At 59.6% G+C, this 113,862-nt stretch carries 108 protein-coding genes (2 of these 108 running past the window's edge); 67 read left to right on the top strand and 41 right to left on the bottom strand.

Annotated elements, in window-relative coordinates:
• Nucleotides 1–2,498, top strand: the 3' portion of a protein-coding gene (locus tag CCGE525_RS28420) for a nitrate reductase (RefSeq protein ID WP_120707585.1). It extends 160 nt beyond the left edge of the window; the window shows 2,498 of its 2,658 coding nt (coding positions 161–2,658); the start codon falls outside the window, past its left edge; its stop codon occupies nt 2,496–2,498.
• Between the two features lie 79 nt (nt 2,499–2,577).
• On the opposite strand, the gene CCGE525_RS28415 is transcribed toward CCGE525_RS28420, so the two are convergent.
• Entirely contained in the window at nt 2,578–3,342 is a 765-nt protein-coding gene (locus tag CCGE525_RS28415) for a hypothetical protein (protein ID WP_245472331.1), read from the bottom strand.
• A gap of 424 nt (nt 3,343–3,766) precedes the next feature.
• Between CCGE525_RS28415 and ku (CCGE525_RS28410) the strand changes: the two genes are divergently transcribed.
• Nucleotides 3,767–4,570, top strand: a complete 804-nt coding sequence (gene ku / locus CCGE525_RS28410) for a non-homologous end joining protein Ku (protein WP_120707584.1) — start codon at nt 3,767–3,769, stop codon at nt 4,568–4,570.
• A 27-nt stretch (nt 4,571–4,597) separates the two neighbouring features.
• On the opposite strand, the gene CCGE525_RS28405 is transcribed toward ku (CCGE525_RS28410), so the two are convergent.
• From CCGE525_RS28405 to CCGE525_RS28395, 3 genes are read right to left on the bottom strand one after another with little or no spacing between them, the layout of a single operon-like run.
• Complete coding sequence (locus CCGE525_RS28405; protein ID WP_162950334.1) at nt 4,598–5,152, bottom strand: TlpA family protein disulfide reductase; 555 nt, start codon at nt 5,150–5,152, stop codon at nt 4,598–4,600.
• A 46-nt stretch (nt 5,153–5,198) separates the two neighbouring features.
• On the bottom strand, nt 5,199–5,696 hold the full coding sequence (locus CCGE525_RS28400; RefSeq protein WP_245472197.1) for a DsrE family protein: 498 nt from the start codon (nt 5,694–5,696) through the stop codon (nt 5,199–5,201).
• Nucleotides 5,697–5,716: 20 nt separating this feature from the next.
• Complete coding sequence (locus tag CCGE525_RS28395; protein ID WP_120707582.1) at nt 5,717–6,100, bottom strand: DoxX family protein; 384 nt, start codon at nt 6,098–6,100, stop codon at nt 5,717–5,719.
• A 79-nt stretch (nt 6,101–6,179) separates the two neighbouring features.
• Here CCGE525_RS28395 and CCGE525_RS28390 point away from each other — a divergent pair, with 79 nt between their 5' ends.
• Entirely contained in the window at nt 6,180–7,088 is a 909-nt protein-coding gene (locus CCGE525_RS28390; RefSeq protein ID WP_120708669.1) for a LysR family transcriptional regulator, read from the top strand.
• Here CCGE525_RS28390 and ligD read toward each other — a convergent pair.
• The gene (gene ligD / locus CCGE525_RS28385) at nt 7,085–9,604 is read right to left on the bottom strand and encodes a DNA ligase D (RefSeq protein WP_120707581.1); all 2,520 of its coding nucleotides are present in this window, start codon (nt 9,602–9,604) and stop codon (nt 7,085–7,087) included. The two genes, CCGE525_RS28390 and ligD, sit on opposite strands and share 4 nt — an antisense overlap.
• A 3-nt stretch (nt 9,605–9,607) precedes the next feature.
• The gene (gene ku / locus CCGE525_RS28380; RefSeq protein ID WP_205587486.1) at nt 9,608–10,453 is read right to left on the bottom strand and encodes a non-homologous end joining protein Ku; all 846 of its coding nucleotides are present in this window, start codon (nt 10,451–10,453) and stop codon (nt 9,608–9,610) included.
• A gap of 216 nt (nt 10,454–10,669) precedes the next feature.
• Between ku (CCGE525_RS28380) and CCGE525_RS28375 the strand changes: the two genes are divergently transcribed.
• Both CCGE525_RS28375 and CCGE525_RS28370 read left to right on the top strand, forming a co-directional pair.
• Complete coding sequence (locus CCGE525_RS28375; protein ID WP_120707579.1) at nt 10,670–11,620, top strand: cation diffusion facilitator family transporter; 951 nt, start codon at nt 10,670–10,672, stop codon at nt 11,618–11,620.
• Nucleotides 11,621–11,694: 74 nt separating this feature from the next.
• On the top strand, nt 11,695–12,396 hold the full coding sequence (locus tag CCGE525_RS28370; protein WP_120707578.1) for an SDR family NAD(P)-dependent oxidoreductase: 702 nt from the start codon (nt 11,695–11,697) through the stop codon (nt 12,394–12,396).
• 24 nt (nt 12,397–12,420) lie between these two features.
• On the opposite strand, the gene CCGE525_RS28365 is transcribed toward CCGE525_RS28370, so the two are convergent.
• Complete coding sequence (locus CCGE525_RS28365) at nt 12,421–13,164, bottom strand: ROK family protein (protein ID WP_120707577.1); 744 nt, start codon at nt 13,162–13,164, stop codon at nt 12,421–12,423.
• A gap of 159 nt (nt 13,165–13,323) precedes the next feature.
• Between CCGE525_RS28365 and CCGE525_RS28360 the strand changes: the two genes are divergently transcribed.
• From CCGE525_RS28360 to CCGE525_RS28350, 3 genes are all read left to right on the top strand, one after another.
• Nucleotides 13,324–15,732: a glucan 1,4-alpha-glucosidase gene (locus CCGE525_RS28360; protein ID WP_120707576.1), complete on the top strand. Its 2,409-nt coding sequence runs from the start codon at nt 13,324–13,326 to the stop codon at nt 15,730–15,732.
• Nucleotides 15,733–15,834: 102 nt separating this feature from the next.
• Nucleotides 15,835–16,029 carry a hypothetical protein gene (locus CCGE525_RS28355; protein ID WP_120707575.1) on the top strand — a complete coding sequence of 65 codons (195 nt, stop codon included), beginning with the start codon at nt 15,835–15,837 and terminating at the stop codon, nt 16,027–16,029.
• Between the two features lie 173 nt (nt 16,030–16,202).
• On the top strand, nt 16,203–16,496 hold the full coding sequence (locus CCGE525_RS28350) for an Sf3a2-prov protein (RefSeq protein ID WP_120707574.1): 294 nt from the start codon (nt 16,203–16,205) through the stop codon (nt 16,494–16,496).
• Between the two features lie 206 nt (nt 16,497–16,702).
• Here CCGE525_RS28350 and CCGE525_RS28345 read toward each other — a convergent pair whose 3' ends face one another.
• Nucleotides 16,703–17,689, bottom strand: coding sequence for an alpha/beta hydrolase (locus tag CCGE525_RS28345; RefSeq protein ID WP_245472330.1), 987 nt, complete (start codon nt 17,687–17,689; stop codon nt 16,703–16,705).
• Between CCGE525_RS28345 and CCGE525_RS39195 the strand changes: the two genes are divergently transcribed.
• On the top strand, nt 17,586–17,807 hold the full coding sequence (locus CCGE525_RS39195; protein ID WP_245472376.1) for a hypothetical protein: 222 nt from the start codon (nt 17,586–17,588) through the stop codon (nt 17,805–17,807). The genes CCGE525_RS28345 and CCGE525_RS39195 overlap by 104 nt on opposite strands.
• A 95-nt stretch (nt 17,808–17,902) precedes the next feature.
• Here the strand turns inward: CCGE525_RS39195 and CCGE525_RS28340 are convergent, their stop codons facing one another.
• Nucleotides 17,903–18,226 carry a hypothetical protein gene (locus CCGE525_RS28340; protein ID WP_245472196.1) on the bottom strand — a complete coding sequence of 108 codons (324 nt, stop codon included), beginning with the start codon at nt 18,224–18,226 and terminating at the stop codon, nt 17,903–17,905.
• Nucleotides 18,227–18,962: 736 nt separating this feature from the next.
• Here CCGE525_RS28340 and CCGE525_RS28335 point away from each other — a divergent pair.
• Nucleotides 18,963–20,243 (top strand): EAL domain-containing protein, encoded by a 1,281-nt coding sequence (locus tag CCGE525_RS28335; protein ID WP_120707573.1) that lies wholly within the window; start codon nt 18,963–18,965, stop codon nt 20,241–20,243.
• Between the two features lie 549 nt (nt 20,244–20,792).
• Complete coding sequence (locus tag CCGE525_RS28330; protein WP_120707572.1) at nt 20,793–21,050, top strand: hypothetical protein; 258 nt, start codon at nt 20,793–20,795, stop codon at nt 21,048–21,050.
• Between the two features lie 39 nt (nt 21,051–21,089).
• Here CCGE525_RS28330 and CCGE525_RS28325 read toward each other — a convergent pair whose 3' ends face one another.
• Nucleotides 21,090–21,377 carry a hypothetical protein gene (locus tag CCGE525_RS28325; protein ID WP_120707571.1) on the bottom strand — a complete coding sequence of 96 codons (288 nt, stop codon included), beginning with the start codon at nt 21,375–21,377 and terminating at the stop codon, nt 21,090–21,092.
• Nucleotides 21,378–21,659: 282 nt separating this feature from the next.
• On the opposite strand from CCGE525_RS28325, the gene CCGE525_RS28320 reads away from it, so the two are divergent.
• Nucleotides 21,660–22,640, top strand: a complete 981-nt coding sequence (locus tag CCGE525_RS28320) for an MYG1 family protein (protein WP_120708666.1) — start codon at nt 21,660–21,662, stop codon at nt 22,638–22,640.
• Nucleotides 22,641–22,659: 19 nt separating this feature from the next.
• Here the strand turns inward: CCGE525_RS28320 and CCGE525_RS28315 are convergent, their stop codons facing one another.
• Together CCGE525_RS28315 and CCGE525_RS28310 are read right to left on the bottom strand one after the other, a co-directional pair.
• On the bottom strand, nt 22,660–22,899 hold the full coding sequence (locus CCGE525_RS28315; protein WP_162950258.1) for a hypothetical protein: 240 nt from the start codon (nt 22,897–22,899) through the stop codon (nt 22,660–22,662).
• A 54-nt stretch (nt 22,900–22,953) separates the two neighbouring features.
• On the bottom strand, nt 22,954–23,643 hold the full coding sequence (locus CCGE525_RS28310; protein WP_120707569.1) for a DJ-1/PfpI family protein: 690 nt from the start codon (nt 23,641–23,643) through the stop codon (nt 22,954–22,956).
• Between the two features lie 85 nt (nt 23,644–23,728).
• Between CCGE525_RS28310 and CCGE525_RS28305 the strand changes: the two genes are divergently transcribed.
• Together CCGE525_RS28305 and CCGE525_RS28300 are read left to right on the top strand one after the other, a co-directional pair.
• A complete protein-coding gene (locus CCGE525_RS28305; RefSeq protein WP_120708665.1) occupies nt 23,729–24,679 on the top strand; it encodes a GlxA family transcriptional regulator in 951 nt (316 codons plus the stop codon).
• 159 nt (nt 24,680–24,838) lie between these two features.
• The gene (locus CCGE525_RS28300; protein ID WP_120707568.1) at nt 24,839–25,276 is read left to right on the top strand and encodes a hypothetical protein; all 438 of its coding nucleotides are present in this window, start codon (nt 24,839–24,841) and stop codon (nt 25,274–25,276) included.
• A 204-nt stretch (nt 25,277–25,480) separates the two neighbouring features.
• Here the strand turns inward: CCGE525_RS28300 and CCGE525_RS28295 are convergent, their stop codons facing one another.
• Nucleotides 25,481–26,395: a DMT family transporter gene (locus tag CCGE525_RS28295; RefSeq protein WP_281024659.1), complete on the bottom strand. Its 915-nt coding sequence runs from the start codon at nt 26,393–26,395 to the stop codon at nt 25,481–25,483.
• Nucleotides 26,396–26,718: 323 nt separating this feature from the next.
• Between CCGE525_RS28295 and CCGE525_RS28290 the strand changes: the two genes are divergently transcribed.
• The 13 genes from CCGE525_RS28290 (at nt 26,719) to CCGE525_RS28230 (ending at nt 39,262) form a co-directional block, all read left to right on the top strand.
• On the top strand, nt 26,719–27,648 hold the full coding sequence (locus tag CCGE525_RS28290; RefSeq protein WP_162950396.1) for a substrate-binding domain-containing protein: 930 nt from the start codon (nt 26,719–26,721) through the stop codon (nt 27,646–27,648).
• 73 nt (nt 27,649–27,721) lie between these two features.
• Nucleotides 27,722–28,708, top strand: a complete 987-nt coding sequence (locus CCGE525_RS28285; protein WP_120707565.1) for an ABC transporter permease — start codon at nt 27,722–27,724, stop codon at nt 28,706–28,708.
• A 3-nt stretch (nt 28,709–28,711) separates the two neighbouring features.
• Nucleotides 28,712–29,479: an ATP-binding cassette domain-containing protein gene (locus CCGE525_RS28280; protein ID WP_120707564.1), complete on the top strand. Its 768-nt coding sequence runs from the start codon at nt 28,712–28,714 to the stop codon at nt 29,477–29,479.
• 195 nt (nt 29,480–29,674) lie between these two features.
• On the top strand, nt 29,675–30,700 hold the full coding sequence (locus CCGE525_RS28275) for an ABC transporter substrate-binding protein (RefSeq protein ID WP_120707563.1): 1,026 nt from the start codon (nt 29,675–29,677) through the stop codon (nt 30,698–30,700).
• A 52-nt stretch (nt 30,701–30,752) separates the two neighbouring features.
• Nucleotides 30,753–31,520: an ABC transporter ATP-binding protein gene (locus tag CCGE525_RS28270; protein ID WP_120707562.1), complete on the top strand. Its 768-nt coding sequence runs from the start codon at nt 30,753–30,755 to the stop codon at nt 31,518–31,520.
• 61 nt (nt 31,521–31,581) lie between these two features.
• Complete coding sequence (locus CCGE525_RS28265) at nt 31,582–32,370, top strand: ABC transporter permease (protein ID WP_425375921.1); 789 nt, start codon at nt 31,582–31,584, stop codon at nt 32,368–32,370.
• A gap of 375 nt (nt 32,371–32,745) precedes the next feature.
• Entirely contained in the window at nt 32,746–34,008 is a 1,263-nt protein-coding gene (locus CCGE525_RS28260; protein WP_120707560.1) for an ABC transporter substrate-binding protein, read from the top strand.
• Between the two features lie 114 nt (nt 34,009–34,122).
• Nucleotides 34,123–35,046, top strand: coding sequence for a carbohydrate ABC transporter permease (locus CCGE525_RS28255; protein ID WP_120707559.1), 924 nt, complete (start codon nt 34,123–34,125; stop codon nt 35,044–35,046).
• Nucleotides 35,047–35,059: 13 nt separating this feature from the next.
• On the top strand, nt 35,060–35,917 hold the full coding sequence (locus CCGE525_RS28250; protein ID WP_120707558.1) for a carbohydrate ABC transporter permease: 858 nt from the start codon (nt 35,060–35,062) through the stop codon (nt 35,915–35,917).
• A gap of 5 nt (nt 35,918–35,922) precedes the next feature.
• The gene (locus CCGE525_RS28245; protein ID WP_120707557.1) at nt 35,923–36,984 is read left to right on the top strand and encodes an ABC transporter ATP-binding protein; all 1,062 of its coding nucleotides are present in this window, start codon (nt 35,923–35,925) and stop codon (nt 36,982–36,984) included.
• Nucleotides 36,953–37,741 carry a formylglycine-generating enzyme family protein gene (locus CCGE525_RS28240; RefSeq protein ID WP_120707556.1) on the top strand — a complete coding sequence of 263 codons (789 nt, stop codon included), beginning with the start codon at nt 36,953–36,955 and terminating at the stop codon, nt 37,739–37,741. Before CCGE525_RS28245 ends, CCGE525_RS28240 begins: the two co-directional genes overlap by 32 nt.
• The gene (locus CCGE525_RS28235; protein ID WP_120707555.1) at nt 37,720–38,727 is read left to right on the top strand and encodes a ScyD/ScyE family protein; all 1,008 of its coding nucleotides are present in this window, start codon (nt 37,720–37,722) and stop codon (nt 38,725–38,727) included. The genes CCGE525_RS28240 and CCGE525_RS28235 overlap by 22 nt, the downstream gene beginning before the upstream one ends.
• A 229-nt stretch (nt 38,728–38,956) precedes the next feature.
• Entirely contained in the window at nt 38,957–39,262 is a 306-nt protein-coding gene (locus tag CCGE525_RS28230; protein WP_162950333.1) for a hypothetical protein, read from the top strand.
• Nucleotides 39,263–39,493: 231 nt separating this feature from the next.
• Here the strand turns inward: CCGE525_RS28230 and CCGE525_RS28225 are convergent, their stop codons facing one another.
• Nucleotides 39,494–40,582: a porin gene (locus tag CCGE525_RS28225; protein ID WP_120707553.1), complete on the bottom strand. Its 1,089-nt coding sequence runs from the start codon at nt 40,580–40,582 to the stop codon at nt 39,494–39,496.
• Nucleotides 40,583–41,349: 767 nt separating this feature from the next.
• On the bottom strand, nt 41,350–41,850 hold the full coding sequence (locus tag CCGE525_RS28220) for a YqhA family protein (RefSeq protein WP_120707552.1): 501 nt from the start codon (nt 41,848–41,850) through the stop codon (nt 41,350–41,352).
• Nucleotides 41,851–42,315: 465 nt separating this feature from the next.
• Between CCGE525_RS28220 and CCGE525_RS28215 the strand changes: the two genes are divergently transcribed.
• From CCGE525_RS28215 to CCGE525_RS28200, 4 genes are read left to right on the top strand one after another with little or no spacing between them, the layout of a single operon-like run.
• The gene (locus CCGE525_RS28215; protein WP_120707551.1) at nt 42,316–43,488 is read left to right on the top strand and encodes an efflux RND transporter periplasmic adaptor subunit; all 1,173 of its coding nucleotides are present in this window, start codon (nt 42,316–42,318) and stop codon (nt 43,486–43,488) included.
• Nucleotides 43,485–46,640, top strand: a complete 3,156-nt coding sequence (locus CCGE525_RS28210; RefSeq protein ID WP_120707550.1) for an efflux RND transporter permease subunit — start codon at nt 43,485–43,487, stop codon at nt 46,638–46,640. Before CCGE525_RS28215 ends, CCGE525_RS28210 begins: the two co-directional genes overlap by 4 nt.
• Nucleotides 46,641–46,667: 27 nt before the next feature.
• Complete coding sequence (locus CCGE525_RS28205; protein ID WP_120707549.1) at nt 46,668–48,410, top strand: alpha/beta hydrolase; 1,743 nt, start codon at nt 46,668–46,670, stop codon at nt 48,408–48,410.
• A gap of 12 nt (nt 48,411–48,422) precedes the next feature.
• Complete coding sequence (locus CCGE525_RS28200) at nt 48,423–49,127, top strand: alpha/beta hydrolase (protein WP_120707548.1); 705 nt, start codon at nt 48,423–48,425, stop codon at nt 49,125–49,127.
• Nucleotides 49,128–49,219: 92 nt separating this feature from the next.
• Here the strand turns inward: CCGE525_RS28200 and CCGE525_RS28195 are convergent, their stop codons facing one another.
• The gene (locus tag CCGE525_RS28195; protein ID WP_120707547.1) at nt 49,220–50,548 is read right to left on the bottom strand and encodes an aminotransferase-like domain-containing protein; all 1,329 of its coding nucleotides are present in this window, start codon (nt 50,546–50,548) and stop codon (nt 49,220–49,222) included.
• Nucleotides 50,549–50,647: 99 nt separating this feature from the next.
• On the opposite strand from CCGE525_RS28195, the gene CCGE525_RS28190 reads away from it, so the two are divergent.
• Genes CCGE525_RS28190 through CCGE525_RS28170 form a run of 5 tightly spaced genes read left to right on the top strand, consistent with a single transcriptional unit; the run spans nt 50,648 to nt 55,529 of the window.
• Nucleotides 50,648–51,625: a substrate-binding domain-containing protein gene (locus CCGE525_RS28190; protein ID WP_120707546.1), complete on the top strand. Its 978-nt coding sequence runs from the start codon at nt 50,648–50,650 to the stop codon at nt 51,623–51,625.
• A 45-nt stretch (nt 51,626–51,670) separates the two neighbouring features.
• Nucleotides 51,671–52,561, top strand: coding sequence for an ABC transporter substrate-binding protein (locus CCGE525_RS28185; protein ID WP_120707545.1), 891 nt, complete (start codon nt 51,671–51,673; stop codon nt 52,559–52,561).
• On the top strand, nt 52,558–53,502 hold the full coding sequence (locus tag CCGE525_RS28180; RefSeq protein WP_120707544.1) for an amino acid ABC transporter permease: 945 nt from the start codon (nt 52,558–52,560) through the stop codon (nt 53,500–53,502). Before CCGE525_RS28185 ends, CCGE525_RS28180 begins: the two co-directional genes overlap by 4 nt.
• Before the next feature lie 8 nt (nt 53,503–53,510).
• Nucleotides 53,511–54,290 carry an amino acid ABC transporter ATP-binding protein gene (locus CCGE525_RS28175; protein ID WP_120707543.1) on the top strand — a complete coding sequence of 260 codons (780 nt, stop codon included), beginning with the start codon at nt 53,511–53,513 and terminating at the stop codon, nt 54,288–54,290.
• A gap of 54 nt (nt 54,291–54,344) precedes the next feature.
• A complete protein-coding gene (locus CCGE525_RS28170) occupies nt 54,345–55,529 on the top strand; it encodes a M20 aminoacylase family protein (RefSeq protein WP_120707542.1) in 1,185 nt (394 codons plus the stop codon).
• Between the two features lie 105 nt (nt 55,530–55,634).
• On the opposite strand, the gene CCGE525_RS28165 is transcribed toward CCGE525_RS28170, so the two are convergent.
• From CCGE525_RS28165 to CCGE525_RS28150, 4 genes are read right to left on the bottom strand one after another with little or no spacing between them, the layout of a single operon-like run.
• Nucleotides 55,635–56,405, bottom strand: a complete 771-nt coding sequence (locus CCGE525_RS28165) for an SDR family oxidoreductase (protein ID WP_120707541.1) — start codon at nt 56,403–56,405, stop codon at nt 55,635–55,637.
• A 23-nt stretch (nt 56,406–56,428) separates the two neighbouring features.
• The gene (locus tag CCGE525_RS28160) at nt 56,429–57,268 is read right to left on the bottom strand and encodes an alpha/beta fold hydrolase (protein ID WP_120707540.1); all 840 of its coding nucleotides are present in this window, start codon (nt 57,266–57,268) and stop codon (nt 56,429–56,431) included.
• Between the two features lie 13 nt (nt 57,269–57,281).
• Nucleotides 57,282–57,917, bottom strand: coding sequence for a TMEM175 family protein (locus CCGE525_RS28155; RefSeq protein WP_120707539.1), 636 nt, complete (start codon nt 57,915–57,917; stop codon nt 57,282–57,284).
• Between the two features lie 34 nt (nt 57,918–57,951).
• Nucleotides 57,952–58,662 (bottom strand): alpha/beta fold hydrolase, encoded by a 711-nt coding sequence (locus tag CCGE525_RS28150; protein WP_120707538.1) that lies wholly within the window; start codon nt 58,660–58,662, stop codon nt 57,952–57,954.
• A gap of 160 nt (nt 58,663–58,822) precedes the next feature.
• On the opposite strand from CCGE525_RS28150, the gene CCGE525_RS28145 reads away from it, so the two are divergent.
• Nucleotides 58,823–59,443: a CGNR zinc finger domain-containing protein gene (locus tag CCGE525_RS28145; RefSeq protein WP_120708664.1), complete on the top strand. Its 621-nt coding sequence runs from the start codon at nt 58,823–58,825 to the stop codon at nt 59,441–59,443.
• A gap of 103 nt (nt 59,444–59,546) precedes the next feature.
• Here the strand turns inward: CCGE525_RS28145 and CCGE525_RS28140 are convergent, their stop codons facing one another.
• Nucleotides 59,547–60,446, bottom strand: a complete 900-nt coding sequence (locus CCGE525_RS28140; protein WP_120707537.1) for a GNAT family N-acetyltransferase — start codon at nt 60,444–60,446, stop codon at nt 59,547–59,549.
• 239 nt (nt 60,447–60,685) lie between these two features.
• Between CCGE525_RS28140 and argE the strand changes: the two genes are divergently transcribed.
• On the top strand, nt 60,686–61,681 hold the full coding sequence (argE, locus tag CCGE525_RS28135) for an acetylornithine deacetylase (protein ID WP_120707536.1): 996 nt from the start codon (nt 60,686–60,688) through the stop codon (nt 61,679–61,681).
• A 310-nt stretch (nt 61,682–61,991) separates the two neighbouring features.
• Here the strand turns inward: argE and CCGE525_RS28125 are convergent, their stop codons facing one another.
• Together CCGE525_RS28125 and CCGE525_RS28120 are read right to left on the bottom strand one after the other, a co-directional pair.
• Nucleotides 61,992–63,185 (bottom strand): IS91 family transposase, encoded by a 1,194-nt coding sequence (locus CCGE525_RS28125; RefSeq protein ID WP_120703951.1) that lies wholly within the window; start codon nt 63,183–63,185, stop codon nt 61,992–61,994.
• A 10-nt stretch (nt 63,186–63,195) separates the two neighbouring features.
• Complete coding sequence (locus CCGE525_RS28120) at nt 63,196–64,083, bottom strand: tyrosine-type recombinase/integrase (RefSeq protein WP_120703950.1); 888 nt, start codon at nt 64,081–64,083, stop codon at nt 63,196–63,198.
• On the opposite strand from CCGE525_RS28120, the gene CCGE525_RS39615 reads away from it, so the two are divergent.
• The 6 genes from CCGE525_RS39615 to CCGE525_RS28090 all read left to right on the top strand — a co-directional run bounded on the left by CCGE525_RS39615 (nt 64,028) and on the right by CCGE525_RS28090 (nt 69,845).
• Entirely contained in the window at nt 64,028–64,378 is a 351-nt protein-coding gene (locus CCGE525_RS39615; RefSeq protein ID WP_342637458.1) for a M20/M25/M40 family metallo-hydrolase, read from the top strand. The two genes, CCGE525_RS28120 and CCGE525_RS39615, sit on opposite strands and share 56 nt — an antisense overlap.
• Before the next feature lie 28 nt (nt 64,379–64,406).
• On the top strand, nt 64,407–65,330 hold the full coding sequence (locus CCGE525_RS28110; protein ID WP_120707535.1) for a 2-hydroxyacid dehydrogenase: 924 nt from the start codon (nt 64,407–64,409) through the stop codon (nt 65,328–65,330).
• A gap of 22 nt (nt 65,331–65,352) precedes the next feature.
• A complete protein-coding gene (locus CCGE525_RS28105) occupies nt 65,353–65,709 on the top strand; it encodes a cupin domain-containing protein (RefSeq protein ID WP_120707534.1) in 357 nt (118 codons plus the stop codon).
• A gap of 141 nt (nt 65,710–65,850) precedes the next feature.
• On the top strand, nt 65,851–67,314 hold the full coding sequence (locus CCGE525_RS28100) for an aldehyde dehydrogenase family protein (RefSeq protein WP_120707533.1): 1,464 nt from the start codon (nt 65,851–65,853) through the stop codon (nt 67,312–67,314).
• Nucleotides 67,315–67,325: 11 nt separating this feature from the next.
• Nucleotides 67,326–68,366: a tartrate dehydrogenase gene (locus CCGE525_RS28095; RefSeq protein WP_120708663.1), complete on the top strand. Its 1,041-nt coding sequence runs from the start codon at nt 67,326–67,328 to the stop codon at nt 68,364–68,366.
• A gap of 21 nt (nt 68,367–68,387) precedes the next feature.
• Nucleotides 68,388–69,845, top strand: a complete 1,458-nt coding sequence (locus tag CCGE525_RS28090; RefSeq protein ID WP_120707532.1) for an NAD-dependent succinate-semialdehyde dehydrogenase — start codon at nt 68,388–68,390, stop codon at nt 69,843–69,845.
• Between the two features lie 92 nt (nt 69,846–69,937).
• Here CCGE525_RS28090 and CCGE525_RS28085 read toward each other — a convergent pair whose 3' ends face one another.
• Both CCGE525_RS28085 and CCGE525_RS28080 read right to left on the bottom strand, forming a co-directional pair.
• Nucleotides 69,938–71,212, bottom strand: coding sequence for an NAD(P)/FAD-dependent oxidoreductase (locus CCGE525_RS28085; RefSeq protein ID WP_120707531.1), 1,275 nt, complete (start codon nt 71,210–71,212; stop codon nt 69,938–69,940).
• A 14-nt stretch (nt 71,213–71,226) separates the two neighbouring features.
• Nucleotides 71,227–71,895 carry a haloacid dehalogenase type II gene (locus CCGE525_RS28080; protein WP_120707530.1) on the bottom strand — a complete coding sequence of 223 codons (669 nt, stop codon included), beginning with the start codon at nt 71,893–71,895 and terminating at the stop codon, nt 71,227–71,229.
• A gap of 321 nt (nt 71,896–72,216) precedes the next feature.
• Here CCGE525_RS28080 and CCGE525_RS28075 point away from each other — a divergent pair, with 321 nt between their 5' ends.
• The 7 genes from CCGE525_RS28075 (at nt 72,217) to CCGE525_RS28045 (ending at nt 80,630) form a co-directional block, all read left to right on the top strand.
• Nucleotides 72,217–73,056, top strand: coding sequence for a GNAT family N-acetyltransferase (locus tag CCGE525_RS28075; RefSeq protein WP_120707529.1), 840 nt, complete (start codon nt 72,217–72,219; stop codon nt 73,054–73,056).
• Between the two features lie 13 nt (nt 73,057–73,069).
• The gene (locus CCGE525_RS28070; protein WP_120707528.1) at nt 73,070–74,443 is read left to right on the top strand and encodes an aspartate aminotransferase family protein; all 1,374 of its coding nucleotides are present in this window, start codon (nt 73,070–73,072) and stop codon (nt 74,441–74,443) included.
• Nucleotides 74,444–74,679: 236 nt separating this feature from the next.
• The gene (locus CCGE525_RS28065; RefSeq protein WP_120708662.1) at nt 74,680–75,402 is read left to right on the top strand and encodes an HAD-IA family hydrolase; all 723 of its coding nucleotides are present in this window, start codon (nt 74,680–74,682) and stop codon (nt 75,400–75,402) included.
• A gap of 66 nt (nt 75,403–75,468) precedes the next feature.
• Nucleotides 75,469–77,079 carry an ABC transporter substrate-binding protein gene (locus CCGE525_RS28060; RefSeq protein WP_120707527.1) on the top strand — a complete coding sequence of 537 codons (1,611 nt, stop codon included), beginning with the start codon at nt 75,469–75,471 and terminating at the stop codon, nt 77,077–77,079.
• A gap of 94 nt (nt 77,080–77,173) precedes the next feature.
• Nucleotides 77,174–78,124, top strand: a complete 951-nt coding sequence (locus CCGE525_RS28055; RefSeq protein ID WP_120707526.1) for an ABC transporter permease — start codon at nt 77,174–77,176, stop codon at nt 78,122–78,124.
• A complete protein-coding gene (locus CCGE525_RS28050; RefSeq protein WP_120707525.1) occupies nt 78,121–78,972 on the top strand; it encodes an ABC transporter permease in 852 nt (283 codons plus the stop codon). Before CCGE525_RS28055 ends, CCGE525_RS28050 begins: the two co-directional genes overlap by 4 nt.
• A gap of 2 nt (nt 78,973–78,974) precedes the next feature.
• Nucleotides 78,975–80,630: an ABC transporter ATP-binding protein gene (locus tag CCGE525_RS28045; protein ID WP_120707524.1), complete on the top strand. Its 1,656-nt coding sequence runs from the start codon at nt 78,975–78,977 to the stop codon at nt 80,628–80,630.
• A 24-nt stretch (nt 80,631–80,654) separates the two neighbouring features.
• On the opposite strand, the gene CCGE525_RS28040 is transcribed toward CCGE525_RS28045, so the two are convergent.
• Complete coding sequence (locus CCGE525_RS28040; RefSeq protein ID WP_120707523.1) at nt 80,655–81,131, bottom strand: Lrp/AsnC family transcriptional regulator; 477 nt, start codon at nt 81,129–81,131, stop codon at nt 80,655–80,657.
• Between the two features lie 232 nt (nt 81,132–81,363).
• Between CCGE525_RS28040 and CCGE525_RS28035 the strand changes: the two genes are divergently transcribed.
• Together CCGE525_RS28035 and CCGE525_RS28030 are read left to right on the top strand one after the other, a co-directional pair.
• On the top strand, nt 81,364–82,689 hold the full coding sequence (locus tag CCGE525_RS28035) for an NAD(P)/FAD-dependent oxidoreductase (RefSeq protein WP_120707522.1): 1,326 nt from the start codon (nt 81,364–81,366) through the stop codon (nt 82,687–82,689).
• A 48-nt stretch (nt 82,690–82,737) separates the two neighbouring features.
• A complete protein-coding gene (locus CCGE525_RS28030; protein ID WP_120707521.1) occupies nt 82,738–83,646 on the top strand; it encodes a LysR family transcriptional regulator in 909 nt (302 codons plus the stop codon).
• A 38-nt stretch (nt 83,647–83,684) separates the two neighbouring features.
• On the opposite strand, the gene CCGE525_RS28025 is transcribed toward CCGE525_RS28030, so the two are convergent.
• From CCGE525_RS28025 to CCGE525_RS28010, 4 genes are read right to left on the bottom strand one after another with little or no spacing between them, the layout of a single operon-like run.
• Nucleotides 83,685–85,052: an FAD/NAD(P)-dependent oxidoreductase gene (locus CCGE525_RS28025; protein WP_120707520.1), complete on the bottom strand. Its 1,368-nt coding sequence runs from the start codon at nt 85,050–85,052 to the stop codon at nt 83,685–83,687.
• The gene (locus CCGE525_RS28020; protein ID WP_120707519.1) at nt 85,049–85,375 is read right to left on the bottom strand and encodes a (2Fe-2S)-binding protein; all 327 of its coding nucleotides are present in this window, start codon (nt 85,373–85,375) and stop codon (nt 85,049–85,051) included. The genes CCGE525_RS28025 and CCGE525_RS28020 overlap by 4 nt, the downstream gene beginning before the upstream one ends.
• The gene (locus tag CCGE525_RS28015) at nt 85,372–87,360 is read right to left on the bottom strand and encodes a hydantoinase B/oxoprolinase family protein (RefSeq protein ID WP_120707518.1); all 1,989 of its coding nucleotides are present in this window, start codon (nt 87,358–87,360) and stop codon (nt 85,372–85,374) included. The genes CCGE525_RS28020 and CCGE525_RS28015 overlap by 4 nt, the downstream gene beginning before the upstream one ends.
• A gap of 6 nt (nt 87,361–87,366) precedes the next feature.
• On the bottom strand, nt 87,367–89,451 hold the full coding sequence (locus CCGE525_RS28010; protein ID WP_425375919.1) for a hydantoinase/oxoprolinase family protein: 2,085 nt from the start codon (nt 89,449–89,451) through the stop codon (nt 87,367–87,369).
• Between the two features lie 213 nt (nt 89,452–89,664).
• Between CCGE525_RS28010 and CCGE525_RS28005 the strand changes: the two genes are divergently transcribed.
• Nucleotides 89,665–90,768, top strand: a complete 1,104-nt coding sequence (locus tag CCGE525_RS28005; protein WP_120707517.1) for an NAD(P)/FAD-dependent oxidoreductase — start codon at nt 89,665–89,667, stop codon at nt 90,766–90,768.
• A gap of 274 nt (nt 90,769–91,042) precedes the next feature.
• On the opposite strand, the gene CCGE525_RS28000 is transcribed toward CCGE525_RS28005, so the two are convergent.
• From CCGE525_RS28000 to CCGE525_RS27950, 11 genes are all read right to left on the bottom strand, one after another.
• On the bottom strand, nt 91,043–91,483 hold the full coding sequence (locus CCGE525_RS28000; protein ID WP_120707516.1) for a PIN domain-containing protein: 441 nt from the start codon (nt 91,481–91,483) through the stop codon (nt 91,043–91,045).
• Nucleotides 91,484–91,485: 2 nt separating this feature from the next.
• A complete protein-coding gene (locus CCGE525_RS27995) occupies nt 91,486–91,737 on the bottom strand; it encodes a type II toxin-antitoxin system Phd/YefM family antitoxin (RefSeq protein WP_120707515.1) in 252 nt (83 codons plus the stop codon).
• 159 nt (nt 91,738–91,896) lie between these two features.
• Nucleotides 91,897–93,138 (bottom strand): Zn-dependent hydrolase, encoded by a 1,242-nt coding sequence (locus CCGE525_RS27990; protein WP_120707514.1) that lies wholly within the window; start codon nt 93,136–93,138, stop codon nt 91,897–91,899.
• Nucleotides 93,135–93,977, bottom strand: coding sequence for a BtpA/SgcQ family protein (locus CCGE525_RS27985; protein ID WP_120707513.1), 843 nt, complete (start codon nt 93,975–93,977; stop codon nt 93,135–93,137). The genes CCGE525_RS27990 and CCGE525_RS27985 overlap by 4 nt, the downstream gene beginning before the upstream one ends.
• Nucleotides 93,974–94,879: a ribokinase gene (locus CCGE525_RS27980; RefSeq protein WP_120707512.1), complete on the bottom strand. Its 906-nt coding sequence runs from the start codon at nt 94,877–94,879 to the stop codon at nt 93,974–93,976. The genes CCGE525_RS27985 and CCGE525_RS27980 overlap by 4 nt, the downstream gene beginning before the upstream one ends.
• Nucleotides 94,880–94,882: 3 nt before the next feature.
• Nucleotides 94,883–95,653, bottom strand: coding sequence for a glutamine amidotransferase (locus tag CCGE525_RS27975; protein WP_120707511.1), 771 nt, complete (start codon nt 95,651–95,653; stop codon nt 94,883–94,885).
• Nucleotides 95,654–95,686: 33 nt separating this feature from the next.
• On the bottom strand, nt 95,687–96,772 hold the full coding sequence (locus tag CCGE525_RS27970) for a phosphotriesterase family protein (protein ID WP_120707510.1): 1,086 nt from the start codon (nt 96,770–96,772) through the stop codon (nt 95,687–95,689).
• 3 nt (nt 96,773–96,775) lie between these two features.
• A complete protein-coding gene (locus tag CCGE525_RS27965; RefSeq protein ID WP_120707509.1) occupies nt 96,776–97,801 on the bottom strand; it encodes an ABC transporter permease in 1,026 nt (341 codons plus the stop codon).
• Nucleotides 97,798–98,592: an ATP-binding cassette domain-containing protein gene (locus CCGE525_RS27960; protein WP_120707508.1), complete on the bottom strand. Its 795-nt coding sequence runs from the start codon at nt 98,590–98,592 to the stop codon at nt 97,798–97,800. The genes CCGE525_RS27965 and CCGE525_RS27960 overlap by 4 nt, the downstream gene beginning before the upstream one ends.
• Before the next feature lie 90 nt (nt 98,593–98,682).
• Nucleotides 98,683–99,624: an ABC transporter substrate-binding protein gene (locus CCGE525_RS27955; RefSeq protein ID WP_120707507.1), complete on the bottom strand. Its 942-nt coding sequence runs from the start codon at nt 99,622–99,624 to the stop codon at nt 98,683–98,685.
• A 137-nt stretch (nt 99,625–99,761) separates the two neighbouring features.
• Nucleotides 99,762–100,379 (bottom strand): cupin domain-containing protein, encoded by a 618-nt coding sequence (locus CCGE525_RS27950; RefSeq protein ID WP_120707506.1) that lies wholly within the window; start codon nt 100,377–100,379, stop codon nt 99,762–99,764.
• Between the two features lie 278 nt (nt 100,380–100,657).
• On the opposite strand from CCGE525_RS27950, the gene CCGE525_RS27945 reads away from it, so the two are divergent.
• The 13 genes from CCGE525_RS27945 to CCGE525_RS27885 form a co-directional block, all read left to right on the top strand.
• A complete protein-coding gene (locus CCGE525_RS27945; protein WP_120707505.1) occupies nt 100,658–101,611 on the top strand; it encodes a helix-turn-helix domain-containing protein in 954 nt (317 codons plus the stop codon).
• A gap of 132 nt (nt 101,612–101,743) precedes the next feature.
• Nucleotides 101,744–103,252: an aldehyde dehydrogenase gene (gene adh, locus CCGE525_RS27940; protein ID WP_120707504.1), complete on the top strand. Its 1,509-nt coding sequence runs from the start codon at nt 101,744–101,746 to the stop codon at nt 103,250–103,252.
• An 86-nt stretch (nt 103,253–103,338) separates the two neighbouring features.
• The gene (locus tag CCGE525_RS27935; protein WP_120707503.1) at nt 103,339–103,719 is read left to right on the top strand and encodes a DUF779 domain-containing protein; all 381 of its coding nucleotides are present in this window, start codon (nt 103,339–103,341) and stop codon (nt 103,717–103,719) included.
• A gap of 111 nt (nt 103,720–103,830) precedes the next feature.
• A complete protein-coding gene (locus tag CCGE525_RS27930) occupies nt 103,831–104,889 on the top strand; it encodes an ABC transporter substrate-binding protein (RefSeq protein WP_120707502.1) in 1,059 nt (352 codons plus the stop codon).
• Entirely contained in the window at nt 104,886–105,920 is a 1,035-nt protein-coding gene (locus CCGE525_RS27925; protein ID WP_120707501.1) for a FecCD family ABC transporter permease, read from the top strand. Before CCGE525_RS27930 ends, CCGE525_RS27925 begins: the two co-directional genes overlap by 4 nt.
• Entirely contained in the window at nt 105,910–106,698 is a 789-nt protein-coding gene (locus CCGE525_RS27920) for an ABC transporter ATP-binding protein (protein ID WP_120707500.1), read from the top strand. The genes CCGE525_RS27925 and CCGE525_RS27920 overlap by 11 nt, the downstream gene beginning before the upstream one ends.
• Nucleotides 106,695–107,471, top strand: a complete 777-nt coding sequence (locus CCGE525_RS27915) for a molybdate ABC transporter substrate-binding protein (RefSeq protein ID WP_120707499.1) — start codon at nt 106,695–106,697, stop codon at nt 107,469–107,471. Before CCGE525_RS27920 ends, CCGE525_RS27915 begins: the two co-directional genes overlap by 4 nt.
• A gap of 412 nt (nt 107,472–107,883) precedes the next feature.
• Nucleotides 107,884–108,594 (top strand): GntR family transcriptional regulator, encoded by a 711-nt coding sequence (locus CCGE525_RS27910; protein WP_120707498.1) that lies wholly within the window; start codon nt 107,884–107,886, stop codon nt 108,592–108,594.
• A complete protein-coding gene (locus CCGE525_RS27905) occupies nt 108,591–109,502 on the top strand; it encodes a dihydrodipicolinate synthase family protein (RefSeq protein WP_120707497.1) in 912 nt (303 codons plus the stop codon). The genes CCGE525_RS27910 and CCGE525_RS27905 overlap by 4 nt, the downstream gene beginning before the upstream one ends.
• Nucleotides 109,495–111,012 (top strand): aldehyde dehydrogenase, encoded by a 1,518-nt coding sequence (locus tag CCGE525_RS27900; protein WP_120707496.1) that lies wholly within the window; start codon nt 109,495–109,497, stop codon nt 111,010–111,012. Before CCGE525_RS27905 ends, CCGE525_RS27900 begins: the two co-directional genes overlap by 8 nt.
• Nucleotides 111,009–112,355 carry an NAD(P)/FAD-dependent oxidoreductase gene (locus tag CCGE525_RS27895; RefSeq protein WP_120707495.1) on the top strand — a complete coding sequence of 449 codons (1,347 nt, stop codon included), beginning with the start codon at nt 111,009–111,011 and terminating at the stop codon, nt 112,353–112,355. The genes CCGE525_RS27900 and CCGE525_RS27895 overlap by 4 nt, the downstream gene beginning before the upstream one ends.
• 80 nt (nt 112,356–112,435) lie before the next feature.
• Nucleotides 112,436–113,287, top strand: a complete 852-nt coding sequence (locus tag CCGE525_RS27890; RefSeq protein WP_120707494.1) for a glycine betaine ABC transporter substrate-binding protein — start codon at nt 112,436–112,438, stop codon at nt 113,285–113,287.
• A gap of 93 nt (nt 113,288–113,380) precedes the next feature.
• On the top strand, nt 113,381–113,862 hold the beginning of the coding sequence (locus CCGE525_RS27885; protein ID WP_120707493.1) for a quaternary amine ABC transporter ATP-binding protein. The gene runs 610 nt beyond the window's last position; 482 of the gene's 1,092 nt are visible here — the first part of the coding sequence; the start codon lies at nt 113,381–113,383; the stop codon falls past the right edge of the window.

The raw sequence follows: 113,862 nt of genomic DNA, 5'->3' as shown, positions 1-113,862 counted from the left end.
TCGATCTTGATGGTCGGCTTCTCTATCCGGAAGTCGGTGGTGAACGCGCGAGCTGGGACGACGCCCTCGATCTGGTGGCGAACCGTTTTTCCGAAACCGTGGCTGCGCATGGTCCAGATTCGGTTGCCTTCTATGTCTCCGGCCAGCTTCTGACCGAAGATTATTATCTCGCCAACAAGCTGATGAAGGGCTTTATCGGCTCAGCCAACATCGATACCAATTCGCGCCTCTGCATGTCGTCCTCGGTTGCGGGCCACCGCCGCGCCTTCGGTTCGGACACGGTACCCGGCACCTATGAGGACATCGAGCTGGCCGATCTGGTGATCCTGACCGGCTCCAATCTCGCCTGGTGTCACCCGGTCCTCTACCAGCGCCTCGCGGCCGCCAAGGCCGAGCGCCCTGGAATGAAGGTAGTCGTCATCGATCCGCGCCGGACGATGACCTCCGATATCGCCGACCTGCATCTGGCAATCCGTCCGGATGGCGATGTCGCGCTGTTCACGGGCCTGCTTGCCCGTCTGGCCCAGAGCTCCGCCATCGACCAGAATTTCATCGCGACTCATACCGAGGGCTTCTCGGACGTTTTCGCCGAAGCCTCGGCGCTGAGCTTCAGCGACCTGCTCGACAAGACCGGTCTGCCGGCGATGCAACTGCGCGAATTCTTCCGTCTGTTCGAGACGACGGAAAAGGTCGTGACTTGCTATAGCCAGGGTGTCAACCAATCGTCCTCCGGCACCGACAAGGTCAACGCCATCCTCAACTGCCATCTCGCCACGGGACGCATCGGTCGCCCCGGCATGGGGCCTTTCTCCTTGACCGGTCAACCCAATGCCATGGGCGGACGCGAGGTCGGCGGGCTCGCCAACATGCTTGCCGCCCACATGGCGATTGAAAACGCCGACGATCGGGATCGGGTGCAGCGCTTCTGGAAGTCCCCCGTCATCGCCGCGCGGCCGGGGCTCAAGGCCGTCGACATGTTTCGCGCCGTTGCCGATGGCCGCATCAAAGCCCTGTGGATCATGGCGACCAATCCGGTGGTTTCGATGCCGGATGCCGATGCGGTCGAAGCGGCAATCAAGGCCTGTCCCTTCGTCGTCGTTTCCGATGTCCTGGGACAGACGGATACGACACGACATGCGGATGTGTTGCTGCCCTCCACCGGCTGGGCCGAGAAGGACGGCACCGTCACCAATTCCGAGCGTCGGATTTCCCGGCAGCGCGGGTTTCTCCCCTCTCCCGGCGAGGCGAAACCGGACTGGTGGCAGATGGCCGAAGTGGGTCGTCGGATGGGGTTCACTGAGGCCTTCTCCTTCCACTCGCCGGCCGGCATTTTTGCCGAACATGCCGCCCTTTCCAGCTTTGAAAATAACGGCAGCCGGGATTTCGATATCGGCGCCTGCGCGCAGATTACGGCCGAAGACTATGAAACGCTTTCGCCGTTCCAATGGCCGCAGCCTGCGGGAACGGCGCTACAGACGACACGCTTCTTCGCCGAAGGCGGGTTTTTTCATGCCGACGGCAAGGCCCGTTTCGTGCCCGTGAAGATGCCCGTTTCAGATCGCACGACTGCGGAATTCCCGTTCACGCTCAATACGGGCCGTATCCGCGATCAGTGGCACACGATGACCCGCACCGGCAAAAGCGCCCGGCTGTCGGCACATATTGCCGAGTCCTTCGCCGAAATCCATCCCCGCGATGCGATCGAAATCGGCGTCAGCGACGCCAGCCTGATCGAGATCGAAAGCCCGCAAGGCAAGGTCATCGTTCGGGCCTTGGTGACGGAACGGCAGGCGCGCAGCAGCCTGTTCGTGCCGATGCATTGGAATGACAGCTTCGCCGCAAAGGCGCGCATCGATACCGTCGTCGCGCCCGTGACCGATCCGTTTTCCGGTCAGCCGGCTTCGAAAAATGTCGCCGTCGCAGCACGTCCTTTCAAGGCATCGCATTATGGCTTTGCCGTTTCCGTGGCAAAGCCGCAGCAACTGGAAGCCGCCTATTGGGCTCTCGCCAAGGCCGACGGCGGATGGCGGATGGAACTGGCATTCGACGATGCCGTGGAAGATTGGGCGGAATGGTGTCACGCGACGTTCGACATTCCTCCAGATGTCGAACCGCTCGGCTATGCCGATCAAACCTCCGGGGATCTGCGTCTGGCGTTCTTCGACGGAGACAGGCTGCTCGCGGCGCTGTTTCTGGCCCGCCAGCCGGTGGCCGTCGCCCGCAATTGGGCGATCGCGCAACTCTCCGCATTGCACAGCAATATGCGCAAACGCTTTGCCCTCGTCGCGGGCCGGCCGGGCACCAATACGCCTGATCCCGGTGCAACCGTTTGCTCGTGTTTCGGCGTCGGCGTCAACCAGATCGTCAGTGCGGTTCGCAATGGCTGCCACAGCGTCGAAGCCGTCGGCAAAGCGCTGAACGCTGGGACCAATTGCGGCTCCTGTCGCGCCGAAATCCGTGGGATCATCGATGGATGCCTAGCGACTGCGGCTGAATAAACGGCTTGCTGGGCTAAATTACCATTCCCCTAGAGCATTTTATCCGCTCGCAGGTGATTCCACCTGCAGGCGGAATGCTCTAGAAGTGGATCGTGAGCCCCAGGATTGGCCCCTGCTGGACAACGTTGAAGACGAAACCGTCGTGGCTATAGTCCACCCCCAACGCGCGATAGCCCGCAACCGCCGAAATCGTGTTGTTGAACTTGTATCCAAGGCCAGCGGCGACATCCCAGTCGATATCAGCTCCGCCGCCGCCGACAAGGCCCCAACCTGTCAGATAGATGTGGGGTGTGAAGAAGTAGTCTCCTCTCACCCCGGCAACTGCATCCACCCAGGTGGCGCTGTCGTCGCGGCTGACGCCGCCAAGAAGGCCGCCATTGAAGGCAATGTTTGTGTCGACCGACCACACCTTGGCACCTCCGACGAGGTCGAGATGGCCGGCCGGCCCGTCGATGACCGCATATCCGCCACCCAAAAGGCCCATGAAGGTCTTCGACGTGACTTCGATGTTGTTCGCGAAGATGCCTCTGGGCGTGGTGGCATCCTCGGAGAGTTTCACATAAATGATATCGCCGAAGATGCTATAGCGATCATACCGCGCCTCGCCGGCCGCCATGATCCCGAAATCGAGAACGTTAAAGATATCGCTGAAGTCTGCGTCGACATGCACTTCGGGCAAACCGAATTGCGCAATATCGCCCTTCATTCCAGCTGCCCAGAAATACGGCGTGAACGTGAACGTCCATCCGCTTTGGGTCGCGATGGGTTTGGATTCCGGATTGAGAAGCGGCGTCAGGTCGGCCGCCTGCAGCGGCCCGCCGACCGTCACGGCGCCCAAAAACATCAGCAGAAAGCCGAGGCAGAATTTCATCGTCATGTCCCCTCCAGGATTGATCATGGCTTGGGGCAATTCGCGCAGTGCCCCGAGCCCACATGCACGTATCTGAAGTGGCCATCCCGAGGAGGACTGCTTGCCATCGAAAAAGGCTTCAATCCCGTTGCTGCGTTGCAGCCTCCTGCGTGCATGGCCGAACACCCGGTGACGACTCACAAAGTGTTGTAGCAAAGCATGGGCACAACCGCGGCAAACTGTAAGTACGTTACGGTAACAAACGTCGAAAAATGACCGGAAAGGCTTTGCTCCCGGGACTAAACCTGCGGAAAAATGAGTTTTCGGTCGTTGCTCTGATCACGGCAATAGACGGTCGATCATAAGATGGAACAAAGCGTCAAGCCTGCCGTTCGATGTGAAACTGGGAGGTCGACGCATGGCTCAACGTTCTTTCTGGAAAGGCTATCTCAAGCTTTCGCTCGTGACCTGCCCGGTCGCGATGGCGCCGGCTGTATCGGAAAATGAGAAGATCCGTTTCCACACTCTCAATCGCGAGACCCGGAACCGCGTCGTCAGCCAATATGTCGACTCCGTCACCGGCAAGGTGGTGAAGGAGGACGACGAGGTCAAAGGCTATGAGCGTGGCGAGGGCGACTATGTATTGATCGAAGACGACGAGCTGGAGTCCGTCGCGCTCGAAAGCACCCGCACGATCGATATCGATGTCTTCGCGCCGCGCGATTCCATCGAATGGATCTGGCTCGACCAGCCGCACTATCTGACCCCGGACGATCCGGTCGGCGAAGAGGCTTTCTGCGTCATCCGTGACGCCATGGCAACGACCAGGACGGTCGGCATCTCCCGATTGGTGATGTATCGCCGCGAGCGGGCTGTCATGCTCGAGCCCCGCGACAAAGGAATCGTATTGTGGACATTGCGTTACGGCGACGAGGTTCGCGATAAGGCGGCCTATTTCGAAACGATCAACGCGAACAAGGCCGATCCGTCCTTGATGTCGCTTGTCCTGCAATTGATCGACGAGCAGACAAAACCCTGGACGCCGTCAATGGCGAGCGATCCGGTACAGGACAAACTGCTGGAGCTGATAACCGCAAAAAAGAAGGGCCGGAAACGGGCGGCCAAACCCAAGCCCGAGGCTGAAACGCCACCGAGCAATGTCATCAACATCATGGACGCATTGAAAAAAAGCGTGGCCGCTGCCTCGAAAGCCAAGCGCTAGCGTAATTCCGGGCGCGACAGACTGCGATCAAAGCGAAGCATAGTAATTTATCAGAGCATGACCTTCAGGAGAAAGCCAGTCGGAAGGCCCTTCAATAAAGCCCGCGATCCGACCTTTCGGGGTTATAAGATAGGTGATCGGCATACCGTATAGAGGCAGCAGCGCGTCAGCGGATGATCGCGATTGCGTAAGCGACGCGCTCGGGTCGATCAGGACGCGAAGATGCCTGATCCCCAAGTCTTGAACAAATTCCGTGACCTGGGCACCGTCAGACAGATCGACACAAACGGCAACGACGGTCGCTTGGCCGCCCATTTGCCGCGAAAAATTATCCAGTGCCGACAGGTCGGTGCGGCAGGCGACGCACCAGGTGGCCCAGAGATTGATGAGCGTTACCCGCCCCGGCTCGGGGTGAAAATCGACCTCGTTTCCACGAAGATCCACGAGTTTTGTCGGCTGCAGGATTCTTGCGGGCTCCAGCAGCGTGAATTGATGCCGCACGTTTTCAAAGACAGGAGGGTCATCCGTCGCCTTCGCAAGATCCGACCGCGACAGGAAGGAAAGCGCGGCGCCGCGGGCCATTCCGCGCAGCAATGTTCGCCGGCTGTATGTTGCACGCGACTGATGGCTAGGCATGAATATAGACCCAACCATGTTCCTGAAGATCAATCACCCGCCCGACGCCATAGGGCACGACCGTGACCCCTTCGATTAGCGGCAGCGGGTGGCCTTCTTTCTGCTCGGCAATCGCCTTGGAAGAACCGCACATGCTGAGCGCGATGCCTGGGACCATCGTGCGCAGGGCCGCTATTGCATCCTTCAATGGCGATGTGTCGTCTCGAAACATCTCGATCCCGGTAGCGTTGGCAACGATCTCGATCGAAATGCCTTCGTGCTTGGATTTATAATATTGGGCCGCGTTAATGGACCCGCTGATGGCGTGTTTCATGACCGTAACGTCATTGCTGTCCACCTGAAACACGACCTTATGTTCCAAGGGCTTTGATTGCGTTGCAAAGGCGGGCGCGATCGCCGAGGCCCAGCCCAGCATCGCGATGATTGCCAAAACGAATAGCGCCGGCGCCAGTGTGGACGGCGAGGATTTGATCGGGCTGCGCTTGTTCATGTGTTACTCGAACCCGACCGTCAGCGCGCCTGAAAGAGCTGGCTGCTCTGTACAAAGGCGAGGACGCCTGCGGCAGCGCCCAAAATGATCGTGTGTATGACATCGCCATGCAGCGCCAGGAGTTGGGTGAAGAATGCTCCAACGCAAACGCCCGCGAGCACAATAGCGCCAAAGGCCGACCGGCGTGGCCAGATGGTAAGGCCCGCACCGGTCAGCTCAACGACGGCGGTGAAATAGCGAAACCATTGGCCGAGACCGATTGTGTCGAACTCCTGAACCATTTGCGGCACCCCAGCGATTTTTGCGAGCGCTGCGGCAGCAAAGAGGGCCGCGAGAATGACGCGCAGGCCGATCAGAGCGGCAGTCTTCAACGACGATTTTCTTGGCAAAGCATATTCAGACATCACGAATTCCTTCCGGGGAGATATTGCAAACAGAAAATCATGGTTTACGAATTTGCGTCAGATCCGCATCTCGGAACACATGGTTGCTGATATGGAAACCTTCTCTGGCTCGATCGATGATGTGCGCGCCTTTTGCGCCGTTGTCGACTTTGCAACGCTGTCGGCGGCGGCTCGGCAGCTGAACGAGACGAAAGGCAGCATCAGTCGACGGATTTCGCGGCTTGAAAAGGCTGTTGGCGTGCGGCTGCTTTCACGCTCCCCTCGCTCCGTCTCGTGTACTGCGGAGGGAGTGGAATTCTACGATAAGGCCATGCCTGCTTTGGCACTGCTCGATGACGCCGGAGCGAGTGTACGGAGGTCTCGGTCGATCGCGCGTGGGACCATCCGAATAACCGCACCCATTGATATTGCGATCGAGGTATTGCCGGAGATCATCACGTCGTTTCGGCAAGACTATCCGCAGATCGCCATTGAGGTTATCGCAACGGACGCGACACTGGATCCTGTCGCGCATCGCATTGATCTCGCACTTAGAGTGAGCTTGGCGCAAATGCCCGACATGCAGTTTCAGGCATTTCCAATCGCGGAAATGAGAGTCGGCATGTTCGCGGCACCATCCTATCTACGAGGGAGCGGTCCGATCGAGGTTCCGGCGGATATCGAGCGACACGCACTGGTTCTACCGAGGGAGCGGCCGGGCGTGACGCACCTCGTGCTCTCCAATGGCGCGCGAGAAGAGAAGGTTTCCTTGCGAGCCGATGTACGAGCAAGCGATTTCGCATGCGTGTTGAAACTCGCCGAGGCAGGGGCTGGAATCGCGCCTCTTCCCGAAATTGTCGTTGTCAATTCGCTGTCGGCTGGGAGGCTCGTCCGCGTCATGCCCGATTGGGGTTGGTCTGGCCTTACGCTCCACGCAATCAGCGCGCCCGGACGGCAGATGACCGCGCGCGCAAAGGCGTTTCGAGACTACATCAAAGCTCGGCTCTAGCGCACTCCGCTCTTTTTGGATTTTGCTTTCTCCAAAGGAGCGGCCGCCGCTCGAAAATCCTCCCAGGGGTCTGACCGAAGTGCCGCGAGCCGGGTGGGCGTATTATTGACCGTGAAATAGGCTGGCCCGATCGCCGGACTAAGTTCGTCCCAGGTCAGCGGCATCGAGACCGCAGCCCCCGGACGCGCTCGCGTCGAATAGGGCGCGACAGCCGTTGAGCCGCGCTGATTGCGCAGGTAGTCGATCAGGATTTTGCCTTGCCGCTTCGACTTGGTGATGGTGGAAACATAGCGCTCGGGGCTGTCCGCGGCCATCTGGTCGGCAATGGATTTCGTGAAAGCTTTGACGGCGGGCCATTCGGCTGTTGGCTTCAATGGCGATACGACATGCAGGCCCTTGCCGCCTGATGTCTTGACGAAGGCTTCGAGGCCGGCCGACCTCATGCGATCTCGCGTTTCCTCCGCCGCTTCGATCACTCGCTCCCAAGGTACGTTGGGTCCGGGGTCAAGATCCATGATGATGGTCTCGGGATGCTCCCAATCGGCGACCGTGACGCCCCAGGGGTGAAGCTCCAGCGATCCTGCCTGCACGAGACCGAGCAAGCCATCGAGATCGTCGATGCTGATCAGCGGAGTGTCGTCCTCGTCCTTGGGATCATGGATGAGGACAATGCTCTCGTTCAGGCCTTTCCACGCATGCTTTTGGAAGAAGTGCTGGCCGCTGATGCCATCGGGGCAACGCAGCAGTGCCAATGGCCGCTGGACGACGAAGGGCGCCATATATGTCCAGACATCGGTGTAGTAATCGGCGAGACCTTCCTTGGTAACGCCTTCGTCTGGCCAGTAGATACGGTCAGCATGCGTGAGAATGACGGTCCGCTTTGGCAGTTCGGGTTCCGCACGCGCGTCGATGGAGGTCTCTCGAACAACCTCGTTCGCCGACTTGTCCTCGCGCAGACCGCGAAATGCGGCGTGCCGCAGCAGGTTATCCCCTGTCCATGTGCGGAACTCGATTTCCGCAACCAGTTCCGGACGCACAAAACGGACGCCACGTGCTTCATCCGCGCTGAGACGTTGATCGAGCGGGTTTTTATCGACCCGCATGGCTTCAAGTCGTGAATAAAGATCCTCCGCAACCTTGTTGGTAAATCCCGTGCCGACGCGGCCGACATATTGCAGCCTGCCCTTGTCGAAAATGCCGAGCACGAGAGAACCGATCGCCTTGCGCGCCGTCGACGACGGCACATAACCCGCGATCACGAATTCCTGCCGGAAGGAACCCTTCGATTTCAGCCAGCCTCTGCCGCGGCCGGAGCGATAAGGCTCATCGGCTTGCTTCGAAACGATGCCTTCCAGACCCAGACGGCGGGCATGCTCCAGCAGCAGATCGCCATCGACATCGAAATCAATGCTGAAGCGGATCTTGCCGGTCCCCGAAGGTATGATTTTCTCCAGCATCTTTTTTCTCTCGATCAGAGGGGCTGCGCGCAGATCATATCCGTCGAGATAGAGGAGATCGAAGGCGTAGAACACGAAACGATCGCTCCTGCCGTCGCGAAGATCGGCCTGAAGGGCTGCGAAATCCGGCGCGCCGGACGCGGTCTCGACCACCAGTTCGCCATCCACAAGCGCCGTCTTGAGCGGAAGAGCGGCGAATTCAGTAAGAAGTTCTTTCCCGAACTTGTCTGACCAGTCGAGACCGGTGCGTGTCAGCAATCTGACGCGGCCGTCCTCGATGCGGGCCTGCAGGCGATAGCCGTCGAACTTGATTTCATGAAGCCATTGCTTGCCACTCGGCGGCTTGTTCGTCAGCATCGCCAATGTCGGCTCGACGAAATCGGGCAAGGCCGACTTCCTGGCCTTCATCACGGACGAGGGATCGACCACAATTTTCGTTGCGGACCGCTGGGGTTTCTTGATCCTGCCCGTCTTCGAAGACCAACCGGGCTCTTCTCCCTCGAGCTCCTCGATCAGCCGGCCGGTCTTCACCGATTCCGGCCGCTCCTCGAGAATGTCATCCGCACCCTCGGGCCGGGCCGCCTCGTCGTCGACTTTGATGAGCAGCCAATTATCTTTCGTTTCCCGAGCGCGTCTGGCCATGCGAACCAAATGCCAGCGGCCGTGGAGCTTCTCCCCGTGCAGTTCGAGCTCGATGTGGCCCTTTTCTAAGCCTTTGTGCGGATCGCCATCCGGCTCCCAGGTGCCGCGATCCCAGATGATCACCGAGCCGCCGCCATATTCGCCTTTCGGAATAGTGCCTTCGAAATCGCCGTAGGCGAGCGGGTGATCCTCGACCTGGACTGCCAGGCGCTTGTCCCCCGGAACCAGGCTCGGCCCCCTTGCAACCGCCCAGCTCTTCAAGACGCCGTCAAGCTCCAGGCGAAAATCATAGTGCAGACGGCGGGCCGCGTGTTTCTGGATGACGAAACTGTTGTGCGCCGCCGTCTTGCGTTTGCGCCCCCTGGGTTCGGATGTCTTGGAAAAATCCCGCTTTTCGCGATAGGTCTCGAGCACCATGGATCAGCCAGCCTTTCGCGGCCGCGAGGCATTGGACGCCGCGCGTTTCGGTGCCCGCTTCTTTTCTCCAGTGACGCCGGCGCTTTGGCGAAGCGCCTCCATGAGATCGACGACTTTTTCCGGCTTGCGCTCCTTGCGGACGGTAATTTTGCGGCCTTCGATCTTTGCCTTGATCAGTTCGGTGAGTGCGGCCTCATAGCGATCATCAAAGGCCTGCGCGTCGAACGTGCCGCTTTTCGTGGCGATAATATGCTTTGCCAGATCGAGCATTTCACCCTTGATCTTGATGTCGGGCACATCCTCGAAAGCCTTGTCGGCGGAGCGGACCTCATAATCGTAATTCAGCGTCGTCGCGATCAGGCCCTTGTCGTAGGGTCGGATCAACAGGGTGCGCAGGCGCCGGAAAAGGACGGTGCGCGCGATGGCCGCAGCCTTCTTTTTCTGCATGCCGGCCCGGATCAGCACAAACGCCTCTTCGCTGCCCCGATCGCTCGGCGCGAGATAATAGGGCTTGTCGAAGTAAACGTCGTCGATATCAGCGTATGCGACGAATGCCTGGAGATGGAGGGTCTTGTCGCTTCCGGGGACAACGGCGGCGACTTCGTCAGGCTCAAAGATCACATAGTCATCCTTGCCGACTTCATAGCCTTTGACCTGATCCTCGCGCCCTACGGCTTTCCCGGTGCTGCTGTCGATGAATTCACGCCGGACTCGATTGCCCGTCGCGCGGTTGATGGTGTGAAAAGACACACGCTCTGATGTCGACGTGGCGGTATAAAGCGCCACCGGGCACGTCACCAGACCGAATTGCAAATAGCCCTTCCATTGCGCACGCGGGGACATCGACACATCTCCGATGTGAAGCCAACAGAATTGAACGATATTTCCCAAGCTTTGTTCCGGAGTGCCAGCCAGTTTTTCGCGTTATAAAGTAAATGCCACCACAGCTCATGATGCCACGAACAAATGGCCGGCGATCCAGTTACGGTCACTGAAGCGACGATTCTGCTTGCACCTCTAGTGGCTAGAGGGAGTAGTCCTGTTTGGCGATCGAGAGAAACAGCCATGACGCATACCCACGATCATGATCATTCCGCCCATACCGCCGGCCACGGCCACGATCATGGCCAATTTGGGCATGCGCACGTGCCGCAGAACTTCGGCAAGGCCTTCGCGCTCGGCATCGCCCTCAACGCCGCCTTCGTGGTCATCGAGGTCCTCTACGGCGTGCTCGCCCATTCTGTCGCCTTGATTGCCGACGCGGGCCATAATCTGTCGGACGCGCTCGGACTTGCCGTCGCCTGGGCGGCAGTCGTCCTCGCAAGGAGGAAGCCGACGAACCGCTTCACATACGGGCTTGGTGGAACATCGATCCTTGCCGCTCTGTTCAATGCCGTCTTCCTGCTCGTCGTGACAGGTGGTTTGACGTGGGAGGCGATACGGCGCTTCGCGGAACCGCAGCCGGCCGCAGGCGGTACCGTGATGATCGTTGCCGCATGCGGCATCGTACTGAACGGCTTCTGTGCCTGGTTATTCGCTTCCGGACGGAAAGGAGACCTCAACGTTCGCGGAGCCTATCTGCACATGGCAGCCGACGCTCTCGTGTCCCTGGGCGTGGTCGTCGGCGGCCTGATCATCCTGGTAACCGGTTGGATATGGGTCGATCCTCTCATGACTCTGGTCATCAGCGTCGTGATTGTCCACGGCACCTGGAGCCTACTCACGGGAGCGATTACCATGTCATTGGGTGCTGTTCCGGCAAACGTGGACCTCGGCAAGTTGCGCGCTTTCCTGCACGAGCTGCCGGGCGTCGCCGACGTCCACGATCTGCATGTATGGTCTTTGAGCACGACCGAGACTGCCATGACCTGCCATCTCGTACTGCCGGACGGCCATCCCGGCGACGAGTTCATCGATCACGTCGCGGACGAGATAAACGCTCGCTTCGAGATCGGACACGCGACACTGCAGATAGAAAAGGCACCGTCGCCAGAACATATATCCAAGGCGTGTTGAGTGACGTTCGGCTTGTCCGGCCGCGTCGAGTACCGAAACCCGATATTGTTCCCAACTCACCCGGAGGTGAAGCCATGATCGACATCCCTTATCGCAGCGCGCTCATCATTGGTGTCGGGCCAGGTATCAGCGGATCCCTGACACGGCTCCTGCGCGCAGCCGAAATTCCGGTCGTGATCGCTGCCCGGCATGTCGACAAGCTGACACCGCTGGTCGATCAGACGGGTGCCATCGCATTGCCGGTCGACGCCAGCGACGCCGGCCAGATCGAACGGCTCTTTGCCGAGACCGATGCGCGGATCGGCGCGCCGGAGATCGTCCTCTACAATGCCAGCGGTCGCCTTCGCGGCCCCATCGCCGAGCTGGACCCCTCCCAGGTCGAGCAGGCCGTCGCCGTCTCGGCGCTGGGCGCCTTCTATACGGTGCAGCAGGCGGCCAAGCGCATGGTGCCGGCAGGCAAAGGCGCGATCCTCCTGACCGGAGCCACCGCGGGGATCAAGGGTTTTGCCCTCTCCGCGCCCTTCGCCATGGGCAAGTTCGCATTGCGGGGCCTGGCGCAGAGCGCTGCGCGCGAGCTGGCACCGCAGGGCATCCATGTGGCCCATGTCGTGGTCGACGGCGGTGTGCGCGCCGAACATCGCCCTGACCCGCCGGATCGGCCGGACAGCACACTCGACCCCGATGCCATAGCGCAATGCTATATCGACCTGCTGCGGCAGCACCGCAGCGCCTGGTCCTCGGAACTGGAAGTCAGGCCCTGGGTCGAGAAATTTTGACGGACGGCATGCAAGCCACCGCCATTAGATGTGCAGGCGGTCATCCAGCCAGACCCGGAAACCACCACGGAAGGCGTTGTCGTTATTGCCGCGTCGGCACTTTGACGGCAGTTCCTTCAGCCGTTCGACGTTGCCGCCGCCGATGACGATATAGTCCGGCAGCAGGGCCTTGCCCAAGCGCTCGGCAACGTCGAATACCGATTTTCGCCATTTGCCCTTGCCACGACGTTCCAGGCCGCGTTCGCCGACATAATCCTCGAAGGTCGCCTTCCGGTAGGGCATGTGCGCCAATTCCAGGGGCATGCAAACGTTCTCGGCGATCATGGCCGAGCCGAGGCCGGTGCCAAGACCGAGGAAGAGCATGCGGCCCGCGTCGTAGCTGCCGATCGCCTGCATCAACGCGTCGTTGACCATCCGCACGGGCCGGCCGAGGGCCGATTCGAAATCGAAATCCTTCCATCCCGGCCCAAGGTTGAATGGATCGGCAGCGGCGCGATGTGCGACCACAGGTCCAGGGTATCCCATGGCGACAACGTCATAGTGCCAGTCGGCCGTGAGATCGCGCAGTGCCGCCACCATCTTGGCCGCCGTCATCTGGTCCCCTGATGCGACCGCACGCCGCTCCGTGCCGCTGCTGAGTTCCACCTTGACATGTGACCCGCCGATATCCACGGCGAGCACGGTGCGGCTGGCCGGCGCGGCGTGCGTCTTCGGCTTGCCATGGTGGCGTGTTTGCTCCGCTGCCGGTGCTTCAGTTATGTCAGCCATGCTTTACGCTCCTCTCAGGGCCGTGCCCTCAATCGTTCCCACGCTCCATCGGGCGCAACATTAGCATTGGCTGTCAAGTCCAGGCGTATTGCGGATCGCTTAAATTCAATCCAGGATGGCTCACCGAAGAGGAGCGCATACTAAGCGGAGGATCGACACTTGGCCTTTCCGACACTGCCACCCGGTTCCATAGTCCCGCCTGGTGCCCCCGGCATCGAGCCTCGCTGGACTTCAAGTGACAAGAGCGCGGTCGGCACCGCCGTCAGCACGGCAAGCAACGTTTGGTTCACGGCGAGCCATGGCATCCTCAACGAGATCTACGCGCCGCGGCTCGATATGGCCTGCGTTCGCGATTTCGGTTTCATTGTGACGGCTGACGGCTATTTTTCCGAAGAAAAGCGCGACGCCGATCATCGCGTGCAGGCGATCGAAGACGGCGTCCCGGCGTTCCGCCTCGTCAATACCGCCCGCGACGGTCGCTATCGCATCACCAAAACCATCCTTTCGGACCCGGAGCGTGAGGTGGTGCTGCAGGACGTCCGCTTCCAGGCGCTCATCGGTGATCTCTCCGATTACCGGCTGCATACCCTCATGGCGCCGCATCTCGTCAACGGCGGCGCCGATAACACCGGCTGGCACGGCGATTTCAAAGGCAGGCCGATGCTTTTTGCCGAGGGTTCCGGGCGGGCGCTCGCGGTCGCAGCCTCTGTGCCCTGGCTTGCGCGTTCTGTCGGCTATGTCGGCTTCTCCGACGGTTGGCAGACGCTGTCGCGCGGCGAAGGGCTGAAGGAGGAGTACCGCTATGCCGCGTCCGGCAATGTCGCGCTGTCGGGGACGCTCGACATTGAGGCGAACGAAGGGCGCGCGCTGATCGCCATCGGCTTCGGAACCCAGCCCGAGGAGGCTGCCTTCCGTGCCGTCCTCAGCCTGGAACAGGGCCTCAAGCCGGCGCTCAAGCACTATCGTAGCGGCTGGCGGGAGTGGCAGGCCAGCCTGCTTGCCCTGGATGAGCCGCATGACCCCAGCCAGCTCAACCGCTACCGCGTCAGCACCGGCGTGCTCGCCACCCACCGGGATGATGCATCCGGCGCCATCATTGCCAGCCTTTCGATCCCGTGGGGCTTCAACAAGGGCGACGATGATCTCGGCGGCTATCATTTGGTTTGGACGCGTGATCTGGTGGAAACGGCCGGCGCGCTGCTTGCCGCAGGCGCCAAGACTGACGCGCGCTCCGTGCTTGACTATCTCTCGGCTATCCAAGAGGCGGATGGCCATTGGGTACAGAATGCCTGGCTCGACGGCCGACCCTATTGGCACGGCATCCAGATGGACGAGACGGCCTTTCCCATCCTGCTCTATGATATGTTGCTCCGCGCAGGCGCGATCGACGCGTCGGAGAGCGACCGATACCTGCCGATGATGGAGGCCGCCGCGGCCTATATCGTCAGAAACGGTCCCGCCACCCAGCAGGATCGCTGGGAGGAGGATGCCGGCTACTCGCCGTTCACGCTCGCCGTCGAGATCGCCGGCTTGCTCGCGGCGGCCGATGCGGTGGAATCCGCCGGTCGGCTGGCGACGGCGCAATATCTGCGCGAGGTGGCCGACGGCTGGAACGAGCGCATAGAGGAATGGACCTATGCCACCGATACCGAACTGTCGCGCGGTCTCGGCATCGACGGCTATTACGTGCGCATCGCCTCGGCCACGGACAGCAGCTCGTCGCTCGGGCGCGACTTCATCCCAATCCGCAATCGCGACGACGGGAATGAAGTCGTGGAGGCAGACCTGCTTATCAGTCCCGATGCCTTGGCGCTGGTGCGGTTCGGCCTCAGGGCCGCCGACGATCCGCGCATCCTCGGCACCGTCGCGGCGATCGATGCGGAATTGCGGCGCGACCTTCCCGCCGGACCCTATTGGTACCGCTACAATGACGACGGCTACGGCGAGCGCATCGGCGGCGCGCCCTTTGCCGGCAGCGGTGTCGGAAGGCTCTGGCCGCTCTTGACCGGCGAGCGCGCTCACTATGAACTTGCCGCCGGGCGACCGGACGAGGCGCGGCGCCTGTTGGCGGCGCTGGAAGCCTCTGCAAGCGAGGGCGGACTCCTGCCCGAGCAGATATGGGACAGCGACGACGTACCGGAACGCGAGCTTTTTCTCGGCCGCCCCTCCGGCAGCGCCATGCCCTTGGTCTGGGCTCATGCGGAACACATCAAGCTGCTGCGCTCGATCCGCGACGGCGTGATTTTCGATATGCCGCCCCAGACCTTTGCCCGCTACGTGGGCGCAAAGCCGGCACCCGCGCCCTTCGCCTGGCGCCCGACCAACAAGCGCGCCCAAATGCCGGCAGGCCGCGCCCTGCGCATCGAACTGCCCGAGCCTGCCCTGGTGCACTGGTCTACCGACGGATGGGCAAGCTTCACCGACAGCCAGTGCCGTGATACGGACTTCGGCACTCACATCTGTGACCTGCCGACGAAGACGCTCGGCCCGGGCACGATCGTCTTCACGATCTTCTGGACGGATACACAGCGGTGGGAAGACGCGGATTTCAAAATCGAAGTGGTTTGAGACCGATCCCACGTCCCGATCCGCGGCGATAAGGGCATTTTATCGCCGGCTTGACTGTTACCATCCATTATGAGAACATATAGTGAACATATGGAGGTATCCATGACGAAATCGGAACAAGTCATAGAGCGCGCCATGGCCTTTGTAGCGGTCTCGAAGGCGCTTCGGGAACGCGAACAAGAACGGCGCGCTGCCTGGAAGCGTCGCGTCGACATCGGCCGGCCTTTACCCCCGTTACCGCGCGGCTTGCAGCTTTCCCTCAAGTTGGATCGATGGGACGCCACCGATAAGAACTGAAAGCCGCGTCGACGGCGATCGGGGATATCGAAGCCGTTTTCGCGATGCGTTTGCGGATGGCGAGAATTTGCGGTCTAAGCTGCTTTTGAAAAAGCGGTGACATGACGAGGCAAGTTGGGATCGCTCAGGGAACCGCGACCGTGCCATGGCGTTTTCTCTCGGGAGGAAAAACCATGGCAAAATATGATCCGACGTCGCCCCCGGTGCCCGCGCCGGAAGCGGGGCTGCCAAATCCCATTCAGCCGCCCTCGGCGAATCCGCCCGAGCTGGACAGGGAAAATCTAGGGAATGACGCTGACGCAGAAGATGGCGATGAGGCCGCCTATGAGCGTGGAGCGGAAGCTGGAAACAGGGAGGCTGCGGACAATAAAAATCCCTATCCCGAAGGTAGCAGTCGCGCCAAGGCATTCGAGCACGGCTATCTGGATGCGCAAAAGATAAGGCGCGACGACAAACCGCCGCGTTGACGTCATATGCGACAAACGACCTTCATCGACACGGCAGACTTCAAACGGCCTGCCGTGAGCATCCGCAGCGTACCGATAGTGATAGTTGAAGCGTCTTGGCATTGAGGCACCTTGATTGCGTTCTGCCTATGGCGTCACATCTCGACGCGCCGCCGCAGTCTGACGAGCCGCGGGAACGTTTGCCATTAAGCATGGATTTGTGATGTCTATTCCGCGGGCCGGTCCGCAAAGTGGGAAATGGCAAACGCGGCTACTTTTTCGTTCGACTTGCGCGCATCGTCAATCCAGAACGGGAAGATCTGCCACTGATGGATCATGCCCGGCCAAACTTCCGCCTTCACGTGGACTCCTGCCTTGCGCGCCTTGTCTTCGAGCCGGAGAGTATCGTCGAGCAGCGTCTCCCGCGAACCAACCTGCAAGAGTAGCGGTGGAAAGCCGGTCATATCGGCGTAAAGCGGCGATCGCTCGGGATCGTCCGGAGATTTGTCGCCAAGATAGACGTTGCGGATGGCCTCCAGCTCGGCCTTGCCCATAAACGGATCGTTCTCGGCGTTTGTGGTGATGGACGCGCCTGTTGCGGCGAAATCGGTCACCGGGCTCATCGCGACCACGGCCGCCGGCAAAGGTCCGTTGATCCGCAGCTGGTTAAGCGTAACTTCAATTGCCAGGGTTCCGCCTACGGATTCTCCAGCGATCACCACGTTCTCAGGCCTGTATCCTTCAGCCAGAAGCCAACGATATGCCGCCAGAGCGTCATCGATCTGGGCTGGAAACGGATGTTCCGGCAACAGGCGATAATCGACCAGCAGGACATCGGCCGACGCGGCTTTCGCGAGGGAGCCCGCAATATTCCGGTGCGTCCTCAGCGAGCCGCTGTAGTAGCCGCCTCCATGCAGATAGAGGATCGCGCGCCGGCCGATCGGATGGTGCAACCGCGCGGGCCATATCAGGTCAGCCTCGACACCGTTGGCATTGACATGACGGATCTGGACACGCTTCGGATCCGGCGTAGACGCCATAAGCTTTTCGAAGGCGGCGCGCCGCTGGCGAAGGCTCTGGGCGCCGTCATAGTTCTGACGCAGCGTTCCGATGAGTTTTTCGATCTGGCTATTCGGGGCTTTCGCTTGCGAAGCCGCATCAAGTGCAAAAACAGCTGACGCCGGCGAAAAGGCTATGGCAACCGTTGCGATCAAAATCGTCGAAAAAAAGCGCATGAAGCGAAATGACCAAAATTCGTTCATACGATTAGCCTTTCTACCGCAGAAACCAGACGCAACATTGTCTTCCCACGGTCGCAGAAATGATGATTGAGTCAAGCGTGGTCAGCACGATAGGAGACGCCGTCATCGGGCCTCTTGGGCGACGACTGGAGTCTCTCCAGCTGAGACCGAGGCGAACGCCTGGTGTCAGCTATAGTGCACGCCTTCATACAGCACATACCCTACAGGATGGTGTGTGAAGTGAAGGACCGGCAGTACCGGGTTGCTGTTGTCTTCAGTGGGATAGGCTGAAGCGATGGAAATATACTCTCCCTGCAGCTCGATGGGTTCGCCTGCTTTCAGATCGGGGATCTCATGGTCGAGCCCCTCATTGTCGCCAAAACGCACGGCAATGAAGACTGTCTGGCCACTGATATCAGCGTCGCCGCCATCAAACTTCAGGACCGTTTCGATCTTCACCGTGAAATGCTGGTGGTTTGCACCGTGGTGGTTCTCAGGGGCCTCGAACACATGCGCTATCTCTCCTTGCACCCGAGCCAAAGGCGCTCCGAGAGAATGCGAAAACCGATGGTGGGGAAGTATCTTATTTGCCCGATTACTCATCTCAACCTCGATAAATGCATAAGCCAAACCAACTATCGGACTACTTTATTATCTCCAATCGATTGCACTCAGGTGACATGGTCACTTGTTGTACACATCGACAGCCGGCATCGTTCACGGAATCCTGTTGGCACGCGCTATTGAAGCCTATGACTTCATATCGCTTTGAATGGATCTACGGTCACCCGGACGTGGCGGTGCTCCGGCCTATCTGTGCGGCGCGATTTGATCGCCGGCCTCGACGTTGCCCGCCCTCGCCGTTCTTTGTTCTCCATCAGACCAAGGTCCTGCCTGTGACCGGACCTAAGTCCCGAAGGCTAGGCTATTGGTCCCGAGCCCATGGATTTGTCCCAGAAGTTGCAGCAGAGTTGCGCAGCACACGGAACACTGCGAAAGCGCCCGTCGCTTTTCAAGAAGGCATGCGGAGGAAATGAATGAGCTTAGGCAAAGTCCCCAAGAACGGAATCGTCGTTCTGGCGACGGCCCGATCATGGCCAAGTGGTGTCTGCATCACCACCGCGAGAGCTTCATCTAAAAACATCTCGAATAGATCTGCGATACCAACCGACACCGCATCTTCTCGACTCGCTCGTTTTGGACTGGTTGCCGCGGGCGTTGCCAACAGTAATATAAAGGGCATCTAATGATCGTCGGTACCTCTCCCACCGCATGCCAGCGTGCCGCGAATGCCGATTCACCCCTCCTGCTGTGTTTCCAGAACTTTCTCGATATCTCGATTGCCTATGGCGAAGACTTCGCAAACGAGGTCCTCGACCGCCTTTGCGCTCGGGCCGCCGCTCTTCTCAGGAGCCGAGGGGTCTCTGTCCTGGTGCGCGGCAGCGACCGGTTTCTTGTGGCGGATGGGGCTCAACCCGGGATGTCTTCCGGTGGGTACGTTTGGGCCGAAACGCTGCTGTTGATGCTTGGCCGCGAACCTTTGGTCGTGGATGGTGTTGCCGTTCTGGTGGCTTTGTCTGTGGTTGCCGGCGGCGCAAGTGCAGTCAGCGCATTCAAGCCTGCCCCTTATGGCCGAATTGTCGGCGATCGCTACAAAGAACTGATGGCCCAGGCTGTCGACGTTTACGAGGCAATCGCGGTAGGCAGGCTGGTTCTGGCGAGGCAGGCCATTCGCGCCACGGATGACAGCGAGCTGTTCTACGATGAATGTCTGGCGCGAATCGTTGCGCCGACGGGCGGGCAGAAACTAATCGCCCCCGCACGGTTTTTGCCCGCCATCGAACAACTCGGGCTATCCCGCCTGTTCGACCGTGCCGTCGTTCAGGAGACGATTTCGGCCCTGCGTCGGTCACCGTCCGTGCGTCTCGGCTGCAACATCTCGGCGCAGAGCGCGGTTGACGACGAATATTGGACCTCTCTTTTTGGCATCCTAACAGCTGAACCCCAGCTTGCGGCGCGGCTGGTCATCGAAGTGACCGAGACCGCAACTCTGCCTGATGTCGACGCAGCCCGCTTGTTCTTCCTCCGGCTGCAGGCGCTCGGCTGCATGGTGGCGATTGACGATTTCGGAGCAGGATTCACCTCCATCCATCAGGCGAGGACGCTACAGCCGGACATTATCAAGATCGATGGCCGTTTCCTCAAGGAGGCGGTCGGCTGCCCTTTCGGGCGCGAGTTCTTGTCGAGGCTGGTTGCTTTGGCATCGCAGCTTGCCCCGCAGGTGGTAATCGAAGGCGCCGAAGACGAGGAATCCATGCTGGCGGCATATGCGGGCGGCGCCCATTGGGTGCAGGGGTACTGCATCTGTAGGCCGTCCCACCCAAGGCACCTTGTTGCCGTTGACGACAGGATCGCCTCAGTATTGCCCGCCGGTATGCTGCCCACAAAGAGCCCCGGTCCCGTTCAAGGCAGCGTTGGTACATGGATCGTTCAGGGGTCTGAGTTAGCCGTGCGTTGTAGGGAGTGAAATGTCAAAGAATTTCACCGGTTGGGCAGTCGACAGAGCAGAAGCTATTGTGGCCAATCAGGGATTAGATTTGTTGCGTTCGACCGATCCCAACTCTCGTTGGACCACAGATGAGTGCGTCGTTCGACTCACAATTGCTATCTTGGAAGCGCTGATTGATGCCCAGAATTCTGAACGCCGGCTGTTCCCGATCCCACACTGAGCTGATTCTGCTTTGTCCGCGCCTGGCTCTGTAGAGTTCACCGTCCCGGTCGAGGTCGAACACGTAGAGGAAGCCCGTCCAGGTTGAGTGACTTTGACCTCAGCGACGGCATCCCGCGACGTTGCGAGATAGTCGGCCCCTGCGCCCTCAACCTGAAAGCGGGACACTTCAGCGTGTTCGGTAGAGAACTAGTTCTCTGTCAGAGGAGTTGCTTCAGCGACTGGAACCCGGGACTTGAAACCATCGGTTAACCACCCGTCCCTACCCTCGCATCCAGTGAGTCCACTGTGGAACCACGCCTTCGCCTCACGCACGGCGATGGCGCTCAATATGCGAAGGACACTTGGATGGTTGACGATGCGGCGAGGATTTCACGCTCTGCGGAAGAGCAGATGCTGGATGACCATTACTGCGAATATCCCGGATGTGTGAGTTTGGGCAGGCTCCGTTACGACGTCGAACAGGGAACCCAGTGGTTCTGTTTGGAACACAAATGGAACGACTATCGACTCGGTAGAGCCCGACGCTCGTTCTTCGACGATGAGGCTTTAGGAATAGATGCCATCATGATCGAACCACCCGCCGCTGTCCGCGTAGGACGATGAAAGGGAACAGCTCTTGCTGCCCCCTTCGCCGTGGTTCAATTAATGTATCGAAAGGCTCGCCGCCGGATAAGGATGCCGCAGACGGAACTGCGATATCATCGTCATCGCCTGCTGTAGCAGAATATTCGCAGCGTCGAGTTCGTCAGTGGCTAGATCGTCGGCAGAGCCGCTAATAGCCAAAGCGAGATTGCGAGAGTTCTCGGCATAAGTACCCTGCCCTTCCAGGGAAGCTTCCTTGGAAGTTTCTTCCAGCGTATCCACGACCGCCGACAATATTTCCTGCCGCTCTTCGATCGTCATTTCGTTGATAGATTTGAATGCAACCATAATTCATCTCCTCAGAAGGAGAGAAACGCTTGTTTCCCGTTGTCAACTATCTGGCGATGACTGCCTTCGACTACAACGGCCTTCCAATGCAATTAACGCATGGCACCCATCTGCTTTGCTCAATACGAGCGCCGGCAGGCAAAATGAGCAACTGCTCCCCGGCCCATCGGGGCCGACAAACGCACTCAAATGGCCGAATGACGGGTTGAGATAAGATCCAGCAATGGCTATCTGGTGCCAACTCAAGCAAGCCGCTTCGCGAACAACAAGGTACATGCCGGCATGATCCCAGATTTCCTCGTGACCCATTCCGGTGGCTTTCATGCCGACGAGCTGCTGTCCAGCGTCATTCTGACCAGGCTTTTCCCGCAGGCACGTCTCATCCGCAGCAGGGAGACGGAATGGGTCACGCCCGGGATAGACCGCATCATCTATGATGTGGGCGGTGCATATGACGCTGCAACGCGGATTTTCGATCACCATCAGCGCGGCGCGCCGTTGCGCGAGGATGGCCAGCCGTACAGTTCGTTCGGTTTGATCTGGAAGCACTATGGCCGCGATTATCTTGCCGCGTCAGGGCTTCCCGCGGCTCATGTCGAGGCCGTACATGCCTCTTTCGATGCCAGCTTCGTCCTGCCGGTCGATCTCGTGGACAATGGTGTGCTTGATCCCTCTATTGCCGGGTCACTGGCGGGCCTGACGCTACCGGCTCTGCTGGAAACATTGAAACCCGTTTTCGATGAGGCCGATCCTCGGGCAGAAGATCGTGGGTTCCAGAACGCTCTCGCCATCGCGCGTAGTTTCGTCGAGGCGAAGATAGCCCAAAGCGCCGCAAAATTTCGGGCCGAGGCGGTTGTGCGTCAGGCAATCGAGGACGCTGGCCAGCGGCGAATTCTTGAACTCCCAATGGGAATGCCCTTTCGCCCCGCTATCGTTAAGGCTGGCGCTGATCATCTGCTGTTTGTCGTTCACCCGCGCGCAAAGGATTGGTGCGTGACCGGCATTCGCCGCGCCGACGATGGGTTTGAGCTGCGGGCGGACCTGCCTGCACCGTGGGCAGGCCTGACCAATGGTGATTTGGAGGCGGCTTGCGGCATTGATGGAGCAAGCTTCTGCCACAATGGCCGCTTCATCGCCGCCGCCAAGACCCGCGAGGCCGCTCTCGCTATGGCCGAGCTGGCGGTAAGGGAGGCCGTCTCCACAGGGTTGAAATCAGTCGTCGACTCCGGCCTTGCTTCGCCTGCAAATATCGCCGCCGGCTAGTTGGGGATGTGCCGCCGCTCTAAACGCCTGCATCATCGTCGAATATCCAACGATATGCCGTCTCCTTAAGATGCAGATTGGGGATGGCTCCCGCTTTTTGCGCATGTCGATAAGCGTGCTGCGCAACGTCGAACGACGTTACCCACATGATGGAACTCAGCAGCATCGCAATGATGTAAGCTTTAGCAGTCATCGAAGCATCGTCCTTGGCAAAATCCTGCACCCAATATTTAGCAACGCTGACACCTGGCTGAACCAAAGTAAGTGCCGCGGCGGCCTTGGGATCGCTTATAGCAGGTTTTGCGACGTTCGCCTAAACCGGATCACGTGAAGATGCAATCAGGCGGGCGATGATGACCTCGCGCGCCGTCCGTGAACCGGCAAGACGCCGCTTCGTTCTCGCGATGACATCGGCTGTCGCCTCTTCCGGTGTGCCAGAATGGAACGGCGGTGCCGGCGCATATTCCAGCGAAAGCTGAACCGTCTCTGCTTCCTCCTGGCCAAAAAGGGCCGCAACGACGGCGAGCCCGAAATCGATGCCAGCCGTCACACCGCCGGCGGTGATAAGATTGCCGTCCCGAACGATACGGCCTGCGGTCGGAATGGCACCGAAACTTGCGAGGAAATCGTGAGCATTCCAGTGCGTCGTCGCCCTCCTGCCCTTGAGCAGACCGGCAGCGCCCAGGACAAGGGAGCCGGTGCAGACGGAGGTAATGAAACGTGCCTGCGCCGCCATTGAGCGAATGAAGGACAGCACGGCCTCGTCTTCAAGCAGCGCATTGATACCGCCGCCGCCAGGCACACAAATGACATCGAGCTGAGGGCAATCGTCGAATGTTACCGTCGGCTGAAGCACCAGTTTCGTTGCGGAAATGACCGGCCGAGTGTCTTTCCAGATCAGATGAACCTCCGCGCCCTCAGTCGAGGCGAAGATCTCGTAAGGTGCTGTGAGATCGAGTTGCTGAATGCCAGGAAAGACGAGCAGGCCGAAGCGGATGGTCATGCTGCATCTCCAATGGTTGACTTCGGTGAGTTTACGCGATCACTATCTGGCGTATTTGCCAAAGTCCCCTCATTTTGAGCCAACCATGCGCCGCATTGAGATCGTAGCCTTCGAAAACGCCCAACTGCTCGACATAACGGGTCCGCTGCAGGTCTTTACCAGCGCCAACGAGGCGGCGCTCGCCGCCGGTCAGCCTAGGCCCTATGAGGCGATCGCGGTTGCGACGAGCGGGCAAACGGGAACGACATCGGGTCTGACGCTTGCGACGGCGTTGCTGCCCCATGACGATGAGCCGATCGATACTTTGATTGTCGCCGGTGGCATCGGCGTCAATAAAGCGTGTGAAGATGCCGCTCTAGTCGACTGGATCCGCCGGCGTTCAGCCAGGGCGCGGCGAACCGCTTCGGTCTGCAGTGGTGCCTTTCTTCTTGCCCAAGCCGGGCTTTTGGAGGGGCGGCGCGCGGTGACGCATTGGCACCGGTGCAACGAGTTTTCCAAACGCTTCCCAGATGTCCAATTGGAACCCGATCCGATCTTTGTCCAGGACGGCAACATATGGACCTCGGCAGGCGTCACGGCCGGTATCGATCTGGCACTGGCGCTGGTGGAGGCGGATCTCGGCCGAAAATTGGCGCTCACCGTCGCCCGCGAACTCGTCGTCTTCCTGAAGCGACCGGGCGGTCAGGCACAGTTCAGCACAATGCTCGCACTGCAGGAAAGCGGCGATCGTTTCGACGGGCTGCATGGGTGGATCCTCGATAATCTGCGCGGCGATCTGTCGCTGCCGGCGCTTGCCGAGCAGGCCAATATGAGCGCGCGCAGCTTTTCGCGGCACTATCGCCAAGCAACCGGCCGCACGCCTGCCAGGGTTATTGAGGATATCCGCGTGGAGGCGGTGCGGCGCCTCCTGGAGCAGGGCTTTTCCATTCGCCAGGCACGTATCCGCTCCGGCTTCGGTTCGGACGAGACCATGCGACGGAGTTTCCTCAAAACATTCGGAACGACCCCGCAGGCCTTTCGCGATCATTTCGGATAGCAGTCGGCAGGGACGCGAGCACGCTGAGTGCATGATATTTCTCGTTCCGCAAATCGTGACAGCCCAACGTGACTGGACATCTCGTCTCTTTGGGATAATCATCAGTTAGGGCTGAAGTTACATCGAAGGGGACCAACTATCGCCAAATAGGAGGCCGAGATGAAGCAGCATGCACGCGATGACTTGCAGAAAATTGCAAAAGTCGATCAGGATTTCCTTAATCGAGAGATGTCGCGAACCCAACGGCTCGAACGTTGGATAGATCTTCTCGAGCGGAGTCCCCGACAGTTTCTTTCCACTTTGCGCGAAACCGAATTTCAGCCTAGCGAGACCAGGGCTGCAATGCGGACGGATAGTTCCCCCATCTCCGTCGCCTTTGCAGATCCGGTTCTTCGCGCTGCTGGTTTGGAAAACGACAGCTACGGGGAAGCCAAGCGCTTCTTCGAACTCACGGATCATGAACTGCACGGAATTGTCTGCTACTGCCATTTCGGCGAAACGGTCAGTTCTTCCGTGGTCGCACGCTCCATTCGTCCGCTGCTTGCCGGAAGGCCACCGAGCCTGTTTGCCCGGTTGCGCAAGATGCTGACGATATAGTCTACCCTTGGCGTTGCCGGCTTGGGCCGCTGGCCTTGCGGCGACGCCTCCAACTTGGTTGGATCGCATAAGTAGGCTGTCGGCAGCCAAATGTTGGCTTGGCAATCCCTGGGAATGCAGGTTCTCACGGATCGCCTTGTTCGACGCCTAGCCGATGGAACCATGCATAGGGCGGCAGTTGCTGGGGGTGGCATGTCGCAGGGCTCAGTGCCCATCCGGCGGGATGGTCTCCTTGGGAATGTCTCCCGTAAGATTCTTCCGGTGAAAGATGAAGAGCCCCGCGATTACGATGACAGCGGAGCCTATCAGAATCTGGCTGTCCGGAAGATCGCCAAAGAAAAGGAAGCCGAGTGCAATCGCCCAGACAAGCAGACTGTATTGCAGCGGGGCAAGCAGCGAAGCCGGAGCGAGCTTCAGCGACCGGGTAATCATCATATGAGCGCTTCCGGCTACAACCCCAAGCGTCAGCATCGCTGTGAAATCGAGTGCCGACGGGGAACGCCAGTTGCCGATGCTGAGCACCAGACCGGTAATAAGAGCGGCAACTGTTTGCCAGGTGACGAGTGTCACGTCGCTCGTCAGACGCAGGCGTCGGCCGAGCACCAAAGTCAGCGCAAAAGCAAGGCTACCGACAAGAGCAAAGATCGACGGCCAGGACAGCATCGCCGTGGAGGGTCTGAGCGCAATCACGACACCGATGAAGCCGACGACGACCGCGAGCCAACGGCGCCATCCGATCGTCTCGCCGAGGAAGAAATGTGAGAGCGCCGCGACATAGATAGGACCGGCCATATAGAAGGTCATGACATCGGCAAGCGGCAAATAGGCAACGGAGGCATAAAACAGCCCGACGTCGGCGGTCGTCAAAACGACGCGCAGGATCTGCAGCGGGACGCGCTCGATGTGGAAGAGCGTATGGCTCCCCTGCCTTGCGATCAAAGGCACCAGGATGAGAAAGGAGCCGAGCGAGCGCACCACCAGCACTTGCCCAACGGGGAAGCTCGCGACCAGCCATTTGCCCATCGCATCGTTCAGCGAAAAGAGAAAATCGCCGAGCAACATCAAAAGCACGCCAATGACCAAGACATTGCCGGAATTGCCGGCCGTGCGAACACTCAAGGCGCCCCTCCCCAAAACGGATGTATCCGCGGGCTTTAACCGGTTTTGTGTTTTTCCCGCAAGGCCGCCCAGCATGCGCCAATGTCACACCATGTTTCGACTACTTCAAAATGATGGCTTGGTTCATCCGTATTATTCTGCTCCGCCGGCTCAGATTCGAGACCGGAGTCGCTTGACTTCTTCTTCAACCTCCGGCTGGCTTTAGGACGTCAAAATGACGCATGCAAGCAAGTCATTTTGATGTTGACTGGGAGGTCAGCAAATCAAACCGCCCGGCCAAACGACCGGGCCAAGGGAGGAGTTTTCACGTGCTAAAGAAAGCTATTACCTTACTCTCGGCGATCGTCATTGCCGCAGGAGCGGGCTTCGTTTCGGCGGCCTACGCGCAGGGCAAAACCTACTACTGGATCTCGCACGGCTCTCCGGCGGATCCTGTCTGGACTTATTTTCTGGCAGGAGCCAAGCTCTGGGCCGAAGACACCGGCAACAAGGTCAACACATCGTTCCACAACGGTGATGTTCCTGCGCAGCAAGAGGCCGTGAGGGCCGCAATTTCGGCGGGGGCGACCGGGATTGTCACCACCAGCCCCGATCCGGGTAGCCTGGTCCAAGTCGTTAAGGAAGCCAACGCCGCCAATATCCCAATCATCAACTTCAACACGCCCGATCCTCAGGCGAGCTTTAATGCCTATGTCGGCGGTGACAACAAGACCTTCGGCCACAACTGGGCGCAATATCTGGTCGACAAGAAGCTGGTGAAATCCGGCGACTTCGTCTGGATGCCGGTGGAGGTTCCCGGTGCGACTTACGGTGTGCAGGAAGAAGAAGGAATATCCAGCGTCTTCAAGCCGCTGAACATCACCTGGGAAATCACAGACTCCACGTTGGACCAGGCCGAAATCATTACGCGCATGTCGGATTACCTCACCGCCAATCGCTCTAAGGTGAAGGCAATCATCGGGCTCGGCGACCTCGTAACCGGGAGCATCAAGCGGGTATTCGATCAGGTCGGCGTAAAGCCTGGCGAAATTCCCGTCGTCGGCTGGGGCAACTCGCCCGATACGACGCAGGAAGTTCTGACGGGTTACGTGAACGCCGCTCAATGGCAGGACCCGCAGGCAACCAGCTACATGGCCTTGTCGATGGCAGCTATGGCGGCAAACAAGATCCCGCCCGGCTTCAACATCATTACCGGCGCTCTTTATGAAAAGGACAAAGCGGGGATCTACGACAAGATTCTGTCTGGCAAATAACGTGGTCGAAAGGCGTACTGGCTGTGTCACTCGGTTGCAACCCGGGTGGCACACCCCAATCCGGTGAGCATCCATGCAACAGCATTCCCTTCTTCAACGCTTTATCTCGAAGCCCGAATTCGGTCCGCTCGTCCTACTAGTCCTTGAGCTCGTGATCTTCTGGTCATTCAATTCGGACTTCCTCTCGCTTCAAAACATCAGCAACACGCTCTCGTTTACCGTCGAACTCGGGCTTATCGCGTTGGCGATGACCCTGCTGATGACCGCCGGGGAATTCGATTTGTCCGTCGGTTCGGTGTTCGGCTTTTCCGCCGTTCTGATGTGGACGGTGTTCAACGCCAATCTGATGCCGCTCGGTGCCGCCTTCCTCGTCGCCCTCGCTTTCAGTCTCTTCATCGGCTTTGCAAACGGGTGGTTCGTTACCAAGCTGAACATACCGTCCTTTCTGGTCACGCTCGGGATGCTCCTGGTGGTGAGAGGCACTGCCCTTTACATCACCGACGGCTTTCCCCAGCACACCTGGACAGCCGGGGGCAACTGGTTTGCCGCCCTCCTGGCGGGGAGCTTCTTCATCGGCAGCTTTAGAATGTACATGTCGGTGCTGTGGTTCGCACTCGCGGCGTTTGCCGCCCACTTTGTTCTCACTCAGACGAAAATCGGCAATTGGATACAGGCTTCGGGCGGCAATCCCAACGCGGCGCGTGCTCGCGGCGTCAATGTCAACCGGACCAAGGTCTATTTGTTCATGGCGTCCTCGGCCATGTCAGCACTTGCGGGCGTGATCAGCTCGATCCGCACGTCGGCGGCCAACCCAAATAGCGGAACCGGCTACGAGCTTGAGGTGATTGCGATGGTGGTCATCGGCGGAACTGTGCTGACGGGTGGTCGGGGTACCATCGTCGGAACGGTACTCGGCATCTTCATTCTGCGCATCATGCGAAACGGCATTGTCATGGTCGGCGTACCCGGACTTGCCTACAATATTTTCATCGGAGCAATCATCCTCGGCATGATGGCGCTTCATTCATGGCTCGAACGGCGACATAACGCGGGAGTGTAGACCATGGCCGAAGACCTCGTTCGCATGGAGAAAATCAACAAGTTCTACGGCCGTATCCACGCGCTTCGCGACGTCAGCCTTACCGTCAAAACGCGCGAAGTGGTGGGCCTGCTCGGCGACAACGGCGCCGGCAAATCAACGCTGATCAAGGTGTTGTCCGGCGCAGTCCCGCTGACGAGCGGCGAGATCCTAATCAAAGGGAGAAAAGTCGAACTTAAAAACACGGCCGAGGCGATTGCGAATGGAATTGAAACGATCTTTCAAGATTCCTCGCTCGTGCCGCAGCTGTCGATCGCCCGAAATCTCTTCCTGGGCCGGGAACCCATCAAGGGAAGCCGCTTCTTCGGCCGATTGGACCAGGAGACGATGAACGCCTCCGCTCGAGACCTTCTGAAGCGGGTCGGCATAAAGAAGGATATTCCGCCGGAAACCGCCATCACTGCCCTATCCGGGGGCGAACGCCAAGCAGTTGCGATTGCCCGCGCCATGCAGTTCGATAGCGATCTCATCATCCTCGATGAGCCTACCAACAACCTGGGTGTAGCCGAAACGCAAGGGGTTCTCCGTTTCGTTCGCGAAGCGCGCGACACAGGTCATTCCTGCATTTTCATCGCCCACAATATCCACCACGTGTTTCAAGTGGTCGACCGGATTGTCGTCATGCGGGGCGGAAGGGTCGTCGCCGACGACATAGATCCGAAAAAGACGACAATCGCCCAGGTCGAAAGGATCATCACGGGGGAGGAAATGCTCAACGCTATTACGAGGTGAAGCGCCCAAAGCTAGGTCAACAGAGTCTGCACAAATCAAAGGCACGCTTGTAGCTTGGCTGCTTGTTTGAAGAGCAGATATTATGGGCCGTATCCCTCAGATCGACGATCATTTTTCGTTGTCTTCAACGGCATTGAGTGGCAGTGAGAATGCCTGGCGCCCTCAAGCGCGTCGACATTGGAGGATACCCCCAAGATGAATTTCACCCTGAACCGCCGCCAGGCACTCATGGCGATGGGCGCTGCCACCGCCGCAGCCGCATTTGGAATGCCGGCGCGCGCGGCGACGAAGCGCAATCTCGCAGTCCTCAATCTTGCCAGCCATGCACCGAGCTTCATCGCCTATGAACGTGGCTACTTCAAAAGTGCCGGCCTTGACATCGAGCTGAAGTTCTTTGAAGCGGCCCAGCCAATGGCCGTGGCGATCGCCTCCGGCGACGCGGAATTCGGTGTGACGGCAATGAGCGGCGGTCTTATCAGCCTTGCCCAGAAGGGTGCGATCAAGGTCGTCGGCGGCGCGCTGACGGAAGAAAAGGGCATTGTCGGAGCCGTTATCCTGGCATCGAACAAGGCCTATGCCGCCGGCCTGACCGATCCTTCCAAGCTGGCCGGCAAGAGCTTTGGCATCACGACGGCCGGTTCTTCCTTCCATTTCATGGCTCACAAGATCGCTGCGGCAAACAACATCAACCTCGCCGATATCCAGCTTCGCCCGCTGCAGAAGCTTGGCGCCATTGTCGGCGCGCTCTCGACCGGTCAGATCGATGCCTGGGCGATCCAGGCCAATGTGGCAAACAAGATGATCCGCGAAGGCGCGGCCAAGAAGATCGGCCTCGTCTCCGACTATGCGCCGAACTATCAGGTGACGACGGGCTTTACCTCGACGAAGAACGCCACGGACGACCGAGCTCTCACCCAGTCCTTCATAACAGCCTATTCCAAGGCGATTGACGACTACAACGCCGCCTTCGTCGACAAGACCGCGGACGACGCGGAGCGCGATGCGCTGGCGAAGATCTGCTACAAGTATGTCGAAAGCGACAGCCCCTACGATGTCGCCAAGCAGAACCTGATCGAAGGTGCGATGCGCATCAACAAGGGAATGGCAATTTCGCTCGATAGCTGCATCGAGCAGCTCGAATGGTTCAAGTCGGAAGGCATGGTCAAGGACTCCATCACCAACAACCAGCTTTTCGATACGTCCTACGTCAAGACGATCTGATGTGCTTGCACGCCAAACCGGAGGCTCGGGCGGCCTCCGGCGGGGAGACCTCATGGACCTGAAACTCAACAACATCAATCACTACTACGGATCCGTCGAGGTTCTGCGCGACATCTCCCTCGATATTCCCCAAGGGCAGATCGCCTGTTTGATCGGCCCGTCGGGCTGCGGCAAGTCCACGCTGCTGCGCTTCCTTGGCGGACTGGAACGCCCCTCCTCCGGCGAAGTCCTGCAGATCGGCGAGCCTCCAAAGGACTGTCTCAACCCGCTCACCTATGTCTTCCAGCACTTCGCCCTGCTGCCTTGGCGCACGGTCGAGGGCAATATCAAGCTTGTGCTCGAGGACCATGGCCTCAACCGCCGAGAAATGGACGACATCGTCACGAATGTCCTGGAGCGCACGCGACTTTCGGAGTTCCGCAACGCGCTGCCCAAACAGCTTTCGGGCGGAATGCGCCAGCGTGTCGCGATCAGCCGTGCGCTTGCCGTACGCCCCGCCGTGATGCTGATGGATGAGCCACTTTCGGCGCTCGACAGCCAGACGCGCGAACTCTTGATGGACGATCTGATTTCACTCTGGACCCGCCAGCCTTTCACCTCGGTCTACGTCACCCACAATCTTAACGAAGCGGTTCGGCTCGGCCACCGCGTCGTCGTCCTGTCTCGCCGTCCGGGGCGTATCCGTGAAATCGTCGATATCGATATCCCGTTGTCCGAGCGTCGTCTCGGTGACCCGATGCTCGAAGAGAAGCAGAAGCAGCTTTGGGACCTGATGCGGGAAGAAGCGATGGCCGCCGACAAGGAGTTGGTCAATGTCTGATGTCAGCACAGTTCAGGCACGAACCGCTGAGTCCAAGAACGAAGGTGCGGGGCAGAAGGCTATGCCGGTGCAGCCCGTCCCGTTCCGCGGCGGCGGCTTCGCGCCAAGACCGGTTCGCGGTGTGGCACTCGCTGTTTTCGCGGCCCTGCTTGTGCTTGCCGAAATCGGAACCCGCACCGGCTTCATCACCAGCCTGACGCTGCCGCGCCCGACAGCCGTGCTCGAAACGCTCGTGCAGCTCTGGCAGACCGGCGGTCTCTGGAAGCACCTGATCCCCTCGCTACAGCGGCTTTTCATCGGTGCGTCCCTCGGCATTTCGGTCGGCATCTCGCTCGGAGTGGCGATCGGCCTGTTCAGCTATGTCCGCGCCGGCCTCGTTCCTCTGGTCGCCGCGCTCTTTCCCGTTCCGAAGATCGCCCTGCTGCCTCTCTTCATTATCTGGTTCGGTCTCGACGAGATGTCGAAATACGCCCTGATCGCTTTCGGCACGTTCACGCCGACCGTCGTCGCCACCTATGGAGCGGTCGACAACGTCGACCGTTCGCTGATCCGCATGGGTCAGAGTTTTGGGCTGAGCTGGTGGTCGATCGTCCGCAAGATCGTGCTGCCCGGTGCCTTCCCCGCGATCCTTTCCGGCCTACGCGTTTCTATCTCGATTGCGATCATCCTGCTCGTCGCTGCGGAAATGCTGGGCGCGCAATACGGCGTCGGCTCATACATCCTCGAGGCCGGTTCACTCTATGATCTCGAAAAGCTCTTCGCAGGCGTCACCATATTGTCAATCATGGGTCTGATCGTGAATTTCGTCATCGGCCAGGTCGAGCGGCAATTCCTGAGCTGGCGCGAATAGACGTCACCAGACATTTCGGAGGACCAGGATATTGGGCCCGCAAAAGGCCTGACGTGGCGTCGGCGCGGAATTTAGCATGGCCAGGCAGCACCGCCGCCCGCGGGCGGCGAGACGATGGGCAGTCCTTACGACGCAGAAGCTCGGCGCAGACCGTCCAGGGATTATATTAATGTAATTCTAATATACATCTCTGAATTAACCGTCTGATGTGTTAGAATAATTTTCTGGAAGAACGCGATTTCGTGGAGGAGGCGCTCGGCATTTTACTGGTCGGCGCGCGTGGGTATCCCAGTAGCATTTCCGTCGTGCTGGCAACGGTGAGGTGGTCCCTAATAGAGGGGCCCATGGATCGCAGCTTCAAATGGGAGGTACACAATGCTTCGCAAATTGTTTCTCACCTTGGCGATTGCGGCGTCCGCATTTGCAATCAGCGGAACCGCATGGGCCGACATCACAATGCTCGTGCCTTCGGGCAGCGAGGGCGACGGCCTGAGAGCCGCAGCCGCCGACTACGGGAAATTGAAGGGCAAGAAGGTCGAGATCGTCCAGGCCCCTTATGCCAACGTTTTCGAGAAGGCAGCGAATGCCGGCCAGACAAAATCGGGCGCTTTCGATATCGTGCTGATGGACGATCCATGGATCCCATTCTTTGCCGAGAATGGCCATCTCGAGGATCTCAGCAGCTATTTCGCCAAACTTGGGGTTCCAGGCCCCGACAATGATTTCCTGGCTAAGTCGCTGGCAGTTTGCCGTAACCCGTACAATACCGGTCCGTTCGTCTGCATTCCCTATGTCGGCAATGCACAGATGTTCTTTTACGACAGTGCCAAGTTTGCTCAAGCAGGCCTCAAAGGCCAGCCCGCAACCTGGGACGATGTCTACAAGGCAGCGAAGGCGATCACCGATGCCGGCGGAGGACGGTATTACGGCTATGTGTTCCGCGGCGGACAGGGCAATAACGTCGTCGCCGATTTCATGCCGATCCTGTGGTCATATGGCGCCAATCTCTTCAACGCCGACCGGACCAAGGTGACGCTCGACACCAAGGAAGCCAAAGACGCGATGACGATGTTCATGACGCTCAAGGCGATCTCGCCGAAGGGCGTCGAGAGCTTCGCACCCGAAGACGTCGGTCGCGCAATGACGTCGGGTATCGCCGCCTCATCGATCAATTGGCCGAACTGGGTCGCCACCTTCGAGGACCCGAGCCAGAGCCAGGTTGTCGGCAAGATCTCCTATGCGCCGATGCCGGCAGGCACACACGCCGGCTCATCGGAAATCGGACATTGGACAATGGGCATCATGTCGGCATCGAAGAACAAGCAGGAAGCCTTCGACTTCATGATGTGGGCCACCTCGCCCGAGCAGATGAAGATTTCGGCCAAGCGCGGCAATCCGCCGGTTCGCTTCTCGGTGTTTACGGATCCCGAATTGACCTCGCAGCCGCAATTCCGGCACTACCCGATATTGATGCAGGCAATCAACTTCTCGACGCCGCGGCCGCGCCATCCGAAGTGGCCTGAGATCGAGAACGCACTTGGCATTGAGCTCTCCAAAGCGGTTGCCGGCACGATCACTCCGGACCAGGCGCTGAAGAACGCGCAGGAATCGGTCTCGAAGATTACGAACATGTACTAGTGCGGCGTGCGTCCGGTCGCGATCCGGGAATGATGCGAGAGGGCGCGGTGGCGGACCCCGCCCTCTGAAAGGCGACGGCACCTGCGCCGGGAGAGAAGCTCGTGGGAGGGGCTGATGGTGAGGTCCGAAAGCGGCATGATGGCCCTGCAACATCGACCGGGCGGCGGTCTGGAGCAATGGACAGAGCGTCACCTTCGCATCCTCATGCTGGCACCCACGCTTCTGCTCCTCGCCGGGCTGACGCTGTTTCCGACCATCTACATGTTCACCGCGGCGGTACAGAGGATCAGCCCCGATCCGAGCGTCCCTCGCGAATTCATCGGCTTCGGCAACTTCGCGCGGATGCTCACCGATCCGGAACTTCACCTCGCCGTTGCGAATACGCTGGTATTCACCAGCATTGCGGTGACGCTTGAATTTCTCCTCGGCCTCGGCCTTGCGCTGCTCTTCGACAAATACATTCGCCGACTGAATTTCCTTAAGACAATCCTGCTGGTCCCCATGATGATTCCACCGATCGCCGTGGCGCTGACGTGGAAGCTTATCTATCAGCCGCAATTCGGCGTCCTCAATGAGCTGATGTACCGCCTTGGATTACCCGCCCAGGCATGGGCCGGCGATGTCAACCTCGCCATGGCAACGATCATCGCTGCAGACGTCTGGGAGTGGACGCCGTTCATTTTTCTGCTGATGTTGGCCGGGCTTGCAAGCCTGCCGACCGAGCCCTACGAGGCGGCGCAGGTAGACGGCGCCTCCGCCTGGCGCCAGTTCTGGGACTTGACCATACCCTTTCTCAAGCCGGTGATCGCGATCGCCTTACTCCTGCGGATCATGGATGCGCTCAGGCTGTTCGATCTGGTGTTCATTCTCACCGTAGGAGGCCCGGCAGGAGCCACGGAAACGCTCAGCCTCTATATTTTCAAGGTCGCGTTCACATTCGTCGATATTGGCTATGCCGCGGCGGTCTCGCTGGTGGTGCTGTTCGTAACGGTCGGCTTCAGCACCTGGTTCATCAAGCGGTTGCGGCTGGCGGATTGAGAGGAGGCGCCGGATGGCAACTCGCCAATGGCATCGAACTGGTGAAGGGATACTGCGGATACTGGCCTATCTGGGGATGGCATTCGCACTCTTCATCACCATCTTTCCCATCTACTGGCTCGCCCAGAATTCATTCAAGCGCGACATTGACATCTTCGCCGTACCGCCGGTGTGGTTCGATTTCCCGCCGACCCTCATGCACTATGAAGCGGCCTTCATAGGACAGCCGTTCCTGATCTACGCGCTAAACAGTTTCCTCATCGCTGTGGCGACGACAATCGTTTCCCTGATATTCGGGACCATGGCCGGCTACGCCCTTGCCCGCTTCGAATATCCGGGCCGATGGCGCTACCAAATCTCGTTTTGGATTTTGTCGACGCGCATGATGCCGCCGATCGCGACGATCATACCCCTCTTCATTTTCTTCAACTTTTTCAATCTGTTGAACACCAAGCTCGCCGTCGTCGTCGCCTATACCGCTTTCAACTTGCCCTTCGTCACTTGGATGATGAAGAGCTACTTCCAGGATCTCCCACCCGAACTTGAGGAGTCCGCGATGGTCGATGGTGATACGCGCTGGGGAGCCTTTCTGCGGATCGCCCTTCCACTGGCACGGCCCGGAATAGCTGCGACGGCGATCTTCAGCCTGATTCTTTCCTGGAATGAATTCCTGCTCGCGTTGATCCTTACCCAGACGGAGCGCTCGGTGACGCTGCCGGTCGGCATTTCCGGCCGCGTAACCCAGTACACGACGCATTGGGGTGAGATCAGCGCCGCCGGCTTCCTTGCCAGCGTCCCGATCATCGTCTTCGCGCTCATCGTCCAAAAGCACCTCGTCCGCGGGCTATCGCTCGGCGCGGTCAAAGGCTGAAACCTATGGCGTCCGTCACATTCAGCAACGTTTACAAGAAGTTCGGTGAATTCCTCGCCGTGGCCGACTTCAACCTCGAAGTCAAGGACAAGGAGTTTCTCGTTCTGCTCGGCCCCTCCGGCTGCGGTAAGACGACGACCATGCGCATGATCGCGGGCCTCGAGGAGGCCACCTCGGGCGACATCTATATTGACGCGGACCGCATCAACGGTGTTCTGCCGAAATATCGCGACGTCGCAATGGTCTTCCAGTCTTACGCCTTGTACCCGCATCTCACGGTCGAGGAGAACATCGGATATCCGCTGAAGATCCGCAAAGTGCCACCCGCCGAACGCAAGCGACGCGTCATCGAGGTCGCACGGCGCGTGGAACTCGATACGATGCTGTCGCGGCTACCGAAGGAGCTTTCCGGTGGCCAGCGCCAACGCGTGGCGCTCGCCCGGGCGATCGTGCGCACCCCGCGGGTCTTTCTCATGGACGAGCCGCTCTCCAATCTCGACGCCAAGCTCCGCACCCAGATGCGGGCCGAACTGAAGCACCTTCAACACGAACTGCAGGTCACGACCATCTACGTTACCCATGACCAGATAGAAGCGATGACGCTTGCCCACCGTGTGGCCGTGATGAACAAGGGCGTCATCGAGCAGCTTGGAACGCCTCGGGAAATCTACAGTGATCCGCGCACTCTTTTTGTTGCCGGCTTCATCGGCTCGCCGCCGATGAACCTCATTCCGGGAGAAGTGAGGGACGGCATATTCGTCAGCGACGGGCTAAGCATGGGGGGCATCGGTCGGGTGACCTTCCCTCGCGCGGTCCTCGGTGTCCGCCCGGAAGACGTCCACGTGGCCGGAGCCGAAGAACTCGACTTCAACCTGGTTGCGCCGATCTATTCGGTAGAACTTACCGGCGAGAATACGCTTGTCAGCGTCCGGTTGGGAGGGCGGCTGATGACCCTGCGTGCCGACAAGACTTTCGCCGGTCAGATCGATCAGGAAATCGGTATCAAGATTGCCACGGATCGGGTGTTTTTGTTCGATGGAGAGACGCAATTTCGCATTGATTTTTAGCCTGCTTGCGGTGGCGCTGGCAATCACCCTCGCATCGCGCGCGGGAGCCACCGATGCCGGCCCTATCGCCGGAAATCCGTTGATCGAGATTCCTGCCGGCGCATTCGTCTTCGGCCGCGATGACGGCCCTGAAAACGAACGTCCAAGGCGTGTGCTGGAAGGCCAAGCCTTCGCGATCAATCGCACCGAGATCACGAACCAGCAATACCGGAGTTTCGTCAGTGCCACCGGTCATCGGCCGGCCTTCTACGCAGATCACGCGATCCTGGGATTGGACGACCATCCGGCGGTCGGGGTGAGCTGGTCTGACGCCGATGCCTTTTGCCGTTACTATGGCCTGGCCCTTCCTTCCGAGCGACAATACGAGAGAGCGGCACGGGGAACGAAGGGCGGTCGTTATCCGTGGGGCGACGCTCCGCCGGATTATACTCGGGCACTTTCCGGGAGCGACACCTGCTGCTCTGCCGATCCGGGCGATGGCTATCCCCTGACCGCACCGGCTGACTCCTTCGCCAACGGCGCAAGCGTCGAAGGCGTCCTCAATCTTGTCGGCAATGTCTGGGAGTGGACCGCTGACCTCTACGCTCCGTATGAGGGTGGTCCGCCGATCGGAAGCGCCGGGTCTTACCGTGTACTTCGCGGCGGCTCGTGGAACAGCGATCCAAAGCACCTTACGACAACCTATCGCCTCGCCTATGATCCGGATTTTCGCTTCTCAGCCAATGGTGGTTTCCGATGCGTCCGCTCCGCGCCTTGATGATTGCCGCAGGTCTTCTGCTCCTGGCAGCCGGTGCTAGCGCGGAACCGACGGCTGCGCCCGGCTATAAGCTCGAGACCTTCCACATGCCGGGCGCGGCCTTCGCCGGCCTCTCGCGGGACGGCGAAGACTTGCTCCTCAGCGATCTAGCCAGCGGCCGCCTCTACCGGCGCGGCGCCGATGCCAAGCTCGTTCCATTCGGCCCGGTATTTCCGCATGGCCCCGACGTGATGGGCGACCCGACCGGGCCCTATCGAGTCGTGCGGTCCGGCGATGCTTATGTCGTCGCCCAGGGGTGGAGACCGGTCGATGCCGACGACACTAAGTTCGACCACGCCCTCGTTACGGTCGACACCGATGGTCAGGCCCGCATCATCAGCAGCGATTTCTGGAATCCGTTCGATTTGATCGTCTCGGGCGGAACCTACTACGTGATCGACTCCGCGCGAAACAGTGTGGAACGCGTGCGGGCGGACGGCCGGAGAAACACGCTCATGACATTCGGCCGCCTGGCAGCGGCGGCCACGGCGCTACACAGCCTGTCGCCAACCGAGTTCAAGGAAGGCGGCACCTACGACGTCGACGCAGTGCCGACCGGCATCGCCCTTCGCGACGGGCGCCTCTATGTTGCGTTGTTTGGCGGTTTTCCCTTCCTTGCCGGCGGCGGAAAGGTCGTTTCCCTTCCCCAGGCCAGCGATGCGCCAAAGCCGCAGCTTGAGGTCGAAGGACTGAATGCACCCGTCGGTGTCGCCTTCGACACGGATGGCGATATGCTTATCCTCGAACACGGCACATTCGACCAGAAGGAAGGTTTCCAGAAAGGTAGCGGGCGGCTGCTGAAACTGGACAAGGCGACAGGCGACCGGAAGATTATTCTCGCTGGCCTGACCCGGCCAGTGTCCGTCCTCGTCTGGGACGAACGGCGGATCATCGTTTCTGAGCTCGGCGGCAGCCTCCATTTTCTGACCCACGAAACCGGGCGTTGATCTCGGAATGCGCCCACCGGTCGTTGATGTGCCGGCTTCTTTGACCACAGCCATCTTGCCCGCCACTTTCACAAGTTTATAGGTGTGACTTCGGCAGAATACCGCTGGTCGCGGCGCTAAGTTGTGGGCAGAACGGAAGCAAGCGGTGAATTCACAATCAGCAAATAGATTCTGGCTGTGCGCTTAGGCTAATGCGTTGGATTGCAGCCGTCGCTTCCTCGAAGGTTTGGTGCAGAAGGAGATCACCGTGAAAGGACGCATGCTGCTTGCTGCGGGGCTATCAGCACTAATCTCAACTTCGGTTTCAGCTGGCAGACTAACCAGTCAATCGACGCTCGCCGAATGGGAGAATAGCCGAAGGGAAGATCAGGTGGCCCTGGCAAAGTATATGCTTGCCAGAACGGCCGGAAGAGATATCGGCAAAACAGCGGATCTGCTGATCTGTATTGAGAAAGTCGCCCGAGAGCCGGCTTATGCGACCATACCTGTTCATAAAATTGCGTCGCCGTGTCTGGTTTTGATCGGCGCCGAGTGACGGTGATAACCTGTGGACACGATCGCCCACAAGGTTGAGGTTTTCGGGTGGTGGGACTGTCAATGATTGGAATGGCTCGCTCACGCCTTGTGAGGCTGTAAAAGGGCCTGGAAAAGGCGTCATTTACGCTCATGTGTGGACTGCGGAAATGCTTGCGATAGGCACGAAAAAAGGCCCGGAGGGAAACCGGGCCTTTTCCCTTTTCTGATCGGAGGTCGAATTCAGATCAGATTAGAAGCTACGCTCGAAACGGAGGACACCAGCCCACTGATCTTCGCTGATCGAATCCCAGTTGGTGTAGGTAACTTCCGGCTCGATGAGCAGGTTCTTAACCGGCTTCCACTTCAAGTTCGTCGTAGCGGAGAAGATCTTGGAGTCGGTGTAGGCGAGCTGCAGGTTCCACTTCAGCTTGTCGTTGAACGGTACGCCAACGCCGCCCCAAACTGCCCAGTCGCCCCAGCCGATACCAGAAGCGTCGCCGCCACCGTTCGCGCCTGCGTACTTGTTCAGCTTGGAGCCGTCCGTGTTCCAGCCACCCATGATGAAGGCAGAGAGAACGCCGAAGTCAGCGTCGATACGAGCCTTGACAGCGCCTTCTTCGACGATGGAGTCATAACCACCGACGACCTTGAAGGACCATGCACCGGCCTTGTAGCCAGCACCAGCAACGACGTCCGGAGCGTAGTGGTCCGAGCTGTTTTCGCCATTAGGACCTGTAACCGGAACGGTAACGCCGGCACTGTTCTTAGTCAGGCCAGAGTTGGTGTCTTCCAGCGAGATCACAGCCGTGAAGCCATTGCCGGCGTCATAGTTGTAGGTGATCTGGTTGAGTTCGTACGGGCCGTCATAGACCACGTCGTCGTTGATGACGTCGCCGGCATAGCCGGTGAATACGTTGAACTGCGAGTCTTCCTTACCGACGGTGAAGCCGCCGAGGCTGATGCTGCCGTGCAAGAAGTTGGTGCCCGTGGAGCCGCCTTCCTGCCAATCCCAACGCAGTTCCGTGTTGGTCTTCAGCGGACCGTATTCGGTGTCGGTGGCCGTCTGCAGCTGCAGTTCAGCACGGGTGTGCCAGAGCGTGCCACGAACGTCGTTCGGATTGTAGGCGTTGTACCATTCACCTTCCGTACGAACCTTACCGCCGATCTTGAGGCAGGTTTCGGAGCCCGGGATGAAGAAGTAGCCAGCGCCGTATGCGTCGCAGATGCGAACGTATTCGAGCGGCTCCGGTTCAGCAGCAACAACAGCGTCAGCTGCGTGAGCACCGGATACTACTGCAAGAGCAGCAGCGGAGCCGAGAAGAAGGCTCTTGATATTCATTTTTTCTCCAATCTGTGTGCCTGATCGGAACGACCCGGAGATTATCCGTTGCGTTCATTCATCCGGCTGTTTTTTTTGGAAGCCATTGGACCCCCGGGCGCAACATAGCCAGAGAAGTACTGGAGCCAAGACAATATTCAGATTAACCCAGAAATATACGCGACATAAATCTGTCATAGATGCAGAAATACATCACAAAATTAAGCAAAATTGAATATATATACAGCAAAACGCCAATAGAAATATTCCGAAACACATGAAGTACAAACGTAATACTTATCAATAGCATTCATATGATAAGTCACTATTACCATTATTGACGAATTATTGTGGGAATTCGTCTTCTCAGAACGAATCGGAAGCCGCGCACCAGCGACCGTCACGGGTGCGGGACCCCACGTGACGTCGGTGTTTTCGGTGTGAGAAATTGATGATCGAAATGGGCAGAATGACCTGGACAGATCCGGATCCGGAAAACCAAGCCTTGAACTGAGGCTTACAGCTCGTTTGGCCGATTTGGCCGCTACGCAGAAAAACCGGCCCGTGCTTTTGAAAGCGCTACATCTCTGCGGGCCTATTGAAGACCGCACTCGATTATACAATCTGAAGTTCAGAAAACTCTTCCCATTACGGCCGCTAGCCACAGAGGGCCGGAAGTGACGGCATCATTCATCCTTTCCGCCCGCAATGCGGTAAAGAAGATTGCAGAAGCCTTCACCAGTTCTCACAGGCTCACGGATCGCCCCCATGCCGCGTGAACAAGATAGTCATTTTTGTGCAGACGGGGGCTCTTCCGGACCGGCGCGCCGATGCGTGGCAGCGATGAGCTTCATGGCCGCGGCCAGCAGCAGCACCGAAATGGGCAAGACCAGAGCGTTCCATTCCAGCATCTGATCCGTCTCAGCCACCAACGTGGCAAAATGAACCACCAGATAAAGGATGATCATCTGGATAAAAAGATTTTTGAGCTCGGCGACGCTGTCGATTATCATCCACTCTGGCAGCGCCGCGCGCCGCTCCGGCGACAGTTCGACCAGAAAGCCGAGGGTAATGGCGCATGCGAAAATAACAAGGACAATCGCGAATAGGAGCTTATCCGTACCCCGCATGACCGCCGCGATGGTGGCAAGGTCCGGATCTGTTCTCACATAGGCGTAGGCATGCCATAATGTGAGAAGACCTTCCCAGAACATCAAACCGGCAGCGGCGATAACACCTATGGAGGCGAGCGCTATTACAAAGCGTAACTTCAGCAAGATGTTTATCATTGTCTCTCCGATCGAGCTGCAGATTTTCGAAACAGGCGGGAGAAAGATTAAGGGCTGCTTGTCACTTTCCTGATGAGGCGGCGTTCGTAAATTGGAAAGGTACATTGAAACATGGTCACCCGTCGAACCGCGACAAGAACGCATCCATGAAATCTGACTTGAGTGCCTGGGCAGCATAAGATCGCAACCATGGAAATCGAAGCCGTCATCTTCAGGAATGCCCGCAAAGACGACCTGATCGAAAAGCTCGCCTCGAGCCCAGCCCAAGATCAAAAACCGACGATGCTCTCTAACGTGTAGGCTGGTTGCCATTTGGAAAGCAAAGGTAGAATATCTACCACTGGACGAAACCTAGCCTCGTTCTATCTCCGCATTGAGCCACACTTTGCCAATTGCCGCTGATCTGATGACTGATTCCATACGCTTGAGTTGAGTAACTATCTCGCTTCTGTTGGAGACTGTTCGATGAAAGTGCGACGTCGAGTTCCACAGGCTTACTTGGTTGCATTGCTCTTAATTTTGATGTCTGCGCCGGAGGGTGCGGTGGCGCAAGCTGAACCATCCGTCGGTGTCATCAGCGTGCCGATCGAAGACGTCTCGCCGAAACACGAATTCGTCGGACGCGTGGAGGCGGTCAATGCCGTCGATATCCGCTCGCGGATAGAAGGCTTCCTGGACAAACGTCTCTTCGACGAAGGCCAGATCATCAAGAAGGATCAGGATCTCTTTCTTATCGATCGCCGCGCGCTCGAAATATCTCTGGCGAATGCCAAAGCAGCCCTTGCCAGCGCGCAGGCAAGCCTGGCGGATGCGCAGCGCACACTCGCACGCAATCAATCGCTGAGCAGCCAAACTGTCCCGCGCGCAACATTGGAGCAAAGTCAAACTGCTGTCGAAACTGGACAGGCGAACGTGTTGTCTGCGCAAACGCAAGTGAGCCAAGCTGAACTCAACCTCAGCTACACACGCATAACCTCCCCGATCGAGGGGCGCATCGGGGCAGCCGAATTGTCGGATGGAAGCTTCGTCAGCGGCAGTTCGCAGATACTGGCCCGCATCGTCGAATTGGATCCGATCCGTGTTGTATTCTCCCTCAGCGACCGGTCGATCCTCGATCTACGGGCGGCTGCCGGCGATATCAGCAAGGAGGATCTCGCAAAGCGGTATCAGCCCACCCTGCGGCTATCGAACGGTCAGTCCTATGCAGAACCGGGAAAAATCGATTTTTTTGGAAACGAAATCGACCAGGCAACCGGAACGCTCGCAATTCGAACGCTGTTTTCCAATCCGCAATCTTTGCTCATTCCGGGCCAGTTCGTAACGGTCATAGTGTCGGAGGCCGAAAAGAAGCTGCGACCGATCGTGCCACTAGGCGCAGTTCAACAGGATCGCGAAGGCAAGTTCGTGCTGCTGGTCAACGAAAAGAGCCAAGTCGAGCTGCGACGAATAAAGGTTTCCGAGCAAACCGGTGGGAATTGGACGATTGAAGAGGGGCTAAAAGGCGGCGAAAAACTGATCGTCGAGGGCCTGCAGAACGTCTCCGAGGGCTCGGTCGTCCATGCCACGCAGGCATCACCCGCCGATAGCAGCGTGACTTCCCTGGCCCCAGCGGCATCACAACCCGGTTCGGTGCAATGAATATTTCCGCGCTCTTCATTGCAAGACCACGGTTTGCGATGGTCATTGCGATCGTCATGATGATTGCCGGAGGCGTCTCACTCCTTCTGATACCGGTCGCCCAATTTCCGCAAATCACGCCGCCAGAAGTCCAGGTGACGGCGAGCTATCCGGGCGCCAATGCCAGCGTCATGACGGAAAGCGTGGGAGCGCCGATAGAGGATCAGGTGAACGGTGTCGAAGACATGCTCTATATGTCGTCTTCGAGCACCAACAACGGCAGCTACAGCCTGACGGTGACGTTTGCGCCGGGCACGGATCCTGCCATTGCCCAGGTCAACGTACAAAATCGCGTCGCAATGGCGACGCCGCGACTTCCGGCTGCCGTCACCCAAACCGGCGTGTCGGTCCGAACCCGCTCGTCCAGCATGCTGCTCGGTTTTGCGATCTACTCGCCCAAGGGCACGAAGGACGACGTCTTCCTCAGCAACTATGCGATGATCAATATCCGCGATGCGATCGCCCGCGTGCCTGGCGTCGGAGAAGCAAGCGTTTTTGGTCCAGCCTACAGCATTCGTATCTGGATGAACCCGGACCGCATGCAGGCCCTTGGGGTGACGGCCTCCGATCTGACTACGGCCATCCAAGCCCAGAATGCCCAGGCATCCGCCGGCCAGTTGGGCTCCCCTCCATTGACCTCGGGCCAGCAGCTGCAATTGACCGTCCAGGCAAGAGGACGGCTTGCGAGCGCCGCAGAGTTCGGCGACATCATCATTCGCACCAACAGGGATGGAGCGATCGTACGCCTGCGCGATGTTGCCCGGGTGGAACTTGGCGCGCAATCCTACGATACGGCGTCAACTCTGAACGGTCAGCCAAGCGCGACGGTTGTCATCTATCAATCCTCCGACGCCAATGCGCTCGCAGTATCGAACGCTGTCCTTGGTGAACTGAAGACATTGTCGAAACAGTTTCCCGACGATGTCGCATCCACGGTCGTTTTTGACACGACCGCTTTCGTGCGACAGACGATTGAGGAGATTTTCGTTACACTGGCGATCACCTTCGTGCTTGTCGTGGCGGTTGTCTTCATTTTCCTGCAAGACTGGCGAGCGACGGTCATCCCCTCGCTGACGATACCGGTTTCCCTGGTGGGCGGTTTTGCCGTGTTGTACATCATGGGATTTTCAGCCAATACGATCACGCTGTTCGCCATGGTGCTTGCCATCAGTCTGGTCGTGGACGACGCGATCATCGTGGTGGAGAACGTCCAGCGTGTTATGAGCGAGGCTGGCGTGGACGTGCGCGAGGCAACGCTGCGCACGATGAGCCAGGTCACAGGTCCGATCGTCGCCACGACGCTTGTGTTGGCCGCCCTCTTCGTGCCGGTCGCTTTTTTGGCCGGTATCACCGGCACGCTCTATCGCCAGTTTGCGGTTACCATTCTAGTCACGATTACCTTCTCGACGATCAATGCCCTGACGCTCAGTCCGGCGCTTTGTGTTCTGATCCTTCGGCCGGCAAGGGAAACCCGCGCAGGGATTTTCCACCAAGTGAACAAGGGGCTCGACACTTCGAGACGCTTTTACCTGCGCCTGCTAGGTCTATTTGCTCGCCGGATTGTTCTGAGCGCCGTGGTCCTTGTCTTGATTGTTTGCGGCATCTACGGCTTCTATCGCGTGCTCCCGACCGGCTTTGTTCCGTCGGAGGACCAGGGCTATCTGTTCGTCAACGTGCAGTTGCCGGATTCCGCCTCGCTTGAACGGACGCAACAGACAATAGCGACAGTCACCTCCTTGCTTCAACGCACGCCCGGAGTTGCAAATACGATCGGGATCGCCGGAGCGAGCTTGATCGGCGCCGGCGGCTCCAATTCCGGGATGGTCATCTCGGCGCTCAAACCCTGGAACGAGCGCGGATCCGATCAAAGCGTCTTTGCTCTTATGAACCGGCTACGCGCTCAGTTCAGCGCGATTTCGACGGCGACCATCGTGGCGTTCAATCCACCGGCGATTCCAGGTCTCGGCACGACCGGCGGCTTTGATTTTCGTCTTCAAGCCCGCGCCGGGCAAAGCCAGGAAGAACTCGCCGAAGTCATGCGAGGCCTGATTGTCGCGGCAAACCGGACGCGGAGCCTGACAGGTGTTTTCAGCACGTTTTCAGCCAGCGCGCCGCAGATCTATCTCGATATAGACAGAAGGCGCGCCGAACTCTTCGGCATTTCGCCCGCGGCGATTTTCAGCACACTGCAAGCTCATCTCGGATCGTCCTATGTGGACGACTTCAACATTTTTTCGCGCGTTTATCAGGTTCGAATTCAAGATGAACCGAATTTCCGCATGCGTACTGAGGACATCCAGCGGCTAAGAGTGCGAAGTCAGTCGGGGGACCTTGTCCCGTTGCAGGGGTTGCTTTCCATTTCAACTATTTACGGCCCCAATTCCATCAACCGCTACAATCTCTTCCCGTCCGTAGCGATCAATGGGCAGGCCGCCGCAGGCGCAAGCACGGGTGACGCCCTCACCGCGATGGAGACGCTCGCAGCCGAAGAACTCCCGCCGGGCTTCGGATACGAATGGACAGGCCTCGCTCTTCAGGAAAAGCAGGCCGGCGGCCAGACGGTCATCATCCTGATCATGGGGATCGTTTTCACATACCTCTTCCTCGTTGCCCAGTATGAAAGTTGGAGCGTCCCCCTGGCCGTAATGATGTCGGTGACGGTCGCTGTCCTGGGAGCGTTGGGAGCTCTCGTGATAGGTAAAATAGATCTCAACATCTACGCGCAGATCGGTCTGCTGCTCCTGATCGGGCTTGCCGCGAAAAACGCGATCCTCATCGTGGAGTTCGCCAAAGAACGTAGGGAAGAAGGCCACGGCATTATGGAAGCGGCAACCGAAGGAACGTCTCAGCGCTTCAGGCCGGTGCTAATGACCGCGATGGCATCCGTGCTTGGCGTGCTGCCATTGGTGCTCGCCACGGGTGCGGGCGCGGGCAGCCGGCAGGCGATCGGCGTGACCGTTCTCGGGGGGCTGCTGATTGGGACCATCGTCGGCCTCCTTATCATCCCGTTGCTCTATATATTCGTTCAGACGGTCAGAGAGACCGTCAAGCGCCGGTTTTTCGGTGTCGATCCCATCGCCTCAAGCGGCAAATCCACTCAAGCTCCGGATTAGAGGCGGGTTCGGAGATCTGGGGCGGGCATGAGCGGCAACACAGCAGCAACGCGAAAGTCATTTTGGGTCGATATTGTTGCCGCGGGATTCGGCCCGCTATCCTGGCTGGGCTTGCTTTTGGGCGCCATTCTTTTCGCATCGGCGCTGACGCCGACGCTGGTACCGCGCGATTGGCTGCCGCAGGGAGTTCTGGCCGGGCTTTGCTTTTCGGTCGGTTATGCCCTGGGAGTCCTCCTCACCTGGCTTTGGACAGACCTGGAACTGCCGCAACAAAGCAGGGCACGAGCGCTGATACGCTACCCGGCGGCGGCGATCAGTCTCGCTGTTGTCGTCAATTCCCTATGGCGCTCGACCGCCTGGCAGAATTCCGTACGGGCCGCCGTGGGCATGCCGCAAGCCGACAGCATCAATCCCGTCCTGGTATGCGGGGTTGCCGTCCTCGCCTTTGCGATGTTGCTGGCACTCGGGCGTTTGGCAAAAGTGCTGGCCACGATCCTCTACAGACTGATGCGACGATATATACCGCCACGCATCGCAATGATCTTAGCGATCTCAGTGACTGCCTTCCTGTTTTGGTCCATGGCAAACGGTGTCCTGGCTCGAACGGCCTTCGAGGTGCTTGATGCGTCATACCGTCAATTTGATGCCCTGCTTGAACCTGAACGGCCCCAGCCTCTCGAAAACGGTAAGACTGGAACCCTCGGTTCGCTCGTAGCGTGGAATGAGTTGGGCCGGGCCGGAAGAGAATTCGTAGTGTCCGGGCCGCATGCAAGCGACATCAGCGCCATCACCGGAAGACCGGCCCTCGAGCCGATTCGCGTCTATGTGGGCCTGCAATCGGAGAGAACGCCGCAGGACCGCGCGCGGCTGGCTTTGGAGGAGCTGAAGCGTCAGGGAGGCTTTTCTCGTTCGATTTTGGTCGTGGTCACCCCGACCGGCACCGGCTGGATCGACCCGGCGGCCATGGACACCGTGGAATATCTTCATGATGGTGATATCGCGAGCGTGGCCGTCCAATATTCCTATCTCAGCAGTCCGCTTTCCCTGCTCGCCCAGTCGGAATACGGCGCGGAAACGGCAAGAGCTTTGTTCTCGCAGATCTACGGCTACTGGACGACGTTGCCGAAGGACAAGCGGCCAAGATTGTATCTTCACGGGCTGAGCCTCGGTGCAATGAACTCGCAGCAATCGGCCCGGCTTTTCGAAATGATGGACGATCCTATACAGGGCGCACTCTGGAGCGGCCCACCTTTTGTCAGCGCCATCTGGCAGACCGTCACCGAGGAGCGAAACCCGGGATCGTTCGAGCGGCTGCCGCAGTTTCGCGATGGCCGAATGATCCGATTCATGAACCAGAACGGCTTTCCCCAACAGGAGACACCAGGGTCCTGGGGGCCGATCCGGATCGTATATCTTCAATATGCCAGCGATCCGATTGTCTTTTTCAACATCAAGGATTTCTACAAGACGCCCGACTGGATGCGGGAGCCGCTGGGACAGGATGTGTCGCCGCAGCTCAGATGGTATCCGATCGTAACCGGCTTCCAGCTGATACTGGATATGCTGGTCGCCAACAAAACACCGATGGGCTTCGGTCATGTCTATGCCCCGCAGCACTATATCAATGCCTGGGTTGCGGTGACCGATGTGAGAGGATGGTCCCAGGATCAACTGGCCGCCCTCAGGAAGCGTTTCGAAACACCGGAAAATGCCGGCACTACGTCGACTAAGGAAACCCGGGAACCCAGTTACGAAGGACGAGGAGGCTAAGTATTTGTCCGCATGGCGATGACCCTCGAAGGAGACGAAACGGAATGTGTCGTGTTGGTGCACGGGCTCGCTCGCGGTAGCGGATCGTTCTGGCTTATCGAGAAGATGTTGGAGCGGCGGGGATTCTTGATCGTCAACAGGGCATATCCTTCAACGCGCGCGCCGATCGCCGAGCTTGCACGCTACGTCGGAGACTCAGTCGAAGCCTGCGCCGCGCGGCAGGTCAATTTCGTTACCCATTCCATGGGTGGAATTCTGGTTCGCCACTGGCTGGCACAGTCGCGACCTCAGAATTTGGGACGGGTCGTCATGCTCGCCCCACCCAACAACGGTTCCGAGATCGTGGATACTTTCGGCGGGATGCGGCCATTTGCCTGGATCAATGGCCCGGCAGGTCTCGAACTCGGAACCGGCGCGGCAGCCGTGCCGAAGCTTCTGCCGAAACCCGACTACCCCATGGGGATCATCGCAGGCGACATATCCGTCAATCCGGTTTTCAATTCGATTATCGACGGGCCTAACGATGGAAAAGTGTCCGTCGCGTCGACACGGCTGGATGGCGCGACGGACCATTTGGTCGTGCATGCCACCCATACATTTATGATGTTCAATCCGATCGTGGTCGTGGAGACCATCAATTTCCTAGAACAGGGCGCATTTCACCACGACCTGACATTGCAGGAGGCAAGCGCGGCCATCCTTGCAATGCTTCGGTAAAGAAGCGGGATCCCCAAGCCCACGCGTGCCCCCGGGCCGATCGCCGTCTCGCACTTGATGGCACCGCATGGCGCCCCAAGCGACAAGTCTCGTCAGATGTGAACGGAGGCAAGCGCGATCGCATCCGCAACTTCCTCAAGCCGTTCCGAGAGATTCGCGGTCGCAACGCGCAAATGGCTGCTGGGCAGGATCGAGAACTTTGCACCGGGATGCACCGCAATGCCTCGCGCCGCAAGCGTTACCATTGCGAAGGGTTCGGAGGATACGGGTATCCAGGCACACAACCCCTCCCCATGCCGTGCTTCCACGCCACGCTCAGCCAGAGCATCGATCAGGTTAGCCCTTCGTTCTCGATAGGTCTGTCGGGCGTGATCGAGGCACGCCGCCGTTGCCGGATCGCGCAGCAACCACGCCGCCGCCGCCTGCAGAATTCGGCTCGTCCAACCGGCACTGAAGCTGCGATAGGACTGGATCTGCTCGACGATGGCTCGCGAACTCGACAGCACCGCCAGCCGCAGATCCGGCCCATGTGTTTTCGAGTAAGACAGAATGTGGATGACGCGATCGGGATAGAGATGCCCCATCGAATGGCGTGGTGCCGTCGAAATATCGGCAATACCATCGTCCTCCAGGATCAACGTGTCCTTGTCCCGAAGGATCTCGGCGATGCTTTTCATGCGCGCAGCGCTCACGCTCTGACCGGTGACCGAATGGATACGCGGCTGAAAGATGAAAGCGACCGGGCGATATTTCAGCGCCGCTTCGAGTGATGACGGCAACGGCCCCTCCTCGTCGCATTTCACCGGAATGATGCGTGCGCCGCGATCCTCGAGAATATCCAGAAGGCGCATGCCGGTCGGGTCTTCGATCGCCACCGCGGCGCCCGGCATGACCAGGGCATTGATCACGGTGTAGACGGCATTGTAGCCGCCATTGGTCGCCAGGAATGCCTCCGGCTCGTAAGGCCAGGTCTTTCTGACCTGCTCCTCCAGTTCCGGCAGAATCCGGCTACGCTCATAGCTGTTGAGATTCTCCGCTGATGCTCCATAGGCCATCGCCGCTTCCAGCTTCGGGAGCAGTTTCACATCGGGAACGGCCGCTGTCAGGTTCAGGGCGTCATTGCCATAGTCACCGACGCTTGCAAGCCGCGCCGGCTTGGCGACGAAGCGATCGCCGCTGACCCATGTGCCGTTCCGGCCCCGCCCGCTGATGATCTTCTGACGCCTGAGCTCGCTCCATGCTTCGGACAGGGTGGCCGGACTTATGCCGAGGGCGAAGGCGAGGTCGCGGATCGGTGGCAGTTTGGTGCCGACCGGCAGCGCACCGGCGCGGATCAGCGCGCTTGTTTCAAGCGCCAGGCCGCGGATGGTCCGATCGCTCAATTTTTCGGCAAACCATTTCGCGTCGCGATCTTCGCTCATTTTCGCACCATTTTTAATGTTCAATAACGTAATAACATTTGATCAGGATATTTTGAACATTTACTCATTTGAAAACAAGTTTTCCCGCGAGTGAATTTCATGCCCATTACTCTCCGCCTTGCCCTCCGTGACTGGGACTACATGACGCCATTGGTCCTGGGCGACGTCTCTTCCCCGAAACTCGACATCAAGGTGGAGCGGGTCGGTACGCTGATCTCCCACGTCGGCAAGAGCGACGCCTACGATGCGGCGGAAACCTCCTTCAGCCGCTACACACAGATGCGTATCGACGGTGACGACAGCGTGGTCGGCATTCCAAATTTCATCATGCGCGGTTTCCGCCACCGCTGCGTCATCACCACAAAAGACAGCCCCATCACCACCTTTGCTCAACTCGCCGGCAAGCGTATCGGCGTCACCGGTTGGCGTGACTCCGGCAATACCTGGACACGCGCAGCGCTCCGTCGAGAAGGCGTCGGCGTCGAAGATGCCATGTGGTATGCCGGCCGCCTGACCGAAGCCCATCCGATCGTCGATCGGCTCGACGGGTTCGGCCGTCCCGGCCGTATCGAGGCGGCGCCGGGCGAAAGGCCGATGGTGGATCTGCTCAAGGAAGGTCAGCTCGACGCGATCTTCACGCCTTTCATGCCGGACGGCTATTTTGCCGGTAGTTCTGGCTTCCGCCAGCTCCTGTCGGATTTCCGCGCTGCCGAACATCGCTATTTTGCGGATGTGGGTTATGTACCGGGTATGCATCTGATCGGGTTTAAGACGGAATTCGTCGCCGAGCATCCGTGGGTCATCGCAGAACTAAGCGCCTTGATCGATGAATCGCAGCGCGTCTGGCTGAGCAAGCGCCGCAAATATGCCGACACCACGCCTTTTATGCTCGACGAGCTGCTGAAGTCGGCATCCGAGCTGCCCGAAGGTTGGGATGCGAGCGGCTTTGTTGCCAATCGCAAGATGATCGCTGATTTCGCTGGGGAATTGCATGCGCAGGGCATCCTGCCTCGGCTCATGACGCCGGAGGAGCTCTTTCCGTTCGACGTCGACGGTAACCGGACGAGTGCGGCGTAACCATCGATTAAAAATCAGAGTCACAAAGCAAAAAGGGGAATGAACATGTCGCTGAAGAGAATGACCTGCCTTGCTGCGGCGGGCTTGATGATTTCGGGCTCTGCCTTCGCGCAGGACGCCAGCCTGCCGAAACTCTCGGTCAACGCGGATCTGCGGGCCAAACTGCCGGAAGCGATCCGTACCGCCGGCAGGATGATCTCCGTCAACAACGGCTCTTTCCCTCCCTATGAAATCGTCACAGGCACCAAGCTGACCGGCGCGAGCGCCGATCTGACCGACGCGATCGGTCAGGTGCTCGGCGTGAAGATCGAGCATGAGAGCGTCAGCGGCCTGCCCGCCATCCTCGCCGGCATCAATTCCGGCCGCTATCAGTTTGCCTTCGGCCCGATCGGCGATTTCAAGAGCCGCGAGGAAGCCAATGACTTCGTCGACTGGGTGCAGGAATTCGTCGTCTTCGCCGTTCAGAAGGGTAATCCGAAGGGCATCACCTCGCTCGATACCGCCTGCGGCCAGCGCATTGCCGTCATGGCCGGCGGATCGGCCGAAAAAGTCATCCAGGTTCAGGCCGAGAAATGCAAGACCGACGGCAAGGCCGCGGTCGAGGTTCAGTCCTTCACCGACCAGCCAAGCTCGATCCTCGCCGTCCGCTCCAAGCGCTCCGACGCCTTCTTCTCTTCGCAGGCACCCCTGACCTACTTTGTATCGCAGGCGAACGGCCAGCTTGAGCTGACCGGCGTCGGCCAGAAGAACGGCTTCGAAGATCTCTATCAGGGCGCTGTCGTGCCGAAAGGCTCGCCGCTCGGTCCCATTCTGAAGGATGTCGTCAAGGTTCTGATGGACAACGGCACCTATGCCGCCATCATGAAGAAATGGGGCCTTGAGAACAATATGATCAAGGAACCGGGTATCAATCTTGGCGGGACCTTGCCGAAATGAGTAGTAATGCCGGAAACATCGCATCGCCATCCGGCGATGCGTCCGAACGGGATGTGGCAAATGCCCATAGGCCGTTTCCGAAGGGCCGCGTGGCAGCCTGGATCGTAACGCTGTTGATCGCAGCCTATTGCGCCTGGTCGGTCGCCCATAATGAAAACTTCGGCTGGCACGTCGTCGCCCAATATTTCTTCGACCCGGTCGTCATCAGCGGCCTCTATGTCTCGCTTGGCCTGACCGTCGTCGCCATGGCTCTCGGCATCGCCTTTGGCCTGCTTTTGGCGATTGCCCGCATGTCGAAGGATACGCTCGCAAGCTCGCTTGCTTCCCTGTTCATCTGGTTCTTCCGCGGGACGCCGCTGCTCGTGCAGCTGATCTTCTGGTACAATCTCTCGACGCTCTTTCCGACCCTTTCGATCGGCATCCCCTTCGGTCCGACCTTCGTCAGCTGGGACACGAATTCCGTTATCAGCCCGGTGACAGCGGCGATCGCCGGCCTGGCGCTCAACGAAGCCGCCTACATGGCAGAGATCATCCGCGGCGGCCTGCTTTCGGTCGACAGAGGCCAGTTCGAGACGGCAGAAGCCTTTGGCATGACGCGGATCCGTGCCCTGCGCCGCATCATCATTCCGCAGGCCATGCGCTCGATCGTGCCGCCGACGGGCAACCAGCTCATCAGCATGATCAAGGCAACGTCTCTCGTCAGCGTCATCGCCATGGCCGATCTGCTCTACTCCGTGCAATCGATCTACAATCGCACGTTCGAAGTCGTCCCGATGCTGCTCGTTGCCGTCATCTGGTATCTCCTGATCACGTCGGTGCTGAATATCGGCCAGGGTTACATCGAGCGCTACTATAGCCGCGCCGACCGCCGCTCCGGCGCAACGAAGGCCGCAAAGGACAGCATGCCGGCACTCGTGCCGGCGCAGGAGGCGGGACAGTGAACGCGCCAATGAACAGCATCGTCAACATCTCCCCGCTGGTGCAGGCCCGTAACGTCCATAAGTCCTTCGAAAATCTCGAAGTGCTGAAAGGTATCGACCTCGACGTGTCGCCCGGCGAAGTCGTCGTCATCCTCGGGCCATCCGGTTCCGGAAAATCGACCTTCCTGCGCTGCATCAACCATCTGGAATCGATCAATCGTGGTTCGATCGAAGTCGATGGAGAGCAAATTGGCTACCGGCTAAACAAAGGCCGACTTGTAAAACTATCCAATCATGCGATCGCGCTGCAGCGGCGCAAGATCGGCATGGTGTTCCAGCAGTTCAATCTCTACCCGCATATGACGGCGCTGCAGAATGTCATCGAAGCACCGATCGGCATCCATGGTGAAGGCCGGAAGCAGGCGACGGAGAACGCACTGGCGCTGCTCGACCGCGTCGGGCTTTCGGCCAAGGCTCACAACTACCCTCGACAACTTTCCGGCGGTCAGCAGCAGCGTGTGGCGATTGCCCGAGCGCTGGCCATCAAGCCGAAACTGATGCTCTTCGACGAACCAACCTCTGCGCTCGACCCGGAACTCGTCGGCGAGGTGCTTGCCACCATGCGCGACCTCGCCAAGCAGGGCCTGACAATGATCGTCGTGACCCACGAAATCGGCTTTGCCCGCGAAGCGGCCGACCGGGTCGTGTTCATGGACGGCGGCAAGATCGTCGAGCAAGGCAAGCCAGAGGATGTCATCGGCAATCCGCAGCACCCCCGGACCAGAAGCTTCCTGTCGCGCTTCATCTAGCGCGACACCCCATCATCACTGAGTTCTGCAAGCTCTATAGCTATTGGAATAGCCATGACCCTCGACAACGATTTCGCCCGCCTGTCAGACTTCGAACCGATGAAGGCCGAACTGACCGGCATCCGCCAGCATCTGCATGCTAATCCCGAGCTTTCCTTCGAAGAGGCGGAAACCGCACGATTCGTGGCCAAGAAACTGGAAGCCTGGGGCTATGAGGTGACGCGCAATGTCGGCGGCCATGGCGTTGTTGCGCGCATGACGGTTGGCGCCGGCAAAAAGAGCATCGCGATCCGCGCCGATATGGACGCCCTGCCGATCACCGAGCAGACCGGCCGCCCTTACGCCAGCAAGACTCCCGGCAAGATGCATGCCTGTGGTCATGACGGCCACACAACTATGCTGCTTGGAGCTGCGGAATATCTCGCCCGCACGCGCCGCTTCAACGGCACGGTAAACCTGATCTTCCAGCCGGCCGAAGAGGCAGGCGCGGTGAGCGGCGCTCCCGCGATGATCAAGGATGGGCTGTTCGAACGCTTCCCCTTCGACGTCATTTTCGGGCTGCACAATCATCCCGGTGCACCGGAGGGCACTTGGCTATTGCGCTCCGGCCCGCTGATGGCCGCGGCAGATACGGTTGAGATCACCATTACCGGCAAGGGTGGCCATGCATCGCGCCCTCACTTGACCATCGATCCCATCGTTGTCGCCTGCAATCTGGTCGTCATGCTGCAATCCGTCGTCTCGCGCAGCATAGACCCGACGCAAACGGCGGTCGTGACCGTCGGCTCTATTCATTCCGGCGAGGCGGCCAACGTCATTCCCGAAAGCGCGAAGATGCTGCTGAGCGTCCGCTCCTTCGATCCGAAGGTGCGCGAGTTGCTCGAGGCTCGCATCCGCAAGCTGGCCGTCTCCGTGGCCGAAGGCTATGGCGCGAGCATTGAAATCGACTATGTCCATGGCCATCCGGTCGTCGTCAATTCCGAGAAGGAAACGGAATTCGCACGCATGGTTGCCGAAGAGCTCGTCGGCGCCGACAAGGTCACCACCTGCGGCCTGATCCCTGGCAGCGAGGATTTTTCACACTTCCTTGAACACAAGCCAGGCAGCTTCCTGCGCCTCGGCAATGGCGTCAATTCCGCAATCCTGCACAGCGCTAAATACGACTTCGCTGACGAAAGCCTCACTGCTGGCGCCGCCATGTGGGCCCGACTGACCGAGCGCTATCTCGACGCGGATTAGTGGGGCTGGGATTTCGGCCCGCGAACGCATTTAAGGCCGTTGTTGAGGCTCCGGCGGCGTTTTTTTAGCAACACCGCCGGTTTCGGCGTACATGTCCGACCCGTCTCAGAGGGACTTCACTTCGCCACCATCCATGCGTAGCGTCGTGCCCGTCATCCAGCGTGCGCCTGGCGAGACGATAAAAGCCATGAGTTCGGCGATCTCCTCCGGCTTACCATAGCGCGCAATGCCCGCCTCCTTGGGAAACCGTGCCGTCGCCTCTTCCACGCTCATGTCATGCAGCGGCGCCCAATGCTCCAAATAGCTGCGTCGGCGCCCCGTCATAACAGGTCCGGGCAGGACACTATTGACCTGCACACCGTCCTCGATACCACGGTCGGAGAAGGCCTTGGCGAGCGCCGATATCGCTGCATTGATCGTGCCGACCGCAGCATAAGATGCTTTCGGGAAGATGGCGGAGTTGCCGGACATCAGGACAACGGAGCCTTTGGTCTCCTTCAATGCCGGCCAGGCGGCGACTGTCAAGCGGCGCGCGCCATGCAGTTTCAGCGCCAAGCCATCATCCCATTGCCGGTCTGTCATCTCGAACACGTCGATTTGCGGCACGGCGCCAGCAATGTTAAGCAGCGCGTCGATCCGACCGAATGCGGCGAGCGTTTTGTCGACAACGGCCTGCGCAGACGCAGGTTCCGCGAGATCCGCGTCGAGGGCGAGCGCTGCCGCCCCCGTTGCCTCGACTGCTTTTGCCGTCTCCTCCAGATTGGCCTTGTTGCGGGCAACGAGCACAAGTTTCGAAAAATCCCTGGCAAGCCGAATGGCTGTTGCCTGGCCGATGCCCTGGCTGGCACCGGTAACAATAGCGACTGTGTCGGACATGGTTTTTCTCCTCTTTTACGGCTTCAGCCAAGGAAGTCACGGATTGCAGCGGCAATTTCTTCCGCATGGGTTTCGAGCGCAAAGTGACCGGTGTCAAAGAACTTGATCACCGCCTCGGGAATGTCTCTGCGAAAGGCTTCGGCACCCGGCGGAAGAAAGAAGGGGTCGTTCTTGCCCCAGACGGCCAGGAGGCGCGGCTTGTGGTTGCGGAAATAGTCCTGGAACGTTGGATAGAGCGCTACATTGCTCTTGTAATCGCCCATGAGATCGAGCTGCACAGTTTCCGCGCCCGGCCGTGACAGGTAGAAATTGTCAAGCGAATAGCCGTCCGGCGAAATCCTGGCGGGATCCTCAACGCCGTGGGTGTATTGCCAGATCGTCGTTTCCGGTCCCAGGAAGGCCTTCAGTGCGTTACGGTTTTCTTCCGTCGCATTCTGCCAGTAGGCTTGGATTGGGTTCCAGCCTTCGCTGAGGCCCTCCTCATAAGCATTGCCATTCTGCGAGATAATCGCCGTAATCCGTTCCGGATGTTTCACCGCCAGACGGAAGCCTGTTGGCGCGCCATAGTCGAAGACATAGACCGCATAGCGGTCGAAGCCGACGATCTCCGTGAAACGGTCGATCGTGTTTGCAATGCTATCGAAGCTGTTGGCGACAGGATCGTCGGACTGGCCAAAGCCCGGAAGGTCGGGCGCGATGATATGGTACCTGTCGGCCAGCAGCGGAATCAAATCGCGGAACATGTGGCCTGCGGTTGGAAAGCCGTGCAGCAGCAGCAGCTTTGCAGCGCCCTTCGCGCCTGCTTCGCGATAGAAGATCTTGGTGCCGTCAACGGTGACTGTGCGATATGTGATCGTGGTCATGGTTATGTTTCCTTTAGTTGAAGTGGTTCGGGCTGTGGTGGGCGGGTGTCCGCGACTCCCGTTTTGCTATTGGCCGGCTAAAAATCTCGGGTCGCAGGTAGAGCAACAGGGCAGAGCAGATCAGGGCAAAACCGAGAGGCGGCAGAGCTGGCGCCGTCAAGCCGGCGGCGATGAACGTGGCAAGACCGAGAAGGGTCCGTCGGCGGGCAAGCCTCCGGGTCTGTTCAGACACCTCGGCGACCGCGGCATGATAGAGAATTTCTCGCTCGAAAAGCAGGTAGGCTAAATTGACGAGCACGAATACCGCCGCATAGGCGGCGACCGGAACCGGTGCTAGATCCGTGCGTGCCATCCACGCCGTCGTAAAGGGCAGCAGCGACACAAGGAACAAATGCGCAAAGTTGATCCAGATCAGTTGCGGCGAGGCGTAGCGCACCAACCGTAGCAGATGATGGTGATTGACCCAGATGATAGCGATGAACAAGTAGCTCAGTCCATAGCTTAGCAGGGTCTGCCAGAGTGCGAGAATGGCTCTGATGCTGGCGTCCTCGGGCGCCTTCAGTTCCAGCGCCATCAGCGTAATTATCACCGCAATCATGCCATCCGAAAACGCACCAACTCGCTCTGTCGTAACCTTGTGCTCGTGCATTTGCCTGCTCCTTAAAGTCGATTGGCAAGTGGTTTCAGCTCTCGGTAACACTTGCTGCCGCTTCGCGGATGACTTGCAGCACAGCCTCCGGCGCCGTCACCATAGGTGTATGATCGACCGGGAAAGGCCGCTGTACCGCCTGCATGCGGTCCGCCATGAAGTGCTGGTTGGCGGCGGCGATCATTCGGTCATCTTCGGCGATCAGATACCAGGAGGGACGATCCTTCCAGAGAGGCCGCGCGACCGGCGCCGTAATGCAGGCGGGCGATATCGGCCTCTGCACAGCCGAAAGCACCGCCAGTTCCTCATCGGTCGCATTCGGCGCATAGGCTGCAGCGAAGGCTTCATGCGGATAATAGATCAATCCGTTTTCGTCGGGTGCAAGCTGAGGCGCCCGCGGGTCGGGCTCGCCGCGATAGAACACATCGGCGACCGTCTCGCCTTCATCCGGAGCGAGAGCTGCGACATAGACAAGCGCCTTTACGTTTTCGCTCTTCACGCCGGCAATAACTGCTCCGGCATAAGCGTGACCGACGAGAACAACCGGTCCCGCCACACGATGCAAGGCACGCTCAAGCGCTTCGACGTCGTCCGTATAAGATGTCAGAGGTAACGGTGCTGCGGTCACAGCAAAGCCCTCGTCCACGAGTGGCCTGATCACCTTGGCCCAGCCGGAGCCATCTGCCCAGGCTCCATGGACAAGCATGATGTTCATAATCTGCTGATGCGTTGATTGAGCTGACATCCAAGTTCTCCTTCGGTGCTTGTTGGTAACCTGCTTGATTGATACAGAGAGGTTATCATCCAAAACGTAACTTGTCAACAGACATTTTACAGGTTACATATAAGGTACGTTTTCGAGAGGCAGCCATGAATTGCAGTTGGCAGCCTGGATAGGATTTATGATGGATAACCGTTCTCCCGCCCTTTTTCTGGGTGACGCGATGGCGCTTGATTTTCTGAATTCGGTGGCAACGCCGGTCGATGTACCGGTCGATTGGATCGAGGATGGAGAAGGCCTATTGCGCTGGCTTAAGCAGGCGGGCCTCGTCTCGCCGGAAGCACTTGAGGCGATACGCGTCCAGGCGCTGCCGGGCGAGTTGGATAAGGTCGCCGATCAGGCAAGGAACTTGCGCGAGTGGTTTCGGATTTTCGTCCGCGAGCATAAGGGAAGGCCGTTGACGCCTGAAGCGCTCGCCGAGCTGGAACCGTTGAATCACCTGCTGGAGCGCGACGAAGGCTATAGCCGCGTCGTGACGCGACAGACCGAGGACGGCGAACAATTGGAACTCCGGCCTATGCGCAAATGGCGCTCGCCGGAAGCGCTGTTGCTACCGGTCGGCGAGGCCCTCGGCCGCTTCGTCTGTACCGAGGATTTTTCGAATGTTAAGGCGTGCGAAGGCCCGTCCTGCACCCTGCTGTTTGCCGATCACACCCGCGGGCACCGCAGGCGCTGGTGCAGCATGGCGCTTTGCGGCAACCGCGCCAAGCAGGCAGCGCACCGGCATCGACGCAAGCTCGCGTAACTTGCGGCTACGCTCTTGCCCAAATGAAAACGCAGCCAGCAGAGCTGCCTCGGTTCGGTTCTAGAGGCCCGCTGCGATTTGATGAGATGGCAGCACTGCGAAACTATCCGAAGGACTGCGAAGCAAGCGCGAAAACGATCGGAGAACCGGTGCCTGGGCTCCCATAGGCGGCCGCCTCGCAAGAAACCATGGTCGTTACAGTGTCAAAGATGGACATTCCGCTTTGCTGGACAAAATTGGCGAATGGACCTGTGTCAAAATGTGTATCGAGCCGAAGAAAGCTGCCGACATGCGCGGCGACATGCGGTTGAACAACGGCAACTGCGTCTTCTTCACAATAGGCAACGACCGGGCCAACCACGTGACCTCGGCCGAACCGGCGCCGCATAGAATAGGCCATCAGCCTGTTGCCGTCATAGAGGCCGTAGCAGATCGAGCTCTCAAAAAGCCGCAGAAGATGCCGGTAACGCGGCGTACCAAAAGCCGGCTCGTCAAGGGTAACGATTGCTTCTAGATCGCCGCGATCAAGTCGCCTCAGATGAAGCCCTCGCTTGGGACCGCCGACCTGGGGCACGGAGACAATCTCGCCCTGACATTGAAAGACCGTTTGCTGCGCCGTAAATCCAAGTGCTGCGCACATCCGGCGCGCCGCTCGTGTCGCATTCAGCCGGAACCTTTCTTGGCGGCATTCCGCCAGCATCCGTTTGATGAGCCACTTGGCTGTACCGTTCGTTTGCAGCCGCGGCGCTGTGATCAGCATGCCGAATGTGGCGAAACTCTTCTCATGCGGGAACCACATGGTCGAACCGGAGACCCTGCCGATCTCGTCGAGCGCCACAAAACCGCGGCCGACATCGCGCAGATGCCGCCAGTCCTGCGATCGATGCGGCCACCCCACCGACATTGAGAGAGCCTGAAGCTGTGACAGATCGACATCCGCAATGTCGGCAAAACGCATCTCGAATGCATCGACATGCAGTTTCTCGGGTACTTTTGTATCCATTCGTGATCCAGCCGCCCTCTGATATGCCGACCGCATACTCGCGCAGGCCAGCATCATGGTGAGTCGATCTTAGCGGAGACTGCGCGAAACAATTGACTGCGTATGCAGACAGCAGCGCAAGAATTGACCATATGAGCATCGATTTCGGCAGGTATTATCCTGTCGAGCACTTAACCTTCCCACTGATCGCTTCGTCATCAGCAAAGCCGCTGACGGCAACCAGACATGGGAACACCTCAATGCACGCCCCGGACATCCTGGCAAAACTCGTGAGTTTCGAGTCGGTCGTCGGAACAACAAACGCGGATATCATCGAGTGGATCAAGGCCTACCTGAAATCTTTCGGGGCCAAGGTTGATATCATTCCCGGCCCTGAAGGCGACCGGTCGAACCTTCTCGCGACGATCGGCCCCCGCGACAAACCGGGTTATGTCTTCTCCGGTCACACGGACGTCGTGCCGGCCAATGAAAAGGGCTGGACGAGCGATCCCTTCGTGCTGCGGGTAGACGGCGAAAGACTGTATGGTCGCGGGACCAGCGACATGAAGGGGTTTCTGGCGGCATCTTTGGCGGCTGTGCCGATGCTTGTTGCAAGCCCTCTTATGCGGCCGATCCATTTTGCCTTTTCCTATGACGAGGAGGCGGGCTGCCGCGGCGTGCCGCATCTTATTGCGCGTTTGCCGGAGCTTTGCGAAACACCGCTCGGTGTGATCGTCGGAGAGCCGAGCAACATGCGCGCCATCCTGGCGCACAAGGGCAAGGCAGCGGCTCGCGTCACCGTGAAAGGGCGTTCCGGTCATTCGTCGCGGCCTGACTTGGGGCTCAACGCAATCCATGCCGTCGGCGAGGTTCTGCGGTCAGCTGTCTCGACCGCCCAAGCTCTTGCGAAAGGACCGTTCGAAACAGAGTTCGAGCCCCCCTATTCGTCCGTCTCGGTCGGCACCATTCAAGGCGGGCAGGCCGTCAACATCATTCCGGACCTCTGCACTCTGGAGATCGAAGCACGGGCGATTTCCAGCGCGGACCCAGCGGCACTGCTGTCTCCGGTGCGTGATGCCGCTGCAGCGCTTGAGCACCGGGAGTTCCGTGTCGAATGGGAGACGCTGAGCTCCTACCCTGCACTCTCCCTTCCTCGGACCGCTCCCCTCGCCTGTCTGCTAGCGGAACTGACCGGCATCGAGCCACTGCCAGCCGTCAGCTATGGTGAAGGTTTTTCGATGCGGGCCGCGGTGTGACGGTGGCGGCTGGGCGTGTGTCGGCCCGCGTTGAAAAACCTTCCAAGGAGGAGGCCTGCGGGGGCTGGGTGGAGCGCCTATGGGGAAAGCGTGCGGCTGCGGTTTTCTGAGGTGGCTATCGGTGGGAGCGTCGGGTGCAAGCGGGTTGCCCCGAAGGCTTGCAATGACGCGATCGGGGTTGGGGTGCTCCTCTTTCGTAGGCCTCGCATCGGCGGTTTTGCAGTGTGCGGCGTTGCCTGGCGCAAATCGGCGCCACCCCGGAATGCATCGCAGATCCGGGCCGGCCTTGGCTGATGTGACAGGCGTTTCGTCATGCGGCGTCCTTTCGGGGTGGCGCACGGGATTTGGGTCGCTGGCCACGGCGGAATATCTCGACGATGCGCATCGGGCCGCCGCAATCTGGGCATGGCTGCCTCAGGGTGAGCGGGATGCTCTCGGCGCTTGGCGTGTCGTCCTGTGATGGCGCTTCCGTCCCGAGCAGTTTCCTTATCTTTGCGACATTGGCCTTGCGGCCTGCTCCGGCCAGCAGGCCGTAGTGGCGGATGCGGTGGAATCCGTCGGGCAGCACGTGGATTAGGAAGCGGCGGATGAACTCGTCGGTGGCCAGCCGCATGACCTTGTGACGGTCACCGGTCTTGATGCGGTAGTCCTTCCAGCGGAAGGTGACCGCCTCGGCATTCGCGCTGATCAGGCGGCTGTTCGAGATCGCCACGCGGTGCGTGTAGCGGCTGAGATAGGCCAGCACGGCCTCGGGGCCGCCGAATGGGGGCTTGGTGTAGACGACCCAGTCGGATTTGCGGAAGGGGGCAAGCCAGGCAGCGAAGGCATCCGCCTCTGCAAGCCGGGCTAGATCGCCGAAGAAGCAGAGCACCCCGGATTGACTGAGTGCCATCAGTCCTTCGAGAAACAGCCGCCGAAACAGACGAGACAGAACCTTTATGGGCAGAAGGAACCCCGGGCGACAGCCAATCCAGCGCGTGCCATCCGGCGACAGTCCACCGCCGGGCACGACGATGTGCACATGCGGGTGATGGGTCAGCGCCGACCCCCAGGTGTGCAGCACGCTGGTCATGCCGATGTTTGCGCCAAGGTGCCGGGGATCGGCGGCGATGGTGGTCAACGTCTCCGCCGATGCCCGGAATAGAAGATCATAGACCGTCTTCTTATTCCAATAGGCGATCTGCGCGATCTCGGCGGGGATGGTGAAGACAACATGGAAATACTCGACCGGCAGCAGGTCTTCGGCACGGGCGGCCATCCAGTCCCGCGCCGCGGGTCCCTGGCACTTCGGGCAGTGCCGATTCTTGCAGGAATTGTAGGCGATGTGATGGTGGCCGCATTTGGCACAGGCTGCCACATGCCCGCCGAGCGCCTCGGTTCGGCAGGCCTCGATCGCCGCCATGACCTTGAGCTGGGTCAGGCTAACATGCCCGGCATTGGCCCGCCGCCACGCCGGGCCATAGGCACGGAAGATGTCGGCGATCTCCAGTTTTGGCCGGATCACCGGACGGGCGCTACTCCAGTTCGCGTCGGAGCGTTTGGTCCTGCAGCTTCTTCAGGGTCTCGAACGGGCTGATCGTGTCGCGGATCGTCTTCGTGGCGACATGCATATAACGGGCGGTGGTCGTCAGCTTGGCGTGTCCCAGAAGGACCTGGATCACCCGCACATCCGTGTTCGCTTCCAGCAGGTGGGTGGCAAAACTGTGCCGCAGGGTGTGCAGCGTCGCTGGCTTGGCGATCCCGGCCAGTTTTTTGGCGGCGGTGAAGGCGCGGTTGAGCTGCCGCGGCGAGATCGGGTTGATCTTCGGTTTGCCAGGAAAAAGCCAGCCCTGCGGCCGTGACTCGCGCCAATAGTCGCGCAAGAGTTCCAGCAGCAGGGGCGACAGCATCACCTTGCGGTCCTTCTGTCCCTTGCCCTGTTCGACATGGATCAGCATCCGATCGCTGTCGATGTCGCTGATCTTGAGGTTGCAGACTTCGGAGGCCCGCAGTCCGGCGCCATAGGAGATGCTGAGCGCCGCTCGATACTTCAGGCCCGGCCCCTGGGCCGCCACAAGCAGGTCGGAAACCTCCTCAACGCTCAAGACAACGGGCAACTTCTGCGGTTGCCGACGGAACTGCATATGCCGCTTCATCTCTTCGCGGTCGCAGGTGATGCCGAAAAAGAACCTCAGCGCGACGATGCGGGCGTTGAAGGTCGGCGGCGTGACGCCCGCATTGGTCATGTGCAATTGGTAGGCGCGCAGGTCGTCGGGTGTCGCGGTATCCGGAGATCGCTTCAGAAACCCGGCGAAATCCTTGATCGCCCGAATATGGGCTTGCCGGACTTTGTCGCCCATCCCGCGGATGCGCATGTCTTCGATCATCCGTTCGCGCAGCGGGGTCGTCTTCTCCTCCGTCATGGGAACCTCCTGTCTGGTGATTGAGAAGACCCCAATCCTCAGCCAGGACGGCAAACCCACAAAATGCACGGCGTTCAGATCGTTGCTGCACCGTCACCACGGGCGCCAATGCCGCGCGAGCGGCTTCGTCCTTGGCACAGAAGCCGGACTCTACCAGCGTGCCGGCCTGGAAGCGGTCATCTGCGGCCCCGGCGATATCGGACGCGCGCACAAGCCGGACGAATTCATTCTCATGGACGAACTCGCAGCCTGCCAGGCCCTGGTAGAGGCTCTCGGCCGACGTTGCCTGGCGTGATGCCGCAAGACCGAAGGATGCATAGCTGATGACGTTTCTTTTCAACTCAGATCCCCGCCGCGGCCATATCTTTAAGGAAGCCTTCGCACGGGAACTGCCGGACATGCCTTTTTCCATGGATCCGTCATCGGTCGATCCAGAAGCCGTGCGCTATTTGATAACCTGGACGGTTCCGGACGAGCTGCCGCGCTACAGCAATCTCGAAGTGCTGTTTTCCATCGGCGCCGGCATCGATCAGTTCAATACAGCGCATATCCCGGATCACATAAAAATCGTGCGAATGGTCGAAGACGGCATCACCAGCATGATGCAGGAATATGTGACGCTTGGGGTCCTGGCGCTTCACCGCAATCTTCCCGCCTATCTCGGTCAACAGCGCAGCCAGATCTGGAATACCTTGCCGCAGATTCAGGCCGCCGACCGCAGCATCGGCGTACTGGGGCTCGGAAACCTGGGACAAGCCGTGCTCGACAGGCTGAAGCCGTTCGGCTTTTCGCTTTCCGGCTGGAGCCGCAATCAACGCGAACTGGACGGCGTTACCTGTTTTGCCGGCGAAACAGGACTTCAAGCCATGCTTTCCGCCACCGACATCTTGATCTGCCTGCTTCCGCTGACCGACGAGACCCGCGGCTTCCTCAATTCCAATCTCTTTGACAAATTGCCGGAGGGTGCTGGCCTCGTGCATGCCGGCCGCGGACCACAGCTCGTTTCTGAGGACTTGCTGGCCGCACTCGACAGTGGCCGGCTTGCCGGCGCCGTGATCGACGTGACCGATCCCGAACCGCTGACGGCGGGACACCCTTTCTGGAACCACGAGCGCATTTTGCTCACGCCACATGTCGCAAGTGTCACTCAGCCCCATGGCGCCGCACGCGCTGTCATCGACAACATCAAACGAATACGGGCAGGACTGGACCCGCTCGGCCTCGTCGACCGCCGCCGCGGCTACTGATCCTAACTCCGAAAGGAAACCAATGTCCCTCCTTAAGACGATTGACCCGAGTCCTTCCTTCGCACCGCGCGAAAACGTTCCAGCTCCTGAGCGGCTAGTCTCCGGCGATCCGAAGCTCAAGACCTGGGCACAGGACGTTGCCCGCAATGAGACGGTGCATACCGGCGTATGGGAAGCCACGCCCGGTGTCAGCCGTTCGATCAAGGGCAAGACCTTTGAATTCTGTCACATTCTCTCTGGCGTAATCGAAATAACCCCTGACGGCGGCGAACCCGTCGTCTACAAGGCCGGCGACAGCTTCGTCATGAAGCCAGGCTTCGTCGGAACCTGGAAGACGATCGAGACGGTCCGCAAGATCTACGTGACCGTCACGCCTTAAGTTCTGTGGTCCGATTTGACCAAAGAATGCGCTGCCATTTGGCCCCAAAACGGGTTTTTCCGCCGCGCCAGCCGACGCGATCGGATCAAGCTGCTTTGCCGGTCCCGATAGCATCTCCGTAAATTGACCGGAGGCATCATCATGGATCTGAGCTTCGATCCCGACAGTCTTTCTCTTCCTGTCGGGCATTTCATCGGCGATCATTTCGCCGCCGCGGACGGCGTCATTCCGATGCACCGCCCCTCCGATGGAAAGGCTTATGCCGGATGCCCGGTCGCGGATGCCGACCTTGTGGACCAAGCGGTACAGATGGCAAAAACCGCGCTGAAGAACAGCAATTGGGGAGGCGTTCGACCGCGCGAGCGCCTAAATGTGCTTCATCGATGGGCAGACCTTGTCGAGCAGGAAGCCGAAACGCTGGCCAAACTCGAGGCCATCGCCTCGACGCGTCCCGTAGGCCAGCTCGTTGAAGGCGATATCGCGATTTCGGCAGAGCAGATCCGCTTCTTCGCCGAATTTGCCGACAAGGAAGGCAGCGACCTCGTACCGACCGACGACGGCAATCTCGGCATGATCATGACGGAGCCCTATGGGGTTGTCGGAGCCATCACACCCTGGAATTTCCCGATCAATATGGCCGCCTGGAAGCTTGGCCCGGCGCTGGCGGCAGGAAACGCCGTCGTCCTGAAGCCCTCCGAGTTGACGCCGTTCTCGACCATCTACCTGGCCCAGCTCGCGGTGCGTGCCGGTCTTCCGGCCGGATTGATCAACGTGGTTCTCGGCGATGGCGTAACGACCGGCAACGCGATCACCGGCCATCCGGAGATCGCCAAGATAAGCTTCACCGGTTCGACTCGGGCCGGTTCGGCGATCATGGAGAATATCGCCCGCACCGGCATAAAGCCGATGACGCTCGAACTCGGCGGCAAAAGCCCTCAGATCGTCTTCGCCGATGCGGATCTCGACAAGGCGGCGGCTGCGGTCACGGCGAGCATCCTGGGTAATGCGGGCCAGGCCTGCGTGGCTGGGTCACGGCTCATCGTCGAGAGAAAGGTCGCAGCCCAGTTCATCGATGCCATCAAGAGCCGAATGGAAGGAGTCATCCCCCGTCCCACCTGGGATGCGGCGAGCCGATACTCTCCCATCATCTCGGAGAAGCAGAGGCAGCGCATCGACGCAATCGTATCGGCCACCGTCATGGCTGGTGGAAAATGCCTTGCTGGTGGCGCATGCATGGACGCGCCAGGCTATTTCTATGCTCCCACGCTGGTGGCCGGTGTCGATCCGGATTCTCCGGCCATCGTCGAGGAGATCTTCGGCCCGGTGCTGACGGTTCAGACATTCGAGGACGAAGAGGAAGCCCTGCAGCTCGCCGACCATCCGAGCTACGGACTTGCCGCGGGTCTGTTCACTCGCGATCTCTCCCGCGCCATCCGGCTTACCCGCCGCCTGCAGGCCGGCACAGTCTGGGTGAACCGCTATAGCCGCTCGCGTGACCACATTCTACCGACCGGCGGCTACAAGCAATCCGGCATCGGCAAGGATCTCGGCCGAGAGGCATTCCAGGCCAACCGCAGGAGCAAGAGCGTCTTGATCAGCCTTTGAGGACAATGAACATGAAAGCCTACAAGATCGCATTGATCCCGGGTGACGGCATCGGACGCGACATGACCGCTGCCGCCTGGTCGGTTCTGCAGAAAGCGGCGGACGCCTTCGGCTTCAAACTCGAGGGCATCGAATTCCCCTGGTCCTGCGCCTTCTACAAGGAGACCGGCGCCATGATGCCCGCCGATGGAATCGAGACCCTGCGCGGTTTCGATGCCATTCTGCTGGGAGCTGTCGGCTGGCCAGCCGAAGTCCCGGATTCGGTGTCCCTGCATGGCCTGCTGCTGCCGATCCGAAAGAACTTCGTGCAATATGCCAATATTCGCCCGCACCGCCTGTTGCCGGGCGTTCACGGGCCACTCAAGGCATCCGCTTTCGACATCCTCTGCATTCGTGAAAACACCGAGGGCGAATATTCAGGCGCCGGTGGCCGCATTCATCAGGGCACGCTTGACGAGGTCGCGGTCGAGACCTCGATTTTCACCCGCAAAGGCGTCGAACGCATCCTGCGTTTCGCCCTCGAGCAGGCGAAAGCCCGTCGAGGCAAGCTCGCATCCGTCACAAAGTCCAATGCTCAGAAGCACTCCATGGTCTTCTGGGACGAGATCACCCGACAGCTCGCGCGAGACTATCCGGATGTCGAGGTCACGAGCTATCACATCGATGCCATGGCGGCCCGCATGGTGATGGCGCCGGAAACGCTTGACGTGGTCGTCGCATCCAACCTCTTCGGCGACATCCTCACGGATCTCGGTGCGGCAATCCAGGGCGGTCTCGGTTTTGCGGCGTCGGCGAATATCAACCCTGAGCGGAACGCTCCGTCGATGTTCGAACCTGTGCACGGATCTGCGCCCGATATCGCCCATCTGGGCATCGCCAATCCGATCGCGACCGTGTGGTCCGGCGCCATGATGCTTGAACATCTGGGCGAGCGGGATGCGGCAAATGCCGTCATGGCAGCCATCGAAGCAACAACGGCGAGCGGTGTTGGCACGGTTCCAGGCAAGGACCGGACCGACGTGATCACGGCCGCACTGCTCGCTGCAATTTGACATCTCACTGGGGGCCTGAACATGCAAAATCTAAAAGTACCATCCCTCTTCCGCCAGCAGGCACTGATCGGTGGCGACTGGCAACCGGCCCACTCGGGCAAGACTGTTGCGGTCGTCGACCCGGCAACGCAGACCGTCATCGGAACCGTGCCAGACCTGAGCGGCGATGAGACACGAGCAGCGATCGAGGCCGCCGAGGCAGCCTATGCGCCCTGGAAGAAGCGCACGCACGCCGAACGCGCCGCGCTGCTGCAAGCCTGGCATGATCTGATGCTCGAGCACATCGAGGATCTGGCGCTCATCCTGACGACCGAACAGGGCAAGCCGCTCGACGAAGCCCGCGGCGAAATCCGCTACGGCGCGTCCTTCGTCAAATGGTTCGCCGAAGAAGCACGCCGCATCGGTGGCCAGACCATTCCCTCACCAACGCCGGACCGCCGCATCCTGGTGCTGAAGGAACCGGTCGGAGTGTGTGGCATCATCACCCCCTGGAATTTTCCGAACGCGATGATCACGCGCAAGCTCGCGCCGGCACTTGCGGCTGGCTGCACGGTCGTCGTGAAACCGTCCGAATTCACCCCTTACTCAGCGCTGGCGCTCGGCGTGCTCGCCGAGATGGCCGGTATTCCGGCGGGCGTCGTCAATATCGTCACCGGCATGCCGGCGGCGATCGGCGCTGAGATCCTCGCAAACCCGACGGTGCGCAAGATTTCATTTACCGGCTCCACGCCCGTCGGCTCGCTACTGATGCGCGGAGCAGCGGGCAGTATCAAGCGGCTATCCCTCGAACTCGGCGGCAATGCCCCGTTCATCGTCTTCGACGACGCGGATCTCGACCTCGCAGTGGAGGGAGCGATCATCTCCAAGTTCCGCAATGGCGGCCAGACCTGCGTCTGCGCCAACCGCATCCTGGTCCAGGCCGGCGTCTACGATGCTTTCGCCAAGAAACTCACCGCCCGCGTCGATGCCATGAAGGTCGGGCCGGGCACCGAAGCCGGCGTCGCAATCGGCCCCATGATCAATGAAGCGGCGATCGCCAAGATCAACCGCCATGTCGAAGACGCACTTTCGAAGGGCGCAACCATCGTGACGGCCAGGAGGACCCTGCCAACCGGCCCGCAGTATACGGCGCCGATCGTCCTGACTGGAGCCACCACCGCCATGCAGCTCGCTGCCGAGGAGACATTCGGACCGGTCGCGCCGCTCTTCCGTTTCGAGACGGAGGACGAGGCTATCGCCATCGCCAACGGTACGCCCTATGGACTTGCGGCCTATTTCTATACCGAGAGCCTGAAGCGCGCATGGCGGGTGGGCGAGGCGCTGGAATTCGGCATGGTGGGTCTCAACACCGGCTTGATCTCCACGGAGGTTGCGCCGTTCGGCGGCGTCAAGCAATCGGGTCTCGGGCGAGAAGGCTCACAGCTCGGAATCGAAGAATATCTGGAAGCGAAGGCCTTCCATATCGGTGGACTTACCTGAGCTACGGGATCGACAGACGGAAAAAGGGGTTGCAACCGCAACCCCTTTTCTTTTGTGACGACGCTCCTTCGGCAGCCCACCGCCGGTGGATATCACTGAAATCTGTCGAGCGTTTTGTAATACAAGCCTACCAGGGGCAGGAACCAAGGCTTGCCAAAATGCCCGGGAACGGCCGGCCAATCGAGCCCCTTGAGCGGGTTGCGGTCGGGCCTGCCTAGTATCGCATCGGCGATGGTCATACCGAGATGGGTAGAAAGCTGCGCGCCATGGCCTGAATAGCCCATGGCATACCAGATTCCGTCATGATAGCCGGCCCGCGGATAACGGTCCTTGGTGATATCGACTAGACCGCCCCAGCAATAATCGATCTCGACCTTGGCGAGCTGGGGAAATATCCGGCCGAGGCTTTCGCGCAGTATCGCGCCACTCTTGGCGTCGGAACGCTGGTCGGATGTCGCAGAAAACCGGGCCCGCCCTCCGAAGATCAGCCGGTTGTCCGGTGACAGGCGCCAGTAATTGCCGATGTTCATCGTGTTCACGCAGGTGCGGTTACCCGGCATCGTCGAGGCAACTTCCGCGTCCGTCAAGGGCCGGGTTGCGACGATGAAACTGCCGACCGCCATGATCCGCCGGCGGAAATAGCCGAAATTGGCTGTGGTATAAGCGCCCGTCGCAATCATGACCTGATCCGCGGTCGCAGTGCCCTTGGCGGTCTTGAGGACGTGCTTGCCGTTGGACTGGCTGCGCTCCGTCACAGCAGCGCCTTCCACGATGACCGCGCCGCGCCGTTTGGCTGCCTCGGCCAATCCGACGACATAGCGGCCCATATGCATCATGGCGCTCTTCTTCGAGAGCATTGCGCCATGGAAGGGCGAACCGATCTCATCCTTGAGATCGTCCGCGGAAAGCAGCGCGGTATCGGGATCGACTTCGGCATGCACCGCCTCGAAGTTTTTCGCCAGGCTTTCGAAGTGCTGCGCCTTCGAGGCAAGCTTCAGCTTTCCCGCGCGCCGGAAATTGCAGTCGATCCCTTCTTCAGCAATGATCGCTTCGAGCGTGTCGATCGAAGCGTCCAGTACCTTGTAGAGCGCGATGGCTCGCTCCTTTCCCAATTCCGCCTTTGCCGCGATGTAACTGTGCGCCAGACCATTGTTGAGATGGCCGCCATTTCGCCCGGAGGCGCCGAATCCGACGGTTTCGGCTTCCAGAACAAGGACCTTCGCACCCGCCATGGCGAGTTGCCGGGCTGCGCCAAGCCCGGTGAAACCACCGCCCACGACAACGACATCGTAATGTCCCTGGACGGGGCCGGCGGCCGCACCAGTAAAGCGGGGGGCCGTATCGTGCCAATAGGAGGAATATTTCATCGGGCTGACCTCTCTCAAAGCCCTACGACGCCAGGAAGGCCGGATATATCCGCGATCTCGACATATCCGTAATAGGGATTTGCAGGCTCATGGCCACGATTGACCCAGACCTTGTTCTTGATGCCGAGGTCATGCGCCGACATCAGGTCATAGCGGAAGGAGGATGAGCAGTGCAGGATATCCTCCGGACCGCAGCCCAGCATGTCAAACATATATTCGAACGCTCTGAAGCGGGGCTTATAGGCATTGGCCTGCTCTGCCGTATAGACGGCATGGAACGGCGCGCCAAGCTTCTCCACATTCGACATGATTTGACTATCCATGGCATTCGACAGGATGACGAGCGGAATTTCCTTCGCCACCTTGGCGAGGCCAGCCGGAACGTCGGCATGCGGACCCCAGGTTGGTACGCGCTCATAGACCATTCTGGCGTCTTCGTCCTTGAAGGCAACGCTATTGCGCTTGCATGTGCGCTGGAGCGAGTTGTGCACCACATCCGCATAGGGCTTCCAGTCGCCCATGATCTCGTCAAGCCGGTAGGCGGCAAAGTTCTTGATGAACTGCAGCATCGCCGGCTCATCGAGACGGTTGCAATAGAGGTCGCGGGCAGCTTCCGCCATCTGGAAATTGATCAGCGTGCCGTGGCAGTCGAAGGTGATGTATTTCGGCCGGAAAGGCGCCATGTCCGTTCGTCCTCTATCTAAAGGGCATCTGCATTCTTTGCTGTGGCGATCATAGGCTGAAGTCTTGCGACGGGCGTGATCGAATTGGTGTCTCCGCAAAGCATATTGTTTCGTATGGACGGCGGCGTTTGGCAGAGTGTTGCAATGAGACTGCATCGCGACGGTGCTTTTTGGGCAGTTAGAGAGCCGCCAAGAAGGCATCGACAGCATAAGATGCGGCCAATCCTATCCGCTACGGCGAAAGATATTACGGTGAACCACGCCTTCAGATGATCTGCTGCGCGAGGATCAGGGAGACTTGAGGCAAGGAAAGGATGCCTCATGCGAGCCGACGACATAAATCTGGTGAGCTTCACATCGGAGCACATAAACGGCGCACTGGCCCTCTCGCGCCAAGCCAAGTGGCCCCATCGTGCCGAGGACTGGCATATGGGCTTGCATTTGAGCCGTGGCGTCGCGGCGATCGACGAGGCCGGCCGGGTCGTGGGTACCATCCTGATGACCCCCTATGGAGAAGATTGTGCGACGATCAACATGGTGATCGTTGACGAGACGCTGCGCGGCCGTGGCCTTGGTCGTAAGCTCATGGACGAGGCGATGGCGCTTGCCGGCGATCGATCTCTCAGGCTCATTGCGACGGCAGACGGCCTTCCGCTCTATCGCAAGCTCGGCTTCGTTGCCGTGGGCGAGATATATCAGCATCAGGGGCATCTCACCGATCTTGCTCCTCTGGGAGACGTAGAGGGAGCAACCGCGGGTGACTTTTCAGCCATCAAGGCGCTCGATCGCGCAGCCTTTGGCGCCGACCGCAGCGCACTGATCGATGTACTTGCAAGCGTGGCGGAAGTTGCGGTCATTCGCCGTAACGGCCGCATCGAAGCCTATGGTGCGCTGCGCGCCTTTGGCCGCGGCGATGTGATCGGGCCGGTGGTAGCATCGAGGACCGAAGATGCAAAGTCGCTGATAACAGCGCTCGCCCTTCGCAAGTCGAGCACCTTCCTGCGCGTCGACACGAACGAAACCTCGGGGTTGACCGAATGGCTGGCGCAGATCGGCCTCAGGCATGTGGGTGGCGGCATCGCCATGCGCCAACCAATCGGCGGAATGGCGGTCAGCCAAGACGCAAGAATATTTACCTTGGCCAATCAGGCCCTCGGATAATCTGGAGATCACTATGCTCGCCAACTCGCTCGTCGAACTCGACCGCGCGCACCTTATCCATCCGGTTTCATCCTATCGCGGGCATGAAAAGCTAGGCGTGCGGGTTTTGAGATCCGCAAAGGGTGCCACTGTCACCGATGCATCAGGACACCAGCTTGTCGATGGATTTGCTGGGCTCTGGTGCGTAAATGCCGGCTATGGACACGAGAGCATCGTCGAGGCGGCCGCCCGCCAGATGCGCGAGCTTCCCTACGCAACCGGCTATTTCGATCTCGGCTGCGAAGCAGCCATTCGCCTCGCCGCCGAACTCGCCGACCGCGCGCCGGGCGATCTCAATCACGTCTATTTCACGCTCGGTGGATCGGATGCCGTCGACAGCACAGTGCGTTTCGTACGCTATTACTGGCATGCCAAGGGCAAGCCTGAGCGCGACCAATTCATTTCGATCGAGCAGGGTTATCATGGCTCTTCGACCGTGGGCGCCGGACTGACGGCGCTGCCCGGATTCCATGCCGGCTTTGGCGTGCCCTTTGATTGGCAGCATAAAATCCCCTCGCCCTATCCATATCGCAACCCGGTCGGTGCCGATGCGGATGCGATCATTGCTGCATCCATACGGGACCTGAAATCGAAGATCGAGGCTGTTGGCGCCGAGCGCGTGGCGGCATTTTATGCCGAGCCGATCCAAGGGTCCGGCGGCGTTATCGTGCCGCCAAAGGGCTGGATGAAGGCGATCCGAGATCTCTGCAGCCAATATGATATTCTCTTCATTGCCGATGAGGTCATTACCGGCTTCGGCAGGACAGGACCTCTCTTCGCCTGCTCGCATGACGACATCGTCCCGGATTTCATGACGACGGCCAAGGGCCTGACCTCGGGCTATGTGCCGATGGGCGCTGTGTTCATGTCCGATCGCGTTTACGATGTCATCGCCGATGCCGCCGGCAATGCCGCGGTCGGCCATGGCTACACCTATTCGGCCCATCCCGTCAGTGCCGCGGTCGGGCTTGAAGTACTGAAGCTCTATGAAGGCGGTCTTCTGGAAAACGGCGTCAAAGCGGGTGCCCGCTTGATGGCGGGCCTGGAAAGCCTGCGTGACCATCCGCTGGTGGGCGATGTTCGCGGTCGAGGAATGTTGGCCGCAGTGGAACTCGTGGTCAACAAAGTCAAAAAGACACCGCTGCCAAGCGCTGCCGCGCCGGCGCGCAGGATTTTCGACCGTGCCTGGGATAATGGCCTGGTCATCCGAGCATTCGCCCATGGCGTGCTCGGATACGCGCCGCCGCTCTGCTGCACGGACGATGATATCGACGCGATCTTGGAACGCACGCGGAAGACCCTCGACCAGACATTGGAGGATCCGGATGTTCGGGAAGCCATGCGTTGAAGCGGCAGATGCCATTCGCCATCGGCGAAATATCGGACAGACCCGGAAATTCGAAATTTTGTGCCGCGACACACCATAGATTCGGCGACTCCGCCGCTCAGGAACCGCCAAACTGCTTCCTAGAACGGCTGAAAGCCGGCTTTTCTCGGCCTTTGCAGGGCGGCCTCCGCCCCTTGGACCAGAATTTTATGCTGCAAGGGGTCTGTGCTTCAGCAGACCATGAAGGAGAGCATGACTTGGCCAGAGACTTTCAAGACTTCAAATACCTCACCTTCGACGTCGTCGGCACGCTCATTGACTTCGAAGGTGGCATAAAGACCTGTCTTGCCGAGATTGCGGCGGAAGCCGGCATCTCCATCGACGGCGAAAAAGCTCTGAAACTTTATCGCCAGGCGCGCTACAGCGAGGATGCCGATCTCTTTCCGGACGATCTCGAGAGGGTCTACATGGCCATCGCGCCAAAGCTCGGTCTGCCGGCAGAAGAGCGATACGCTCAGCAACTGCGCGATTCCGTAGCAAGCTGGAAAGCTTTTGACGACAGCGCAGCAGCGCTTGCGGAACTTGCGAAAACACATCGTCTTGTCGCAATGACAAATGCGCGCCGCTGGGCGCTCGACCATTTCGAAAAGAAGTTGGGCTCACCGTTCTTCGCGACCTTTACGGCCGACGATACCGGCACGGAAAAGCCAGACCCCGCCTTCTTCGAACAGGTGTTCGAATTTATTGCCGGTGAAGGGGCGAGCAAGGACGACATCCTGCATGTCGCACAGAGCCAATATCACGACATCGGTATTTCGCGGAACCTTGGCCTGACCAATTGCTGGATCGAGCGCCGTCATGCGCAGGACGGTTACGGCGGGACGATAGAGCCCGAGGCCTTCACCCAGCCAGACCACCATTTCACGTCGATGGCGGCCTTCGCCTCGGCGGTCAAGGAAAGGCTGCCCAAAAAACATTGACCCAACCTGGGAAAGCTCGCGGGCAAGACGGGCATCCCATCTAACCAACAGAAAAAGGGGAATGACATGACTGACAGAATTACAAACTGGACCTCTGCCGACGATGCAATGGTAGAGAACGCCATCAGGCGCGGGGCGACCCGGCGCGATCTTCTTAAACTGATGCTGGCGGGAGGCATCGCAGCATCGGGCGCGGGCATCATTCTCGGCCGCGCTTCGCAGGCTGTTGCAGCCACGCCGGTCTCTGGCGGTGCGTTCAAGGCGGCCGGCTGGTCGTCCTCGACCGCCGACACGCTGGATCCTGCCAAGGCATCGCTGTCTACCGACTATGTGCGTTGCTGCTCGCTCTACAATCGTCTGACCTTCCTCGACAAGGCCGGCGTGACACAAATGGAGCTCGCCGAGAGCATCGAAAGCAAGGACGCCAAGACCTGGACGGTCAAGCTGCGCAAGGGCGTGACATTCCATGACGGCAAGGAATTGACGGCCGACGACGTTATCTTTTCGTTGAAGCGCCATCTCGACCCGGGTGTCGGCTCGAAGGTCGCCAAGATCGCCGCCCAGATGACCGGCTTCAAGGCTGTCGACAAGTCAACGGTCGAAATTACCTTGGCCGACCCGAATGCCGACCTGCCGACCATCCTGGCGCTGCATCACTTCATGATCGTTGCCAATGGCACGACCGACTTCTCGAAGGGCAATGGCACCGGAGCCTTTGTTCTTGAAACCTTCGATCCGGGCAATCGCTCGGTCGTCGTGAAAAACAAGAACTACTGGAAGTCCGGCCAACCCTATCTCGACTCCTTTGAGTTTTTCGCGATCAGCGATGACAATGCGCGTGTGAATGCTCTGCTTTCGGGCGACATTCATTTTGCCGCATCGATCAATCCACGGGCTATGAAGTTGATCGATGGTCAGTCGGGCTTTACGCTGTCGAAGACGACGAGCGGCAATTACACCAACCTCAACATGCGCCTGGACATGGCTCCGGGTAACAAAAAGGACTTCGTCGACGGGATGAAGTACCTGGTCAATCGAGAGCAGATCGTCAAGTCCGCATTGCGTGGCCTTGGGGAAGTTGCCAATGACCAGCCCGTTTCTCCGGCCAACATCTATCACAACAGCGATCTGAAGCCGAAGACCTTCGATCCGGACAAGGCCAAGTTCCATTTCCAGAAGGCGGGCGTGCTCGGGCAGTCTATTCCGGTGGTAGCCTCCGACGCAGCAACCTCGTCGATCGACATGGCAATGATCATCCAGGCCGCCGGCGCCGACATCGGCATGAAGCTCGATGTCCAGCGTGTTCCATCCGATGGCTATTGGGATAATTATTGGCTGAAGGCGCCCATCCATTTCGGCAACATCAATCCACGCCCGACGCCCGACATCCTGTTCTCTCTTCTCTATGCTTCAAATGCACCGTGGAACGAGAGCCAGTACAAGTCCGAAAAATTCGACAAGATGCTCGTCGAGGCTCGCGGCTTGCTGGACCAGGCCAAGCGCAAACAAATCTACGGCGAAATGCAGGCGATGATTGCTGAAGAGGCAGGCACCATCATCCCTGCCTACATCTCGAATGTGGATGCCCTTTCGAGCAAGGTAAACGGTTTGGAAGCCAACCCGCTCGGTGGCATGATGGGTTACGCAATGGCGGAGTATCTCTGGCTCCAGGCCTGATAGCGATGGACACCTCCCCGGGGACGGCTCAAACCGCCCCGGGGGACTTCCGTCCCGCGAACGCCATTCGTAGAACGCCGCAGGAGCATTATATTTGAGATCCGAGGTTTCCTTACTTGTCCTAAACCGGCTCTTCATAGCGATCATCACTTTGCTGATCGTGTCTTTCGCCGTGTTTTTCGCAACCAGCATGCTGCCGGGAGACACCGCCTCCATCCTGCTCGGTCAGGCGGCCACACCCGAAGCGGTTGCTGGTCTGCGCAAGGCCATGCATCTCGATGAACCGGCAATCCTGCGGTTCATGGGATGGCTTTTGGGGCTGGTGAAGGGCGACCTCGGGACATCCTATGCGAACAACATGCCCGTCGCTGACTTGATCGGTCGCCGCCTAGTGGCCACGCTGGAGCTTGCCGCTATCACAACGCTCGTTTCGGTCCCGCTTGCACTGCTGCTCGGCATTACCTCGGCCATGCTTCGCGGCTCCTATTACGATCGGTTTGTCACGATCTTTTCCATCGGTGTGATATCGGTGCCTGAGTTCATGGTCGCGACGCTTGCTGTGCTGTTGTTCGCCGTCTATCTGCGCTGGCTGCCTGCGCTCTCCTCCATCAACGAAGCACATACATTCTTCGACCTTCTGAAGATCTATGCCATGCCGGTCATTACGCTCACCTTCGTCATATCGGCGCAAATGATCCGCATGACCCGGGCGGCCCTGATCGAGACGCTAAAGACACCCTATGTGGAAATGGCCCTGCTCAAGGGCGCCTCCCGCAGCCGCATGGTGTTCAGGCATGCATTGCCCAATGCCCTCGGGCCGATCGTCAATGCGATTGCGCTTTCGCTCTCCTACCTCGTCGGCGGCGTGATCATTGTCGAGACCATCTTCAACTATCCGGGCATCGCCAAGCTGATGGTCGACGCAGTCGCGACGCGCGATCTGCCGTTGATCCAAAGCTGCGCGATGATTTTTTGCCTTGGTTATCTCTTGCTGATCACCGCCGCCGACATCGTTGCTATCCTGTCGAATCCGAGGCTGCGATGACCACGAAAACCCTGCCTCGCCGCACTCCGTCCATGTTTGGCTACAACGTCAGCCCCGTTGGAATCGCGGCCTTTGCCATCATCTTCGGCTGGACGATCGTCGCGTTGTTCGCACCCTATATTATCCCCTACTCCGTCGGCGAAATCGTCGATACGGACTATTTCGGTCCGGTGAGCCGTCAATTATGGCTCGGCTCGGACTATCTCGGCCGTGACATGCTTTCGCGCGTCCTCATGGGCGCACGCTATACGGTCGGCATTTCATTGGCTGCGGTCGCACTTTGCTGCTTTTGCGGCGTGACGCTCGGCATGATCGCGGCAGTTATCGGCGGATGGTTCGACACAATCCTGAGCCGGTTTCTCGACGCCCTGAACTCCATTCCAAGCAAGCTTTTCGGCCTGGTCGTCGTTGCCGCCGTCGGCTCGTCCATCCCGGTGCTGATCATCACACTCGCTGTCATCTACACGCCCGGTGCCTACCGCTTTGCCCGCGCACTTGCCGTTAACATCAACACGATGGATTTCATCACGGTTGCGCGCACTCGCGGCGAGAGAGTCGGCTACATCATCGGCTCGGAAATTCTGCCGAACATTATTCGTCCTGTTCTGGCGGACTTCGGCCTACGCTTCGTTTTTGTCGTTCTCCTGTTGTCAGGTCTTTCCTTTCTCGGCCTCGGCCTGCAGCCGCCCTATGCCGATTGGGGAGCCTTGGTCCGCGAAAATATCGGTGGGCTGCCCTTCGCTGCACCTGCGGTGATCGTGCCCTCCTTTGCCATTGCCAGCCTCACCATCAGCGTCAACCTGCTGATCGACAACCTGCCGCGCAGGATCAGAGACAGGAGCGCATGACGATGGCCAATCTCGTTGAAATCAAAAATTTGAAGGTCGAAGCCAAGACTGACTCTGGGCGCATCGTGGAAATCATCAAGGGTGTCAGCTTCGACATCGCCAAAGGCGAAATCGTTGCCCTCATCGGCGAAAGCGGCTCGGGCAAGACGACGATAGCGCTGACCCTTATGGGGCACGCGCGAGAGGGCTGCCGCATCTCCGGCGGCAAGGTCCAAGTCGACGGACAGGACATGGCTACTCTCTCCGAAAGCGATCGCTCAAAGGTGCGAGGCACCACGGTTTCCTATATTCCGCAAAGTGCCGCGGCGGCTTTTAATCCGGCGACCAAAATCATGGAACAGGTGATCGAGGTCACCCGCATCCATCGGCTGATGCCCCCTGAAAAAGCCCGCCAGCGTGCGATCGAGCTCTTCCGGGCGCTGTCGCTGCCAAATCCGGAAACGATCGGCGAACGATATCCGCATCAGGTCTCCGGGGGCCAGTTGCAGCGACTGGCGGCTGCCATGGCTCTGATCGGCGAGCCTAAGCTGGTCATTTTTGACGAACCGACCACTGCACTCGACGTGACAACGCAGATCGACGTGCTGAAAGCGTTCAAATCCGTCATCCGTGCCGGCGGTATTGCTGGTGTTTACGTTTCGCACGATCTAGCGGTCGTAGCGCAGATCGCCGATCGCATTGCCGTACTCAAGGGCGGTGAAATCCAGGAATTGGCAGAGACTGAAGCGATCCTTACGCGGCCGAGCCATCCCTATACGCGCGAGCTGCTGGCAGCCGTCGAGCCGAAACAGGCCTTCCGCGACAGCAGCACAAGCGGGTCGATTGCACCTGTATTGAGGATCGACAGCCTGGTTGCCGGCTACGGTGATATCCAGGCCAATGGCCTGCCGGCGGTCTGCGCGGTTCAATCAGTGAGCCTTGAGGTGGAAAAGGGCAGGAATCTCGGCATCATCGGTGAGTCCGGATGCGGAAAATCGACGCTGGCGCGCGCAATCGCGGGCATACTGCCCGCCGTATCAGGCACCATCGGGTTCAATGGCAGCGACATGAATCGCGCCGCCAGACTGCGCACGCGCGATCAGTTGCGCGAGATGCAGATTGTTTTTCAGTATGCCGACACGGCGCTCAATCCGGCAAAATCGATCGCCGATATACTTGAGCGACCTTTGGCTTTCTACCATGGGATGGACCGCAAGGCTCGAGAAGCCAGGGTCGACGAATTGCTGAATATGGTCCGACTTCCCCGCCCGCTTCGTTATCGCTATCCGTCGGAATTGTCCGGCGGTCAGAAACAACGCGTGAATTTTGCTCGCGCGCTTGCAGCAGAGCCACGCCTGATCATTTGCGATGAAATCACCTCCGCCCTCGATACTGTTGTTGCGGCGGCAATCATCGACCTGCTCAAGGAACTGCAGCGTGAACTGCATTTATCCTATATTTTCATCAGCCACGACCTCTCGGTCGTCGAGGCAATCTGCGATGAGATCGTTGTGATGTACGATGGCAGAAAAGTGGAGCAAATCACGCGCGAAGCTGCAAATGCGCCCCGCCATCCCTATTCACAACTGCTGTTCGGGTCCGTTCCGAAACTCGATCCGAAATGGCTCGACAACCTTGTCCAGGATCCGGAGCTCAAGCGTGAATATGGCCACGGCTAGCCGATAGTGCGGCCTCGGAGCCGATCACATGGGAAACAGGCTGGTCAGCGGCATGTGCGCCTTGACGATCGGTGACTTGAGCACGACGAAGCTGAAATATTTGTCTATCCCGATATCCATGTCGGTCAGCCGTTCCATGATCGTCTGATATTCTCCGATGCCGGCCGTGACGAACTTCAGCATGTAATCGTAGCCGCCGGAGACCAGGTGGCATTCGATTACCTGATCCACCTTCTCCACCACCGATAGAAAGCGCGCGAAATCGATCTGCCGATGGTTCTTGAGGGTGACTTCCGTAAACACGGTCAGTGTCTGGCCCAGCTTTCCGATGTTGATCTGGGCTGAATATCCCTCGATATAGCCCTCCTGCTGCAATTTCTTGACCCGCATCAGGCAGGGGCTCGGCGACAGGTTGACCAGTTCCGCCAGCTCGACATTGGTGATGCGGCCGTTCTTCTGAAGTTCGTACAGGATCTTGATATCGATACGGTCGAGCTTCATTGCTTTAAGTCTTTCCATAGATTGCAAGGGCAGCATTTTGTGCTGCGAACTTTCCAAGATCGAGCATAACATCATGGTCTATCTTGTCTATTTCATTCTGCATGGATCGAGCCGGCATATTAGGCCGCTTCGTCCACTATGAGCAGAATCTTATGCCGCGTGCGACCGTTGTGCGGCAGCTTCATGGCCGATCATCTCGCTATGCTTTCGGCTCGATAGGAGACCCCCATTCATGCCCGCACCGCTCACCCTTGTCGAAGGCTCCGCTGATTTGCCATCCTTTGCTGATGTTGTCGTCATCGGGGCCGGAATTGTCGGCGTTTTTGCGGCCTATTATCTGGTAAAGCGGGGCCTCAAAGTTGCTCTTGTCGAGAAAGGCCGCGTCGGCGCCGAGCAGTCCAGCCGTAACTGGGGCTGGTGCAGGCAGCAGAACCGCGACGCCCGCGAATTGCCGATGGCGACGAAAAGCCTCGACCTCTGGGATCAATTCGCCGCAGAGACCGGGGAGAACACCGGTTTTCGCCGCTGTGGTCTCTTCTATCTGAGCAACAGCGAAGAAGAACTTGCCGGATGGGCCCGCTGGCGCGACTTTGCGCGCAGCGTCGGCGTGACCACGCATATGCTGGACAGCGCCCAGGCCAGCGAGCGTGGAAGGGCGACGGGCCGCGTCTGGAAAGGCGGCGTTTTTTCCCCGACCGATGGCATTGCCGATCCGGCCAGCGCCGCCCCGGCGGTCGCTCGCGCGCTGATGAAACTGGGAGGTAGCCTGCATCAGAACTGCGCTGCGCGCGGCATCGAGACAAAAGGGGGGAAACTCTCCGCGGTCGTTACAGAGAGAGGTACGATCAGAACCAGGGTTGCCATTCTATCCGGCGGCGCCTGGGCCTCTTCCTTTTGCCGGCAGCTCGGTTTCCGCTTCCCGCAGGCGTCGATCCGCTCATCGATCCTTTCCGTCGGCCCAGGCGAAGGCGGCCTCCCGGACGCTCTTCACACCGCAAATGTGTCGGTGACGCGCAGGGGCGACGGCGGCCATACGCTCGCGATCAGCGGCCGCGGTCGCGTCGATCCAACACCGCAGAACATACGTTTTGCGGCGCAGTTCCTGCCGATGTTCATTCGCCGCTGGCGCTCCCTCTCCCCCGGCGGCTTCGAAGGCTTTCGCAGCGGCCACGAGAGCCTGACACACTGGCGGCTCGACCGACCGACGCCGATGGAGCGGATGCGCATCCTCGATCCAGCGGCCGACAAGAGCACGATCAAGCTGACGCACGACCGCGCGCTCGAACTGCTGCCGGCACTCAAGGGACGACGCGTGACCGCCAGTTGGGCCGGCTATATCGATAGCACTCCGGACGGCGTACCCGCTATCGGTGAAGCCGCCTCCATTCCGGGCTTCGTTCTGGCCGCCGGTTTTAGCGGGCACGGCTTCGGCATTGGGCCTGGAGCCGGCCATCTGATCGCCGACCTCATCACCGGATTGGAGCCAATCGTCGATCCGGTACCCTATCATCCGGACAGATTTGCGGGATTTGCCTGGGGTAAGGTGGCAGACTTCTGAAATGCGTGTATTGCCGCCCGACGTAACTTTGCAGGAATTTTGACCCGAATGCAGGCACGCCAACTCGAAGTTTTCTGCATGCTGATGCGGTGTGGGACGGTGACCGGCGCAGCCGCCATGCTCAACATTTCGCAGCCGGCGCTGAGCCAGATTCTCCTTCATGCAGAAGACCAGATCGGCTTCAAGCTCTTCAACCGCGTCCGCGGCAAGCTCGTTGCCACGCGCGAGGCTGAAGAGCTCTATCCCGAATGCGAGCGGATTTTCGCGGAACTCAGCGCGCTTCGCAGGCGCACGACAGACATGCGCTACGGCCGCACTGGTCTCATCCGAGTCGCAGCTTCCGCACCTCCCGCCATGTCGATCGTTCCCAAGGCGCTGCTTTCGTTCAGATCCGCTCATCCTGACATCGTGGTACGCTCGTTGATCGCGCCGCTGGTCAATGTTGTGGACATGATCCGCGACGGCGACGCGATGCTCGGCATTGTGATGAACAACATGGCGCGGCCGGGCATCGAGGTCGAGACCCTCGGTCATGCCGAACTCGTCTGCATCATCCCGGAAGGCCACCGTCTGGCGGAGCATGACGAAATTTCATTTGCCGATCTCCAGAGCGAAACTCTGATATCCTACCGGGCTGGCACGCTTCCGGGCCGACTTCTTTTGAGCGCCGCCGCCGCGGAAAAGCAGATGTTCAACCCGGCGATAGAGATCGACATCTCCATCACTGCTCTTCCTTTCGTCCGGGATGGATTCGGTGTCGCGGTGGTGGACGGTCTCTTGCCTTGGGAACAGTTCCCGGGGCTCGTTCGCCGTCCGCTGCGGCATAGGACCATGGTTCCGATCGCCCTGCTGACCAATCGCGATCGGCCTCTGACCGGAAGCCATCTTGCCATGCGCGACAATATCCGCGAGGCCTGCGCAGCCGTCCTCAGAAATGCCGACGACCTTGGTCATTAAGCTGCGCGAGGTGAAGACGACAGGCTGAGCCGCGACCTCTACGGTTCTCGCGCCCAGACCCCGATCGGCAGGGGACGAACGGGCGACTGTTCGCGCAGGCGTCCGGCTTCACATGCCGCGATGCCGACCCTTTCGGCGATCAACTCGGCGCCGGCAAGCTGGCAGAAGCGCCCCTGGCAGCGGCCCATGCCGACGCGGGCCAGAGATTTGACCCGATTGGCTTCCGCGCCACCGTAGTCGACGCTCTCACGCAGTTGTCGCGCTGTCACCCCCTCGCATCTGCAGACCACTGTTTCGTCCGGAATCCGGTGAACCATTTCGGCCGGCCACGGAAAGGCGCGCGCCATCGCACGAGCAAACCGTTCCAACCGATCAAGCCGACGCAGATCGGCCGCGACGTCCGGCGCAGGCAATCCCATATCTGCAAGACAGGCGCAGGCAGCCAGCCGGCCGGCCACTTCCGCGCCATCGGCTCCGAGGATTCGCAATCCGTCGCCGGCAAGGTAAAGGCCCACTGTGGCCCGACCCATCCTGTCCGTGTGCGGTAACCATTGTGCCCAGCCGTTGTCATATTCGAAGCTGCAGCCCGCCAGGCCCGCGAGCTGCGTCTCCGCCCGAAGATGCCAGCCAATGCCGACCATATCGCATCCGGTGAAATGCTCACCGCCACGGGCATCACGCCAGCGCACGCCGACCGGTCCGCGTTCATCGGAATCGATTCCAACCAATCTAACGCCGGCATGATACAGCCGGCCGAGCTTCGCGCGCATCATGAGCCCCAGCAGAACGAGGCCCGGCCGTGCCGCCGCCATACCCGGCAAACCGGCCAATTGGCTCCGGATCGTCGACGTGTCGAGGACCGCTGCCAGCTTGGCCCCGGCCTTCAGCAACTGGGCTGCTACGAGGGTGAGTAGCGGTCCGGAGCCGGCAAGGACGATCTCGCGCCCGAGTGCCACGCCTTGCGCCTTCAGCGCGATCTGCGTTGCCCCGAGACTATAGACGCCGGGTGCCTGCCAACCCGGCACCGGTGCCAAACGGTCCGTTGCGCCGGTCGCGAGGATGAGCCGGTCATAGCGGAATTCCCGTCGGCCGGCCGCCGTCAGTGTCTGCAACATACTGCCTGCCCGAGCTAGAACCGCGCTTTGGGGATGATAGTCGACAAGTCCGGCGGCAACCATCCTGTCGAACAGAGCATGCAGAGTGACGGCCTTGCGGGTTTCGGAGCCATAGAGTTCTTTCGGCGGCCGACTGAACCCCTCCGGCGGCCTGCGGTATATCTGGCCCCCTGCCCTCATGCCTTCGTCAATGACAACCGGCCGGACCCCGGCAGACACCAGAAGCTCGGCAGCCCGAATGCCGGCAGGCCCTGCTCCGACGATGACGACCTTCTGTGCCTCCCCGCTCATGAAGGCCATCCCGGCGGGACGTCGCTAAGGAGCTTCATGCCGCCGGCAATGAGTGTCGTGCAGGCTCTTATCCGCCCGCCATCCTCCTGCCAGACCCAGCAGTCCTGACAAGCCCCCATGAGGCAGAAGCCCGCCCTTTTTTCCGGTCCGAACTCGGACTGCCTCAGCGCTGGGGCGTGAAGGAGCATGGCCGTCAGCACCGTGTCGCCGGCTAACGCTTCGCATTCTTCACCGTCCAGCAGGAAATGAACCGGAGGCCTGCCTTGCTCGGCAAGACGTACGATCCGTCCCATGTCCCGCGCCGGCCGCCTGTCAGGCTTCATTCGGCCGCCTCTTTGGTTTCGATTGCGGGCTGCGGCATTTCCTTGAAGCGCGCACTCACATCCGCAAGAGCGGCCGCGACGCCGCCCGGTCCGACGCGTCCCTTCATGCGGCGGAAGATTTCCGTTTTTGTGAAGAAACGCCAGTGGATGGGAAGGCCGGCGAGAATCTCCGTCAGGAGATTATAGGCTGCGGGCGTCCATTGCGCCTCGTAGCCTTCTCGCTCCGGGCCGTAATGGAAGTGGGGGGTCGGCTTGCCGCGCGAAGCCCTCAGGTCAGCCGTGGCCACCTCGTCGACCGAGCCATCGTAAATGATAACGCCGTAATCGCGCTCGGCAGTCTCCGGTGAAACGTAGCCCCGCGCTACGTCCTGCGCCACCCGCCACGTTTCACGTTCCAGCGGACTGCCGCGTCCGCCGCCGCCGGCAGAACGGATTTCGAGAACATCACCCGGCTGCAGAACGGCAGTATCGATGTTGCCAAGCCGGCGGTAATCTTCTCGTCCGGGATTGACGGTCATGTCCGAGAGGCCGGCCGCCCGACCGCCCAGCAATCCCCAGGGACGGAAGAAGCTGCGGTCACGGTTGCGAGCAGTGATGCGACTGCCTGGCGCGAACACGCGAAACGCCATCTCGGTCGCAAGGCCGCCCCGCCATCGGCCGGCGCCCCCGCTGTCCTTTGCCAATCCATACTTGATGAACTCGATCGGCACCTCGGTCTCGGTGATCTCGATCGGCGTGTTCTTCAGGTAAGCGGCATCCGCGCCCGAGCCATTCGTTCCGTCACGATGCGGCATGCCGCCGCCGCCGCCGACCACTGGATTGACCGCGGCGATCACGGTGCGACCTGTCCGCTCATCGGTCGTCATGACGTTGACGATGCAATTGTTGCCTGCCGGAGCCGCAGGCAGCTTCTCAGGCACGGCCTGGCAAAAAGCGCCGAAAATGACCGAGCGCAGACGAGCGCAGGTCAGAGAACGCATGCCGACGGCGGCCGGGGCGATCGGATTGAGCACGCTGCCTTTCGGAGCGATGCAGGTGAAGGGCCGCGTCAGGCCGGTGTTCAGCAGAATCTTTGGGTTCAGCGTGTAGAGTACGTAATAGACGCCGACCAGCAGCATCGTGTGGCGCGGATCGCCGCCCGACGGCACGTTGAGCGACGAGCCAAGTTGCGGGTCGGAACCCGTGAAGTCGAGCAGTGCCTCGTCTCCCTTGATCGTCAAGGTCAGCTTCAGGCGACACGGATTGGCCTCCACGGAATCCTCGTCGGCATAATCGACAAATTCCCAGGTTCCATCCGGCATGGAACGAAGAAGGTCCCGCGCCTGCGCCTCGGCATGGTCGAGCAGAACCTCCGCGCCTTCGAGAAACGCCTCCTTGCCGAATTTCTCAACCATCGCAAGGATCTTCCGCTCGCCTGTCTTGAGCGCACCGACGAGAGCCTTGATGTCGCCGATATTGAGGTCCGGCTTGCGGACGTTGATCGTCATGATCTTGAGAATGTCTTCATCAAAGACACCTTCGTTGACCAGCTTCATCGGCGGAAAGCGGATGCCTTCCTGATGGATTTCAGTGAGTGCCCGCGACAGCGAGGCCGGCACGGCCCCGCCCATATCCGTGTTGTGGATATGGCCTCCGGTCCAGGCGATGATTTCGCCGCCGTAGAAAACCGGCTTCCACAAATGGGTGTCGGGCGCATGGGTGGCGACGAAGCAGGAATAGGGATCGTTGGTAAAGGCGACATCGCCCGGCTTGTAGTCATCGATCATCTCGATCGCCCGGGTATAGGTGAGACCGGGATACCAAGTCGCGCCGAGGCCCATCGGCACACCGAACGTCTCGCCCTTGCGGTTGATCAGCATGACGGTGAAGTCCTCGGTCTCCTTCACGAAGGCGGAGTGGGCCGTCCTCTGGAGAGTGTAGGCCATGTTCTCAGCGGCGGCTCGCGTGTGGTTGGCGAACACTTGAAGGTTCAATGGGTCGAACATGCGCTGTTACTCCGAGAAGGTGAGGTGCAGGTTCAGGTGGCGATCGACCTCCACCTGTGCGCCGGCTGGAATTGCGAAGGTCGTGTCGTCCTGCGCGACCACTGCGGGGCCCGCAAACCGTCCGCCGGGGCGAAGCATGTCGCGCCGGTAAAGCCCGATCCATTCGAAGTCTTTGCCGGTGAAGACAGGTATTTCGCGCTCAGGGGCGATCGCCGTCTGCAAGTCCGGCGCTGCCGTCGGAAACTCCAGGGTCGGTCCCGCTCCAATGGCCGACAGGCGCAAGTTGACAATTTCGATCTCGCCGTCGGGATCGTGGAAATCGTAGATCCTCTGGTGAAAGACATGAAAGGCGTGCTCCATGGCGCCCAGATCGCCATTGGCAATCCAAGCCACTTCAATCGGCACCTCTATCTCGAAGCTCTGCCCAACGTAGCGCATGTCGGCTGAAGCATTCAGGGCAGCCGGTCCGCTATTCCCCTGCTTCTTCAGCCAGCCGCGTCCTTCATCTGACAACGCTTCTAAGGCAGCGCGCAATAGCAGCACCGCTTGGTCCGACAAGTGGGTGAAGATGGTGCGGATAAAATCGCCGCGCAGGTCCGCGACCAGACCGCCAAGAGCCGAAACAACGCCCGGGCGCGGCGGGCCGATGACCTTCGCCATCCGGAATTCGCGGGCGAGGAACGCGCCAAGCATCGGTCCACCGCCGCCGAACGGCATCAGCGTGAACTCCCGCAGATCGACGCCGGCGCGCGAAGCCAATTTCTCGACCTCCACGAACATTTCCGAGATGGCGATGTCCAGGATCGCCTGCGCCGCCTCTTCGACAGTCCGGCCAATCAGCTCTGCAAGTCGTGTCACCGCCGCCCTGGCCAGCCCGACGTCGATCTGCAACTGGCCATAGGCCATCTGGCTATGTCCCAACCATCCGCAGACCGCCATGGCGTCGGTCACCGTCGCCTGCATGCCTCCCCGACCGTAGCACGCCGGGCCGGGCGTGGAGCCAGCCGATTCCGGTCCGACGCGCAGAACGCCTTGGGCGTCCACACTCGCAATCGAGCCTCCGCCGATGCCAATCGAGCTGACCGATACCGACGGGATGTGTAGCGGAAACTCGCCGATGAGTTCGCCGGAGCCAAACTGCGGCTCGCCGTCGATGATAAGAGCGAAATCCGCCGAAGTGCCGCCGATATCGAGGGTCAGAATGTGCTTCTCGCCCGCACGCCGGGCAAGCCAGGCAGCGCCGATCACGCCCGACGCCGTGCCCGAAAGCAGCATCTGCACGCAAGACCGCTTGCCTTCCGCGGCATTCATGACGCCGCCGTTCGACTTGGTCAGCAATGCTGGGGCGGCGACGCCGCGCGACGCGAGCTTCTCCTCGAGCGCAGTCAGATAGCCGGAAACGCGCGGATGGACATAGCCGTTCAAGATGGCAGTTGTTGTGCGCTCGTACTCGCGGATAACGGGCCATACTTCCGACGAGGTGAAGACGAAGAGATCCGGGGCGACCTCTCCAATCTTGGCCTTGACCGCGGCCTCCTGGGCGTCGCTTCGCCATGAATGCAGGAAGGACACGATGATGCCGGACGCACCCTTTGCCTTGGCGGCGACCGCGGCCTTGGCAACACTCTCCATGTCCGGCGCCTGTGCTTCACTTCCGTCGGCTCTCAAGCGCACCGCAATTCCGAAGATCATGTCTCTGGAAATGAGCTGGTCAGGGCGGGCGCAGAAAAGCGAATAGACATCGGGCATTCTCAATCGCGCCAATTCGATGACGTCTTCGAAGCCGGCGTTGGTCAGCAGCGCAAGCGATACGCCGCGCCGCTGGATGACGGTATTGATGCCGACTGTCGTCCCATGAACGAAGCGGCTTATGCCGGCAGGGTCGAGCCCTTCCCGCTCGCCGAGGAGTGACAGGCCTGTCATCAACTCGGCGCCTGGATCATCTGGAGTCGTCAGAACTTTTAACGAGGCGACGCGGCCGGACCGGGTCTCTAAAGCACAGAAATCGATGAACGTTCCGCCGATATCGACACCTATCTTCCAATCCTGCTGGTCAAGGTTGCTTGTCGCGGACGCTGTCATGCTGGCCATTCCGGTTCCTTTCTCACTGATGCGGAGAAAGTTGGCACGAATGAAGCAGCAAGGTCCAAGATTGAAAAAGTCAGAAGCCATAAGGCGGACTTATGTCCCGCAGAGCGGCGTGGCCATAGGCTGGACTTATGGAGGAGGTAAAACCTCGTCTTTGACTCATTCCGGTCAAATCGATCAGGCTGCCTCCTTTCTGAGTGGATGGCGGGGAACCTGATGGATGCGATCGTTCTAGGCGGCGGCTTGATGGGAGCAGCCTCTACATATTTTTTGGCCCGGCGCGGGGTCCGCGTGACGCTCGTCGAACGCAACCGGGTCGGAAGCGGAGCGACTGTCGCCTCCTTTGGGAACATCCGCCGGAGCGGCCGCTATATCCCCCAGCTCGCACTTGCGCGCCGATCGCTGGCGCTGTGGGGCGAGGCTTCGAAGATGCTGGACCGTGACGTGGAGTTCCGCGCCACCGGCCACCTGAGATTGATTTTCAGCCAGGCGGGGCTCGACGAAATGCGCTCCTTTGCGAAGGCCGCCAGGCCTTGGGGTGTCGACTTGGAAGAGCTTGAGCCAAAGGAAATCCGCAGTCGCTTTCCGGGCCTCGGCCCCGAAGCCATCGCGGCATCCTTTTCCCCGGAGGACGGAAGCGGCAATCCCCGCCTGATAGCCCCTGCTTTCGCAGACGCCGCCCGGCGTCTCGGGGCGAAGATCGTCGAAGAGGCTGATGTCCCGGCCATCACCAGAACTGCTTTCGGCTTCAAGATCGAAACGTCCAAGGGCGACTACGCGGCAGAGGCACTGCTTAACACGGCAGGAGCCTGGGGTGCCCGCATCGCCGCACAGTTTGGCGAGAATGTCCCGATTGTTGCCAAAGGACCGCAAATGGGCGTAACGGAACCCCTTCCCCACCGCATTCTGCCGGTCGTCGGCGTCTGGGCGCATGACCATGGTGGCGGCTATCTGCGCCAGGTCGAACGCGGCAACATCATCTTCGGCGGTGGGGCGGAACGGACCGACGTGTCGCTGGATACGGGATATGCGAAGGCAGATCCGGCGCGCTTGCCCAGACAACTCCGGGCCTTGCTGCCGCTGCTGCCGATACTTGCCGACGTCGCGGTGATCCGCACCTGGTCCGGTTGTGAGGGCTATGTCGGGGACGGTCTTCCGGTGATCGGGCCGTCTGCTACGACGCCAGGTCTATTCCATGCTTTCGGCTTCTGCGGCCATGGCTTCCAATTAGGCCCGGGCGTCGGAGACGTCATGGCGGAGGTCATGAGCACAGGCAGGACAGACGTGTTTCTTGACGACTTCAGGATTAACCGATTTTGAGATTTTCTTGCACAACAGATTCCCGGTCGCGCACCTCAAGCAGAAGGAAAGCCCCACCGTTTCTCAACGAAATGCAAAAGAAGTTACGATGTAGTGAGCAAGAGCTTCAACCCTCCCGACGTTTCTCCACCCCATTTGCCACTATATCGGCGGCCGCAGAGCAACTGCGATTCTTCGCCGAGTTCGCGAAAAAGAGGGAGGAACCGCCGGTTCGCCGATGACGCCAGCTTCGGCATGATCCTAACCGAACCCTTGGGGTCGTCGACGCTTCCCGCTATTGCATAGTGGGCAACTGCTTCAGGGGATTGGCAAGCGATACGCCAAGCGGCTCGAAATGGCGCTCATTGGCGGTCAAAACGGTGAGACCATGCGCGGCTGCGGTGGCTGCGATGGCAATATCCTCGAAACCGGGATCGTGGCCACGCGCCCGGTCAAGGATCAGGCCAGCGTGTCTTGCCTCCTCAACGCCGAATGGCAGGATGCGACCGGCATAAAAATGTTCCACGGCGTCAAGCCAGCGGCGCAAGTTCTGCGCCTTGGTGGTCGCCTCGATCCTGACGGCACGGGCAATGCCAGCCTCTATTTCGGCGATGGTGATCGTCGAAAGATAGAGCCGATCGCCATGCGCCCGCATCCAAGCCGCGAACGCCTCGGCGCCAACATGGCGCTTGGTCGGCGCATCGGCCGACACGATGTTGGTGTCCAGAAGATACAAGATCAGAGACCGCTTTCACGCAATGCACGGGCGGGCTTGCGTGAGCGTTGAGGAATATCCCCCGTCTCGCCGGGAAAGGCCAACAGCAGATCGGCAAAGTCCGGCACTCTAGAAACCCGCTCCCACTCCTCGAAGGAAACCAGCACGGCTTCCTTGCGGCCATGCCGCGTGATGACAGTCGGCTCGCCGGCCACGGCCCGATCGACCACGGCGGAAAGCGTCGCCTTCGCGTCCTTGAGCTGAATTTCTTTCATGGCACTTCTCCATATGACTACCGATAGTCATATATGAAACAGCCGGCTTGTATCAAGCTGGTGGCCTGGAATTTTAGCTGCACAGCTGCGAGGCGCAAAGGGCCGATCGGCAATCTCCGTCGATGAGTTTGCCCTCGGATTTGACAAGCACCGCTTGCACTAGCGCGCACTTTTCAACGTCGCTTCCAGAAGCAGGCGGGCGCCGTTAATGATATCTGTCGGCTCGACATATTCGGCCTCGTTGTGGCTAATACCGTCACGGCAGGGGACGAAAATCATGGCGGCGGGCGCAACCCGGGCGACGAACAAGGCATCGTGGAATGCGCCGGAGATCATCCGCTTGTAAGACAATCCGAGGGCCTGCGCCGCAGCTTCGATCCGATCCGTCATAATCTTTGAAAACGAGCCGGGCGGCATATCGAAGGATGTCGTGATCTCGACGCTGCATCGTTGTGACAGTGCCGCCTCCTCGCAAGCAGCGCGAACCTTCGCGTCGATGGACGTTACGCTCGCAGCGTCCGGATGCCTGATATCGACGGTAAAGGTCACCTTGTCCGGAATGGCATTGATCGAACCCGGATGGGCGGAGAACCGCCCGACTGTCAGCCTCGCATCCTCATCCTGCGGCATGATCGACGCCTGCAGCCGGCTCAACGCCAGAGTCGCCGCCACCATGGGATCACGCCGGTAGCCAAGCGACGTGGTGCCGGCATGGCCGGCATTTCCGAGGAACGTGACCGTCAGCCATCGTGTGCCCTGAACCGCTGTGACGACTCCGGCGGCAAGCCCTTCGCGCTCAAGCGAGGGTCCCTGCTCGATATGCAGTTCCAGATAGGCCGAGATCGGTGTACCGAGCGGGCGCATTTCTGCCAGGGGTAAGGCTGCGAGCGTTGCTCCAAGCTCCTCCGTAAAGTATGCTCCGTCGCTTGCAGTCAAAGACTGAAAATCGTGCGGATGCGCGGCGCCAACAAAGGCCATCGATCCCATAACGCCGGGCGCGAAGCGGCTTCCTTCTTCATTCGTCCAGGCAACGACTTCGATCGCAGCTTCCGTGTCATAACCCGCGTCTTCCAGGGCCTCCAGCACTTCGAACGCGGCGAGCGTGCCAAGCGCGCCGTCGAAGCGACCACCGGTCGGCTGGCTGTCGAGATGGCTGCCGACCAGCATCGGCGGCTGCGCCGGATTGCGGCCCTCCCGACGGAGAAACAGATTGGCGATCGGATCCTGAAAGACCTTGAAGCCGCGTGCCGTGGCAAGATCTGCGAGAAGATGCCGTGCTGCGCAGTCTTCCTTGCTCAAGGCCTGCCGGTTGACCCCACCGACACTTGTCCCGCCGATTTCGGCAAAATCGCTCAAGCGGCGAAGCAAGCGCTCGCCATTGATCTCTGGCGTCAGCCTCATCGGCGCAAGCCGGCGATAAAGCTCTCGACTCTCTTTGGATCGACGGCATTCCACCAGACGCCGTCATGCTTGAGCGAGCTTGCAACGATGACCCCGTCGACAATATCGAGAATGTCATTGGCATTCTCCGGTGTGACACCGCTTCCGACGAGCGTCGGCAAGCCTGCCGCTTCCTTGATCATCCCGATATAACTGAGATCAGCGGCATGACCTGTGCGCTGGCCGGTCGCAATAACAGCATCGGCATCGAAGAAGACCAAATCCTTCACCTGCTCCTCGACCGGTCTGTCGGCGACGATCGCATGCGCTCCGTGTTTGACATGGGCGTCGGCGAAAATCCGGATACCGTTCGCCCGCAATTTGGCGCGAAAGCGCATCGCGCGTGCCGCTTCACCTTCGACGAAGCCCTCGTTGGCGACATAGGCATTAGCCCATTGATTGACGCGCACGAAGCCTGCGCCGGAAGCACTCGCGATCGACAGAGCCGGAATGGCGGCATTGGCCAGAACGTTGATGCCAATCGGGCGGCCAAGCTCGCGGCGAATGCGATCAGACACGACCGACATATAGGCTGCGGTCTCAGGCCCGATATCATCCGGCTTCGAGAAAGGGATATCGCCGTGGTTTTCGACAATGACGCTGTCGCAGCCGCCATGCAGATAGGCCCTGGCGTCATCAAGACCACGTTGGTAGATCGCTTCGACCGCCTCGCCGTTATAGCGCGGCGCACCGGGAAGCGGTGCCAGATGGACGACGCCGATCACGACCTTCGTCCTGCCGAAGAGTGAAAGAAGCGCATCGTTGGACGCTTGGCCGACAGGTTTTTGAGAGGGTGTCATAGGCTTTCCGCCTCCACTGTGTTCATGATTTTCGTGAGCTCCGCCCGGCTCGGGCAGGCTTCCAAGGTTCCGGGGCGGCCGACCGCTAGAGCCGCAGCAGCGACCGCCGCCCGCGCCGATTGCGCAAGCGTCCACCCCTTCGTTAAATATCCGGCGAGACACCCGCAAAAAACGTCGCCGGCACCGCTGGTATCGACCACCACCACTTTGACCGCAGGTATCTGATCGACGGCACCGTCTTCCAGCAGCAGACATCCCGCAGCACCAAGCGTGACGATCGCAGCCTTTGCACCTCGGCGAACAAGATCTCGTGCGGCACGTTCAGGATCGGGATCGCCGGTGATCTCGAATGCCTCGCCTTGATTGACGATCACGATGTCAACCGCTGCGAGATCCACCGCCTCACCCGACAGAGGGCTCGGATTGAGAATGGTGGTCGCACCTGCGGCCTTCGCAGCGCGAAGGCACGCATCTGTGACGGTTGATCTGAGGTTGCCTTGCATGACCAGGATGTCGCCGTGAGCGAGTACAGTCAAAAGACCAGTCTCTCGCAAAGGATCGAAATCGGCGGCGCAATCGATGCCGCTGATGATCAGGTTTTCCCCGTCCCGATTGACGACGATCGTCGACCGATCGCTCGGCAAAGGTTTTTCCGACAGGTGGCGCAGGTCGAACTCGCCCTTCAACTGCTCGCGGATGAAGGCGGCGGCAAGATCAGTTCCGACGGCCGCAAAAAACCGGACGTCGGCGCCGGTCCTTGCTGCGGCAACGGCCTGGTTGGCGCCCTTGCCGCCGACACCGTCTGCATGACCTCTCGCATTGAGAGTCTCGCCCGGCTGCGGAAAGCGATCAACCCGAAACGTGGTATCGATACAGACGTTGCCGACGACACGGACTGGCATGGCTCAATCCTTGGAGGTGGCGAAGGCAAGCATTTGTTCAAACAGCGTCTTGTAGCCGCTCCAGGCAATGAAGCCGGGTGGCAGCCAATGCGGCCCGACATCCGATGTCCAGGCAACGGTGCGGCCCTTGCCGTACCGCCCTGTGACAAGCAACGGCAGGGAGCCGTAATCGGAGGAAACTGTTGCCAGGACCTCCGCGTCGTCTTTGACGACGACTTCGTTGAAACCGAGAAGAACCGGCCAGTCCTTGCCGAGCCCGGCCAGGATCGGATGGCTCTCGTCGCCAGTGACAATGGGTGCGAACCCTTCCGGCACCTCGACCCGATCGTCGACGGAAAGGCATTCCACGGGCAGGACTTCTTCGACCGGCGTCTTGCGGTAGCGCGCACCGCCATTGATGCCCTGGAAGCTGTAGTAGCCGCCGAACATCAGCAGGCCGCCGCCGTTCCGGACATAGTCGCGTAGCAGGCGTAGGCGGTTCGGCGTCGTCTTTGAATGGATCCAGGTATCGGGGTGCAGGAGAAGCGTGTTCGCGCCGATGTCCGAGAGCACAACCGCATCATAAGCGGACAGAGCCTCGATAGTCTGCGGGAAATCGCGCTGCGCCTCGTGCGCCGGCATGAAGGTGACGTCGAAGTCGCTGTTCTTCAGCGCGGCCAGCAGTTCGTCGGCACCGGTGTGATAGGTCACAGTCGGAAACTGATCGAAACCCTTGATGTGGGTTGCCGTCGATACCCAGGATTCTCCAGCGAGAAGGATCTTCTTCTTGGACATGTATGCTCCTTGCGATACGGATTTCTTAGCCGGTCAGGCGGCGGAAAAAACGGATTTCGGATTGTCGGTCAGCATTTGATCGATCGCTGCCTGCTCCACGCCATGGCGCCTCAGCCGCGGCACGAAATGCTTGAGGATGTAGCCGTAGCCAAAACCGCCATAGCGCGTCAGCATGATTTTCAGGAAGACGTCCTGCGACAACAGTAGCCGGTCGACAAAACCCATATCGATGAGCGACCTGATGGCACGCGCATTTTCCTCATCGGATGGGGATTGCGCATCCTGATCGGCATAGTAATAGTCCATGCCGATCATGTCGTACTCGAGAAACGCACCGCGCTCAGCCAGGCTTTTCTGATAGGCGAGGTCGTTATGGCTTGGGTTCATATGGCACAGAATAGTGTGCCGAAGATCGGCCCCCTCCTCTTCCACGACGTCGAGCACCTTATGAGCGAGCCGCTCCCAGCCGGGAAGATGGATCGAAAGCGGCAGGCCGGTGATGCGAGAAGCACGCGCCGAGGCGCGAAGCGATTTCAACTCCTCGGACGTGAAATCCTTGCTGACACCGACTTCGCCGATGATGCCGGCCATGATCTCAGGTTGAACGGCGCTTCCGCCGACATCATTGACGATGAACTCGGTGACGGCATCGAGGTCCATGTCCTTCAACCAGTCGGGGTGGGTATGCTGCAGATAAAACCCCGTCCCCATGATGATCTTCATGCCGGACATGCGCGAGATGCGCGACAGTTTCTTCGGATCACGCCCGATGCCGATATTGGTCGCCTCGATGACCGTATGGCCGCCGAGCGCCTGGAATTTCTTCAGTTCGGTAAGCGCCAGATCGCTATCGTCCAGCGAGACATTATCGCGGTTCATGTAGGGATTCATCCGCAATTCGCCGACGATCTCGATATTGACCTTCTGTTCGGCAATCAGCCTCTCCTCGGGATGACAGGGACATTTCCAAGTCCGCGCCCCGTCGAGCAGGATATGCTCGTGCATGAGCGTGATGCCGAGCTCGTCGACTGGGACGGGGCCTAGAACCGTCATGGTAGTGCCGGATGCGACACCGATTGCTGCCCGTTCACTGGGCTGTGTTTCAAACAGATCGTCCATGGCTCATCGGCTCCTGACGGCACCCTTGAAGATCCGGAAATTCAGCCAGATCGCGATGAGAATGATGGCGCCGGTGACGATCGGTGTGAGGAATGGTGACATATGCGCAAGGATCAGGCCGTTGGCGATCACCGCGACGGTCAGCGCGCCAAGAATAGTGCCCAAGATCGTGCCACGGCCTCCGAACAGGCTGGTGCCGCCGAGAACCACCGCGGCGATCACGTCGAGTTCGAAACCCTGCCCGGCATTGGAGGATCCGGAGCCGAGCCGGGCGGCGAGAATGATACCCGCGATGGCGGCGGCCGTACCGGACAGCACATAGACGCAGAGGGTGACGAAGCGGGTATTGACGCCTGCGCGGCGCACCGCTTCGGCATTGGCACCAATACCGGTCACATAGCGACCGAAAGGCGTTTGATTGAAGGTGATATAAGCAAGAACCAGGGCAAGCAGCGCAATCAGTGCCGGCACGGGTACGCCGAGAAACCAGGCCCTGCCAATTGCCGTGAAAGGACTTTCCGCTTCTACGGGAATGGAATAACCGGCGGTGATCAGCAAGGCCAGACCACGTACGACCGAAAGTCCGGCAAGCGTGACAATAAAAGCAGGGATGCGCTCATAAGCAATGAAGAAACCCTGCAAAGCCCCGACGGCACCCCCGAGGATCAGCATAAGCACGACCACAAGCGGCCAGGCAATTCCCGCCTGCAGCGATGCAGCCGAAAGGGTGGCGGTCAAAGCAAGCACGGATCCCACGGAAAGGTCTATCCCCCCTGTGGTGATGACGAAGGTCATCGACGCGGCGACGATGAGCAAGGGGGCGGACTGGCGAATGATATTCAAGAGGTTGGGGGCCGTCAGGAAGGCGCTGGTGAACACGGAAAAGAAGACACAGACGACAAAGAAAAACAACGCAATCGACACGATGCTGCCATTGCTCATAACTTTGTCGCGCCATCTGCTCTTATGAACGCGCGCACGCGACGTTGCTGCGGCTGGCACATGGGCTGTGGAAGACGATGTTGTCATGCCTGCGCTCCCTGGTCTTTGCGATGACCGGCCGACCGGGCCTCGAATTTGCGTCCGACGATAAGATTGACGACTTCCTCGATGCTCGTATCTTCGATCCTGCGCTCGGCGACGTTGCGTCCTTCATACATGACCTGAATGCGATCGCAGACGAGGAAAAGATCCTGGAGCCGATGGGTAATGAGAATGACGCTGACGCCGCGGGCACTGACGGCCTTGATGAGCTCGAGCACGGCCTCGACTTCGGCAACCGCCAGAGCTGCTGTCGGCTCATCCATGATCAGGACCGAAGGGTTGAACGAGGCTGCTCTCCCAATTGCAATCGACTGACGCTGCCCGCCGGACAGATTTTCCACCTTCAACCGCGTATCGGCAATGACGATGCCGAGCCGCTCGAGCATATCGCGCGCTTCGTCATGCATCTTCTTGTTGTCGAGAAACGGAAATCCGAGCAGGCGGCGCCGGGGCTCCCTGCCGAGAAAAATGTTGCCAGCCACATCGACACTGTCGCAGAGGGACAGGTCCTGGTAGACCATTTCGATGCGCGCTGCGCGTGAATCGGCCGGAGATGCGAAAACGACGGTCTCTCCATCTATTTCGATGGATCCGGAATCGGGGATGACCGCACCAGATAGGACCTTGCTCAAGGTCGATTTGCCGGCGCCGTTGTCACCAACGAGGCCGAGAACTTCGCCAGGCTTCAAGGTCAGCGAGACATCGTCGAGCGTTTGGATCGTCTGATAACGTTTGGAGATACCGGTCATTCTGACGCGGTAGGTTTCATCGTTCATGGCGTTTCCACCTGACAAGAGTTTCTGCTGCGCGGATGTCACGCAAACCGCGGCAATTCGTGGCGGCGGTTTGCGTATTCGAGCCGCCGCCTACTTGAACATGTCCCGGAACTTGTCGACGTTGTCCTTGGTGACAATGGTGACCGGAACATTGATGATCTTGTCGATCGTTCCACCCTTTTTGACCTTGTCAAGCGCTTCAACAGCAGCCTTGCCCTCGCCAGCCGGATCCTGCTGGATGACAGCAGTGACCCAGCCCTGGTCGATACCCTCGATCGCCTGCTTGGTCAGATCCCAACCGAACACCTTGACGTCACCAGTGCGGCCCTGGCTTGTGACGGCCGAAACCGCGCCCAGAAGCGCTGGCTCGCCGGTCGCATAAAGCGTCGTCATATCGGGATTGGCCGTCATCAGGTTTTCGGCGGCGCTAAGGGCGACATCCTGAACGTTCTGGCCGTCGACCGTATCCAGAAACGTCACCTTCTCGCCGCTGTCCGCAACCGCCTTCTTGAAGCCGTCGAGACGCTGATTCTGGATGTAGGAATTCAGCGCTCCGACGACGCCGATCTTGGCCGAACCGCCCATCTTGCTCTTGACGTAATCGGCGTAAAACTTGCCGATATCACCACCGGCCTTCGTGTTGTCGACGCCGACGAAGGCAATATTGTCGCCATCTGGGATCTGTGCATCGATGGCAATGACCGGAATGCCGGCCTTCTTGGCCGCCGTGATTGCGGGCTTTACGCCGTTGACGTCGATCGCGACCAGGATGATGCCGTCGACTTTCTGGGTGATGTAGTTTTCGATGGCGTCGTTCTGTGCGCTCGGCACGTTGTTTGCGTTGAAGATGACGAGATCAGCGCCGGCGGCCTTGGCCGCAGCCTTTGCCCCGTCGTTGATCTGATTGAAGAAGAGAGCCTGCTGGTTGATTGTTACCAGCGCGAAGGTTTCGGCAAAAGCGGACGCGGAGCCGAAAGCAAGTGTCAAAACTGCGGCCGCAGCGCAGCTCGCTGCATATTTGGAAAAGCGCATGTGTGTTCCCCTTGCGGAAAGGCCCGTGACCGGGCTCATTGGCATTGTCAGCAAGGGCATAATTCAAGAGACTTGAATGATTGTCAAGCGACTTGAATTGATATCTCGGCGGGAGGTTCCCGCATCCGGTCGGACAATCAGAATGTCGCCGGCGTATTGACCCAGAATATGCTGGCGCGCGTTGTTCCGACGTTTCTGTACCAATGCGGCAACTCGGACTTGAAGACGAAGGAATCGCCGACCGAAAGCTTGAAAGTCTTTTCGCCGACCATCAGCTCGATTGAACCTGCAAGCATATAACCAACTTCCTCGCCGGCGTGCTGTATCGGCCCAGCACTTTCCCCGCCGGGTTCGATGTGGTGGATGTTGCACTGAAGCAAATGGCCGGGCGAATAGGGGATAATACGCTCCAGCGAGATGCCCTCACCGCGTCGGAGCGGATCGAGCCCGATCAGCGGGCGCGTTCCCGCGCGAAAGACGATCCCTTCCTCTCCATCCGTCTCCTCAAACATCCAGCCGATATTCGTACCGAGCACCTCTACCAGCCGATGCAGCATCGGCAGGGAGGGCGACGCCTTGCCGTTTTCAATTTTCGAAAGCAGGCTTTCCGAACAATCAACTGCCGTCGCCAATGCCTTCAGCGTCATTCCGAGTGTCTGCCTGGCAAGCCGCAGCCGTATTCCCAAGCGACCTTGATTGGCCTCCGACGGGCGATCCTCGGTGCCTAACTGGGTTGGCTGAATGTCGATTTTCATTGAGTTCTTCATATATCCGGAATGGGTGTGCTGACATTGCAGAATAGCGGAAATTACCTGGGACTGTCCAGAATCGGAAGCTGGGTCGGTGGCACACGCATTTGGCTTGACCATGTAACGGCTATCCGTCGTTACCGACAGATCCGCGCCAAGCATCAAAAAAGCCGGAAACTGCGTCGATATATCCCGAAAAATATGTTGAATAAAGACAGGCCCGATAATTGCAATGCGCCGCTTTTTTAGCGAAAGTTGACATGGCATTCGGTGGGAGGAGCCCTATGCACGAACATTCCGCCCATGCGGACCAGGTTTACGAGTCAGCACAGTCCGCCGCAGCGAGCTCCCCGGTCGTTGCATCCTGGCGGCGCTGCATGACGATGCATCGCCTGGTGCCGGAGGACAAGCGGCTGCCTTTCCGCCTGACCGAACAGGAATTTAAAGCCGCCCGCGAGCGATCGGGAAGGCTGGTCACGGAAGCGGCCGAGGAACTGGACCGCCTGTTCTTGACGGTCGGCAGGGCCGGCTGCTGCCTGTTGCTGACTGACCGAGAGGGCATTGCCCTTGAGCGGCGTGGCACGTCCGGCGACGACAAGGATTTCCGCGATCTCGGCCTGTGGACAAGCTCTGTCTGGACCGAGGCGAGCATCGGAACGAATGGGATAGGAACCGCCCTTGCCGATGAGCGGGCCGTGGCGATCATCCGCGACCAGCATTTCTTCTCCTCCAACATTGACCTGAGCTGCACAACAGCGCCGATCCGCGACCATCGCGGCCAACTCGCCGGCGCGCTTGATATTTCCACTCGCCGAGAGGATATGACCGAGGTGACGCTGGCGATCCTTTCGCAAACCGTCCGGGAAGCGGCGATGCGGATCGAACTCAATCTCTTTCGCAGTGCCTTTGCTGGCGCCCGTTTTGTCATGGTGCCGACCGACAGCGGCTCGACTGCCGCGTTTCTGGCTGTCGATCGGAACGACATCGTACTCGGCGCTACGAGGGCGGCGCGTCATGCCTTGAAGCTGGATGATCGGCGCATCGCGGCCGGCATTCCCGCTTCGGACGCGTTGCGCGAAAATCAGCAGGCGGCCGACAGGGAATTGCTGGAGGTTGAGCGGGCCGCTTTGCTGCGGGCGCTGTTGCGCGCCGGCGGCAATGTCACACTGGCCGCAGCGACGCTCGGCATGAACCGGGCGACGCTCCACCGCAAAATGAAAAAGTTCGATCTCCATTAGCATGTTCGCAGTGTCGCAGGATTGCGACACTGTGCGCTGCGGTATGGGGCGGCCACCCTGTCGCGGCGCCATGAATATGAGCAGATTTCTCCCATCGGGTTCTGCCAGAACCTGCCATCAAGGGAGGATCACATGCTGCATCAGAAAATCGTCGAGTCTCCATTCAAGCTGAAGTACGGCAACTATATCGGCGGCCAATGGCGCGAGCCGATCGGCGGCAAGTATTTCGATAACCTCACGCCGATCACTGGCGGCAAGATTTGCGAAATCCCGCGCTCCGACGAAAAGGATATCAACGCCGCCCTCGATGCCGCCCATGCAGCTAAGGACAACTGGGGCCGAACTTCCACCACCGAGCGCTCCAATATCCTGATGAAGATCGCCCAGCGCATGGAAGACAAGCTGGAGGTGTTGGCGCAGGCGGAAAGCTGGGACAATGGCAAGCCGATCCGCGAAACCATGGCGGCCGACATTCCGCTGGCGATCGACCATTTCCGTTATTTCGCCGCCTGCATCCGTGCCCAAGAAGGTTCGATTGGCGAAATCGACCATGACACAGTCGCATACCATTTCCATGAGCCGCTCGGCGTCGTCGGCCAAATCATTCCGTGGAATTTCCCGATCCTGATGGCCGCCTGGAAGCTGGCCCCAGCGCTCGCCGCCGGCAACTGCGTCGTCATCAAACCTGCAGAACAGACGCCCGCCTCGCTGCTCGTCTGGGCCGAGCTGGTGGGCGATCTCCTGCCGCCTGGCGTGCTCAACATCGTCAACGGCTTTGGTCTGGAAGCCGGCAAGCCGCTGGCATCCAGCAACCGCATCGCCAAGATCGCCTTTACCGGCGAGACGACGACCGGCCGGCTGATCATGCAATATGCCAGCCAGAACTTGATCCCCGTGACGCTGGAACTCGGTGGCAAGTCGCCCAACATCTTCTTCGCCGACGTCATGGCGGAAGACGACGACTTCCTCGACAAGTCGCTGGAAGGCTTCGCCATGTTTGCTCTGAACCAGGGCGAGGTTTGCACTTGCCCGAGCCGCGCCCTCATCCAGGAATCGATCTACGACCGGTTCATGGAAAAGGCCGTCAAGCGCGTCGAATCGATCCGCCAAGGCAATCCGCTCGACACGGAAACGATGATCGGCGCCCAGGCATCAAGCGAGCAGATGGAGAAGATCCTCTCCTATCTCGATATCGGCCGCCAGGAAGGCGCGGAAGTGTTGACCGGCGGTTCACGCAACGATCTCGGCGGCGAATTGTCGAGCGGCTATTACATCAAGCCGACGATCTTCCGTGGCCACAACAAGATGCGCGTCTTCCAGGAGGAAATCTTCGGGCCGGTCGTTTCGGTTACGACCTTCAAGGACGAGAAGGAAGCACTCGAAATCGCCAATGACACGCTCTACGGCCTCGGCGCCGGCGTATGGACGCGGGACGGCAACCGGGCCTATCGCTTCGGGCGGGAGATCCAGGCCGGCCGCGTCTGGACGAACTGCTACCATGCCTATCCGGCACATGCAGCCTTCGGCGGCTACAAGCAGTCCGGGCTTGGCCGAGAGACCCACAAGATGATGCTCGATCACTACCAGCAGACCAAGAACATGCTGGTCAGCTACAGCCCGAAGGCTCTCGGCTTCTTCTGATCTCCTCCCAGGAGAGCTGCTCAGGGTCTCCGGCTCCGCGGCCGGGGGCCTTTGAGTTCCAAAACGAGAAAAGGAGGACGAGATCAATGGATGAAACCCATGACGAGCCGCGCGTGCTTGCGACCGATCAGGCGCTCGAGCTGATCCGTGAGATCCAGCAAGACCATCCGGATATCCTTTTCCATCAATCCGGCGGATGCTGCGACGGCTCTTCGCCGATGTGCTATCCGGCAAATGAATTCATGATCGGCAACCATGATGTGAAGCTCGGCGAAATCGGCGGTGTGCCGGTCTATATCAGCGGCAGCCAGTTCGAAGCCTGGAAACATACCCAGCTCATCATCGACGTTGTGCCGGGGCGTGGCGGCATGTTTTCGCTCGACAACGGACGCGAAAGGCGTTTCCTGACGCGCTCCTGCCTGTTCGGCGGCGGCGAGGCCTGCATGATACCCTCGGTCAGACAATAGCTGGGCGATGCCGCATATTCGACGATAACGAAATATCCGGCTGAATATAACGCGTTGTATACGGCCGAATATCATGCTAGCGGTCAGCCTCTTCTTAGAGGACCCCATGCCATGCTCACTCGCCTCACGTCCATTGCAAAAATCGCCATTACTATCAGCGGCTTACTCCTCGCCACCCCCGCCCTCGCCGACCGTGTCGTGACGGATCAGATCGGCCGCCAGGTGGATATTCCCGACACGGTGAACCGGGTCGTTATCCTGCAGCACCAGACGCTCAATATCGCGGTGCAGCTCGACGCGATGGACAAGGTGGTCGGGGTCCTCGACGAGTGGAAGAAGCAGCTTGGCACCAACTATGTGCGGCTTGCTCCGCAGCTTCCGAACCTCCCTATGCCGGGCGGTCTCACGAAGGTCAACATCGAGGAACTCCTGAAGCTGAAGCCGGACGTGGTTTTCGTCACCAACTATGCGCCGGCCGACATGGTCAAGCAGATCCAGGATGCGGGCCTCGCAGTCGTCGCCATCTCGCTACTGGACGTGCCGCCGGAAGAAGCGGTGAAGCTCAACCCGACCGTCAAGGATGAACCGGCGGCGATCGATGCCGGTTTTGCGACCGGCGTTCGGCTGATTGCCGACGTGCTGGGTAAGAAAGATAAGGGCGAGGAGATGATCGCGGTCACCAAGAAAACCCGCAAGCTCGTCGCCGACCGTCTTGCCGATATTCCGGAAGACAAGCTTGTGGCCACCTATATGGCGAACCCTGATCTCACCACCTACGGCCGGGGCAAGTATACCGGTCTGATGATGGAACGCGCCGGCGCCCGCAACGTCGCCAACTCGATCACCGGCTTCAAGCAGGTGACGATGGAAGACGTACTGAAATGGAATCCGGCTGTCATTTTCGTGCAGGAGCGCTACCCCGCCGTCGTCGACGAAATCAAGAAAACCGCTTCCTGGCAGACGATAGACGCGGTGAAGAATGGCCGAATCTACCTGATGCCGGAATATGCCAAGGCCTGGGGCTATCCGATGCCGGAGGCCATGGCCCTCGGCGAGCTCTGGATGGCGAAGCAACTTTATCCGGAGCGTTTCCAGGATATCGACATGCAACAGGAAGCGGACGCCTATTACAAGGAATTCTACCGCATCGACTATCGCGCCGCACAATGAGTGGCGACGCCTTTCCTCGACGTCCACCGCAGGTGGTCATCGCAAGTTTGGCGATCCTGCTGGCGCTGGTGGCGGTCGCATCCTTGGGGATCGGCCGCTACGACATCCCATTCGCGCGGGTGGTGCAAATCCTCTGGGCGCCGGTTTCTCCGCCTGATGTGCCGGTGACGCCGACTGAGGCGAATGTCGTCTTTACCGTGCGCATGCCGCGCATCCTGCTTGCGCTGTTGGCGGGCGCGGGCCTGGCGTTGTCGGGAGCGACGATGCAGGGCGTGTTTCGCAATCCGCTGGTCGGGCCGCAGGTGATGGGCGTGTCTTCGGGCGCGGCGTTCGGCGGCACGCTCGCCATCCTCCTGAGCTTCCCGCGCTACGGCCTGCTAGGGTCCGCCTTTGTCTTCGGGCTCTCGGCCCTCGTTCTCGTTTATGCGCTGAACGGCATCGTGGCTCGCCGCAACATATTGGCGCTGGTGCTCGCCGGCGTCGTCGTCACCGGCTTCTTCGGAGCGTTAGTCAGCCTGGTGCAGTATCTCGCCGATACCGAGGACAAGCTGCCCGCCATGGTCTTCTGGTTGCTCGGCAGTTTCGCCACCGGCAACTGGGAAAAGCTCCTGCTGATCGCCGGGCCGGTGCTGATCGGCAGCCTGCTGCTGCTCGGCCTGCGCTGGCGCATCAATCTCCTATCTATCGGCGATGAGGACGCTCGCGCGCTCGGCGTCAAAGTCGAGCCGCTGCGCTGGTTCATCCTCGTCCTCGTTTCCTGCATCGTCGCCGCCCAGGTGGCCGTCAGCGGCATTATCGGCTGGGTCGGTCTGGTCGTGCCGCATATGGCGCGGATGCTGGTCGGCCCCGACCACCGGGTGATGATGCCGGCCTCGCTGATCATCGGCGCGCTCTATCTGCTCGTCATCGATACCGTGGCGCGCACCGCGACCAGCACGGAAATCCCGCTCGGAATCCTCACCGCGCTGGTTGGCACGCCGGTTTTTGCCTTCGTCTTGAAGCGGACCCAGCGAGGCAGCCGTGGTTTGTGATCCAGTCCAGCTCAGCATCGCGGCCGCCAGCCAGTCCTATGACGGCGAGCGCTGGCAGTTCCGCGATCTCGATTTCGACCTGAGAGCGGGGGAGATCACCGCCATTCTCGGTCCGAACGGCCGTGGCAAATCTACCCTGCTGCGGGTTCTGGCGGGGCTTCTGAAGCCGACGACCGGCAAGACAGCGCTCAATCAGCGCACTGGTTTCGTGCCGCAGGAGTTTTCCGGTTCCTTTCCCTATTCGGTGCTGGACGTGGTGCTGATGGGCCGTGCCCGGCACATAGCGCTCTTCCAGACGCCACGGAAAATCGACATCGAAAAGGCGATGGAAGCTCTTGAGGTCACCGGCATGGCGCACTGCGCGCCGCGCGTTATAGATGCGCTCTCCGGCGGCGAGCGGCAGCTCGTGCTGATCGCTCGGGCGCTGGCCGGCGAAAATGCCGTGCTGCTGCTCGACGAACCCGCTTCGGCGCTCGATTTGAAGAACCAGGATGTCGTGCTCTCGCTGCTTGGCGCGCTCGCGGATCAGAAAAAGCTGGCGATTGCCTTCACCACCCATCAGCCGAACCATGCAGTGGCTGTCGCGGACAAAGTCCTGCTCATGCTGCCGCAGGCGAAGACGATTTTTGGCGCGACCGGGAAGGTGATGACCGAAGCCAATCTCGAAGCGCTCTACGGCATCCCGGTCCGCTCAGCACGGCTCGGCAGCGGCGAGCGCGAGGAAACCGTCTTCGCGCCGCTTTTCCGGCAGAGGCATCGAAGAGGAGATTTGTCATGACAGAGGCCGTTCAGGTTCTCTCCGCCGGCAGCATGCGGCATGCCTTTCCGGCCATCATCGAGGCTTACACGGAAGCGACCGGCATTGCCGTTTCGCTTTCACTCGGGCCGGCCGGCCTGCTGCGGGAGCGGATCGAGGTCGGCGAACGCTTTGACCTTTTCGCCTCTGCCAACATGGAACATCCGCGACGGCTTGCGGCGACCGGCGTGACGGAAGAGGCGATCTGTTTTACCCGCAACCGGCTCTGCGTGATCACCCGCGCCGATCTCGGCATGACGACGGAGAACTTCCTTGATGTCCTGTCCGATTCGTCGGTGAAGATCGGCACCTCCACGCCTGGTGACGATCCCTCCGGCGATTATGCTTTCGAGGTGTTCGACCGCATCGAGACAAGACATCCGGGCATGGGCACGACGCTGAAAGCCCGCGCGCGGCAACTGGTCGGCGGCCGCAATTCGCCGCCCACTCCACCCGGCAAGGGCGGCGGCTACCTGATCACCGACGGTGAGGCGGACCTGATGATGAGTTATTATTCCAACGCACGCCTGCTTGAACCAGATCCTGCTTTCAGGGTCGTTGACATCCCGGCTGAATTCTCGCCCAAAGTCGAATATGGCCTCGGTCCGCGCAAGGGAGCGCCGAATGAGGCACGGCGGCTGCAGGATTTCGTGTTGTCGAAGGGCGGACAGGAGATATTGAGGAGAGCCGGCTTTTTACCAGTAAGCTCGCTTTCTCCCGCAGCGCGACGGGATCACCGGCAGGTCAATCGCTGAAATCGGCTCCTTTTGAAGCGAAGCGGGAATCGTTGCATACGATGAGATGGGCTCGAAAGTTCCCAAACCTCCGTGCGATTAACCCCGCAACCAAGTTTCCCCAACAAACACATCGGCTATCGCGGTCGGCGCAGATGTTTCTCACTGCTCCCTGATGCGCTGACAAAAGGGCGGCCGCCGAGGCCACCGATCCGGCCAATAGCACGCGGCGCTAGAGCTAGGCCTCACCATTCGTCGAGCACACTTCAACGTCGGCAAACATGCTCGAAGGCAATTGTATTCCGTCATAGCACTTAATGTGTACTCAGATTATACAATTTCATTGACTCGATGATCCCACTGTGCGACCTTTCTTCCATCGGCGGCGACCGATGGCTTCAATCCCTGCGGAAAACTTAGGAGGAGGATCGCGATGAAGGGTGGAAAGAACAGCCTTTATGATGATCTCAAGCGCCAAATTCTGACGATGGAGCTGGACCCGGATCAAGACCTTGACGAGGTTAGCCTCAGCGAGCAGTACGGCCTTTCGCGAACGCCAGTCCGGGAAATCTTCCGGCGCCTCGAAGGCGAGGGATATGTTGACATACGTGCCAACAGAGGGGCGCGCGTCAGCCCGATGAATCATCAGACATTGCGGCATTTCTTCCTTGTCGCGCCGATGATCTACGCCGCGATCGGCCGCCTTGCGGTACAGAATTTCAGGCCAAAGCAACTCACCGATCTGAGGGACACGCAGGAGCGGTTTCGCACGGCAAGCACGTTCGGCGACACGCTTTCAATGGTGCTGGAAAACAACCGTTTCCACGAGATCATCGGGGAGATGTCGTTCAATGCCTACCTGCAGCCAAGCCTCGGTCGCCTGCTGATCGACCACGCTCGGATCGGCCATACCTTCTTTCGGCCAAGAAACGAGGACATGCGCCAGCGCCTGCAGCTCGCCATCGACCATCATGACGGCTTCATCGCCGCGATCGCCGCTCACGATGAGGACACGGTCGTCGACCTTGTTTTCGAACATTGGGAACTGTCGCGCGAGAACATGGAGATGTTCATCGCGCCGCAAGGAATGAAAGCGGATGCGCTCGTTGAAGTGCCGGTTGCCTCATTGGAGAAATCATCGTGAAGTTTGAAGGCATTTATACGCCTGCGGTGACGCCGCTCGGGCCTGATGGGCAGATCGATAAGAAGGGCTTTGCGGCCGTTCTGGAATCGCTGATTGCGGCCGGCGTGCATGGCATCATCATCGGCGGATCGACCGGCGAGTATTATGCCCAATCCATGCAGGAGCGCTTCGAGCTCGCCGCCTATGCCAAAGAGGTGATCGGTAACCGGCTGCCGCTGATCGTTGGCACCGGCGCGACCCGGACAGAGGACTCGGTTGCCTATGCCGCCTCGGCGAAGGAGATCGGCGCCGATGCAATCCTGGTGACATCGCCGCCCTATGCGCTGCCGACCGCGAAGGAGAACGCGATCCATGCGCTGACCGTCGACCGCGCGGCCAACCTGCCGATCATGCTCTACAACTATCCCGCCCGCATGGGTGTGATGATGGGGGACGAATATTTCTCCCGCGTCGGCAAGTCCAGGAACGTCAGGGCGATCAAGGAAAGCTCCGGCGAGATGGCCAATGTCCATCTCCTGGCCCGCAAGTTCCCGCACATTGCGCTCTCCTGCGGCTGGGACGATCAGGCGTTGGAATTCTTCGCCTGGGGCGCCAAGAGCTGGGTCTGCGCCGGCTCGAACTTCCTGCCGCGCGAACATGTCGCCCTCTATGAGGCCTGCGTCCTCGAAAAGAACTTCGACAAGGGCCGCGCCATCATGACGGCGATGCTGCCGCTGATGGATTTCCTCGAATGCGGCAAGTTCGTGCAGTCGATCAAGCATGGCTGCGAGATCATCGGCCTGAAGGCCGGGCCGGTGCGCGCACCGCTGCGCGGATTGATCTCCGACGAAAAGCGAACCCTTGAGACCGTCGTTGCTAACCTGAAGCGCACGGTTGCCCAGATCACCTCGGGAGCCAACTATGCATGACCCCTTGACCGCAGCCGAATACAAGGCGATCGCCGCCGGCCTTCAGTTCCCGACGAATGCTTTCATCGACGGCGCCTTCCGCCCGGCCAATTCCGGCAAGACGTTCAAGACGACCAATCCGGCAACCGGCGAGATGCTGGCCGAGATCGCCGCCTGTGATGCCAGCGACGTCGATTATGCCGTCGCCAAGGCCAGGCAGGCCTTCGACGATGGCCGCTGGCGTCAGCGGACGCCCGGCGAGCGGAAAGACACGCTGCTGAAGTTCGCGAAACTGCTGGAACAGAACCGCCACGAACTTGCCGTCATGGAAAGCATCGACAGCGGCAAGCCGGTCCGCGAGTGTCAGACCGTGGATGTCCCCGACACCATCCACACGATCCGCTGGCATGCCGAGCTGATCGACAAGCTCTATGACAACACGAATTCCGTTGGTCCCAATGCATTGGCGATGGTCGTTCGGGAACCCATCGGCGTCGTCGCATGCGTGCTGCCGTGGAACTTCCCGCTGCTGATGCTTGCCTGGAAGATCGCGCCAGCACTGGCGTCCGGATGTTCGGTGCTCGTCAAGCCCGCCCAGGAAACGACGCTGACGACGCTGCGTGTCGCAGAACTGGCCGTCGAGGCCGGCATCCCGGCCGGTGTCTTCAATGTCGTCACCGGCAGCGGCAGGGATGTCGGCGAACCGCTCGGCCTGCATATGGACGTCGACATGGTGGCGTTCACCGGCTCGACCCCGACCGGCCGTCGCTTCCTGCACTATTCTGCTGATTCCAACCTCAAGAAGGTGGTGCTCGAATGCGGCGGCAAGAACCCGGCCGTCGTGCTGGACGATGCCGAAGACCTCGATCTCGTCGCCGAACAGGTGGTCAACGGCGCCTTCTGGAATATGGGGGAGAATTGTTCGGCCTCCTCGCGCCTCATCGTTCACGCCAGCATCAAGGACGAACTGCTGAAGCGGATCGGCGCCTATCTGCGCGAATGGAAGACCGGCGATCCGCTTGATCCGGAAAACCGCATCGGTGCGCTGGTCAGCAAAAGTCATTTCGAAAAGGTGTCGTCATTCCTCGACGACGTGAAGAGCGAGAAGCTCTCGCTGGCCTTTGGCGGCGAAACCATGAGCGGCGTCTTTATCGAACCGACGGTCGTCGACGGCGTCACGCCTTCGAGCCGCCTGTTCAAGGAGGAGATCTTCGGGCCGATCCTGTCGGTCACGACGTTCAATTCCCTCAGTGAGGCCATCACGCTGGCCAACGACACCAATTACGGCCTGACGGCATCGGTCTATACCGGCAGCCTGCGCAATGCGATCCGGGTGTCACGGGACATCCGGGCGGGCCTGGTCACGGTCAACTGCTTCGGCGAAGGCGACGCGACGACACCGTTCGGCGGCTACAAGGAATCCGGCTTCGGCGGCCGCGACAAGTCGGTCTTTGCCCATGACAACTACTGCGAACTGAAGACGATCTGGATCGACGTCTCGGAGCGCTCGGTGGACGAGACGATCCGATGAGCACCATATCCGTCAAACGTTTGCCGGCGGAAAATGGAAGGTCGGGCTGGGAGGCGATCAGCAAGCGATCGTTCCCGGCCCGGACTCTCGAAGGCAACGTGACTGCGGACTGGCTCATCATCGGCGCGGGATTTGCCGGCCTTTCCGCAGCCCGCCGGCTGCTCCAGCTTCGCCCGGACGACAAAATCGTCGTGCTCGAAGCAAGTGAGGTGGGTAAAGGCACATCGGGCCGGAATTCCGGCTTCATGATTGATGTCCCCCACAACCTGTCCTCCAGTGAATACTCGAGCGGCGGATTGGATGCCACTCGATTGGAGATGGCGCAGAATCGGAATGCGATCGCTTTCGCGAAGGATGCTGCGGCAGAATATTGCCTGTCGTCCGAAACCGTCGACCCGACGGGCAAGATCAACGCTGCGGCAACCGCGCGTGGAATGAAACTGAACATCAGCTTCGGTCAATCCTTGAGAAACGCTGGCGAACAGCACACGTTTCTGGACGCATCCGAAATGCGCAAGCTTACCGGTTCTGATTATTACCTAGGCGGCCTTTACACGCCGGGTGCAGTGCTGATCCAACCGGCCGCCTATATTCGCGAGCTTGCCGCGGGGTTGTCGCGCAAGGTCGACATCTTCGAGGGGGCGCCCGTCACCGCTTTGACGCGAGACAAAGGAACGTGGACGGCCGTTTCTGCCCGCGGCAAAGTCACGGCTCCGAAGGTTATCTTAGGCGTCAACGGTCACATCGACGATTTTGGTCACTTCAGCGGCCGGCTGATGCATATCTTTGCTTACGCCTCGATGACCGCCCCGTTCTCTGCCGAAGACTTCGGCCGTCAGGTTTCAGGGCGCGACCAGTGGGCGCTGCTTCCTGCCGATGCCATGGGTGCAACGGTGCGCAAGATCACCTCGGCCGGCCAGTCACGCATCGTCATCCGCACGAAATACACCTGCGAGACAACAATCACGGTGTCGAGCCGTAGAATGACCGGGATGGCCGAGGAACACAGACGGTCGCTCGATGCACGGTTCCCGGGTCTCAAAGCTATACCCTTCCAGTACAGCTGGGCAGGACGCCTCTGCCTCAGCCGGAACCACGTACCCGCATTCGGCGAGATCGAAGAAGGACTCTACTCAGCCTGTTGCGAGAACGGTCTTGGCACAGTCAAGAGCACGTTCGCTGGCATAATGGCCGCGGAACTAGCCACTGGCACGAGATCCACTGATCTCGAGAAATATATGGATCATGCAGAACCAAGCCGGCTACCGCCGGAGCCCTTTGCCCGGCTTGGCATCAATTCGGTGATCCGTTGGCAGGAATTGCGCGCTGGACGTGAGGGATAGTCCCCCCGCCCGCGCAATGTGAGGACCGAGCCGACTGCAGGTCTTCAACGAAATGGGAACGAAAACTAGGAGCAAACAAAATGAAGGCCTTGTGGAAAGCGCTATGCGCTGCAGCCATGCTCGGAATGGCGACGCTGTCTGCACATGCTGAAGAAAAGACAATCACGATTGGCACCATGTCTTGGGAGGATCTCACTCCGATTACGGGGATCACCAAAAAGGTACTCGAGGATTCCGGCTACACGGTAAAGGTTTTGCCTTTCTCGGAATGGGGTATTGCCTATGCCGCCCTTACCAAAGGGGACATTCAGATCCTTGCTTCCCAAACTGATTACGTAGCTCAAGACTATTGGGACAAAAACAAGAACCGCCTGGAAAAGATCTCACCGGTGTCGCACGGTCTTTATCAGGCCATCGCCGTCCCGAATTACGTGACGATCGATTCCGTCGATCAGCTGAACGACAACGCCGACAAGTTTGGCGGCAAGATCGTCGGCATTGAACCTGGTTCGGGTCTGATGCGGGATGCGGCCAATGCGGTGAAGCAGTATAATCTCAAGCTGCAACTCGTTGAGGGCAGCACAGCAGCGATGACTGCGGCCCTGAAGTCGGCCATTGATCGCAAAGAGTGGGTCGCCGTGACGATCTGGGAACCGTCCTGGATGATGCAGAAGTATCCGGTGAAATTCCTGAAGGATCCGAAGGGTGTGTTCCCGCCACCGCAGAGCTACTACTGGGTCGGCAAGAAGGGTTTTTCGGCTGAGAATCCGCATGCGCGCGAGGTCATCGCCAGCGTCTATGTACCGCTCGCCGATATCACCGCGATCAACGGCGCCGTCAGCGATGGCAAGACGATGGACCAGTCCGTTAAGGACTGGACGGACGCTCATGCCGATCTCTTGAAGCGTTGGGAAAACATCAAGAGCCAATGATCTCTCTTTTGCGGGCCGACCTTTAGTCGGCCCGCCTTTCAGCAACCCAAGAACAAAAAGGGGCTTTCTGAAAGCTGGCCCACGGGGAATGCCATGACCGCTACGATCAATGATCCGAACAATGTTCTCATCGACTGCCAAGGAGTTTGGAAAATTTTCGGCGCCCGCACAGCCTATGCTGTGAAGGCCGTGTTGGAGAAGGGCTTGTCAAAGAAGCAGGTGCTGCAGGACTTCGACTGTGTCGTCGGCGTATCCAACGCGAGCCTCCAAGTCAATCGTGGTGAGATTTTCTGCATCATGGGCCTCTCAGGCAGCGGCAAGTCGACCCTGGTCAGGCTTCTCAACCGCCTCATCGAGCCGAGCCTGGGAAGGATCGCAATCAAAGGCAAGGAAATTAGCAAGTTGAATGCAGCGGAGTTGCGGGACATGCGCGCGCGAAACATCGGCATGGTGTTTCAGAGTGTTGCTCTCCTCCCCTACCGCACAGTACTGGAAAATGCCGCCTTTGGCCTGGAGGTGCGTGGCGTCGCTAGGGACGAGCGAAACAAGATCGCTCGTGCAGCACTTGAAAAGGT

Origin of the sequence: Rhizobium jaguaris, from assembly GCF_003627755.1 — a bacterium.
Classification (GTDB): Bacteria; Pseudomonadota; Alphaproteobacteria; order Rhizobiales; family Rhizobiaceae; genus Rhizobium; species Rhizobium jaguaris.
Note: the sequence above shows the minus strand (reverse complement) of the source record. Positions and strands in the feature narration are given on the sequence as shown.

What these genes read in the sequence shown, in the direction of transcription:
- CCGE525_RS28415 (WP_245472331.1), bottom strand. Translation starts at nt 3,342, where the DNA reads ATGTTTTTGGGCGCCGTGACGGTCGGCGGGCCGCTGCAGGCGGCCGAC.
- ku (WP_120707584.1), top strand. Translation starts at nt 3,767, where the DNA reads ATGGCTCAACGTTCTTTCTGGAAAGGCTATCTCAAGCTTTCGCTCGTG.
- CCGE525_RS28405 (WP_162950334.1), bottom strand. Translation starts at nt 5,152, where the DNA reads ATGGCCCGCGGCGCCGCGCTTTCCTTCCTGTCGCGGTCGGATCTTGCG.
- CCGE525_RS28400 (WP_245472197.1), bottom strand. Translation starts at nt 5,696, where the DNA reads ATGAACAAGCGCAGCCCGATCAAATCCTCGCCGTCCACACTGGCGCCG.
- CCGE525_RS28395 (WP_120707582.1), bottom strand. Translation starts at nt 6,100, where the DNA reads ATGTCTGAATATGCTTTGCCAAGAAAATCGTCGTTGAAGACTGCCGCT.
- CCGE525_RS28390 (WP_120708669.1), top strand. Translation starts at nt 6,180, where the DNA reads ATGGTTGCTGATATGGAAACCTTCTCTGGCTCGATCGATGATGTGCGC.
- ligD (WP_120707581.1), bottom strand. Translation starts at nt 9,604, where the DNA reads ATGGTGCTCGAGACCTATCGCGAAAAGCGGGATTTTTCCAAGACATCC.
- CCGE525_RS28375 (WP_120707579.1), top strand. Translation starts at nt 10,670, where the DNA reads ATGACGCATACCCACGATCATGATCATTCCGCCCATACCGCCGGCCAC.
- CCGE525_RS28370 (WP_120707578.1), top strand. Translation starts at nt 11,695, where the DNA reads ATGATCGACATCCCTTATCGCAGCGCGCTCATCATTGGTGTCGGGCCA.
- CCGE525_RS28365 (WP_120707577.1), bottom strand. Translation starts at nt 13,164, where the DNA reads ATGGCTGACATAACTGAAGCACCGGCAGCGGAGCAAACACGCCACCAT.
- CCGE525_RS28355 (WP_120707575.1), top strand. Translation starts at nt 15,835, where the DNA reads ATGACGAAATCGGAACAAGTCATAGAGCGCGCCATGGCCTTTGTAGCG.
- CCGE525_RS28350 (WP_120707574.1), top strand. Translation starts at nt 16,203, where the DNA reads ATGGCAAAATATGATCCGACGTCGCCCCCGGTGCCCGCGCCGGAAGCG.
- CCGE525_RS39195 (WP_245472376.1), top strand. Translation starts at nt 17,586, where the DNA reads ATGAGTTTTTCGATCTGGCTATTCGGGGCTTTCGCTTGCGAAGCCGCA.
- CCGE525_RS28335 (WP_120707573.1), top strand. Translation starts at nt 18,963, where the DNA reads ATGATCGTCGGTACCTCTCCCACCGCATGCCAGCGTGCCGCGAATGCC.
- CCGE525_RS28330 (WP_120707572.1), top strand. Translation starts at nt 20,793, where the DNA reads ATGGTTGACGATGCGGCGAGGATTTCACGCTCTGCGGAAGAGCAGATG.
- CCGE525_RS28325 (WP_120707571.1), bottom strand. Translation starts at nt 21,377, where the DNA reads ATGGTTGCATTCAAATCTATCAACGAAATGACGATCGAAGAGCGGCAG.
- CCGE525_RS28320 (WP_120708666.1), top strand. Translation starts at nt 21,660, where the DNA reads ATGATCCCAGATTTCCTCGTGACCCATTCCGGTGGCTTTCATGCCGAC.
- CCGE525_RS28310 (WP_120707569.1), bottom strand. Translation starts at nt 23,643, where the DNA reads ATGACCATCCGCTTCGGCCTGCTCGTCTTTCCTGGCATTCAGCAACTC.
- CCGE525_RS28305 (WP_120708665.1), top strand. Translation starts at nt 23,729, where the DNA reads ATGCGCCGCATTGAGATCGTAGCCTTCGAAAACGCCCAACTGCTCGAC.
- CCGE525_RS28300 (WP_120707568.1), top strand. Translation starts at nt 24,839, where the DNA reads ATGAAGCAGCATGCACGCGATGACTTGCAGAAAATTGCAAAAGTCGAT.
- CCGE525_RS28285 (WP_120707565.1), top strand. Translation starts at nt 27,722, where the DNA reads ATGCAACAGCATTCCCTTCTTCAACGCTTTATCTCGAAGCCCGAATTC.
- CCGE525_RS28280 (WP_120707564.1), top strand. Translation starts at nt 28,712, where the DNA reads ATGGCCGAAGACCTCGTTCGCATGGAGAAAATCAACAAGTTCTACGGC.
- CCGE525_RS28275 (WP_120707563.1), top strand. Translation starts at nt 29,675, where the DNA reads ATGAATTTCACCCTGAACCGCCGCCAGGCACTCATGGCGATGGGCGCT.
- CCGE525_RS28270 (WP_120707562.1), top strand. Translation starts at nt 30,753, where the DNA reads ATGGACCTGAAACTCAACAACATCAATCACTACTACGGATCCGTCGAG.
- CCGE525_RS28265 (WP_425375921.1), top strand. Translation starts at nt 31,582, where the DNA reads ATGCCGGTGCAGCCCGTCCCGTTCCGCGGCGGCGGCTTCGCGCCAAGA.
- CCGE525_RS28260 (WP_120707560.1), top strand. Translation starts at nt 32,746, where the DNA reads ATGCTTCGCAAATTGTTTCTCACCTTGGCGATTGCGGCGTCCGCATTT.
- CCGE525_RS28255 (WP_120707559.1), top strand. Translation starts at nt 34,123, where the DNA reads ATGGTGAGGTCCGAAAGCGGCATGATGGCCCTGCAACATCGACCGGGC.
- CCGE525_RS28250 (WP_120707558.1), top strand. Translation starts at nt 35,060, where the DNA reads ATGGCAACTCGCCAATGGCATCGAACTGGTGAAGGGATACTGCGGATA.
- CCGE525_RS28245 (WP_120707557.1), top strand. Translation starts at nt 35,923, where the DNA reads ATGGCGTCCGTCACATTCAGCAACGTTTACAAGAAGTTCGGTGAATTC.
- CCGE525_RS28240 (WP_120707556.1), top strand. Translation starts at nt 36,953, where the DNA reads ATGGAGAGACGCAATTTCGCATTGATTTTTAGCCTGCTTGCGGTGGCG.
- CCGE525_RS28235 (WP_120707555.1), top strand. Translation starts at nt 37,720, where the DNA reads ATGCGTCCGCTCCGCGCCTTGATGATTGCCGCAGGTCTTCTGCTCCTG.
- CCGE525_RS28225 (WP_120707553.1), bottom strand. Translation starts at nt 40,582, where the DNA reads ATGAATATCAAGAGCCTTCTTCTCGGCTCCGCTGCTGCTCTTGCAGTA.
- CCGE525_RS28220 (WP_120707552.1), bottom strand. Translation starts at nt 41,850, where the DNA reads ATGATAAACATCTTGCTGAAGTTACGCTTTGTAATAGCGCTCGCCTCC.
- CCGE525_RS28215 (WP_120707551.1), top strand. Translation starts at nt 42,316, where the DNA reads ATGAAAGTGCGACGTCGAGTTCCACAGGCTTACTTGGTTGCATTGCTC.
- CCGE525_RS28210 (WP_120707550.1), top strand. Translation starts at nt 43,485, where the DNA reads ATGAATATTTCCGCGCTCTTCATTGCAAGACCACGGTTTGCGATGGTC.
- CCGE525_RS28205 (WP_120707549.1), top strand. Translation starts at nt 46,668, where the DNA reads ATGAGCGGCAACACAGCAGCAACGCGAAAGTCATTTTGGGTCGATATT.
- CCGE525_RS28200 (WP_120707548.1), top strand. Translation starts at nt 48,423, where the DNA reads ATGGCGATGACCCTCGAAGGAGACGAAACGGAATGTGTCGTGTTGGTG.
- CCGE525_RS28195 (WP_120707547.1), bottom strand. Translation starts at nt 50,548, where the DNA reads ATGAGCGAAGATCGCGACGCGAAATGGTTTGCCGAAAAATTGAGCGAT.
- CCGE525_RS28190 (WP_120707546.1), top strand. Translation starts at nt 50,648, where the DNA reads ATGCCCATTACTCTCCGCCTTGCCCTCCGTGACTGGGACTACATGACG.
- CCGE525_RS28185 (WP_120707545.1), top strand. Translation starts at nt 51,671, where the DNA reads ATGTCGCTGAAGAGAATGACCTGCCTTGCTGCGGCGGGCTTGATGATT.
- CCGE525_RS28180 (WP_120707544.1), top strand. Translation starts at nt 52,558, where the DNA reads ATGAGTAGTAATGCCGGAAACATCGCATCGCCATCCGGCGATGCGTCC.
- CCGE525_RS28175 (WP_120707543.1), top strand. Translation starts at nt 53,511, where the DNA reads ATGAACAGCATCGTCAACATCTCCCCGCTGGTGCAGGCCCGTAACGTC.
- CCGE525_RS28170 (WP_120707542.1), top strand. Translation starts at nt 54,345, where the DNA reads ATGACCCTCGACAACGATTTCGCCCGCCTGTCAGACTTCGAACCGATG.
- CCGE525_RS28165 (WP_120707541.1), bottom strand. Translation starts at nt 56,405, where the DNA reads ATGTCCGACACAGTCGCTATTGTTACCGGTGCCAGCCAGGGCATCGGC.
- CCGE525_RS28160 (WP_120707540.1), bottom strand. Translation starts at nt 57,268, where the DNA reads ATGACCACGATCACATATCGCACAGTCACCGTTGACGGCACCAAGATC.
- CCGE525_RS28155 (WP_120707539.1), bottom strand. Translation starts at nt 57,917, where the DNA reads ATGCACGAGCACAAGGTTACGACAGAGCGAGTTGGTGCGTTTTCGGAT.
- CCGE525_RS28150 (WP_120707538.1), bottom strand. Translation starts at nt 58,662, where the DNA reads ATGTCAGCTCAATCAACGCATCAGCAGATTATGAACATCATGCTTGTC.
- CCGE525_RS28145 (WP_120708664.1), top strand. Translation starts at nt 58,823, where the DNA reads ATGGATAACCGTTCTCCCGCCCTTTTTCTGGGTGACGCGATGGCGCTT.
- CCGE525_RS28140 (WP_120707537.1), bottom strand. Translation starts at nt 60,446, where the DNA reads ATGGATACAAAAGTACCCGAGAAACTGCATGTCGATGCATTCGAGATG.
- argE (WP_120707536.1), top strand. Translation starts at nt 60,686, where the DNA reads ATGCACGCCCCGGACATCCTGGCAAAACTCGTGAGTTTCGAGTCGGTC.
- CCGE525_RS39615 (WP_342637458.1), top strand. Translation starts at nt 64,028, where the DNA reads ATGCGCATGTCTTCGATCATCCGTTCGCGCAGCGGGGTCGTCTTCTCC.
- CCGE525_RS28120 (WP_120703950.1), bottom strand. Translation starts at nt 64,083, where the DNA reads ATGACGGAGGAGAAGACGACCCCGCTGCGCGAACGGATGATCGAAGAC.
- CCGE525_RS28110 (WP_120707535.1), top strand. Translation starts at nt 64,407, where the DNA reads ATGACGTTTCTTTTCAACTCAGATCCCCGCCGCGGCCATATCTTTAAG.
- CCGE525_RS28105 (WP_120707534.1), top strand. Translation starts at nt 65,353, where the DNA reads ATGTCCCTCCTTAAGACGATTGACCCGAGTCCTTCCTTCGCACCGCGC.
- CCGE525_RS28100 (WP_120707533.1), top strand. Translation starts at nt 65,851, where the DNA reads ATGGATCTGAGCTTCGATCCCGACAGTCTTTCTCTTCCTGTCGGGCAT.
- CCGE525_RS28095 (WP_120708663.1), top strand. Translation starts at nt 67,326, where the DNA reads ATGAAAGCCTACAAGATCGCATTGATCCCGGGTGACGGCATCGGACGC.
- CCGE525_RS28090 (WP_120707532.1), top strand. Translation starts at nt 68,388, where the DNA reads ATGCAAAATCTAAAAGTACCATCCCTCTTCCGCCAGCAGGCACTGATC.
- CCGE525_RS28085 (WP_120707531.1), bottom strand. Translation starts at nt 71,212, where the DNA reads ATGAAATATTCCTCCTATTGGCACGATACGGCCCCCCGCTTTACTGGT.
- CCGE525_RS28080 (WP_120707530.1), bottom strand. Translation starts at nt 71,895, where the DNA reads ATGGCGCCTTTCCGGCCGAAATACATCACCTTCGACTGCCACGGCACG.
- CCGE525_RS28075 (WP_120707529.1), top strand. Translation starts at nt 72,217, where the DNA reads ATGCGAGCCGACGACATAAATCTGGTGAGCTTCACATCGGAGCACATA.
- CCGE525_RS28070 (WP_120707528.1), top strand. Translation starts at nt 73,070, where the DNA reads ATGCTCGCCAACTCGCTCGTCGAACTCGACCGCGCGCACCTTATCCAT.
- CCGE525_RS28060 (WP_120707527.1), top strand. Translation starts at nt 75,469, where the DNA reads ATGACTGACAGAATTACAAACTGGACCTCTGCCGACGATGCAATGGTA.
- CCGE525_RS28050 (WP_120707525.1), top strand. Translation starts at nt 78,121, where the DNA reads ATGACCACGAAAACCCTGCCTCGCCGCACTCCGTCCATGTTTGGCTAC.
- CCGE525_RS28045 (WP_120707524.1), top strand. Translation starts at nt 78,975, where the DNA reads ATGGCCAATCTCGTTGAAATCAAAAATTTGAAGGTCGAAGCCAAGACT.
- CCGE525_RS28040 (WP_120707523.1), bottom strand. Translation starts at nt 81,131, where the DNA reads ATGAAGCTCGACCGTATCGATATCAAGATCCTGTACGAACTTCAGAAG.
- CCGE525_RS28035 (WP_120707522.1), top strand. Translation starts at nt 81,364, where the DNA reads ATGCCCGCACCGCTCACCCTTGTCGAAGGCTCCGCTGATTTGCCATCC.
- CCGE525_RS28030 (WP_120707521.1), top strand. Translation starts at nt 82,738, where the DNA reads ATGCAGGCACGCCAACTCGAAGTTTTCTGCATGCTGATGCGGTGTGGG.
- CCGE525_RS28025 (WP_120707520.1), bottom strand. Translation starts at nt 85,052, where the DNA reads ATGAGCGGGGAGGCACAGAAGGTCGTCATCGTCGGAGCAGGGCCTGCC.
- CCGE525_RS28020 (WP_120707519.1), bottom strand. Translation starts at nt 85,375, where the DNA reads ATGAAGCCTGACAGGCGGCCGGCGCGGGACATGGGACGGATCGTACGT.
- CCGE525_RS28015 (WP_120707518.1), bottom strand. Translation starts at nt 87,360, where the DNA reads ATGTTCGACCCATTGAACCTTCAAGTGTTCGCCAACCACACGCGAGCC.
- CCGE525_RS28010 (WP_425375919.1), bottom strand. Translation starts at nt 89,451, where the DNA reads ATGGCCAGCATGACAGCGTCCGCGACAAGCAACCTTGACCAGCAGGAT.
- CCGE525_RS28005 (WP_120707517.1), top strand. Translation starts at nt 89,665, where the DNA reads ATGGATGCGATCGTTCTAGGCGGCGGCTTGATGGGAGCAGCCTCTACA.
- CCGE525_RS27995 (WP_120707515.1), bottom strand. Translation starts at nt 91,737, where the DNA reads ATGAAAGAAATTCAGCTCAAGGACGCGAAGGCGACGCTTTCCGCCGTG.
- CCGE525_RS27990 (WP_120707514.1), bottom strand. Translation starts at nt 93,138, where the DNA reads ATGAGGCTGACGCCAGAGATCAATGGCGAGCGCTTGCTTCGCCGCTTG.
- CCGE525_RS27985 (WP_120707513.1), bottom strand. Translation starts at nt 93,977, where the DNA reads ATGACACCCTCTCAAAAACCTGTCGGCCAAGCGTCCAACGATGCGCTT.
- CCGE525_RS27980 (WP_120707512.1), bottom strand. Translation starts at nt 94,879, where the DNA reads ATGCCAGTCCGTGTCGTCGGCAACGTCTGTATCGATACCACGTTTCGG.
- CCGE525_RS27975 (WP_120707511.1), bottom strand. Translation starts at nt 95,653, where the DNA reads ATGTCCAAGAAGAAGATCCTTCTCGCTGGAGAATCCTGGGTATCGACG.
- CCGE525_RS27970 (WP_120707510.1), bottom strand. Translation starts at nt 96,772, where the DNA reads ATGGACGATCTGTTTGAAACACAGCCCAGTGAACGGGCAGCAATCGGT.
- CCGE525_RS27965 (WP_120707509.1), bottom strand. Translation starts at nt 97,801, where the DNA reads ATGACAACATCGTCTTCCACAGCCCATGTGCCAGCCGCAGCAACGTCG.
- CCGE525_RS27960 (WP_120707508.1), bottom strand. Translation starts at nt 98,592, where the DNA reads ATGAACGATGAAACCTACCGCGTCAGAATGACCGGTATCTCCAAACGT.
- CCGE525_RS27955 (WP_120707507.1), bottom strand. Translation starts at nt 99,624, where the DNA reads ATGCGCTTTTCCAAATATGCAGCGAGCTGCGCTGCGGCCGCAGTTTTG.
- CCGE525_RS27950 (WP_120707506.1), bottom strand. Translation starts at nt 100,379, where the DNA reads ATGAAAATCGACATTCAGCCAACCCAGTTAGGCACCGAGGATCGCCCG.
- CCGE525_RS27945 (WP_120707505.1), top strand. Translation starts at nt 100,658, where the DNA reads ATGCACGAACATTCCGCCCATGCGGACCAGGTTTACGAGTCAGCACAG.
- adh (WP_120707504.1), top strand. Translation starts at nt 101,744, where the DNA reads ATGCTGCATCAGAAAATCGTCGAGTCTCCATTCAAGCTGAAGTACGGC.
- CCGE525_RS27935 (WP_120707503.1), top strand. Translation starts at nt 103,339, where the DNA reads ATGGATGAAACCCATGACGAGCCGCGCGTGCTTGCGACCGATCAGGCG.
- CCGE525_RS27930 (WP_120707502.1), top strand. Translation starts at nt 103,831, where the DNA reads ATGCTCACTCGCCTCACGTCCATTGCAAAAATCGCCATTACTATCAGC.
- CCGE525_RS27925 (WP_120707501.1), top strand. Translation starts at nt 104,886, where the DNA reads ATGAGTGGCGACGCCTTTCCTCGACGTCCACCGCAGGTGGTCATCGCA.
- CCGE525_RS27915 (WP_120707499.1), top strand. Translation starts at nt 106,695, where the DNA reads ATGACAGAGGCCGTTCAGGTTCTCTCCGCCGGCAGCATGCGGCATGCC.
- CCGE525_RS27910 (WP_120707498.1), top strand. Translation starts at nt 107,884, where the DNA reads ATGAAGGGTGGAAAGAACAGCCTTTATGATGATCTCAAGCGCCAAATT.
- CCGE525_RS27900 (WP_120707496.1), top strand. Translation starts at nt 109,495, where the DNA reads ATGCATGACCCCTTGACCGCAGCCGAATACAAGGCGATCGCCGCCGGC.
- CCGE525_RS27895 (WP_120707495.1), top strand. Translation starts at nt 111,009, where the DNA reads ATGAGCACCATATCCGTCAAACGTTTGCCGGCGGAAAATGGAAGGTCG.
- CCGE525_RS27890 (WP_120707494.1), top strand. Translation starts at nt 112,436, where the DNA reads ATGAAGGCCTTGTGGAAAGCGCTATGCGCTGCAGCCATGCTCGGAATG.